The following is a 111,790-nucleotide window of genomic DNA, read 5'->3' on the forward strand; positions in this document are numbered from 1 at the left end:
TCGGGCTACCTTCGTCCCCCCGCGCGGCGCCGGTGGGGCTCGCTGCTCGCGCTGCTCGCGCTCGTCGCGGCGGCTGCCGCGCTCGCCCCGGCACTCACGCTCCTCGTCGTGGTCCTGCTCGTGGTCGCCGTGCGCACCGCCGGCGTCGCGCTCGAGAGCATGTACGCGCGCCGTGAGCGGCGCGGCCCCGGTGGTGCGGACGTCGCCCGCACCGTCGCCGCCTCCCCCTGGTACCTGGTGCGCGCGCTCGTCGGGCTGGTGCCCTCGCTCGTCGTGAGCGCGTGCGCCATGGTCCTCGTCGGCGGCGTGGTCGCGTGGCTCGTCGACAACGGCACGTGGACCATCGGCGACCTGACCTCGGGCGACGACGTGACCGGCACGGCCGCCGCGACCGTGGTGGCGGGCGTCGTCGTGCTCGGCGTCCTGGTCCTGTGGTTCGGGCCGCTGTCCCTGATGACACGGACCGGCGCACGCCGCGTGCTCGCCGCCGCGGCACCTCCCGGGCTCGGTGCGCTCGTGCTCGTGTGCGTGGGCGTCGCAGCGGCCGCGGTGCTGGTCTCGCTCGTCGCGCACGGCGCCGGGATCGTGTGGGCGCCCGCGCCCGTGCCGACGATCCCCTGACCCTGTCGGCATCCACGGCTGCGCCCCTTACCCTGTGGGCAGCCGTCCCGACGAAGGAGATCGCCGTGCCCACGAACGACCCCCGGCCGACCAAGGCGCAGCGTCGCGACGACGCGCGCGAGAAGGCCCTCCAGATGCGCAAGGCGCAGGAGCGCGCCGCGCGCCGCAACAAGATCGTCGCCGCCGCCGTGCTGCTCGTCGTGGTGCTGGGCGCCGTCGCGGTGGTGTGGTTCACCATCCAGCAGTCGAACAAGGCCAAGGAGCAGTACGGCAGCGTCGTCTACGGCGCGGGCGCCTCCGACGTGGTCGCACCCGCGCTCGCGGACGTGACCGCCCCCTCGACCGCCGACGACACGGGCGCGATCCCGGTCAGCGCCGCGGGTGTGGGCGAGGTGGGCGCCGACGACGTCGTCGTCACCATCTACTTCGACTTCATGTGCCCGTACTGCGGCCAGTTCGACGCCGCCAACTCCGCCGACCTCGACGCGCTCGCGCAGACGGACGGCGTGACGCTGAAGTACCGGCCGATCTCCTTCCTGGACACGCAGTCGAAGAACACGAACTACTCGACGCGCGCGGCCAACGCCGCCGCGATCGTCGCGGACAAGGACGGCGAGCACTTCACCGCGTTCGTCACCGCGCTGTACGAGAACCAGCCCGCCGAGGGCACGTCCGGCCTCACCGACGCCGAGATCGCCGACATCGCCGAGGGCGTGGGCGTGCCCGCCACCGTCACCGCGACGTTCACCGACACCGTCGAGGGCACGTTCACCACGGCCGGGTCTGAGACCGAGAAGACCGGCACGTGGCGCACGTTCTCCGCATGGGTCGCGGCCACCACCAACCAGATGACCGCCGACGTCGGCCGGATCGGCACCCCGACCGTCCTGATCGACGGCACCGTGTGGCCCACCACCGAGCAGCAGGGCCTGCTGTACGAGCCCGGTCAGCTCAAGGCCGCGGTCGAGGCCGCCGTCGCCGCCAAGGGCTGAGCCCGTCCACGAGCCCGCGGTCGCGCCCGGATCTGCCGGACGCGACCGCGGGCTCCGTGCGTCACGCCGCTAGGCTGGCGCCCTCGCCTCCTTAGCTCAGATGGCCAGAGCAGCTGTCTTGTAAACAGCAGGTCGTCGGTTCGAATCCGACAGGGGGCTCCGAACACGATCAGCCCGAGGCGCCGACCCACCGGCCGTCCGCCGCGTCGTCCCGGTGCGGCATCCGGGTGAAACCGGGCGGGTCGAGGGCCGGTGTCAGCGAACTGGGAGCGGGGCGGGAGGTCGCGCTGCCAAGATCCCTGACCGGGGGTTCGGCCCCGGTGGTCGTAGTGACGCCGGGGGCCCCTGTGCGGCGGGCAGGGGCTCGTCGTGCGGATCGATCCGCGAGGAGCTCGTATGGACCTGACCCGTACCCGTCGACGGCTGGCAGCAGCAGCCGTCCTGGCCGCATCGGCGCTGCCCGTGGCCGCCCTGGTCCCCGCCCAGGCCGCATCCGCCGCGGGGGTGGTCTCGGGCGAGGTGATCTGGCCGGCCGACGTCCCCGCCACGTTCGGCACCGCCTACCTCTACGAGCAGGGCGCGGTCGGGATGGCCCCCTTGCGCGAGCTGGAGATCGACCAGTCCGGTGCGGTCTCGTTCACCGGCCTGGACCCGGCCAAGCGGTACGTGGTGCAGCTGTACTGGCCGTGCACCGACGCGGCGACGGGGTTCTACGACGGCCAGGGCACGCTCGCGGCCTCGTCCACGGATGCGGTGGGCGTGGCGCCCGGCGGCGCTGCGCTCGAGTTCGTGCCGGTCGCGCAGACGACCACCTACGTCACCGCCCTGGGCCCGACGCCGGCGGGTGGCGAGTACATGCGACTGCGTGAGCCCGGGACCGGAGCGGTGCTCGCCCAGGTCTGCCAGGCGGGCTCGGGTCCGACGCACAAGACGTGGTGGCTCAGCGGCGTGGCGGAGGGCACGCCCGCCATGGTCGAGCTCACGGCGGGGGGCGTCTCGCGCTACGCGCTGGGTGTGGACCGGGCCTACACGACGGACCTCGCCCGCGCGGGGACGGTGCCCGGCGGCACGACGGTGCGGACCTACCGCGAGGGCGTCGAGGCCGTCGAGCTCCCGGTCCTGCACGGCACCGCGCGGGTGGGCTCGTGGCTGGGTGTCGACTCGGGGACGTGGGCACCGACGGGCGGGGAGATCTCCTACGCGTGGTTGCGTGACGGTGTGCCGATCCCGGGCGCGACCGGTCCGTCGTACCAGCTGGTCCAGGCGGACACGGGTGCGCAGGTGAGCGCGCGCGTCACATCGGCCCTCCCGGACCTCGGGCTGGGGGTGGAGACCACCGCACCGACGGCCCGGGTGTGGGGTCCGGCGGCCGTGTCCACGGCGCCGCCGCGCGTCGTCGGGACGGCCGCGGTGGGCAAGCAGCTCGCGGCGACGACGGGTACGTGGGACGTGCCGGGCCTGACGTTCCAGTACCAGTGGTCGCGTGCCGGGGTGCCGATCAGCGGTGCCACGTCCGCGCGCTACACGGTGACCACGGCGGACGTCGGCGCGAGCCTCGCGGTGCGGGTGACGGCCTCGGCCGCGTACCGCCCGAAGGGCCTCGCGACGTCCGCGGCGACCAGCACGGTCCCGAAGGTGACGCCGGTGGTGACGACCAAGCTGGTGGCCGCGAAGGTGAAGGCCGGGACGCGTGCCAAGGCGGTGGTGACGGTCAAGGCCGCGGGTGTGGCGGCGCCGACCGGGAAGGTCACGGTGACGGTGGGTTCGAAGAAGGTCACGGTGACGTTGGGTGCGTCGGCCAAGGGCAAGGTCACGGTGACGCTGCCGGCGATGCCGCGTGGTTCGTACAAGGTCAAGGCCGCGTTCGCGCCCTCGACGACGGCTGCTGCGGTGCTCAAGCCCGCGGCCGGCGCCGCGGTCACGTTGCGGGTCGTGTGACCCCGCGTCGCTGACCGCGACGAGGTCCCCGCCGGTGCACGTGCGGCGGGGACCTCGTCGTCGTGCGGTGGTCCGTCCGGGTGAAACCGGGCGGAGGCGTGACCGGCGTCAGGGAACTGGGAGCGGGGCGGGAGGTCGCGCTGCCAGGATCCCTGACCGGGGGCTCGGCTCCGGTGCCGTGGTGGACGCCGGGGGCCCCTGTGCGGCGGGCAGGGGCTCGTCGTGCGGATCGATCCGCGAGGAGCTCGTATGTACCTGACCCGTACCCGTCGACGGTTGGCGACGGCCGCCGTCCTGGCGGCGTCGCTGCTGGCCGCAGCCGCGCCCGCCCAGGCCGCACCCGCCCAGCCCGCCGCGGCCGAGGGAGTGATCGAGGGCCAGGTGACCTGGCCCGCCGCCGTCCCGGCCTCGCGCTTCGCCATGCTGTACGAGTGGGGCGCGGTGGGACGCACCCCGCTGCAGATCGCCCCCATCGACGACACCGGTCATGTGTCGTTCGCCGGCCTGGGCCCCACCACCCGGTACGTCGTGCAGGTGTTCGCACCGTGCACCGGGGCGGCGACCGGCTTCTACGACGGCCGAGGAGAGCTGGCGGCCTCGTCGAAGGACGCCGTGGCGGTGACGCCGGGTGGTCCCGCGCTCTCGCTCGAGCCCGCGCTCGACGCCATGACGGAGGTCACCGTCCAGGGCGAGCCGTGGGCGAGCATCGAGCCGATGTACCTGGTTGAGCCCGGCACCGGCGCGGTGCTCTCGCGGGAGTGCTACGACTCGACCACGACGACGGGCAGGACGTGGTTCGTGGAGGGGCTGACCGCGGGCACACCCGCGGTGGTCGAGCTGTGGTCGGGGTCGGACCCGCACTACGGGCTGGGCGCGGGCCGTGCGTTCGCCGCAGCCTTCTCGCGGGCCGGCGCGGTGCGGGCCGGGTCCCCGGTGACCCTGTACCGGGAGGGGGTCGAGTCGACGTCGTCGCCGGTCGTGAGTGGTGAGGCGAAGGTGGGGGCGGTGCTGACCGCGTCTGCGGGGACATGGTCGCCCGCGGGTGGGGCGGTGGGCTACTCGTGGTTGCGGGACGGTGTGGTGATCTCGGGTGCGACGGGTGCGTCGTACGCCCCGGTCGTGGCGGACGTCGGGAAGCGGCTGAGCGTGCGGGTCACGTCCCAGCTGCCGGACCTGGGCCTGGGTGTGGAGGTCAGCGCGCCGACGGCGCCGGTGCGTGGTCCGGCGCCGGTGGCGTCGGCGGCGCCGCGCGTGGTCGGGACGGCCGCGGTGGGCAAGCAGCTCGCGGCCACGGCGGGGACGTGGGACGTCGCGGGCGTGACGCTGAAGTACCAGTGGGTGCGGTCGGGTGTGGCGATCAGCGGCGCCACCGCGTCGCGGTACACGGTCACGACGAAGGACGTCGGCAAGCGTCTCGCGGTGCGGGTGACGGCCTCGGCGCCGTACCGGCCGGCGGGTGTGGCGACGTCGGCGGTGACCGGCACGGTCCCGAAGGTGACGCCGGTGGTGACGACGAGGCTGGTGAGCTCGTCGGTGAAGGCGGGCACGCGTGCCAAGGCGGTGGTGACGGTCAAGGCCGCGGGCATGACGGCGCCGACGGGCAAGGTCACGGTGACGGTGGGTTCGAAGAAGGTCACGGTGACGTTGGGTGCGTCGGCCAAGGGCAAGGTCACGGTGACGCTGCCGGCGATGCCGCGTGGTTCGTACAAGGTCAAGGCGGCGTTCGCGCCCTCGACGACGGCTGCTGCGGTGCTCAAGCCCGCGGCCGGCGCCGCGGTGACGTTGCGGGTCGTGTGACCCCGCGTCGCTGACCGCGACGAGGTCCCCGCCGGTGCAGGTGCGGCGGGGACCTCGTCGTCAGACGGCGGGGCCGGTCTCCTCGAGCAGGCGGAGCGCGGCGCTCACGCGCGGGTTGCGCGTGGGGTCCGCGTCGATTCCGAGCGTCGCGTACAGCGCGTTGACGTGGTTCTGCACCGACTTCTCCGCGATGCCCAGGCGCTCGCCGATGCCCGCGTTGGACAGGCCCGCGGCCAGCAGACGCAGCACTTCGTACTGGCGGTGGGTCAGCCGGGCGACGTCCGACCCCGCGCGCGGCGTGACGCGGTCGAGCAGCGCGGGGTCCAGCACGGTCTGCCCGATCGCGGCGGCCCGCACGGCGGCGACGAGCAGGTCCTCGCTGGTCGAGCTGTTCTTCGACAGGTAGCTCCAGCCGGCGGCGACGTCGGTGGGCAGGTCGAGCAGGAGGTCCATCGCGTCGTGCGCCGAGAGCAGCAGGATGCCCAGCTCGGGCATGCGGCGGCGCAGCGTGACGCCCAGGGAGATGCCGTTCCCGTCGGGCAGGTCGATGTCGAGCAGCGCGACGTCCACCGCACCCGGCCGCAGCGCGGCCATCGCCTCGCTCACGGTGCCCACGGATGCGACCACGCGCAGGCCGTCGGTCTCGCCGAGCGTCCGGTCGAGCATCGAGCGGAACAGCGGCTGGTCCTCGACGATCGCGACGCGCACCGGCTCGGGGGGTGTGGGAGTCATCCGGTTCAGTATGGTCGCCCCGCGGGCGCGTGTCCGGTGATCGGGCCGCGCGCCGCCCAGGGACGAGGAGCCGGGCATGCTCGACACGACGCAGCAGCGGGACATCGCGCAGGACCGGCTGTCCTTCCTGCGGGGGGCCGCGATCGTCTCGCTCGGGTTCGGTCTGGGCTCGTCGACGCAGGCGGCGTACATCTACTCGCGGTACGTGCCCGAGTGGTCCGACGTGAGCGTCTGGTCGCGCGTCGGCGCCAACCTCGTCGGGGTCGTCGCGCTCGTCGGGTCGCTGTGGCTCATGCGGGTGTACCGGTGGCGGTCCGGCTGGGCCGTGCTCGCCGGGGTGCTGCTGGGCTCGGTCGCGCTGGCGCTCGCCCGGTTCGGTGCGCAGGTCGCGTTCGGCGTCTACGAGCACCCGGACCCCTCGACGCGGCGCGCCGAGTTCATCGGCGGCATCACCACCGGGCTCATCTCCGCGGGCATCGGGGCGTGGGCGATGGTGTTCCAACGGCGTGGCCGGGTGGGGCTGCGGCAGGCCGAACGTGAGGCGGTGCAGGTCGAGCTCGCGGTGCGCGCGCTCGAGGACGAGGAGATCCGCGTCCGGCGGACCGTCGCCGAGGGGCTGCACGGCACGCTGCAGTCGAAGCTCGTGCTCGTCGGCGCACGCCTGGACGAGGTGATCGACGGGCGCATCGACGAGGCCGACGTGCAGGAGTCGCTGCGCTGGGTCCGCGCCGAGCTCGAGACGGTCCGCGAGCTGGACGTGCGGCAGATGAGCCGCCTGCTGTACCCCGAGCGGCTCGAGCTCGGGCTCGTGCCGGCCGTCCGGGCGCTGCTCGCGCGCGTTCCCACCACGATCGCGACGCGCGTCACGGCGACCGACGCCGTGCGCGAGGTGGACGACCCCGAACGCGGGTCGCTGACGTTGTCGCAGCGCCTGCTGGCGGTGCGGGTGGTCGAGGAGGGGCTGACGAACGCGCTGAAGAACGGGCCCGTCACCATGATCACGGTCGAGCTCGACCTGGTGCGGGACGCGCTCGTCGTCGCGGTGGAGAACGACGGCCCGACGTACGACCCGCTCGTCGCGCACGCGCCGGGCGGCACCGCGCGGCTGGCCGAGCGCGTGGACCTGGCGCACGGGACCGTGAGCCTGCGCCCACGCGTGCCTCGGGGTGCCCGCCTGGAGGCGCGCCTGCCGCTGTGAGGGCCGTCGGCTGCTCACCCGAACGGCCCAGCGGGCGCCTCGGAGGTGACCATGGACACATGTCCGACTTCCGGCCCCGCGTCCGGATTGCCCCTCTGACCTGCGGGTGACGTAATCGGACAGGTCGGACGGCGTAGGTGGGAGCACCTCACCCGCCCCCGGACGCCGCCGGGTTCCGGGGCCTACCTTGCAGGCGCGTCCGGTAGCAGCACCGGGCCGTCGAGTGCGACCAGCCCCCGGTCGCCCGAGCCCCTCAGGAGCCCCCCTATGAGCACGACGACCGTCGACACCGACCGCCAGGACGAGCGCAAGCGCAAGCGCGCCGCCATCATCAAGTTCTCCCTCGCGGGCGCGGCCCTCCTGGGCATCGGCGCCGCCGCGACGTCCGCCGCGTGGACCGACCAGGCCTGGTTCTCCGCGAGCGCGTCGGGTGCGACGTTCGAGCTCCAGGGCAAGAACTTCGCCTCGCCCGCGACGTTCGTCGACGCCGACGACGCGAGCGCCAAGATCGTCATCCCGTCGACCGAGCTCGCGCAGCTGGTCCCGGGCGCGACGCGCACGCTGACGCTCACGATCAAGAACTCCGGCTCGGTGGAGCAGGCCGTCACCGAGGCGCACACGTGGGTGGCCGGCGCCGGCTCGTTCGTCGCGGCGCCGACCGTGGCCGTCTCGGGCGTGCCCGCGGGCACGCTCGCCGCGGGTGCCGAGGCGACCGTGACGGTCACCGTCACCACGCCGACGGACTGGGCCGTGGGCAACCAGGGCAAGTCGCAGGACCTGCAGCTGGTCTTCACCGGCACCAGCGTCTGATCGCGCGTGACGGCCGGCCGGCGTCCCACGTCGGCCGGCCGTCACCCCCGCACACCGTGAGGAGGTCGTCGTGCGTGCGCTGAGGTTCGTCGGGAACGCCGTCCTGTGGCTCGTCGCCGCGGTCGGTCTCCTGAGCATCCTCGCGTGGGGCGCGACGCAGCTGGGCCTGATCCAGCCGCTCGTGGTCATCTCGGGCTCCATGGAGCCGGGGATCATGACCGGGGACCTGCTGATCGACGTGCCGCGACCCACGGACGAGCTCGCCCCGGGTGACGTCGCCTCGATCCACAGCGACGTGACCGGCAAGATCGTCTCGCACCGCGTGGTCGCCGTGACCCCCCTGCCCGACGGCACGTGGGAGGTCCGCATGAAGGGCGACGCGAACGAGACCGAGGACGGCGGCCCGTACGTGGTCGGCGACGAGGTCTGGCAGCCCGCCTGGCAGGTCTCGGGCGGCGGCAGCGTGCTCATGACGCTCACGCAGCCGTCGGTCGCCCTCCCGCTGGGCTTCGCGCTGCTCTGCCTGCTGGCGCTGTCGCTGCTCCCCGCCGCGCCCCGCGCCACCGCTGCGCGCACCACGACGCCCGCCGACGAGGCCGGCACGGCCCCGCACGACGAGCCCGTCGCCACCGCGCACTGACCGCACCCTGACCGCTCCCGAACGCCGGAGGCACCATGCCGAGGACCACGGGCACGAGCGCGCGCGCACGCGCGTCCGTCGCCGTGCGTGCCCTCCTCGCGCTCGGCGCGCTGCTCGGGCTGGGCGCGGTGAGCACGTCCGCGGCGTGGACCGACCCCGCGGTGTACGGCGCGACTGCGTCCGCCGCGTCGGTGGACCTGCGCGTGAGCGCGACGGGCGGCGCGACGTCCACGTACGTCGCCGCCGACACCGCGACCGCGGCCGTGACGCTCACGGGAGTCACGGGCCTGACCCCGGGCACGTCGGTGCAGCGCACGCTGCACCTGTGGAACGCGGGCACGGGTCCGCTCGCGCTCTCGTGGGCGACGACGAACCCGACGAGCCTGGTCGCGGCGTCCTGCGTCACGGTCGGCTACTCGGCCCTGCCCGCCGCGCCGCTCGCCGGCGACCCCGCGGGTGCCGCCGCGAGCCGGACCACCGCGGTGGTCACGCTGACGATGCCCGCCACCGCGCCGGCCGCGGTGTGCGCGAACAAGGCCGTGACGCTCACGGTCGGCGTCCTGGGGACCGCGTCGTGACCGCGCTGGTCCGGCGCCCCGCCGCGTGGGTGGTCGTCCTGGTGGCGGTGCTGCTGACGGCCGCCGCGCTGCTGGGTGGTGCGGCCAGGCCGACGAGCGCGGCCTGGACGAACGCGGGCTTCGGCACCGCGGCCGTCACCACGGGGACGTGGTCCGACTTCGGGACGTGCCGCGTGGTCAACGCGACGTCCAAGGCCGTCGTCGCCGGGAAGCCGTGCACCGTGACGGGCATCCGATGGGCGAGCAACGGCGACGGCAAGCCCGTGGGCCAGCGCACCGACCACCTGTACGTGACGGTCTTTGCGCCCACGGCCTCGACGGGCGGCAACGAGCTCATCGAGGTGACCGCGAACTTCGCCGCGGCCACGGACATCCCGGCCACGTGGGTGTGGTCGACGTCCGGCTACGGCGGGGGCACGCTCGCCGGCGTGGTCCCCGGGTGGGCGTGCAGCAACCTGCCCACCGCCAAGCTGTACGCCCCCGGCTGGGCCGCGGGTGGCGCGGACGTCTACCTGCGCCTCTACGAGAACCGCGCGGGCATGACCGGGCTGGCCTGCTCCTGAGCCGTCAGTCGGCGGTGACCGGCTCGGGGTGCGGGCGCTTGGCGGTCCGCGTGTCGCCCGACGAGCGTCCGCGCAGGCGGCGGGTGGCCCACGGGTAGACGTGCGTGCGGACCCACTGCGCGTCGCCCCGCAGCCGGTCCAGGCGCGGTGCGGGCGGCTGCGGCGCCAGCGGGTCGTCCCAGCGCTCGTCGTCGGGCGTCAGGCCCAGTCCGACGAGCGCGGCCTGCGCCACGCGGGCGTGGCCCTCGGTGGTGAGGTGGATGCGGTCCTCGTGCCACATGCGCCAGTCGAGCAGCGAGCGCATGCCCCACAGGTCGACGACGTGCGCGCCGTGCCGCCGGGCGATCGACCAGATGTGGGCGTTGTACACGCCGACTCGCGAGCGGGTGGCCTTGACCAGCGGGCTCCCGGCGGCGTCCACGCCCGTGCCGAGCAGCACGTCGATGCCGGCGCGACGCAGCCGCACGACCGCGGCCTCGAGGTCCCGCGCGAGCCGGTCGACGTCGGCGGCCGGCCGCAGGATGTCGTTGCCGCCGCCCACCAGGCTCACCAGGTCCGGCTGCAGGCCCATGGCCGCGGGCACCTGGTCGGTGAGGATCGGGCGCAGGAGCCGTCCGCGGACCGCTAGGTTGGCGTACTCGAGCGCGGGCTCACCGGCCGCCTGCCGGCGCGTGGACAGGTGCGCGGCCAGCAGGTCCGCCCAGCCGCGCAGCGGCGCGTCGGGCCGGTCCGGACCGCCGTCCCCGTCGGGCGCGTCCCACAGACCCTCCGTGAACGAGTCGCCGATCGCGACGTAGCGGGTCCAGGGCGGGGTGGTCGGCTGCACCGCCACATTGTGCCTCCGCGCGCCGACGCGGGGCACCGGTTCGGGCCCCGCGCGCGTGGCCCGTCAGGGCAGGCGCCAGTCCACCGGGTCGCCGCCCTGGGCCTCCAGCAGCGCGTTCACGCGCGAGAACGGCCGCGACCCGAAGAAGCCGCGCCGTGCCGACAACGGGCTCGGGTGGGCCGACTCGACCGACGGCACGGTGCCGAGCGCGGGGCGCAGCGCCTGCGCGTCGCGGCCCCACAGGATCGCCACCAGCGGCCCACCGCGCCCCACCAGCGCGGCGATGGCCTGTGCGGTCACGGCCTCCCAGCCCTTGCCGCGGTGCGACGCCGGTGCCCCCGGGCGCACGGTCAGCACGCGGTTGAGCAGCATCACGCCCTGGTCCGCCCACGGGGTCAGGTCCCCGCTGCTCGGGCGCGGGACACCCACGTCCGCGACCAGCTCGTCGAAGATGTTGGCGAGCGAGCGCGGCACGGGCCGGACGTCGGGCTGCACCGAGAACGACAGGCCCATCGGGTGGCCGGGCGTGGGGTAGGGGTCCTGGCCGACGACGAGCACGCGGACCTCGGCCATCGGCCGCGCGAACGCCCGCAGGATCGCGTCGGGTGCGGGCAGGTACGCGCGTCCCGCCGCGACCTCGTCGCGCAGGAAGCGGCCCGCGGCCCGCAGCTGGTCCTGCACGGGTGCGAGCGCGTCCGCCCAGTCCGGTGCGACCAGGTCGCGCAGTGCTCCGTCCACGCGCCGGACCCTACTGCGCGGGCCGTCGCCGGGTGTGCGCGGGAGCGGCGCGCGTGTGGCGCGCGACGCCCGGGCGGGCGAATGACACCGGTGTGGTTCGGGGCCTAGCATGGCCGCCATGGAGTCCGCCGCCCTGCTGACCGAGCAGCCGTCGTCGCCCTCGCCGGCCGATGGGCTGAGCGAGCGGGACGCCGCGATCCTCGCGTTCGAGCGCCAGTGGTGGAAGTACGCGGGTGCCAAGGAGCAGGCGATCCGCGAGCTGTTCGACCTGTCGGCCACGCGGTACTACCAGGTCCTGAACGCGCTGATCGACGACCCCGCGGCCCTCGCGCACGACCCGATGCTGGTCAAGCGGCTGCGCCGGATGCGCTCGTCGCGGCAGCGTGCGCGCACCGCACGCCGGCTGGGCGCCGAGGGCTGATCCACCCTCCCGCACGGGTGACGCCGCGCCGGGACACGCCCCAAACCGCCCTCGTGGCGGGACCAGCCAGCCCGGGCAGATAGCCTTCCTGCCGTGAGCAAGGCCGACTACCCCTACCCGGACGACGAGTTCGACGCGCCCCCGGACCCCACGTCCCCCCGCGGCGTGCACCGCGCGCCGCGTTCGGCGTGGAGCCGATGGTGGCCGTTCCTCGTCATCCCCGTGATCGCCGTGGCCGTGGCCTACGGCGCCGTCACGTACGTCTCGCGGGGGAACGACGCGCCCGCGGCACCCGGGGCGAACGAGGACACGACGACGTCGGCGGCCCCCACGAAGAGCACCACGGGCAAGCCCACGGACAGCGAGTCCGACGAGGCGTCGGCGGAGCCCACCGAGACCGAGGACGCGCCCGAGGCGAACCTGAGCGCTCCCGTCGTCGTCTACAACGCCGCCGGCATCCAGGGGCTGGCGGCCACCGCGGCCGGGAAGGTCGAGGCCGCGGGCTTCACCAACGTCACGGCCGACAACTTCGGCGGGACCGCGCCGGCGACCTCGACCGTGTTCTACGCGACCGATGCGGACAAGGCGACCGCGGACCTGGTCGCGTCGTCGCTCGGGCTCACGACCGTGGTGCTCGACGCCGCGCAGGCGGCCGACGGCATCAGCGTCGTGCTCACGCAGGCGCTCCCGTCCTGACCTGACGCGCGCGCCGCGGGGCGGGCGTCAACGGTCGAGCGCGTCGAGCGCCAGAAGCACGTTGGCGGCGCTCCACGCGAGCGGCGCCACGGCCGCCGGCCGCCCGTCGGCCAGGATCTTCTCGGGGATCGACCCCGAGCCGGTGCGGTGCGCGTCGATCGCGTCCAGCCAGGCCCGGGCCGCCTCGTCGTCGCCGTTCTCGGCCGCGACCCACGCGAACAGCGACGTCTGCGGCGTCCACGTGATGCCGTCGTCACGCCACTGGCCCGCGGGCGCCAGGCCCACCGGGCGCCGCATCTGCGCGGCGGCCGTGACGCGCGCCTCGGGCGCCCCGGGGGCGGGCTGGGCCCAGAACGGTGCGCCGACGAACGCCGCGGCCGCGTCCAGCCCGGCGCCGCCGGGCTGGTCCGCCGCGTACCGCGCGTAGTCCGGCCCGAACCGGGCGACGGTCACGCGGCGCAGGTCGGCCGCCGCGGCGGCGGCCGTGGTCGCGCGCGTCACGTCCCCTGCCGCCGTCAGCACCACCCCCGCCTGCTCGAGGCCCCCGACCAGCGGCGCGACCGTGCCCAGCGTGAGCGCGTGCTCGTCCTTCTCCCAGTAGTCGGGCGACGCCGGCGGCAGGCCGTCCGGGCCGAGCTGCGCGAGCGTGGCCTCCACCGCGCGCGCCACCAGCGGGGTCAGGCGCAGTGCGACCGACGTGCGCACCGGACCCGCCGGCACCTGCGCGAGCACCTGGCCCGCGGCCCACATCGCCCAGCCCTGGCCGTCGGTCTGCGCGCGGCGGTCGTCCGGCGGGCCCGAGCCGTCGGGCAGGTAGCGCGCCTCGAATCCGCCGTCGGCGTCCTGCACGCGGCCCAGGAAGTCCAGGATCTCGAGCGCGTCGGTCAGGTGGCCCGTGCGGGCGAGCGCCACGGCACCGAACGCGGCGTCCCGTGGCCACACGTAGCGCCACCGCGGCGACCACCCGGCGACCAGCGCGCCGTCGGGCAGCAGCAGCGTGCGCAGGTCGAGCAGCGCCGTGCGCGCCATGTCCTCGTGCGGGCCACCCGCACCGGGGACCGTGCCGACCGCGAGCCACGCGCGCTGCTCGTCGGCCAGGGTGCGTGCGGCGGTCAGCCCGGGCGCCGCCTGCCCGCCGTCGAGCACCGCGCTCAGGTGCGCGACGCGCGGGTCGAGCACCCGCGTGCCCTCGAGGTACGCGCCGGCCGTGCCCGCCGGGACCTGCGCGACCGAGCCGTCGGGGGCCAGGCCCACGCCGTCCTGGTACAGCTCGACCACCGCGAACGACGAGCGGGGCGCCTCCTGCGCGACGGCCGGCGCCTCGAGCGCGGCGGGCGGCAGCGCGACCGCCAGCACCGCCCAGGCGGTGCCGCCGCCGACCAGCAGCGCGCGCAGTCGCACCCGGCGCACGCGGCGGGTGGTGCGGGCGTCGTCACCAGGCACGAGCGGCACCCTACCGCGCACGCGCCTTGCACTCCGGGGGGTCGAGTGCTAACCATTGGACTTAGCACTCTCCGGTGGAGAGTGACAGAACCACCCGGCCGTCAGGTGAGACGGCGGGCTCGCGGGAACCTGACCGCGCGGCTCGTCGTCGTCCGTCGCGGGCACCCCCGGCCGACCCGAACCGAACGAAGGATCGCTCGCCACATGGCCAAGATCATTGCCTTCAACGAGGAGGCCCGTCGCGGCATCGAGCGGGGTCTGAACGTCCTCGCCGACACCGTCAAGGTCACGCTCGGCCCCAAGGGCCGCAACGTCGTGCTCGACAAGAAGTGGGGCGCGCCGACGATCACCAACGACGGCGTCTCCATCGCCAAGGAGATCGACCTCGAGGACCCGTTCGAGAAGATCGGCGCGGAGCTCGTCAAGGAGGTCGCCAAGAAGACCGACGACGTCGCCGGTGACGGCACCACGACGGCCACGGTCCTCGCCCAGGCGCTCGTGCGCGAGGGCCTGCGCAACGTCGCAGCCGGCGCCAACCCGATCGCGCTCAAGCGCGGCATCGAGAAGGCCGTCGACGCCGTGACGGAGCAGCTCCTGGCCCAGGCCAAGGAGGTCGAGACCAAGGAGGAGATCGCCGCCACGGCCGCCATCTCCGCCGGTGACACCGCGATCGGCGAGCTCATCGCCGAGGCCCTCGACAAGGTGGGCAAGGAAGGCGTCATCACCGTCGAGGAGTCCAACGCGCTCGGCCTCGAGCTCGAGCTCACCGAGGGCATGCGCTTCGACAAGGGCTTCCTGTCGGCGTACTTCGTGACCGACCCGGAGCGCCAGGAGGCGGTCCTCGAGGACGCGTACGTCCTGCTCGTCGAGTCGAAGATCTCGAACGTCAAGGACCTGCTGCCGCTGCTGGAGAAGGTCATCCAGGCCGGCAAGCCGCTGTTCATCATCGCCGAGGACGTCGAGGGCGAGGCCCTGGCCACGCTCGTCGTCAACAAGATCCGTGGCCTGTTCAAGTCGGTCGCCGTCAAGGCCCCCGGCTTCGGCGACCGCCGCAAGGCGATGCTGCAGGACATGGCCATCCTCACGGGTGGTCAGGTCGTCTCGGAGACCGTCGGCCTCAAGCTCGACACCGTGGGCCTCGAGGTCCTCGGCACGGCGCGCAAGATCGTCGTGACCAAGGACGAGACCACGATCGTCGAGGGCACGGGCGACGCCGCGCAGATCGCCGGCCGCGTGGCCCAGATCCGCGCCGAGATCGACAACTCCGACTCGGACTACGACCGCGAGAAGCTCCAGGAGCGCCTCGCCAAGCTCGCGGGCGGCGTGGCCGTCATCAAGGCGGGTGCGGCGACCGAGGTCGAGCTCAAGGAGCGCAAGCACCGCATCGAGGACGCCGTGCGCAACGCCAAGGCGGCCGTCGAGGAGGGCATCGTCGCCGGTGGTGGCGTCGCGCTCATCCAGGCCGGCAAGACGGCGTTCGAGAACCTCTCGCTCGAGGGCGACGAGGCGACCGGTGCGCAGATCGTGAAGCTCGCGATCGAGGCCCCGCTCAAGCAGATCGCGATCAACGCCGGTCTCGAGGGCGGCGTCGTGGCTGAGAAGGTGCGCAACCTCCCCACCGGCCACGGCCTCAACGCCGCGACCAACACGTACGAGGACCTGCTGGCCGCGGGCGTCAACGACCCGGTCAAGGTCACGCGCTCGGCGCTGCAGAACGCGTCGTCGATCGCGGCGCTGTTCCTCACCACCGAGGCCGTCGTGGCCGACAAGCCGGAGAAGGCCCCCGCGGCCCCCGCCGGCGGTGGCGAGGACTTCGGCGGCGGCTTCTGAGTCACCCCGCTCCACCCGCCGGGCGCTGACGCACCCGGCAGCACGACCCAGGACGGGCCGGTCACCTTCGGGCGACCGGCCCGTTCGTCGTGCGCGGCGCGTCAGTACAGCTAGCCTCGGCGTGTGCAGGAGACCGTCGTCACCGTCGAAGGCCGATTCACGCACCACCACCCCGCGGAGCGCGGCACCGTCACGCTCGCGGTCGGGTTCGAGGGACCCGGCCGGGACGACGTGGTGCGCCGCACGACGCAGGCCCACGCGCGCCTGGTCGAGCAGGTCCGTGCGCTGCACGACCCGTCCGCCGGGCCCGTCACGTGGTGGTCCTCGCAGCGGCTGAGCGTGTGGGGGCAGCGGCCGTGGAACAACCAGGGCAAGCAGCTGGCGATGGTGCACCACGCGAGCGTGCAGCTCGAGGTCAAGTTCTCCGACCTCGCACGGCTGGCCGACTGGGTGGAGCAGGTCGCCGCGCTCGACGGCGTCACCGTGCACGGCGTGCGGTGGGCGCTGACCGATCTGACGCGCCGCCGCCTCGTCGTGGACGCGCGCGAGCGTGCGGTGGCCGACGCCGTGGCGCGCGCCCGCGTCTACGCCGGTGCGCTCGGGCTGAGCGACGTGCGCGCGGTCGCGCTCGCCGAGCCGGGCATGCTGGGCGACCAGAGCCGGCCCGTGCCCGCCGAGGCGGGCATCGCGATGACGCGCGGCGCGGCCAAGGAGGCCGACGGCGGCGGGCTCGAGCTCAAGCCCGAGGACATCACGGTCGAGTCGACCGTCCACGCCCGGTTCGCCGCGTCCTGACGCCGACGGCCCGTCAGGTCACTGGCGGTACGACGCGAGGAAGTTGCCGAGCCGCTCGACCGCCTCGGCCAGGACGCGAGCCTCGGGCAGCGTGACGATGCGCAGGTGGTCCGGGTCGGGCCAGTTGAACCCCGTGCCCTGCACCAGCAGGATGTGCTCGCTCACCAGCAGGTCGTAGACCAGGCGCGCGTCGTCGTGGATCTGGTGCACCTCGGGGTCCAGGCGCGGGAACAGGTACAGCGCTCCGGACGGGCGCACGCACGTGACACCGGGGATCGAGGTCAGGCCGCGCCACGCGATGTCGCGCTGCTCGTGCAGGCGGCCGCCGGGTGCCACGAGCGCCTCGATGGACTGCACGCCGCCCAGCGCGGCCTGCAGCGCGTGCTGCGCGGGCACGTTCGCGCACAGGCGCGTGGACGCGAGCAGCTGGATGCCCTCGAGGAAGCCCTTGGCGTGCTCGCGGGGGCCCGTGACGACCATCCACCCGGACCGGTACCCCGCGACGCGGTACGTCTTGGACAGCCCGTTGAACGTCAGGCACAGCAGGTCGGGCGCGATCGACGCGAGCGGGACGTGCACCGCGTCGTCGAACAGGATGCGGTCGTAGATCTCGTCGGCCAGCAGCAGCAGCGAGTGCCGGCGGGCGATGTCCGCGAGCGCCGCCAGGGTCTCGCGCGAGTAGACCGCCCCGGTCGGGTTGTTGGGGTTGATCACGACGAGCGCCTTGGTGCGCGCGGTGATCAGCGACTCGAGGTGCTCGAGGTCGGGCTGCCACCCGGTGGACTCGTCGCACCGGTAGTGGACCGGCTTGCCGTCGGAGAGCGAGGTCATCGCGGTCCACAGCGGGTAGTCCGGTGCGGGGATGAGCACCTCGTCGCCCTCGTCGAGCAGCGCCTGCATGACCATGGTGATGAGCTCGGAGACGCCGTTGCCCAGGAACACGTCCTCGACGTCGAACTGCGGGAAGCCGGGCTCGGTCTCGTACCGCGTGACCACCGCGCGCCGCGCGGACAGGATGCCCTGCGACTCGCTGTACCCGTGCGCGGTCGGGATCGCGGCGATGACGTCCCGGACGATCTGGTGCGGCGCCTCGAACCCGAACGCGGCCGGGTTGCCCGTGTTGAGCTTGAGCACCGCGTGGCCCTCGGCCTCGAGGCGCGCGGCCTCCGTGAGGGTCGCGCCCCGGATCTCGTACAGGACGTCCCTGAGCTTCGCGGACTGGTCGAGCGCGCGCAGGTGCATGAGCGCAGCCTAGGCGCGTCGTTCCCGCGCGGGGACGCGCAGCCCGCTCGCACGCAGGCGGCGGATCAGCTCGCGTGAGTCCACCGGCACGGCGCCGGCCGCGACGAGCTCGTCGTGCATGCGGTCGGGCACGTCGTAGTGGTCCAGGTCGAACGCGCGCTCCGGGATGCCGGTGCGCGCAGCGAACGCGTGCAGCTCGGCCAGCGAGGAGTCGCTGACCAGGTGCGACCACATCCGCCCGTGGCGCGGCCACAGCGGAGGGTCGAGCAGGATCACGGCTGCGCCGGACCCGCCGCGGGCTGGTCCGAGGCCGCCTGCGCGGCCGCGCGTGCGGAGTCGAGGCACGCGAGCTCCTTCTCGAGGCGCTGCAGCTCGGCCGAGACGTTCTGCCGTGCGGGCTCCTCCCACGCCGCACCCAGCGGGGAGGAGAACAGCGACTTGCGTGCGAGGAGCTTGTGCAGGATCCGGACGCGCGCACGCACGTAGTCCTCGGTGGGCAGGTGCGCGTACTCCGCCCGCACGTCCTTGAGGTACGCCTTGTACCGCTGCGGCTCGGTGGCCAGGACGGCCAGGTCCGCGTCGCACAGCACCGCGCAGTCCGGGTCCGCCGAGTCCGGGCTGTGCCGCACCAGCGCGTTGACCAGCTCGTGCACCCGCTGGGCGTTCTCCTGCGGGACGCCGAGCGCGAGCAGCTCGTCGAACGCGACGCGTGCGCTCGCGGCCTCGTCCTCGCCGCCCTTGTTGGCGTACGCCTTCCGGTCCGCGGAGTCGAAGATCGCCCCGTGGTACCAGGCGGCCAGGCGCACCAGGTGCGGCTCGTGGCTCTCCTCGTCGAGCTCGTCGACCCGGACCAGCACGTCCACCAGGTGCTTGACGTTGTGGAACTCACGGCCCGGGGAGGACCAGCGCTCGAGCAGGCGGTCGCCCGCGGCGCGGATCTCCTCGGGTGAGGCCGTGGCCCCGGCTCCGACGACGTTGCGGACGAAGGCGGGCAGCAGCCACGCAGGCGCGTCATGGACGCCCATGGAGAAACCTCACGACGGCGACAGGGACGGGTCATCGTAGCCCTGCCCGCGCGGCCGTCACCCGTCGGTCCCGGGTCCGGCCGCCCGCACCCGGCGTGCCGCTACGACACGCCGGGCGACGGCGGCTTCGTCGGTGTGACCGGCACCTCCACGCGGACCGTGGTGCCACCGCCGGGCGTCTGCGCGAGCGCGACGTGCCCGTCGTGCGCGGTCACGATCGCGGCGACGATGGCCATGCCCAGGCCCGCGCCGCCCGAGTCGCGCCCGCGCGAGGCGTCCACGCGGTAGAACCGCTCGAACACGCGCGCGGCGTGCTCGGGGTCGATGCCGGGGCCGTGGTCGCGCACCTCCACCACCCCGACGGGCCGCGCGTCGCGCCCGCCGTGCAGGCCGACCGCGATCTCGACCGCTGTCCCCGGAGGGGTGTGCTGCACGACGTTCCCGACGAGGTTGGCGACGACCTGCCGCAGGCGGGCCTCGTCGCCGTCGACGACGACGGGTCCCGTCGGGCCGCCCGGCACGAGCGGCACGATGCGCGCGGTGCGCGTCGGGTCGAGCGCACGCAGGTCGCTGACCGCGTCCGCCGCGACCACGGTGAGGTCCACCGCGTCGTGCCGCAGCGGGCGGCGCTCGTCGAGCCGCGCGAGCGACAGCAGGTCCTCGACGAGGCTGCCCATGCGGGTCGCGGACGACTCGATGCGCCGCATCGTGTCGTCGACCTGGTCCTTGCTGGTGAGCGCGCCCATCCGGTACAGCTCGCCGTACCCGCGGATCGCGGCGAGCGGCGTGCGCAGCTCGTGCGACGCGTCCGCGACGAACCGCCGCATGCGCGCCTCCGACGCGGTGCGCACCGCGAACGCCTGCTCGATCTGCGCGAGCATGCCGTTGAGCGCCTCACCCAGCCGGCCGACCTCGGTGCTCGCGGGCGCAGCCGGCACGCGCTGCGAGAAGTCGCCCGCGGCGAACGCGGCGGCCGTGTGCTCGATGTGCGTGAGGGGCCGCAGCGAACGGCGCACCGCCCACCGGCCGACGAACAGCGCGGCCAGCAGGATCACCGCACCCGAGAGCGCGAGGACCAGCACCATCTGCTCGACGGTCTCCGAGACGTCCGAGAGCGGCAGCGCGATGAGCACCACCCAGTCGGTCGACTCGACCGGGTACGCCACCGCTCGCCAGTGCTCGCCCGTGTCCGACGAGACCGTGAACTGCTGACCGCGTCGCGCCTCGGCCTGCCGGTACGTGAGCGAGGGCAGGGAGGGCGTCCCCCGGTCCGCGAGCGCATCCGCGCGCGGGGCGAACATCGTGTACGGCTCACCGTCCTTGATGAGCAGCCCGTAGTAGTCCGTGGGCGGGCCCTGGGCGTCCCAGTTGTTGTTGAGGGACGCGTTCGCGAGCTGGACGCCCTCGGTGCGCAGCTTGTCGTCGACCTGCTGGACGAGATTGCGCTGCAGCAGCGTGGTCGCGGTGATGCCGGTCAACAGCAGCCCCAGCGCCAGCAGCACGGCCGAGATCGACACGAGCCGCCCGACGAGCGGGACGCCCGACCACCAGCGCCTCAGCACCGTGCGCGACGGCTCACCGGGGGCGACCGGCTCGGCCTCGACCGGCGGCGGGGGGACGGGCCCGGGGTCGGGCCGGGTCACGACATCTCGCGCAGCAGGTAGCCCACGCCGCGCTTGGTGTGGATCAGGGGCGGCAGCCGCTCGCCGTCCGGACCGGTCAGCGAGTCGACCTTGCGGCGCAGGTAGGAGATGTAGGACTCGACGATGTTCGCGTCGCCGCCCCAGTCGTACTGCCACACGTGGTCCAGGATCTGGCTCTTGGACAGCACGCGTCCCGCGTTGAGCATGAGGTAGCGCAGCAGCTTGAACTCGGTGGGGGACAGGTCGATCTCCTGGCCGGCGCGGTGCACCTCGTGCGAGTCGTCGTCCAGCTCGAGGTCGGCGTAGCGCAGCACGTTGTCGCCCTCGTCGTCGGGGCTGGTCCGGCGCAGGATCGCGCGGATGCGCGCCACGACCTCCTCGAGGCTGAACGGCTTCGTCACGTAGTCGTCGCCGCCCACGGTCAGGCCCTGCACCTTGTCCGCGGTGTCGTCGCGCGCGGTGAGGAACAGCACGGGCATGTGCTGGCCCTTCTCCCGCAGCCGCCGCGTCACGGTGAAGCCGTCCATGTCCGGGAGCATCACGTCGAGCACCAGCAGGTCCGGCTGGACGTCACGCGCCAGGCGCAGCGCCGAGCCGCCGTCCGCCGCAGCGTGCACCTCGAATCCCGCGAACCGCAGGCTCGTGGCGAGCAGCTCGCGGATGTTCGGTTCGTCGTCGACGACCAGGAGGCGGGCCTGCGGCTCGGTGGCGTGCGTGCTCATGGCTCGATCCTGCTCCCCTCGGCTGGGCGTTGCCTGAGAAGTCGCTGGGGACCGGCCGCGGGCCTGCGGGGGTCGGCGCGGGACCGACCCGGACGTTCCGGGTGAACCGGAACGGGGCTGGAGTGCCGCGCAGGGCGATGAGCAGCGGGTTTCGGACACGCGTCCTGGTGGCGGTAGCGTCGGGAGGCGTGACCGTTCGACTCACCGTGGTGCAGAGCTCGCCCGACGTCCCCCTGGACCGCTTCGCCGGCTGGTGGAGCGACGCGCACGTGACCGTGCTGCGCGCCGATCTCGGCGACGCCGTGCCCTCGCTCGAGCAGGTGGGCGACGGGCTCGTGGTCCTCGGCGGCCACATGAGCGCCTACGACGACGAGGCCGCGCCGTGGCTGCCCGCGCTGCGCACCCTGATGGCGGACGCCGCGCGTACGGGTGTGCCGACGCTCGGCGTGTGCCTGGGTGCGCAGCTGCTGGCCGTGGCGACCGGCGGGCGCGTGCAGGTGGCGGCGCCTCCCGGGCCCGAGGCCGGCGTGGTGGACATCTGGTGGCGTCCGGAGGCCGCGTCCGACGCGCTCGTCGGGCCGCTCGTGGCCGGCCTGCCCGGCCCTGCCGACCGCAAGGTCACGGCGCAGCCCACGCTGCACTCCGACGCGGTGGTGGACCTGCCCCGCGGCGCGGTGTGGCTCGCGTCCTCCAACCAGTACCCGTACCAGGCGTTCCGCGTCGGTTCGGCGTGGGGCGTGCAGTTCCACCCCGAGGCCTCGACGACGACGCTGCGGGACTGGGCGCAGTGGGACGGCACCGTGGACACCGCCGCGATCCTGGCGGACTACACGGCGCGCGAGGCCGAGGTGACCGCCACGGGTGCGGTGCTCGCCGAGTCGTTCCTGGCGCACGTGCGCCAGGTGGCCCGCGAGCGCGTCACCGCCTGACCGCTCGCCGCACGCCTCAGGCCGCGACGCGCAGCCGGACCAGGCGCACCAGCACGCCGACGGCGAGCACCGCGACGCCGCCCACCACGGCCGCGGTCGGCAGCGTGAGCGCGAGCAGCACGCACCCCGCCGCGCCACCGGCCTGCAGCGCGCGGGGCCAGCGACGGTGCTCGCGCGGCTGGCGCCACGCCGCGAGGTTCGCGATCAGGTAGTACGTGAGCACGCCGAACGACGAGAAGCCGATCGCGCCCCGCAGGTCGACCGTCAGCACGAGCGCCACGACCACGACGCCGAGCACACGCTGGGCGCGCGCGGGCACGCGGTGCCGCGCGTCGACCGCCGCGAGACCGCGCGGCAGGTCGCCCTCGCGGGCCATGGCCAGCGCGGTCCGCCCGATGCCCGCGACCAGCGCGAGCAGCGCGCCGAGCGACGCCGCCGCGGCCCCCACGCCCACCACCGGCACTGCCCAGGCCCAACCCACCGTGTCGACCGCGTCGGACAGCGGGGCGCTCGAGGTGGCGGCGCCGTCCGGGCCGAGCACCGCGAGCACCGTGACGCCGACGAGCGCGTAGAGCGCGACGGCGATCGCGAGCGCCAGGGGGATCGCGCGCGGGATGGTGCGGGCCGGCTCCCGGACCTCCTCGCCGAGCGTCGCGATGCGCGCGTAGCCCGCGAACGCGAAGAACAACAGACCCGCGGACTCGAGCACGCCGCGCACGCTCGTCGTGCCGGCCGACGACCCCGGCGGTGGCCACGTGCCACCGGTCGCGCCCGCGGCGACCACCACGCCGAGGACCACGAGCACGACCAGCAGCAGCCCGGCCGCGACGAGCGCGGTCCGCGTGACCCCGCGGTCCGCGACGACGACGAGCAGCACCACCGCGGCCGCCGCGACGGGCCGCTCCCACCCGGCCGGGGCCACGTACGCCGCGAACGTGAGCGCCATCGCGGCACAGCTCGAGGTCTTCCCGACGACGAACCCCCACCCGGCCACGTACCCCCACCAGGGGCCCAACCGCGCGCGGCCGAACGCGTACGCGCCGCCCGACGTGGGCAGCTCGGCGGCGAGCTGTGCGGTCGACGTCGCGTTGGCGTACGCGACCGCTGCCGCGAGCGCGAGGCCGATCAGCAGCCCTGTGCCCGCGGCCCGCGCGGCCGGGGCGAACGCCGCGAACACGCCCGCACCGAGCATCGCGCCCAGCCCGACGACGACCGCGTCCCGCACGCCCAGCGCGCGGCGCAGCGCGGGGCCGGCAGCCCCCGGGCCTGGTTGCGGCGTCGGGAGGGCAGGCATCCGGCCAGCCTGCCACGCGGCGGCGACGCGTCCTCGTCGGACGGGCGAACGAGCCGTGGCGGGGCGGTTACGGTACGGGCGTGCGTGCCCCGACCCCTGTCCCGCGGAGCGGGTGCTGAGTGCCGTCCTACCGCGTCCGCGCGTTCGTCGGGCTGCTCCGGCCCGGCACGGCCGCGCCCGACCTGCTGCCGGACGCCGTGGCGTTCGCCCGCACGCTCGTCGTGGTCGAGGCGTCCGACGTCGAGGTGGTGCGCGGCCGCGCGCGGGTCACGGTCCGCTACCAGGCCGACGACGACGCGCACGCCCGCCGCGCAGGCTGGGCGGTGCTGCACCACCTGGACGAGCGCGCCGAGATCGAGGGCCGCACGCTCACACGCCGGTTCGGGGCGCGGTGGTACCCGGTGCGCCCCGCCTGACGCTCAGGCCGCCGAGAGGTCGTCGGAGTCGAGGATCGAGTACGCGTAGCCCTGCTCGGCCAGGAACCGCTGGCGGTGCGCCGCGAACTCCTGGTCCACGGTGTCCCGCGCGACCACGGTGTAGAAGTGCGCGGTGCGGCCCGAGGCCTTGGGCCGCATGATGCGCCCGAGGCGCTGCGCCTCCTCCTGCCGTGACCCGAACGAACCCGAGACCTGGATGGCTACGGACGCCTCGGGCAGGTCGATCGAGAAGTTCGCGACCTTCGAGACGACGAGCTTGGAGATCTCGCCGCTGCGGAACGCGTCGAACAGCCGCTGACGCTCCCGCACCGTGGTCTCGCCCGTGATGAGGTCCGCGCCGATGTGCTCGGCGAGCTCGTGCAGCTGGTCCAGGTACTGGCCGATGACGAGCGTCGGCTCACCCTCGTGCTGCGCGACCAGCTGCTCGACCACGCGGTTCTTGCCGCTCGCGGTGGCCGCGAGCCGGTACTTCTCCTCGGGCTCGGCGGTCGCGTACGCCATGCGGTCGGCGTCCGGCAGCGTCAGGCGCACCTCGATGCACTCCGCGGGCGCGATGTAGCCCTGCGCCTCGATGTCCTTCCACGGTGCGTCGAACCGCTTGGGCCCGATCAGGGAGAACACCTCGTCCTCGCGGCCGTCCTCGCGCACCAGCGTGGCGGTCAGCCCCAGGCGGCGGCGCGCCTGCAGGTCCGCGGTCATCCGGAAGATGGGTGCGGGCAGCAGGTGCACCTCGTCGTAGACCACCAGGCCCCAGTCGCGCGCGTCCAGCAGCTCGAGGTGCGTGTAGACGCCCTGCCGCTTGGTGGTGAGCACCTGGTACGTGGCGATCGTGACCGGGCGGATCTCCTTGCGCGCACCCGAGTACTCGCCGATCTCGTCCTCGGTCAGCGACGTGCGCCGCACCAGCTCGTCGCGCCACTGCCGCGCCGAGACCGTGTTCGTCACCAGGATCAGCGTCGTCGTGGACGACTTGGCCATGGCCCCAGCCCCGACGATCGTCTTGCCCGCGCCGCACGGCAGGACCACCACGCCGGACCCGCCGTGGAAGAACCCGTCGACCGCCTGCTGCTGGTACGGCCGCATGGTCCAGCCGTCCTGGTCCAGCGTGATCGGGTGCGCCTCGCCGTCCACGTAGCCGGCGAGGTCCTCCGCGGGCCAGCCGAGCTTGAGCAGGACCTGCTTGAGGTGACCGCGCTCCGAGGGGTGCACGACGACGTCGTGCGCGTCGATCCGCGCGCCGAGCAGGCCCGCGGTGCGCTTGGAGCGCATGACCTCGGCCAGCACGGCCGCGTCGAGCGCGTGCAGCACCAGTCCGTGCACCGGGTCCTGGACCAGCTGCAGCCGGCCGTAGCGCGCCATGGTCTCCGCGACGTCGACGAGCAGCGCGTGCGGCACGGGGTAGCGCGAGTACTCGAGCAGCACGTCGACCACCTGCTCGGCGTCGTGACCCGCCGCGCGCGCGTTCCACAGGCCCAGCGGCGTGAGCCGGTAGGTGTGGACGTGCTCGGGGGCGCGCTCGAGCTCGGCGAACGGCGCGATCGCGCGCCGGCACGCGTCGGCCTGGTCGTGGTCGACCTCGAGCAGCAGCGTCTTGTCGCTCTGGACGATGAGCGGTCCGGTCACGGGCTCTCCTCAGGACGGGGGTCGTCGGCGCGTTCGACGGAGACGATGCGGTGCACGACGACGGTCAGCTCGGCCTCGCGGGCCAGGTCGGCGGCACGCAGCCGCCCGCCCTCGAGGCTCAGGGGACGCAGCAGCCGGCGTTCGGGCCGGCCGCTCGGGCCCACGAGCTCGACCCACACGTCCGCGCGGTCGGCAGCCGCCTCACGCAGCAGGGCCAACGCATCGGCGGGGTCGGCTGTTCCGCGCGTCCCGGGTGCCGTGTCGGCGCCCTGCGCCCCGGCGGACTCGTCCGGCTCGACCGGTGCGGACCGGTCGCCCGACGCGCGCAGCCGCCGCACCAGCGCGAACGTGTCGACGGGTCGCGCGACGACGGGCGCGGGCGCACGGCGCGACCCGCGGCGGCGCGCGCGTCGCACCGGACGCTCGAGGTGCAGCACCTGACCGTCGGGCGTCTCCGCGACCGGCGCCAGGCCGTGCGCGCGCAGCGTCTCGACCACCTCGTGCGTGGACGCCTGCGCGGCCAGGACCGTGGGCGCGAGCTGCAGCAGGCCCAGGTCCGCGAGCCGCGGGTCGTCCGCGAGACCCGCGAGCAGCGCGGGGTCGTCGGCGCGCAGGTACGACGAGGCCGCCCCCGCGCGCAGGCGGCCGTGCCGGCGGGCCGCGTCCCGGACCAGGTACTCCAGCGGCTGGGGCACGCCGCCGCGCGCGTGCGCCGCGAGCCGCTCCAGCAGCTCGTCGGCCGTCATGCCGTCGTCGAGCGCGCCGCGCACCGAGTCCGCGCCGAACCGGACGGTCAGCGCACCGCCGCGGGACTCGACGGTCGCGGTGCGCTCGATCAGCGCCTCGAGCGCGGGTCCGGGCCGGCCCGGCACGATGCCCGTGAGGTCGCCCTGCAGCAGCAGGTCGTCCACCTCCGGGGCCAGCCCGCGGGCGAACGCCGCCGCCGGGTCGGGCGCCTGGTCCGTGCCCGCCGCCGGGCCTCCCGTGCCCCGGCGGGCGTCGTGCGCGGCCAGCAGCAGGCGGCCGGGCTCGCTCAGGGCGCCCGCACCGAGCAGCCCCATCTGGGCCGCCTCCGCGAGCACCGCCTCGATCGCGGTCAGGGGCGGGGCGGACCGGGGGGTCGCCCACGCGAGCGCGTCGACGACGAGCGCCGCGTCCGGCGCCGCGCCGGGCGCGCGGTCCAGCACGCCCAGCACCGCGCGCCGCAGTCGTGGTGCCCACGGGCGCGCGAGCTCGGGGTCGAGCGCCGCGATCAATGAGCCGCGCTCGTCGCGCGTGCCCACCAGCCACGGTGTGCGCGTGGTGGCGAGCCACGCCGAGGCGAGCCCGACCCAGCGCGCGGGCAGCTCGAGCGCGGTCCACGCGTCCGCATCGGTGGTGGGCACGAACGCGGGTGCGTCGTCGTCGTCCTGCGCGAGCAGGCCGGCCGCGAACGCGACCTCGACGACGAACGCCGCCTCGGGCTCGGGGACGTCCAGCGCGGTGGCCACGCGCCGCAGCTCGCGCACCGCGAGCCCGCCCGCACGCAGCACGCCCGGCGGCTGGGCCTCCCACAGCCGCAGCAGCCGCGTCACCAGCCGCACCACGCGCTCGCCGGCGGTCGCGGCCTCGGCGGCGAGCGTCTCGGGGCGGCGCTGCGGCGCGTGCGTCAGATCCGGTGCGGTCGCGACGCCGCGATGCGTGCGTCCGCCGCGTAGCGCGAGCGCGACCGCGCCCGGCAGGATCACGTGCCGCGCGGTGCCGCGGGCCAGCAGCCCGCGCTCCACCAGCAGCGCGACCGCGTCCCCCGCGGTGGTCCCGGGTGCGGGCGCCAGGCCCACGGGCGGACCCCACGCGAGCGCGTCGAGCACCGCGCGCGCTGGTCCGGCCAGCGGGTCGCGTGCGGGCGGCAGCCCGGGCAGACCGTCCGCCGCGTCCGCGGGCAGGTCCGGCGGGCCCGGGACGTCGAACGCGAGGCCCGCGGGATGCGCGCCGAGCAGCTCGGCGAGCCCGGGTGCGACCCGCAGCACCGGTCCGGCCGGGCTGTCGCTCGGGCCGCCGGCGGTGGGGGCGTCCACGGGCTCGTCGTCGCCGGGGTGCAGGAGCGCGAGCGCGAGCGCGTCGTCCACGGCCCGCGCGACCTCGTCGTCCGGACCGCCGGCGATCGCGCGCTGCAGGTCCGTGGTGCGCGCCCCGCCCAGCACCAGCGCCGCCTCGAGCACCTGGAGCAGCACGGCGTCGGCGCCGGCGAGCGCGCGCTCGAGGCTCGCACGCCCCGTCGCGCGCACCGCGAGCGACGTGAGGTTGCCCGGCGACGGCGAGGCCAGGTCCGGGCGCCGCGCGAGCAGCACCGCGAGCTGCTCGTCGGGCGACGCGCGCAGGAACCCGGTGAACGTGGACATCCGCACCACGATACGTGCCGACCGGTGCGGACGGCTGGGGGTCCCGGTGCGGGACCGGATAGCGTCGGGCGCAGCCGAGCGGATGGAGGACGACGTGGTCGAGGTCAAGGCGCTGCACGACGAGGCGCGCGCGATGCTGCCGGAGATCGCCGCGCTGCGGCACGCGCTGCACCGCGTCCCCGAGCTCGCGCTCGATCTGCCGCGCACGCAGGCGCTGGTGCTCGACGCGCTCGCGGGGCTCGACCTGGAGATCAGCACGGGTGACGGCCTGAGCTCGGTGGTCGCGGTGCTGCGCGGCGGCCGGCCCGGGCCGGCAGTGCTGCTGCGTGGGGACATGGACGCGTTGCCCGTGACCGAGCAGACGGGTGAGCCGTTCACGTCCGAGCACGTGGGCCTCATGCACGCGTGCGGGCACGACATGCACGTGGCGGGGCTGGTGGGCGCGGCCCGGCTCCTGGCCGCGCGCCGCGCGGACGTCGCGGGCGACGTCGTGCTGATGTTCCAGCCCGGTGAGGAGGGCGACGGCGGCGCGGAGATCATGATCGAGCAGGGTGTGCTCGACGCCGCCGGCCAGCGCGTGGTGGCCGCGTACGGCGTGCACGTCGCGTCGGGCCTGCTGCCGCACGGTGTGGTCTCCGGGCGCGCGGGCACGGCCATGGCGGCGGCGGACTCCGTCGTCGTCACGGTGCACGGGTCCGGCGGCCACGGGTCGGCGCCGCACCGCGCGCTGGACCCGGTGCCCGTCGCCGCCGAGATCGTGCTCGCGCTGCAGGCGATGGTCACGCGCCGGTTCGACGCGTTCGACCCCGTGGTGGTGACGGTCGGCGCGCTGCATGCGGGCACGGCGAACAACATCATCCCGGCGTCCGCGACGCTCGAGATCACGGTGCGCACGTTCTCCCGCGACACGTGGCAGGCCGCACCCGAGCGGCTGCGCGAGGTGTGCGAGCACGTCGCCGCCGCGCACGGCCTGACCGCCGAGGTCGACTACCGGCGCGGCTACCCCGTGACGGTCAACGACCCGCACGAGCTCGAGCGGACCGCGCGCCTGACGCGCGCGATGCTGGGCGAGGACGCGTGGCAGACGATGCCGCAGCCGCTGGCCGGTGCCGAGGACTTCTCCTACGTGCTGCAGGAGGTGCCGGGCTCGTTCGTGTTCGTCAGCGCGCTGGCGGCGGACGGGGACCCGGTCACGGCGCCGTACAACCACTCGCCGTACGCGCGGTTCGACGACGCGGCGCTGGCCACCGGTGCCGCACTCCTGGCCGGGCTCGCGCTCGACCGCCTGGCCGAGGGCTGACCGGACCTCACATGCGCACGAGCAGCGTCGTCGCCATCGCCACGCCGAGCGCGCACCACGCCGCACGCAGCGCCTGACCGCGCAGCAGCCCGAGCCCGCAGCCGAGCGTCAGGACGAGCGCCGCGAGCCCGCGCATGATCTGCGTGACCAGGTTGTCCTGCCCGATCGTCAGCCCCGCGACCGTGGCCATGGCCAGGACGAACCAGCCGAGCTGCGACAGCACGGTCGCGTCGCCCCGGACTCGCACGGTTCCCTCGTCGAGCGGCTGGGGCTCGTGCGTGCGGGCCAGGTGGTCGTGCGTCGTCGTCATGAGGTGCTCCCGGGTGGTGGTGGTGACCCGGTCAGCCTTCCCGGCCCCGTGCGCGACCACGAGGGGGACAACCCACGGATCCGCGCGCGGCCCGGGGGTCGACGCCGGGCGCCGGGCACGAATGTCCGTGCGGGGGCCGGTAGCCTAGGCGCCGACTGTTCCTTCATCTCACGACAGGGGTCCGCCGTGCCCACCGGCAAGGTCAAGTGGTTCGACACCGAGCGCGGGTTCGGGTTCATCGCCGCCGACGACGGCGGCGAGGTGTTCCTGCACGCCTCGGCGCTGCCCGCGGGCGTGACCGCGCCCAAGCCGGGCGCCAAGGTCGACTTCGGCGTCGCCGACGGCAAGCGCGGACCTCAGGCGCTGTCCGTCACCCTGCTGGACCCGCTGCCGTCCGTGGCCAAGGCCCAGCGCCGCAAGCCCGACGAGATGGTCGTCGTCGTCGAGGACCTCATCAAGGTGCTCGACCGCGTCGGCGGGGACCTGCGCCGTGGCCGCTACCCGGACGCCGCACGCGGCAAGGCGTACGCCGCCGCGCTGCGCGCCGTCGCGGACGAGCTCGAGGGCTGATCATGGCCACCGCGACCCGGCCGGCCGCACGCGCCGCCGCCAAGAAGGACGCCGTGCTCGGCTCCGCCGTCGACCTCGCGCGCGAGGTGGCGGTCGAGATCGCCGTGGACCCCGCCGACGTGGGCGAGCACCTGGGCGTCGTCGTCGAGGGCGAGCGCCTGGTGTCGCACCGGTTCGCGTGCCTGGCCCGCGGCTACCGCGGCTGGGAGTGGACCGTGACGGTCGCACGCGTGCCGCGCGGCCGCACCGCCACGGTGTGCGAGGCCGAGCTGCTGCCCGGTGCGGACGCGATCCTGGGCCAGGCGTGGGTGCCGTGGTCCGAGCGCCTGCAGCCCGGCGACATCGGCCCCGGCGACGTGCTGCCGTTCCGCGCCGACGACCCGCGCCTCGAGCCCGGCTGGACCCCCACGGGCGATCCCGCGCTCGACGAGGTCGCGATCGACGAGCTCGCGCTCGCGCGCGTGCGCGTGCTGTCCCCGCAGGGGATCGACGAGGCCGCCGAGCGCTGGTACCGCGGGTCGCGCGGGCCGACGAGCGCGGGCGCCCTGGCCGCCGCCGCGGCGTGCGGGTCCTGCGGCTTCCTGCTGCCGCTGCAGGGGTCGCTCGGCACCGTGTTCGGCGTGTGCACCAACGAGTGGTCGCCCGACGACGGCCGCGTGGTGTCCTTCGACCACGGGTGCGGCGCGCACTCCGAGACCGACGTCGAGCCCGCCCCGAGCGAGTGGCCCGCGCCGGACCCGCTGATCGACGAGATGCGGCTCGAGCTGGTCCCGCGCGAGCCCGCGCCGTCCGACGAGGCCGACGCGCGGACGGTCGAGGCCGGGGCGGACGACGTTCCCGCCGAGCCCGCCGCGGACGACGTGCCCGCCGACGAGCCGGTGGCGAGCGACGCACCCGGCGAGCAGACCGCACCGCCGGCGGACGGCGGCACCGCCGACGAACCCGCCGCGGAGCGGTGACGGTCGACCCCTTCGACACCGCCGCGCTGCGTGCGGCGGTCCTGACCGCCTGGCGCTCGTCGCCCGCGCGGCTACGGGAGGATGCGAACACCGAGGAGGACCACGCGCGCGGGTACTACCGCGACCGCGTGGTGGTCGAGCTCGCGCAGAACGCGGCGGACGCCGCGGTGCGGGGCGGGGTCCCCGGACGCCTGCTGCTGCGCCTGGCGCGCACCGACGAGGGCACGACGCTGGTCGCCGCGAACACGGGTGCGCCGCTCACGGCCGAGGGCGTGGCCGCGCTCGCGTCGATGCGCGCGTCGGCCAAGCGCTCGGACCAGCCGGGCGTCGTCGGCCGGTTCGGTGTGGGCTTCGCGGCCGTGCGGGCGGTCAGCGACGAGCTGAGCGTGGTCTCGACCACGGGCGGTGTGCGGTTCTCGCTGCGGGACACCGCGCAGGTGCTGGCCGACCTCGTCGAGGACGCGGGGCCCGACCGCCCGGGCCTCGAGCAGGAGGTGCGGCGGCGCGACGGCTCGCTGCCCGCGCTGCGGCTGCCGTTCGCGGCCGACGGTCTGCCGCCCGAGGGCTTCGACACCGCGGTGGTGCTGCTGCTGCGCGACGAGGTCGCCGCCGACGAGGTACGTGCGCTCCTGGCCGCGGTCGACGACGCGCTGCTGCTCGCGCTGCCCGGCCTGGTCGAGGTGGTGGTCGAGGACGGGACCGGCGAGGGTGGCCCGCGCCGGCTCGCCGACGTGCACGCGCGGTGGCTGGTCGCGTCCGCCGAGGGCGACGTGCCGCGTGAGCTGCTGACGGACCGGCCCGTGGAGGAGCGCGACGCCGCACGCTGGCGCGTGACGTGGGCGGTGCCGCGCACCGACCCGGGCGAGCGCACCGACCCGTTCGCGTCCGACCCGTTCGCCCCCGACCCGCGCGCCTCGGCCGCGGTGCCGCGTGTGGTGCACGCGCCGACGCCCACGGACGAGCCGCTCGACGTGCCCGCGCTCCTCGTCGCGACGCTGCCGCTGGACCCGACGCGCCGCCACGTCGCCCCCGGCCGGCTGACCGACGCGGTGCTGCGGCATGCGGCCGACGTGTACGCCCGGCTCGCGGAGCAGGTCGCGGACGCGGGTGGCGACCCGTTGGGGCTCGTGCCGACGACGCTGCCCGCCGCGGCGATCGACGCGACGCTCCGCCCGCTGCTCCTGGACCGCCTCGCGAGCGCCGCCCTGCTGCCCCCGGCCGCACCCGAGGACGGGGACGCCGGGCTCGTCGCCCCGCGGCGGGCGGTCGCGCTCGCGGGCGGCGGGCCGGCCGACGCGCTCGCGGTGCTGGGGCGGCGCGTGGGTGCGCTCGTCGTGGTCTCGCCCGGGCGCCAGGCGCAGGTGCGGCTGCTGGGCGTGGAGGTCCGGACGCTCACGGACCTGGTCGAGGAGCTGCCGGCCGACGACGACTGGCCCGCGCTGTACGGCGCGCTGGAGGCCCTCGCACAGGCCGACCCGGTGGGCGGCGAGGCGCTCGCGGGCCTGCCCGTGCCGCTCGCCGACGGCCGCGTGGTGCGCGGCGCGCGGGGCTGCGTGGTGCTGGGCGAGGAGCTCGGGGCGGTGGTCCGGGACGTCGTCGGGACGCTCGCCGGGTGGGGCGTGCGCGTGGTGGACCCGACCGCGGCGCACCCGCTGCTCGGCCGGCTCGGCGCGACCACGCCGGACGCGCTGGGGCTGCTGCGGCTGCCCGCGGTGCGGGACGCCGTGCTCGCGTGGGACGAGGACGACGAGCCGGGCGACGGGCCCGACGTGACCACCACGGTGCTGACGCTGGTGCGCGCCGTGCTGCCCGCGCGCGACCCGTCCCGGTGGCGCGCCACCACGGGCGCGTGGGACGCGCTGCCCGCCGACGTGCGCGAGTGGCTCGCGCTGCTCCCCGTGCCGGCCGCGAGCGGCGAGCACGCGCCGGCCGACGGGCTGGTGCTGCCGGGGTCGCCCGCGCACCGGCTGCTGGACGAGCGGGTGCTCGCCCCGGTCGCGGTCGAGCAGGTCGAGCGGTGGGATGCCGCCACGCTGGTCGCCGTGGGGGTGCGCGAGGAGCTGGTGACCGTCACGGTGCCCGACGTCCTGACCGGCGAGGAGCCGGTGGAGGACGCACCAGGCGCGCTGGTGGCCGAGTCGCTCGACGGCTGGGCCGAGTACCTGGAGCACGTCGCGGCGCACTGCGGACCGGGCGCGTACCTGGGCGACGTGACCGCGGTGGCGGACCTGGACGCGGTCGCGCCCGACGCGTGGCCGGACGTCCTCGACGCGCTCACGGGCACCGCGGTGCTGCGGCGCGCGCTGCTCGAGCCGGTGCGCTCCGACCAGGGCACCACGCTGCCGTCCTACACCGCGTGGTGGCTGCGTGAGCGCGCTCCGCTGGGCGTGGCCGGCCCGTTCGTCGTGGGCGGAGGAGCGGGTCTGTCGGCGCTGCTGCCGCCCGCTCCCGCCGCGGTGCGCGCGCTGGACGCCGAGGTCCAGCGCGCGCTCGGCGGCGTCGTGGAGCCCGCGGACGTGACCGCGGCGGACTGGACCGACCTGCTGGACGCGTGGCCCGCGGGTGAGCGCGTGGACGTGCGTGCGGCGGCAACGGTGTGGCGGTACGCGACGCCCGACGCCGCGCCGGACCGGGTGCCCGCGCTCGTCGGCGACGGCAGCGTGCTCGTCGTCGCGGCGCACGACGCGGCGGTCGCCGCGAGCCCGATGTGGTGGCAGCGCACCGACGTCGCGGCGCTGGTCCCGGCTCGGGATGACGACGAGGCGCTGCGGCTGTGCCGTGCGCTGGACCTGCCGCGCGTCTCGGAGCTCGCGCGCGGCATGGTCACGCGCGACGACGGCCGTGAGGCGCCCGTGCCGGCCGAGGTCCGCGCGCTGCTGCCGGATGCTCCGGCCACGTGGTGCGAGCACGAGGACCTCCGGGTGGACCACGTGCCCGTCGCGTGGTGGGTCGACGTGGTGCACGACGAGGTGCGCGTGCACGCCGCGACGCTCGCCGGCCTGGCCGCCGCGCTCGCGCAGACGGCCGGGCGGTGGGCGCTGCGCAGCGCGCTCGAAGCCGTGCTCACCGACGCGACGCGGGTGTCCGAGCTCGCGCTCGACGCCGCGCTGGACGCGGCGGGGGGGTCAGCAGGAGAGTCTGCCGGGGAGCGAGCGGGCGAGGCCTGACCGTCAGGCGGCCGGCGACGCGGGACGGTGCCGCACCGCCCACAGCACGCCCAGCCCGCCCAGCGCGAGCCCCGTGGCGCACACCGCGACGGGCACCCACCCCGTGGTCCCGGTGAGCGCGAGCACCGCGGTCGCGGCCAGCCCGACGGCCCACAGCACCATGCCGATGCGCATCACGCGCGCGAGGTCGACCTCGACGGGGGGCGGGGGGTCATGCGTGGGCGGCACGCGCGCAGCCTACGCCGGACGCCGCGGCGCCACCTGAAGGACGGTGTCGGGGCCCCGCTGCTGCATTCGGGGGACCTCGCACGCGAGCCGATGCGCGATCCGGACGAAAGGCGCACGATGGGGCGATCCGGTTGCTGGGCACAACAGAGGCGGGGGCTCTCATGGCAAGCACGCACGAGCACGAGGAGATCCTGCTGACGCCCGGTGAGGTGGCGTCGCTGTTCCGCGTGGACCCCAAGACGGTGACGCGCTGGGCACGCGCGGGGCGGCTGACCGCGATCCGCACGCTCGGTGGTCACCGTCGCTACCGCGAGTCGGAGGTGCTCGCGCTGCGCGAGCCGCCGACCCAGTCGGCCGCGGTCGAGCGCTGACCGCCGCGGCGCCTCCGGCGGGTCAGGCGGCGAGCGGGGCGGCCATCTGCGCGGCCGAGGACAGCGCCTCGGGCATCGCGTCGAGGTAGACGCGCGCGACGTCGCCCGGCTGGAACCCGACCGCGCGGATCGCGTCGTCGTCGGCGGCCTCGTGCGCGAGCGCGGCCTCGAGCGCGGCGCCGTACGGACCGCCCTCCTGCCGCAGCGCCGCGGCCACGTCCGGCGAGACGCCGGACTGCGCGACGACGGACTCGACCGAGATGTCGAGCGCGGCCGTGACGCCGGACAGCAGGCCCACGGTGTAGCCGACCTCGTGACCGCTGAGCCGCCAGGTGGCCAGCGCACGCGTGATGACCGTCCACAGCACGTCGACCGCGGCAGGCTGCTGCGCGAGCATCGACGACGAGACCAGCGCGGACAGCCGCTGCGGTCCGAGCAGACCGACGGCCCGCGAGAGCGAGTCGACGTGGTGGCGGATGCCGGTGCTCGAGGAGTTGACCGAGCGCAGCACGCGCATCGACAGCTCGGGGTCGATGCCGACCGCGCGCGTGACCTCCGCGTGGTCGGGCATCGGCTGCGCGAGCAGCCGGACGAGCTCCAGATGCATGCCCTCGCCCGCGGTGAGCGCGCGCCCCGCACCGGCCTCCTGACGGCGCAGGAGCGGTGCCTGCACCAGGTCGCAGCCGAGGTCGCGTGCGAGCGCGGCGCGTTCGCGCGTGTCACCGTGCAGCCCCACGGTCCACGCGCCGGCGTCCTGCACCTGGGCGATCCGCTCGGCGAGCCGGTCGGGGTCGTGCCGCAGGTCGATCTTCACCATGTCCGCGAGCGGGAGGAGCGCGCGCTGCGCGAGCGTGTCGGTGTAGGACCCGAGCGCCACGCCGTAGCCGAGCTCGCGCATGGTCGCGAGCGACTCCTCGGCGTACGCGTGCTTGACCCAGCCCGCGGGCACCTCGAGCACCAGGCTGCGCGGTGCGTCGGGGACCGCGTCCTCGCCGCGCAGCATCGGGGTCGTCGCCCGCAGGACCACGGCGTGGTCACCGACGACGTCGGCGAGGTCCACCCGGGCGTACTCGGCGGCCACCAGCCGGTCCTCGGCCGCGGGGGTCATGAGCGGGCTGGCGTCGTCGACGCGCGCGTGCACGGCATAGCCGAACAACGAGCCGTCGGCGTGGACGAGCGCCTGACGCTGGATGACGGCGGCGGGCATGGGACCTCCTGGGCCGGAGAGAGTGGGCTGCTGTCCACCCCATCGGCAGATGGTCCGCGGAGCTGAGCGGTCCGGACGAGTGAACCCTCAGGTCAGCGGCGCGCGCAGCGGCCAGTCGGCATCCAGCACGGTCTGCTGCGCGGTCGCGGCGGCCGGGTCGACCACGAGCGGCGCGAGCAGGTTCGCGGTCGCGGGCTGGTCGGCGGTCGGCGGGTGCACGACGACGAGCAGGCGGCGCTCGCCCTCGGCCGGGACCTCGGGCTCGTACCCCGGGAAGTAGTGCGTGGGGTCGACGACGAACAGGCGCGTGGCCGGGCCGTCCTGCGAGCGCAGCGTGAACAGGCCGTCGGCCTCGGCGACGGGCTCGAGCACGTAGCGCGTCCGGCCGGGCAGGCCCGGCAGCGGCTCGGTGAGCGTGAGCGCGGCGGGCACCTCGGTGCCGCCCAGCGTGACGAGGGCGCGGTCGGCGGGTGTGCCGAGCATGGCGGCCGGGCTCATCGCAGGAAGTCCAGGAGCGTGGGCTGCAGGACCTTGGCGGCCGCACCGAGCGCGCCCTTGTAGGCGACCTCCTGCGACTGCAGCTCGAGGATGACCTCGGCCAGGTCCACGTCCTCGATGCCCGAGATGCGGGCCTTGGTCTCGACGTCGCGTGCCGCGAGCGTCTCCTGCGTCTCCATGATGCTCTTGTGCCGTGCGCCGACCCCGGCGAGCTGGGTCACCATCGACTCGAGCCGGTCGTCGATCGCGTCGAGGTGCGGCGTGGGGTCCGTGCCGGCCCGCAGGCTCGCGGAGATCGTGTCGAGGAGCGCGAACACCGAACCGGCGCCCGTCCCGTAGACCGCGGCGCCGTCGCCGTCGACCCGGACCGTCGTCGTGGAGCTCACGCGCCGCTCGACCGAGGACCCCGTCCCGCTCCATGCGTACGCGGAGTCGAACGCGGCGGGCGCGTCCGACGTGCCCGCGAACACCGAGCGGCCCACGTACGTGGTGTTGGCCTGCGAGAGCAGCTGCGTGCGCAGCGTGTCGACCTCGTCGGCCAGCGCGTCGAGCGACGTCTGGCCGAGGGCCCCGTTGCCGCCGCGGACCGTGAGGTCGCGCGCCTGGCGCAGCGCGGCGAGCGAGGAGGAGATCGCGGTGTCGACCGTCTGGAGCCACGAGCCCGCGTCGGCCGCGTTGCGCTGGTACTGCGTGTCCGCACGCTGCTCGCCGCGCAGCCGCAGCACGTCCGAGGTGGCCGAGGGGTCGTCCGACGGGACGTTGACCTTCTTGCCGCTCGACATCTTGTTCTGCAGGTCGGCCATCGCGGTCAGGTTGCCCTGCAGGTTCGCGAGCGTGCTGCGCTGCACCGTCTGGTGCGTGACGCGCGAGATCATGGCTGGCTCCTATCGGCCGACGACGCCGGTGCGGTTGATGAGGGTGTCGAGCATCTCGTCGATCGCCGTCAGGACGCGGGCCGCGCCCTCGTACGCCCGCTGGAACGCGAGCATGTTGACGGTCTCCTCGTCGGTGTCGACGCTCGCCTGCGCGAGCTGCTGCTGGACGGCCGTGGTGCGGGCCGCCTCCGCGACGGTCGCGCGGGACGTGGCGCTCGCGGATCGGACGCCCAGGTCCACGACGGTCTCGCTCCACACCGCGTCGGGACCCCCGGCGGCGGTGCCGAGCTTGCCGATGAGGTCCGCGACCGAGCCGTCGTGCGCGCCCGCGCCCGCGGTCGCGACCGCGACGTCGGACGGCGCGGAGATCGCGACCGTGAGGCCGAGCGCCGCGGGCTTGCCGGGCGTGAACGTGAAGAAGTCGCCGCCGGGCGTGCCGTCGGAGCGCACCGCCGTGCCGTGCAGCGCGTTGACCTTCGTCGCGATCGTCGTCGCGAGCGTGTCGTAGCGGGCCGCGGCCTCGGCGAGCACGCCGCCCGAGCCGCTGCCGTCCGCGGGGGCCAGCACCGACAGCAGGCCGGCCACGCGGCCGCCGGACAGCGCGGCGCTCTGCGTCGGGCGCTCGGCCCACACGACGTCGACGCCCACGGCGGGGCTGCCGGTCACCTGGTCGAACGCGGTGGCGCCCGAGACCGCGAGCGCGTTGACGCGCTTGCCGCTGACGAGCGTGTTGCCGCCCACCAGGACGTCGACCGTGCCGTCCGCGCGGATGTCGGCGGACGCGCCGACCAGCTGCGAGAGCTGCGTGACGAGCAGGTCGCGCTGATCGGCGAGCTCGTGCGCGGTGGCGCCGGACGCCGTGATCGACGCGATGCGCTCGTTGAGGTCCGCGATGTTCGCGGCGGCGGTGTTGACCTGGTCCACGAGCGCGACCGCGGTCGAGCGCGACTGGCTCCACTGCGTGGCGACGTCGGAGTAGAGCGTGCCCACGCGCGTCGCGACGTCACGCGACGACTCGAGCAGCACGGCGCGGTTGGCGTTCTTGTCGGGGTAGTTGCCGACCTCCTGCCACGCGGCCCACATGTCCGACAGCTGGGTGGACAGCCCCGTCTTGCCCGGCTCCCCGAGCGACTTCTCGAGCGTCGTGTAGGCCTCGGCCCGCGCCGCGAGGAAGGACGACGAGGACGTCGTCGCGCGCAGGCGCGCGTCGAGGAAGACGTCGGCCAGGCGGTCGACGCTGCTGACGCGCGTGCCCTGCCCGATGCCGTCGTTGGTGGAGAACATGGACGGCACCTGCACTCCCGAGACCGGCGACATCGTCGCGCGCTGGCGGGTGTAGCCCACGGTGTTGGCGTTGGCGATGTTCTGGCCGGCGACGTCGAGCGCCTGCCGCTGCGCGATCAGCGAGCTCAGCGCGGTGCCGAGCCCGGAGAAGGTGCTCACGGTCGGTGTCCTCCTGGTCCCGCCTCGCGGCGGATCGTGGGTCAGAGAGTGCGGTCGACGAGCAGCGCGTCGGCGGCGGTGCCGGCGCTGCGGCCGGAGCCGTCGTAGGTGTGGACGTCGTGCAGCGACGCGAGCGTCTCCTGCGTGGCGCGGTGCGACATCGCGAGGAGCTCGCGGTTGCCGTCGGCGAGCTGGGAGATCTCCGCGGTGAGCGAGGCGAACGAGTCGCGGTGCTGGCGGAGCAGCTCGTCCCAGGGGGCGGGCGCGGCGTCGGCCAGGTCGGCGAGCGCGGCGCCGTCGGGCAGGCCGAGCTCGGCGCACGCGGCGGAGGCCTCGACCGAACGACCGAGCTCCGCGTCGCGGATCTGGGAGAGCACGGCCTCGACCTCACGCGTCGCGTGAGCCAGCCAGCGGGTGCGGCCCGCGGTGAGCAGCAGCTGCTCCTCCTCGAGCTTGAACAGCAGCAGCTCGAGCAGCGTGCGCTCGTGCCAGAGCACCTCGGACAGGGCGTCGAGGGCCATGTGTCAGAACCTCCTTAGCGGGCCGCGCCGGCGATGTGGAGCAGCCCGGCCTCGAACGCACCTATCGGCAGGGGCGTCCGGTTGCTGAATGCTCGCGTGGATCTGGTGGCATTGTGCCGTCGCAACCGGGTGATGGACAGGTGGGAGCGCGACCTTCGGACGTTCCAGACAACGCTCTGACCTGGACGCCCGTCCACTTTCGTCGTTCGTCGACCAAAGTCCCTGTGACGTACGTCACACACGTAGGACGTAGGTCCTTGCACCTAGACAAGTGTCCAGACTTGTCTTTGCGCAGGTCGCCACGCTTCCACGCCCGAATCGTTCCGATGAGTCATGGGGACGTGAACATGTGAGCGCGAAAACGGGATCGAGTTTTGATTCAAGCCGACACTCCGAAGCGCCGACCCCCTTTCTCGTGAGCCACGACATCGACCGCGACGCCCTCGTCGTCCAGAACCTCGCCCTCGTCGGCTATGCCGTCAGCGAGATGCTCCGTCGCGTCCCGCCGACGGTCTCCCGCGACGAGCTGGCGTCCGCCGGCAGCCTCGCTCTGGTGCTCGCGGCGCGCTCCTACGACCCGAGCACGGGCGTGCCGTTCGCGCGCTACGCCTCGCTGCGGATCCGGGGCGCGCTCGTCGACGAGCTGCGGTCGATGGACTGGGCGAGCCGTGGTGCGCGTACCCGCGTGCGTGAGCTGGCCGCCGCGAGCGAGCGGCTCACCGCCGCCATGGGTCGCCCGCCGACGCGTGAGGAGCTCGCGTCCGCGCTGGGCACCCAGGTGTCGCAGGTCGACGAGGTGCGCAGCGACGCCGCGCGTCGCGTGCTCTCGATCGACGCCGGCGACGGCCCGAGCATCGTCGACCTGGTCGTCGACGCCGGTCAGACGCCCGAGCAGGCCGTCCTGGCCGGTGAGCGGCTGCGCTGGCTGCGCGCGAGCGTGGACACGCTGCCCGAGCGGCTGCGCGTCGTGGTGCGCGGGATCTTCCTCGAGGACCGCTCCGTGGCCGAGCTGGCCGAGGAGCTGGGCGTCACGCAGTCCCGGATCAGCCAGCTGCGCACCGAGGCCCTCGGGCTGCTGCGCGACGGCATGAACACGCACCTGGACCCTGACCTGGTGACCCCGGCCGAGCGGCCCGACGGTGTGGCCGAGCGCCGCCGTCAGGCCTACTTCGCGTCCATCGCGGCGCGCACCGCGCAGTACGCGGCCGCCGAACGCCTGTCGTTCGTGCCCCAGCCGTCGCAGCCGGCCGTCGTGCGCGAGCACGCGTCCACGGCCTGACGAGAAAGCTCGCAGATTCGTCTCGAGAAAACCTCATCACCCGGGATCGACCGCCGATTCGGAAGGTGTGCCCACGGAAGGGCTGACCTGACCCGACTCAAGGAGGAAGATCACGATGGGTCTCTCGATCAACAACAACATCGCGGCGCTGAACTCGTACCGCAACCTGTCCAGCACGCAGAACGACCTGAGCAAGTCCCTCGAGAAGCTCTCGAGCGGCCTGCGCATCAACCGGGCCGCGGACGACGCTGCCGGTCTCGCGATCTCCGAGGGCCTGCGCGCCCAGATCGGCGGCACCAAGCAGGCCGTCCGTAACGCGCAGGACGGCATCTCCGTCGTGCAGACCGCTGAGGGCGCGCTCACCGAGACGCACTCGATCCTCCAGCGCATGCGCACGCTGTCGGTCCAGGCCGGCAACGACGGTGGTCTGTCGAACTCCGCCAAGTCCAACATCCAGGACGAGATGGACCAGCTCAAGACCGAGCTGACCCGCATCGCCGACACCACGCAGTTCAACGGCACCAAGCTGCTGAACGGCAACTACAACGGCACGTTCCAGGTCGGCGCCAACACCGCGGCTGCCGACAAGATCTCGGTGGACCTGACCGGTTCCTCGATGGGCGCGGTCGGCCTGGGCGTCGACGGCGTGAACGTGACCAACACGGGCACCTCGTGGACCGCGGACGTCGACCTGGCCGCGGCCGTGGCTCCGTCGGGTGCCGTCGGTGCGCTGTCGATCACCACGGCGGCGGGCGTGACCAACCTGGCCCTGGACCTGACGGCCTGGGACACGACGGGCACCTCTGACGCAGCCAAGGCGAACCACGCGCTCCTGAACGACGAGCTCTCGAAGGCGGTCTCCTCGACCAACTTCAGCGCGTCGGTCGACTCCTACGGCAAGGTGACCATCGGCGGCGCCGGCATCACCGCCGCCTCGGCGCTCACGGTCGCCGCGGCCAGCACCCCGGGCTCCGGCTCGGCGGACGCGGCGATCAACTCGATCGACGCGGCCATCACCAAGGTGTCGGGCGTCCGCTCGCAGCTCGGTGCCGTGCAGAACCGCTTCGACCACACCATCAACAACCTCAACGTCGCGGTCGAGAACCTGTCCGCCTCGGAGAGCCGCGTCCGCGACACGGACATGGCGCAGGAGATGGTGTCCTTCACCCGCTCGCAGATCCTCTCGCAGGCGGGCACCGCGATGCTGGCCCAGGCCAAGTCGCTCCCCCAGAGCGTCCTGCAGCTCCTGCAGTGACCCTCGCTCCGGTCTCCTGACCGGACCCGGACTCGGGTGCACGGCCGGATCCCCCATCCCCGGCCGTGCACCCGAACCGCTTTCCCCGCACGGCACCTGATCGAACGAGCAGCACCGAACGAGCACTGGAGCAGACATGGCGGCGATCGACGGCCTGGTCAGCGGTCTGCAGACCGCCGACCTCATCGACAGCCTCATCACGTTGCAGTCGGGCACGCAGTCGCTCCTCAAGAACAAGCAGTCCACCGCGAGCTCGCTCGTCACCGCGCTGCAGTCGCTCAACACCAAGGTCGCCTCGCTCGCCGAGCACGCCGCCAAGGTCGCCAAGCCCGCGTCCTGGGACGCGGTCACGGCCACCGCGAGCGACAAGTCCGTCACCGCCACGGCGGGTGCGGGCGCCCAGCCCGCGACGCTGTCGTTCCGGGTCGGCGCGGTCGCCGCGTCGCAGTCCTCGCTCGTGACGCTCCCGGCGGCCGGACAGTACGGCTCGGCGACGCCCACGTTCACGATCACGCGCAACGGCGAGACCACCAGCGTGACCGCCGCGAGCACGTCGGTCCCGGACATCGTCGAGGCGTTCAACGCATCCGACACGGGTGTGCGGGCGACCGCCGTCAAGGTCCCCGAGCTCGACGCCGGCGGTGTGCCGACCGGCGCCAGCACCTACGTGCTGCAGCTCACGGGCACCGAGACCGGCGCCGCGAACTCGTTCTCCCTGACGTACACGGGCGCGTCCGGGCAGGAGCCCGCCGCGCTCGAGCAGGTCCGCGCGGCGTCCGACGCGTCCCTCACGCTGTTCCCGGGATCGTCCGCGCAGCGCACGCTCACGTCGGCGAGCAACACGTTCGACGACCTCATGACCGGGGTCGACGTCACCGTCTCGGCCGTGACCGCCGCGGACGCCGCACCGGTCACGGTGAGCGTGGCCGCGGACTCGAGCGCGCTGCGCTCGCTCGCCTCGGGCCTGGTCACCAACCTCTCGACGGTGCTCACGGAGATCAGCTCGCGCACCGCGTCCAAGACCACGACCGCCAGCGACGGCGGCACGGTGGTCACCGGTGGCCTGTTCTCCGGCAACGCCACCATCCGCATGCTGCAGCAGACGATCCTCGAGCAGGCCTCGGCCCCCGTCGGCGGCGTCTCACCGTCCGACGTCGGCGTCGTGATCGGCCGCGACGGCACGTTCACGTTCGACCAGACGAAGTTCGACGCCGCGCTCGCGGCCGACCCCGCCAAGGTCGAGGCCGTGCTGACCGGCATCGCCAAGAACCTGGCGGCCACCGCCAAGGGTGCATCCGACTCCGGCACGGGCACGCTGTCCGTGACGGTCCAGTCGCAGCAGTCGCTCGTCAAGGACCTCGGTGAGCAGATCACCGACTGGGACGACCGCCTCGCGGCCCGCCGCGTCGCGCTCGAGCGCCAGTACGCGAGCCTCGAGACCGCGCTGTCCAGCCTGCAGTCCCAGTCCAGCTACCTCGCGAGCCAGATCGCCGCGCTGACGGCGTCGTCGTCGAGCTGACACTTCAGGAGGAGCCATGTACGACGCACGCACGCGCTACGTCACCGCCGCCGTCGAGACGGCGGCCCCCGCCCGTGTGGTGACGATGCTGTTCGACCGGCTGCTGCTCGACGTCGACCGCGGTCACGCCGCGCTCGAGCAGGGCGACGTGCTCGGTGGGCGCTCGCACCTGCAGCACGCGCAGGACATCGTCGCCGAGCTCATGGCGAGCCTCGACGCCGCGTCCTGGGAGGGTGGCCCCGGCCTCATGGCGGTGTACGCCTACCTGTACTCGACGCTCGTCGAGGCCGGCGTGCAGGGCGACGCGGGCAAGGTGCTGGAGTGCCGCTCGATCGTCGAGCCGCTCGCCACGACGTGGCACGAGGCGGCCGCGCTGGCCGCCGCCGCCGCACCCGCGGCACCCGCACCCGCCGCCGCGGGCCTGCTCGGGGTGGGCTGACGCATGACCCCCGCCCTCGGCTCGGCCGTCGTCAGCGCTGACGAGGTCGTGTGGCACGAGCGGTGGGAGGCCGCGCTGGCGGCCCTCGAGCTCGACGTCGACGCCGCCGAGGAGCTCCTGCGCATCTCGCACCTGCCGACCACCGCGCAGGTCGCGCGCGCGGCCGCGTGGCGCCCGCCCGCAGGCCTCGGCCCGCTGCCCGCGCCGCTGCTGACGCGCGCGCAGGCGCTGCTGGACCGCCAGCTCGACGTCGCGCAGCGGCTCTCGCAGGCCGCCGCGCTGTCCCGTCGGCAGCTGGCCGCGGCCCAGGTGCTGCGCGCGCGACCCGACGCCGTTCCGGTGTACCTGGACGCCCAGGGCTGAACCGGCCCTGAGCCGGCCCTGAGCCGGCACTGCGCCGGCGCTGCGCCGAACGGGTGAGGTCTCGCGGCCGGCGCGCGGAACTCCTCACGAACCCCCGCCGCCCTCCGATGGGGCGGCAGAGCACGGACCGCTCGAACCGCAGGCCATGGATGGCCGCCCCCGCCACCCGTGGATGAGGCGAACCCTGTGGGCCTTCTCAACTCCGTGAGCTATGTCGCGGTCAACTCCGCACTCGACTCACTCGCCCTGCGTCAGCGTGCCATCGCCGACAACGTCGCGAACCTCCAGACCCCCGGCTACCGGGCGCGCGTCGTGGAGTTCGAGGCCGAGCTCTCGCGCGCCGTCGGCCAGGGGTCGGGTGCCGCCGACGCGACGATCCGACGCTCGTCGGCCGCGACGCAGCTGAACGGCAACAACGTCAACCTCGACGAGCAGACGCTGCTCAACGTCGAGACGAACCTGCGCTACCAGCTCGCGACGCAGGCGGCCTCCGGCCAGTTCAGCTCCGTGCGCGCCGCGATGAGGACCAGCTGATGTCCATCTTCGGCGCCATCGGCATCGCGCAGTCCGGCCTCACCGTGCACCGCACGTGGCTCGACGCCGTCTCGGACAACCTGGCCAACATCTCGACGGTGCGCCCGACGTCCGAGGCCGCGTTCCAGGCCCGGTACGTCGTCGCGCAGGAGACCCCGGGTCCCGAGGGCGGCGCGCAGGTCGTGGGCGCGGCGTTCGGCTCGGCGGAGGGGCGGATGGTCTACGAGCCCGCCAACCCGCTGGCCGACGAGAACGGCTACGTGCGCTACCCCGACATCGACATGTCGAGCCAGATGACGCAGCTCATCATGGCCCAGCGCGGCTACCAGGCGAACGCCGCGGTGGTCGACCGGGCCAAGGAGACCTACACCGCAGCCCTCCAGATCGGACGCTCCTGATGCCCACCCCCATCGCGCCCGTGGGCGCCGTCGCCTCCGCGGTCACCGCGGTCGCCCCCACCGCCGCGGTCACCGGCCCGGGTGCGACGCAGGCCGCCTCGGCCGTGTCCGGCGCCCAGTTCTCCTCGGTGCTCGGCTCGATCGACTCGCTGCAGGCGCTGCAGTCGCGCTCGTCGGACCTCGCGGTCCAGGCCGTGACCGGTGACCTCGAGAACGTGCACGACTACACGATCGCCGCCGCCGAGTCCTCGCTCGCGCTCGAGCTCACCGCAGCCGTGCGCAACAAGGCCGTCGACGCGTTCACCGAGATCATGAGGATGCAGGCCTGATGCCCGCGCAGATGCAGGCCGCCCTGGGCAAGCTCACGGGCGCCGTCAAGGAGTTCTCCACCGCGCAGCGCACGCTCGCGATCATCGGCGTCGCGGTGCTGGTGCTGGGTGGCGTCGCGCTCTCGTCGTGGCTGTCGCGCCCCGCGCTCAGCCCGCTGTTCACCAGCCTGTCCGGCGCGGACGCCGCAGCGGTGGTCGAGGAGCTCGACGCACAGGGTGTGCAGTACGAGCTCGCCGACGGCGGCTCGACCGTCATGGTCCCCGCGTCGCAGATCTACGCGCAGCGCATCAACCTGGCCGCGGCCGGCATCCCGGCGAACTCGGACGGCGCGGGCTACTCGCTGCTGGACGACATGCCGATGACGTCGAGCGAGTTCCAGCAGGAGAAGACGTACCAGCGCGCGCTCGAGGGCGAGCTCGCCCGGACCATCGGCGCGATGGACGGCGTCGAGTCCGCGACCGTGCGTCTGGCGATGCCGCAGGAGACCGTGTTCACCGAGACCGCGGGTGAGCCCACGGCGTCGGTGTTCGTCCGCACGCGCGCCGGCTCCACGCTCGGCGCCGACCAGGTGCAGGCGATCACGCACCTCGTCGCGGCCGGCATCCCGGAGATGGCACCCACCGACGTGGCCGTCGTCGACGCGTCCGGCCAGGTGCTGTCCGCGGTCGGCACGGGCACCACGGGCCTGTCGGGCGGCGAGGTCAGCGACTACGAGGAGCGCGTGCGCTCGTCGGTGCAGACGCTGCTGGACCGCGTGATCGGCCCCGGCCGGTCGGCCGTGACCGTGACCGCCGAGCTCGACTTCGACGAGAGCCAGCGCACCACGGAGACGTTCGACGCGACGAAGGACACCCCGCCGCTCGCGTCGTCGACGAAGACCGAGGAGTACACCGGCACCGACCAGACCGCCACGGGCGTGCTGGGTCCCGACGAGGACGTCGTCGGTCCCGACGGCACGGGTCAGGGCGGCGCCTACAAGTCGACCAGCGAGGACGTCACCAACGCGATCAACAAGACCACCGAGGTGGTCAAGGCGGCGCCGGGCGCGGTGCAGCGCCAGTCGATCGCCGTCGTCGTCGACTCCGAGGCCGCCGCGGGTCTGGACCTGACCGAGCTGCAGGCCACCGTGGCCGCCGCGGCCGGCGTGGACACCACGCGTGGCGACACGCTCGCGCTGCAGGCCGCCGCGTTCGACACCACGGCGGCGCAGGACGCGGCCGCCGCGCTCGCGGCCGCCGACGCCGCGGCCAAGGCCGACGCGCAGAACGCGCTCATCCGTCAGGCCGCGATCGGCGGCGTCGTGCTCATCGTGCTCATCGTCATCGGGATCCTCATGGCGCGCCGGTCGCGCAAGTCGCGCCGCGAGGCGGTCGACCTGGGCGTGCTGCCCGTGCTCGACGGCCAGGGCGGTGCCACCGCACAGCTCGAGGGCCTGGACGTCGACGCGCTGCCGGTCCTGCCGCCCGCACCGCTGCCGACCACGCCCGACCCGCTGGCCATCAAGCGCGCCGAGATCTCCGCGCTGGCCGACGAGCAGCCCGAGGAGGTCGCGGACCTCCTGCGCTCGTGGCTGTCCACGCCGAGCGGTGCGCGCTGATGACCGTCATGCTGCCCGGGCCGCAGAAGGCCGCGATGCTCCTGGTCCAGCTGGGCCGCGAGCGGGCCGCCAAGGTCATGGCGAGCCTGGACGTCACCGAGATCGAGGAGCTCACGGCGCAGATCCTGCGCCTCGACCGCGTCGACCAGCAGCAGGCCGACGCCGTGCTCGAGGAGTTCTACGACGCGTCCGTGATCGGCCCCGGCCTGGGCGGCGGCATGGGCCTGGCCCAGCAGCTGCTCGAGGCGTCCCTGGGTGCCGAGGCGGCCGCGACCGTCATGGAGCGCCTGCAGATCCACCTCGCGGGGCAGCCGTTCGAGTTCCTGCAGCAGGCCGATGCGCGTCAGGTGGTGTCGCTGCTGTCCGGCGAGCACCCGCAGGCGATCGCGCTCGTGCTCGCGCACCTGCGTCCCGACCACGCGTCGACGATCCTGGCCGGGCTCGAACCGGGCCTGCAGGGTGAGGTCGCGCACCGCATCGCGCTCATGGAGCGCGCGTCGCCCGACGTCGTGACCGTGGTCGCCGAGCAGCTGCAGCGCAAGGCCTCGGCCGTGCTCGCGCCGCGCGAGCTCGCCGCGGTCGGCGGCGTGCAGCCGCTCGTCGAGATCATCAACCGCGCCGACCCGACCACGGAGAAGGCGATCCTCGAGGGCCTGGCCTCGCGTGACGAGCAGCTCGCCGAGGAGGTCCGCAGCCGCATGTTCGTGTTCAACGACATCGTGCTGCTCGAGGACCGGGCGATGCAGATGGTGCTGCGCCAGGTCGAGACGGCCGAGCTGTCCGTCGCGCTCAAGGGCGTGTCCGACGAGGCGCGCGAGACCGTGCTGCGCAACCTGTCCGAGCGGGCCCGCGAGAACCTCCTCGAGGAGATCGACATGCTCGGCCCGGTCCGCCTCTCGCAGGTCGAGGAGGCGCGCGCCGGCATCGTCCAGCAGATCCGCCGCCTCGAGGAGAGCGGCCAGATCGTCATCCGCCGCGAGGGGGAGGACGAGTACGTTGCCTGACTCCGCCACGCTGGTGCTGCGCCCGCTCACGACGAGCGCGGCCGACGAGCTCGTCCAGGACTCCGCACGTGCGGAGGGCTTCGCCGCGGGCTACGCGGCCGGTGCCCGCCGCGCGGCGGCCGACGCCGCGGTCGCGGCCGAGCGGACCGCCCGGCAGGCAGCCGCGGACGCCGAGGCGCGCCGCCGGTCGCTCGACGAGGCGCTCGGCCTGCTCGCGCGGGCCGCCGACGCCGTGCGCGCGCTGACCGCACCCGTGCTGGCCGAGGCGTCCGCCGCGGTGCACGCCGCGGGGCTGGACCTCGCGCACGCCGTGCTGGGTGCCGAGCTCTCCGACGCGCCGCACGCGGCACGTGCCGCGCTCGCACGCGTGCTCGCCACCGAGCCCGGCCCGGGGCCCGTGACCGTGCGCCTGCACCCCGCCGACGCGGCGCTGCTCGCGGACGTGCAGGTGCCCGACGGCTTCGTCGTCGAGGCGGACCCGTCGCTGCACCGCGGCGACGCGCTCGCGGTGCACGCCGACGGTCAGATCGACGCCCGCATCGACGCCGCGCTCGACCGCGCGCGCGCCGCGCTCGCGCAGCACGTGGACCGGCCATGAGCACGCTCACCCTGCCCCGCCCCGTCCTGGACGCGGCCCGGCCGCAGCCGGTGGGCGTCCTGCGCGCGGTCGTCGGGCTCACGCTCGAGGTCGTCGGGACGCGGTCCGCGGTCGGCGACCTGGTGCGCGTGGGTGACGGCCCGGACGCCGTGCTCGCGGAGGTCGTGGCCGCCACCGGCGGGTCCGCGCACTGCATGCCCCTGGGCGCGACGCGCGGCCTGGGTGCGGGCCTGCCGGTCCGCCCCGCGGGCGCGCTGCGCGTCCCCGTGGGCTCGGGCCTGCTCGGCCGCGTGCTCGACGGCTTGGGCCGCCCGATCGACGGCAAGGGCCCGCTGCGCGCGCAGGCGTGGGTGCCGGTCGACGGGACCGCACCGCACCCTCTCGAGCGAGCGCGCGTCGACACGCCGCTCGACCTGGGTGTGCGCGTGCTGGACACGCTCGTGACGGCCGGGCGCGGTCAGCGCCTCGGCCTGTTCGCCGGCTCGGGCGTCGGCAAGTCGAGCCTGCTGTCGATGATCGCGCGCGGCACGGAGGCCGAGGTCTCCGTCATCGCGCTCGTCGGCGAGCGCGGGCGTGAGGTGCGCGAGTTCCTCGAGGACGACCTCGGCCCCGAGGGGCTCGCCCGGTCCGTCGTCGTGATCGCGACGTCCGACGAGCCCCCGCTCGTGCGGCTGCGGTCGGCGTTCGTCGCGACGCGCATCGCCGAGCACCTGCGTGACGAGGGCCGCCACGCGGTCCTGATGATGGACTCCCTCACGCGTGTCGCGATGGCCCAGCGCGAGATCGGCCTGTCCGTGGGTGAGCCGCCCGCGACGCGCGGCTACCCGCCGAGCACGTTCGCGCTGCTCGCGCAGCTCCTGGAGCGTGCGGGCACCGGCCCGCGCGGCTCGGTCACGGGTCTGTACACCGTGCTCGTGGACGGCGACGACCACAACGAGCCGATCGCCGACGCGGCACGTTCGATCCTCGACGGGCACGTGGTCCTCGACCGCCGGCTCGCCGTGGCCGGGCACTTCCCGAGCGTCGACGCGCTCGGCTCGATCAGCCGGGTCGCGTCGCGCGTCACGACGGGTGAGCAGCGGGCCGCGGCCCAGCGGCTGCGCTCGGTCATGGCGGCCCGGCGCGCCGCGCAGGACCTGCTCGACGTCGGCGCGTACGTGGCCGGCACCAACCCCCTGGTCGACGCGGCCGTCACGCACGGCGCGCAGATCGACGCCTTCCTGCAGCAGGGCATGGACGAGTCCGCGCCCGCCGCTCAGTCCTGGGAGCGCCTCGGCGCCCTCGTGCACACCCTGGGAGAGCTGCCATGACCCGACCCTTCCCACTCAGCGGTCTGCTGCGTGTGCGCGCCCGTGCCGAGGAGCGCGCGGCCGTGGAGCTCGCGGCCTCGCGCCGCGACGCGGACCGTGTCCGTCTGCGCCAGCAGGCGACGCGTGAGGCGCTCGCGGGCTCCGAGCTGCCCTCGGGCCGCGACGAGCTCGCGTGGATGGCCGCCGTGTCCAGCCGCTCGACGCTCGCGGTGCTGCTGCAGGAGGCCGAGCGTGCGGTCGAGGAGGCCGAACGTGACGTCGCCCAGCAGTCCGCGCGCTGGTCGCTGGCCCGCCGCGACGTCCGCGCGATCGACCGTCTGGCCGAGCGCCACGACGCGACCGAGCGTGCGTCCGAGGCCCGCGCCGAGCAGAACGTGCTCGACGAGGTCGCGGCCCGCATGACGGGCCGCACCGTCGGCGGCGCGCAGGAGGCCGGCGCATGACCGGGCTCGCCGCCGTGCAGGCGCGCATGGCCGAGCTGCAGCAGCTCGTCGCACCGCCCGCCGCGACCTCGTCCGTGGGCGCGTCCGAGGTCGACTTCTCCGCCGCGCTGCAGCAGGCGTCCCAGGTGCTGGGCGCCACGCCCACGACTCCCGTGCCCACCACGGCGCCGATCCCGGCACGGCCCACCGAGGGCCCCACCACGAACATCGCGCCCGGCTCGGGCGTCTCCGGCCAGGACCTGGTCGAGGCGGCCAAGAAGTACATCGGCACGCCCTACGTGTGGGGCGGCGAGTCGCTGTCCGAGGGCGGGCTGGACTGCTCGGGCCTGGTGCTGCGCTCGCTCACCGACCTGGGCGCCGCGGACGGCGTGCCGCGCGTCGCGCGGGACCAGCAGAGGCTCGGCACCAAGGTCGACTCGCTCGACGACGCGCTGCCCGGGGACCTGCTGGTGTTCGGCGGCGGCTCGCACATCGCGATCTACGTCGGCGACGGCCAGATGATCGACGCGCCCAAGCCGGGCGGCCGGGTCAGCGTGCGCGACGTGTACGCCGAGCCGACGAACATCCGCCGGATCCTGCCGCAGGAGCAGGCCGCGGGCGCCGAGCTGGCGTCGTCGCCGGTCCTGACGGCCGGGCTCACGGGACTGTCGGGCCTGTCGGGTGCCGCGGGCACCGACGCGCTGGCGTCGCTGAACGGGCTGAACGGGCTGACCGCCGGCAGCGGGGGCGCTCCCGACCTGGGCGCGCTCGCCGCGCTCGCACAGACGTACCTGCCCTCGCTCACGGGTGAGCAGGGCTCGGCCGCGGCCTCGACGGCCGCGTCCCGCACGCAGTGGCAGATCCTGTCCGGCCTCCTGGGGGGTGCAGCATGACGACGAGCCCGCTGAGCCTGGCCGCCGCACGCGCCACGGCGCCGGCGCGTCCGGACGCGGCCCGGGGCGACGCCTCGGGTGCGCGTGACTTCGCGCAGGCGCTCGACCGTGCCGACCGCGCGTCCGCCGACCGCACGCAGGCGGCCCGCCCGTCGGCGGCGCGGCCCGCGCGCGACGACGCGGCACGCACCGAGGACCGGTCCGAGCCCCGGCGTGCCGAGACGCGTCGGGGCGAGACCCGGCGCACCGAGCGTGCGCCCGTGGAGCGACCCGACCGCACCGCCGTGGGCGATCCCACGACGACGCCGGCCACCGACCAGGCCGCGCCGGCCGCGGACGTGACGGCCGACGCGGCGGACGCGACCGCGCCGGCGCCGACGACCGACACCACCGGACAGGCGGCCACGGCCGCGACGCAGGACGGCGCCGCGGCGGCCGGAACCGTTGCGCAGCCCGGCCTGGCCGGCCTCGTCGTGCCGACGCCGGCGGCAGCCGCGTCGCCCACGACGACCGCGGCGGTCGACGTCGCGGCCCCCGCGGCCGCGCCCGTCGTCGACGCCGTGGCGTCGCCGGCCACGGCGAGCGGCCCCGTGCCCGCCACCCCCGTGGAGGCCGCGGCGCCGACCGCCCCGGCCGCGACCGCCACCCCGGCCGAGCCCTCCGCGGCGGCCGACCCGACGGCGCCGCGCACCGCGGGCACGCCGACGGCTCCCGCAGCACCGGCCGACGCGAGCACCGCGCGGACCGGTGCGACGCACGGCACCGCGCCGGTCCGGACCGCCGCACCCGCCGCTGCGGCGGACACCGCGGCAGCGGTCGAGCCGGTGACCGCGCGGCCCGCCGAGGCGACGGCACCCGTCGCCGCCGCGGCTCCCACGGGCGCGACGGCCACCGCCGCGGCACCCGTGCCGGCCCAGGGGCCCGTGCCCAGCACGCCGGCGGCCCCCGCGGCCCCGGCCGCCGCACCCGCGGCTCCGGCGACCACTGCGCCCCCGATCGCCGAGCAGCTCGGCGCCCGGTTGACCACGCTCGGTGGCCTGCACCGCGGCACGCACGTGCTGACCGTGCCGATCGACCCCGAGCACCTCGGTCCGGTCCGGATCGTCGCGCACATCGGTGCCGAGTCGGTGCGCGTCGAGCTGGTCGGGGCCACCGAGGCCTCGCGCCAGGCGCTCCAGCAGCAGCTCGGCGACCTGCGCCGCGACCTCGCGGCGGCGGGCATCCAGGTGGATGTCGGCGACCGCCGCGGTCCCGGTGCCGAGGCCGGCTCGTCGTCGGACGGCGCGGCACAGGGCCGCACCGGCCGCTCGTCGGACCGGACCGACCCGCGGACCGCACCGCCCGAGGCGGACGCCACGGCGCCGTCACCCACCCGTACCGGCCGGCTCGACCTGGTCGTCTGACCCGGCCCACCCGCACCAGACCCACGCACTCCAGGAGCACGCATGACCATCGACACCTCGTACGCCACGGGGACGAGCGGCTACGGCACCTCGCCCACGCAGTCGAGCAGCACGCTCGACTCGCAGGCGTTCCTCGACCTCCTGGTCGCGCAGCTGCGCAACCAGGACCCGTCCTCGCCCATGGACTCCTCCCAGATGATGGCGCAGTCCACGCAGCTGGCGACCATGGAGCGGCTCGTCGAGCTGTCCGACACGTCCCGCGAGGCGTTCGCGCTGCAGATGCGGGCCGCGGCGGCGGCGCTCGTCGGCCAGAAGGTCACCTGGACCGACGCCGAGGGCGTCGAGCAGACCGGCGTCGTCTCGGGCGTGTCCTACCGCGGCGCGGTGCCCACCGTGACCGTCGGTGACCAGGAGATCCCGCTCGACCAGGTCGCCACGGTGACCGCGGGCAGCACGCGCACCGGCACCGGCACCGGCGAGGGCGACGGACCGGGAGCCGTCGACCCGATCACGCCGCCCGAGGCCATCGACCCCATCGAGGACCCCGTCCCCGCCTGACCCAGGCCACCCACCACCGACTGCCGCGCCACCCGGCCCGGCCCCCGCGAAGGGAACCACCATGCTCCGCTCACTCTTCTCCGGCATCAGCGGCCTGCGCAGCCACCAGACGATGCTCGACGTCACCGGCAACAACATCGCCAACGTCAACACCGCGGGCTTCAAGTCCTCGCAGGTGCAGTTCCAGGACACGCTGAGCCAGATGCTCATGGGTGCGGGCGGCGCGCAGGCCGGCGTCGGCGGCACCAACCCCGCCCAGGTGGGCCTCGGCGTGCGCGTCGCGGGCATCACCACCAACTTCACGCAGGGCGCCTCGCAGCTCACGGGCCGCAGCACCGACATGATGATCCAGGGCGACGGGTTCTTCGTGGTCCGCAAGGGTGCGGAGACGTTCTACACGCGTGCCGGCTCGTTCGACTTCGACTCCACGGGTCAGATGGTGCTCCCGGGCGAGGGTGCGCTGGTGCAGGGCTGGATGGCCGTGAACGGCGTCATCGACACCAACTCCCCGCTCACCGACCTGCGCGTGCCCTCGGGCTCGGTCATGGCGGCGGTGCAGTCCACCGCGGCGACGTACGCGGGCAACCTCGACTCGGCCGCGGCCGACGGCACGGTGCTCAACCGGACCGTCGACCTGTACGACTCCACGGGCAACGCGCGCACGCTCACGCTCACGTTCACCAAGTCGGCGACGGGCTGGTCGCTCGCCGCGTCCGACGGCGCGGCGACGGTCGCCGCGACCCCGATGACGTTCGCGACGGACGGCTCGCTCACCACACCGACGTCGCTCACGATCGGCGGCGTCGCGGTGGACCTCACCGGCATCACGGGCTTCGCGGGCCTCGACACCGCGAAGGCCATCACGCAGGACGGTCAGGCCGCGGGCACGCTGCAGTCGTTCGCGCTCGGTGCCGACGGCACCATCACGGGCTCGTTCAGCAACGGCCTCAAGCAGGTCATCGGCCGCATCGCGCTGGGCGGGTTCACCAACCCGGCCGGCCTGGAGAAGGCGGGCGGCTCGCTGTTCCGCACGTCGGTGAACTCGGGCGACGCCGCGATCGGCACCGCCGGCACGGGCGGCCGCGGCTCGCTCGCGGGCGGCGCGCTCGAGATGTCGAACGTCGACCTGTCCTCGGAGTTCACCTCGCTGATCGTCGCGCAGCGCGGTTTCCAGGCGAACTCGCGCGTCATCACGACGTCCGACGAGGTCCTCCAGGAGCTGGTCAACCTCAAGCGCTGACCACGTGCCGGGGCGCGGCTTTTGCTGCGTCCCGGCATATGCTGCGCACGGGACGGTCGACGACGAGGGGCACGCGCCATGGCGGAGCAGGTCGGTCGTGCACCCCGCGGTGCGGTCCCGGACCCGGCTGACGTCGCCGCACCTCTCGCGCGCGACGAGGCCGAGCGGCTGCGCTGGCAGCTGGCCGTCACGGCCGGCGGTGTGGGCAGCTTCGACTGGGACCTGCTCACGGGGCACCTGGAGTGGGACGACCAGCTGCTGACGATCTTCGGCGTCACGCGCGACGAGTTCGGCGCGACCATCGAGGCGTTCGACGCGCTGCTGCACCCCGACGACCTGCCGCGCGTCACGGAGGCCGTGGCCGAGGCGATCGAACGGTGCGACCGCTACGTCGCGGAGTACCGCGTGGTGCGGCCCGACGGCGCGGTGCGCTGGGTCAAGGCCCAGGGCGTGGCGCTCGCGGGGGAGTGCGGCGTCGCGGTGCGGCTGCTGGGCGCGGCGTACGACACCACGGCCGAGCGGGACTCCGACGCCCGCATCGCGCGCGTGCTCGAGACCATGCCGGGCGCGTTCTTCCTGCTCGACCACGAGTGGCGGTTCCGGTACGTGAACTCCGCCGCGGAGCGCATGCTCACGAGCTCGCGTGAGGAGATGCTGGGCACGGTCATCTGGGACCGCTACCCGGCGACCGCGGGCTCGTCGTTCGAGGAGCACTACCGGGGTGCGGTCGCGGACGGGCGTCCGCGCGCGTTCGAGGCGTACTACCCCGCGCCGCTGAACCGCTGGTACGAGGTGCGGGCGTGGCCCGGCCCGGACGGGCTGTCGGTGTACTTCGCCGACGTCTCCGAGCGGCGCCTCGCGCAGGAGGAGGTGCGGGTCGCGTGGCGTGCGGCGCAGGACTCGTCGCGCCGGCTCGCGCTGCTCGCGGACCTGAGCGAGGACCTGACATCGACGCTCGAGACCGAGGAGGCGGTCGGGCGCCTGGCCCGGCACCTGGTCCCGACGCTCGGCACGTGGTGCCTCATCACGATGTCCGAGGACCTGCACCACCTGCGGGACATCGCGAGCTGGCACGAGGACGCGACGCTGCGGGACACGGTCGCGACGTACGCCGAGCTGCGGATGGACGCGCTCAAGCCGACGTCGTACCTGTTCCGGGCGATGCGCACGGGTGAGGTGGTGGTGGTCGAGGACGCGACGCGTGCGATCGCCGACGTGCTGACGGGCCGCGCGCAGGACGTGCTGCGCGAGCTCGCACCGCGGACGGCGTACGCGGTTCCGATGCGCGCGCGGGGCCGGACCGTCGGGGCGATCACGCTGTTCCTCGACCACACGCGTCCCGACCTGCCGCCCGACGACCTGACGCTGCTGGTGCAGGTCGCCGACCGCGCGGGCATGGCGCTCGAGAACGCGCGGCTGTACGAGCGGCAGCGGGACATCGCGGTCGCGCTGCAGACGTCGCTGCTGTCCGCACCCGCGCACTCGGACGACCTCGACGTCGTCGTCCGGTACGTCGCCGCCGCCGAGGCCGCGCAGGTGGGCGGCGACTGGTACGACGCGTTCGTGCAGCCCGCGGGTGAGACGGTCCTGGTGATCGGCGACGTCATGGGCCACGACACCCCGGCCGCGGCCGCGATGAGCCAGGTCCGCACGCTGCTGCGCGGGATCGCGCACACCAGCGGCGGGACGCCCGCGCAGGTGCTGCGCGGGCTGGAGTCGGCGACCGCGGCGCTGCACGTGGACGCGATGGCCACGGCCGTGGTGGTGCGCCTCGAGGAGACCGACGAGCAGCGCGCCGCGGGTGAGGTGACGCTGCGCTGGACGAACGCGGGGCACCTGCCCCCGCTGCTGGTGCTGCCCGACGGCACCACCGAGCTGCTCACGGGCGGCCACCCGGAGCTGGTGCTCGGCCTGGACCCCCAGGCGCCCCGCACCGACACCGAGCGTGTGGTCCCGCGCGGCGCGACCCTGCTGCTCTACACCGACGGGCTGGTCGAACGCCGCGGCGAGCACCTGCACCACGGCCTCGAACGGCTGCGCGCGGGCGTCGCCGCGGCGCTGCCCGCGGCCCGGGCGGCGGCGCAGGGCGTGAGCGAGATCGACGCGCAGCGCCTGGTCGACGACGTGCTCACGTGGTGCGTCGCCACGGGCCGTCCGGCGGACGACGTCGCGGTGCTCGCCGTGCACCTGTCCCGCCGCCGCACCGCCTGAGCGGGACGGCGACGCGCCGGCCCGGCCACGAGGGCCGGACGAGGGGTCAGCGACCCGAGGGCGCGCCCGAGTCGCGCACGGCACGACGCGGTCCCGCGGACCGGCGCGTGGCCGATGAGGCGGGTGCGGCCGCCCGCTGGCGCTGACCGCCGCCCGCGGGAGCGCCGCCCCGCGTACCGGCCGGTGCGCCGCCCGTGCGTGCACCGGACTGCGCGGGACGGCCCTGGGTGCGCGCGGGTGCCTGACCCTGGTTCTGGCCCTGGCGCGCGGGGCCACCCGTGCGTGCCCCGCGCTGCGAGCCCTCGCCGGACGTCCCGGCGGCGGGAGCGGCCCCGGACGAGCGTCGCTGCCCGCCGCGGCGGGCGCCGCCGGGCCGCGAGGGTGCGTTGCCCTGACGGGCCGGCCGGGGCGGGGCCACGGGGGCCGCGGGCGTGACGTGCGGTGCGACGTCGCCGACGAGCGCGGTCAGCACGGCCGCGCCGGGGCGCACGGCCTGCGGTGCGGCGGTGATGCCGGCCTGCCGCGTCATGGTGCGCACCTCGGACAGCTGCTCGGGCAGCACGATCGTCACGACGTCGCCGCCCGAGCCCGCGCGCGCGGTGCGGCCCGAGCGGTGCAGGTACGCCTTGTGCTCGGCGGGCGGGTCCACGTGCACCACGAGCTCGACGTCGTCGACGTGGATGCCGCGCGCCGCGATGTCGGTCGCGACGAGCACGCGCACCGCGCCCGTGGAGAACGCCTCGAGGTTGCGCTCACGCGCGCCCTGGCCCAGGTTGCCGTGCAGGTCCACCGCGGGGACGCCCGCGCTGGTCAGCTGCTTGGCGAGCTTCTTGGCCGCGTGCTTGGTGCGCGTGAACAGCACGCGCCGCCCGGTGCCCGAGGCGAGGTGGTGCACGACGTCACGCTTGGCGGCGGCGTCCTGCACCGTCAGCACGTGGTGCGTCATGGTCGAGACGGGCGACTGCGCGGTGTCCACCGAGTGGCTCAGCGGGTCCTGCAGGAACGCCTGCACCAGCTTGTCCACGCCGTTGTCGAGCGTCGCGGAGAACAGCAGACGCTGGCCGCCGCGCGGCGTGGCGCTCAGGATGCGGCGCACGCCCGGGAGGAACCCGAGGTCGGCCATGTGGTCCGCCTCGTCCAGCACGGTGATCTGCACGTCCGCGAGCGAGACGATGCCCTGGCCCATGAGGTCCTCGAGGCGGCCCGGGCACGCGACGACGATGTCGACGCCCGCCTTGAGCGCGGAGGCCTGCGGACGCTGCGAGACGCCGCCGAACACCGTGGTGACGTGCAGCCCGGCCGCCTTCGCGAGCGGCTCGAGCGCGGTCGCGATCTGCGTCGCGAGCTCACGCGTGGGGGCCAGCACCAGGCCGTGCGGGCGGCCCGGCGTGCGGCGCACGTTGCGCGACCCGGGGACCAGGCCCGCCAGGCGCGCCACGAGCGGGAGGCTGAACGCGAGCGTCTTACCCGATCCCGTGCGGCCGCGGCCCAGCACGTCGCGGCCGCGCAGCGTGTCCGGCAGCGTCGCGGTCTGGATGGGGAAGGCGTCGGTCATGCCGCGCTCGACGAGCTCGCGGACGAGGACCTCGGGCACGCCGAGGGAGGAGAAGGAGGTCATGGGGGAGGCCTTTCAGGGCGTCGGGGGGCGCCCACCAGGCGGTTTCCTCACCCGGGACGCGGGCCCGCGCTGGTCCAAGAGCCGCGCAGAGCCACCACCAGTGTGACGCATGCGCGCCGCGGCACGGGTGTCGCCCTGCTCACAGGGCTCGGTCCCGGTCGGCCGGGATGCCTCATCACCGCCGGGCACCCGCCGATGGGAGACCTGAGGCCCACGGATGGGCCCACGCGGCACTCGCCGCATGCACGGACCACGGACGGGGGCTCGCCATGATCGTCGTGACTCGCCTGACAGGCGACAGATTCGGGATCAACCCGGATCTCATCCAGCGTGTCGACAGCGCGCCGGACACGATCATCACGCTGATCGACGGCACGAAGTACATCGTGTCCGAACCCCTGACCGAGGTGATCGGCCGCATCGACGAGCGCGCCGCCCAGGTGCTGGCCCGCTCGCAGGAGCTGCGGGCGATCTCGCGCCTGGCTCCCGTCCCGGACCTGCCGGACGACGACGACGAGCCCCTCGACCCGCCGCTCCCGCTGCGGCCCAGGAGCGTGTGATGGACCCCGCCGGCATCATCGGGATCGTCGCCGCGCTCGTCGCGATCTTCGGGGCCATGATCCTCGAGGGCGCGCAGCCCATGTCGATCATGCTGCCCGCACCGCTGCTCCTGGTGTGGGTGGGCACGATCGGCGTCGGCGTCGCCGGCCACACGCTGCGCGACGTGAAGAACGCGTTCGCCGCGGTGCCGCGTGCGCTGCGCTCCAAGGCCCCCGACCCGTCCCAGACCGTCGACACGGTGGTCGGCCTGGCCGACCGCGCGCGCCGCGAGGGCCTGCTCTCGCTCGAGGATGCCGCCCGCGACATCGACGACGAGTTCCTGCGCTCGGGCCTGCAGGCCGCGATCGACGGCACCGACCCCGAGGACCTGCGGGTGATCCTCGAGGACCGCATCGCGACCAAGCGCACGGCCGACAAGGTCAACGCCAAGTACTTCCAGGACATGGGCGGCTACGCGCCCACCATCGGCATCATCGGCACGGTCATCTCGCTGGTGCACGTGCTCGAGAACCTGTCCGAGCCCGCGGCCCTGGGCGAATCGATCGCGGCCGCGTTCGTCGCGACCCTGTGGGGCATCCTGTCCGCGAACGTGGTGTGGCTGCCGCTGGGCACGCGCATCAAGCGCATCTCCGACCTCGAGTGCGCGCACATGGAGGTCACGCTCGAGGGCCTGCTGGCCGTGCAGTCCGGCGCCAACCCGCGCGTGGTCGGCGAGCGGCTGCGCTCGCTCATCCCGGCCGACCTGGTGGCGGCGGGCGACGACAAGGCCGCGGCGTGAGCGCGGGGCACGGCGGCGGGCGACGCCGCCGCGGGGACCACGAGGAGGAGCACGTCAACCACGAGCGCTGGCTCGTGAGCTACTCGGACATGATCACGGTCCTCATGGCGCTGTTCATCGTGCTGTTCGCGATCAGCCAGGTGGACCAGGAGAAGTACATCGCGCTGCGCGACTCGCTCGCCGAGGGCTTCCAGGACCAGACGGGCACCGAGTCCATCCTGGACGGCACCGCGGGCACCCTGGACGGCAGGTCCGTGGTGCCCGAGAGCAGCACGCAGGAGGGCACCGCGGGCATGGTGAACGCGGACCAGGGCCTGGGTGACCAGGGCACCGAGCCCTCCCCGCAGGACGACCCGGACGCCGAGACCGTCGCGGCGGCCCGCAAGGAGGCCGCGCACCTCGACGACATCCGCGACGTGATCCAGCGCCGCCTGGACAAGGCCGGGCTGGGCGACGCCGTGCGCTTCCGGGTCAACGAGCGCGGCCTGGTGCTGGGCCTGGTGGCCGACGACGTGTTCTTCGCCGCCGCGAGCGCGGACATGACCGCGACCGCGCGGCGCGTGCTGGACATCGCGGGACCCACGCTGCGTGACGTCGGCGAGCAGATCTCCGTCGAGGGCCACGCCAACGTCCTGCCGGTGTCCGGCCGCTACGCGACCAACTGGGAGCTCTCCGCGGACCGCGCCACGCAGGTGCTGCGCCACCTGGTGGAGAAGGACCGCGTCCCCGGCACCCGGATCATGGCCGTCGGCTTCGGCGACGAGCGCCCCCTGGTCGACGGCAAGAGCGCGCAGGCGCTCGAGACCAACCGCCGCGTGGACCTGGTCATCCTGTCCGACGCGCCCGAGGCCGTGCGGGCCCTGCTGCCCGCCGTGAGCAAGGAGTAGCGACATGCCCGTGGAGCAGCGAGTCATCGGCGGGGGCGCCAAGATCGGCGGCCCCAAGATCGGCGGCGCCAAGATCGGCGCGCCCGCACCCGAGCCCGAGCCGGAGCCCAAGAAGTCCAAGAAGAAGCTCGTGCTGATCGCGGTCGTGCTCGTCGTGCTGATCGCCGGCGCGGCCGCGTGGTGGTTCCTGCTGCGGCCCAGCGGCGCACCCGCCGAGCCTGCGGCCGAGCCCGAGCCCGAGAAGGGCGAGGTGCTCGCGGTCGAGCCCGTGAGCCTCAACCTGGCCGACGGTCACTACCTGCGGCTGGGGTTCTCGCTGCAGCTGACCGCCGACGCGCGCGAGGCGCCGGACCCCGCGGTCGCGGTGGACCACGCGATCGAGCTGTTCTCGGGCCGGACCGTCGAGGAGATCTCCGACCCCAAGAAGCGTGCCGCGCTGCGCGACGAGCTCGCCGCCGAGCTCTCCGAGGCGTACGAGGGTGAGGTGATGGCCGTCTACCTGACGAACTACGTCACGCAGTAGCGCGACCGCTGCTGCACCGCCGGCCCCGGGCCGGCGCACCAGGGCGCCATGGAGGGCGCCGCACCGCTGCACACCCCGCACGGGGGACCCGCCCATGGAGGGACGGGGTGCAGATCACGCCGGCCGGCCGTCAGGACCCGCGCCGGGTGAAACCTCGACGCGAGTGCGAGGCGAACCGCTCACAACCGTGACGCGCCCGCCGATGAGTCGGCCGTGACCGTCCTCGACACCCCGGCTGCGCCTGCGCGCACCCGCGAGCCGCAGGTGGAGCTCTACGACTTCCGCCGCCCGCTCACCCTCGTGCGTGAGCACGCGCGCCACCTCGAGATGGCGTTCGGACGCTTCGCGCGGCAGTTCGGCACGCAGCTCACCGCACGGCTGCGCGTGCTGACCCAGCTCGAGTTCGAGCAGGTCGCGCTGCACACGTACGACGAGTACGTCAGCCTCCTGCCGACGCCCACCGCGATGGTGCTCTGCACGGTCGAGCCGACGCGCCAGACCGGCGTGGTCCAGCTCCCGGTCGCGGCGACCATGGTGTGGATCGACTACCTGTTCGGTGGCGACGGCCGCGGCGACGACCGCCCGGGCCGTGAGCTGACCGAGATCGAGCTGACGCTGGTCCGCGAGCTGCTGCAGCACGCGCTCGCCGACCTCGAGTACGCGTTCGCGGGCATCACCAAGCTCGCGCTGGACGTGCGTGGCGTGCAGTACAACCCGCAGTTCGTGCAGGCCGCAGCGGCCTCCGACACCGTGCTGGTCGCGACGTTCACGCTGCGGATGGGCGAGCGCACCGACGTCCTGACGCTCATGCTCCCCGGCGAGCACATGGTCGCCGCGCTGCAGGCCGCGGACGGCTCGATCGCCGCGAGCCCCGAGGACCGGCTGCGCGCCGAGCGTGCCCAGGTGGACCTGGCCCGCGCGGTCGGGGACGTGCCCGTCGAGGTCGGTGTCCGCTTCACCCCCGTCACCGTCCAGCCGCGCGACGTCATCGCGCTCGCGGTCGGCGACGTGCTCCCGCTCACCCATCCGTCGACCGAGCCGCTCGACGTCGTCGTGGACGGCGTCGTGCTGGCCCGAGCAGCTCTCGGCAGCCACGGGCCCCGGCTCGCCTGCCGCGTCGTGTCCGTCACCGAGGAGAACCGCGAATGACCACCACCACCACGCCGACCGCCGTCGACGCCGCCGCCGTGGCGCAGGCCGCCGCCGCGCTCGTCCCGTCGGCCGTGCCGCTCGTCGTCGTGCCGTGCGCGATCGCCGACGTCCCCGCCTCCGCCCAGGCGGTCGTCGCGACGTTCGTCGGTGCGCCCAGCGCGGACCTCGTCCTGGTCGCGGGCGACGTGCTCGCGGACGTCGAGGCCGCGGGTGCCGCCGCCGGGACGCGCGTGGAGCCCGGTGACGCGCTGCGTCCCGCGCTCGAGGCCGCGGCCGGAACGCTGGGTGCGGGCGTCCTGGAGCACGTGCGCACCGAGCCCGTCTCCGCGGTGCTGGTCCCGGGTGCCGAGGTCTTCGCGCTGCAGCACGAGGGCACCGCGATCGCGTGGTTCGCGGTCCGGGTGCGCGCGGGCCAGGCACATGCGCCGTCCACCTCCGCGGTGCCGACGCAGCGCGGCTCGATGCGCATGCTCTACGACGTCGACATGACGCTGACCGCGCAGATCGGCCGCACGACCCTCCCGGTGCGCCAGGTCCTTGACCTCGTGCCCGGCACGGTGCTCGAGCTCGACAGGGCCGCGGGCAGCCCCGCGGACGTCATGGTCAACGGCCGGCTCATCGCGCGCGGCGAGGTCGTCGTGGTCGACGAGGTCTACGGCGTGCGCATCACCGAGATCGTCACCGACGACGACGGGCGCTGACCGATGGACGGCCTCATGCTCGTGCTGCGCGTGGTGCTCTCGCTCGCGTGCGTGGTCGGGCTCATCTGGTACGCCGGGCGCAAGCTGTCCGGCGGGCGCCGCCTGCGCGAGGAGAACGAGCACGACGTGCGCGTGGTCGGCCGCCAGGGCATGGGCCGGCACTCCGGGGTCGCCGTGGTGGCCGTCGGGACGCGGCGCATCCTGGTCGGGTACGGCGAGCAGCAGGTCACCATGCTCACCGAGCTCGGACCCGTGATCCCGGCCGCCGGGCCGCCGGCTCCACCACCCCGCAAGGACGTCGCTCCACCCGTACGGCCCGTGCAGGCCGCACGGCCGGGTGACGGGCTTCCGACCGCGGTGGGGGCGGCCGTGAAGCCCGGCAAGACGGCCGGTGGTCTCGAGGGTTCGGTGCTCTCGCCGCAGACGTGGCGCACGTTCGTGCGTGCGCTCCAGGACCGGACGGTCCGGCGATGAGCGCGGTGCCGGCGGCCCCGGCGCGCGTCGGGTCGCCCGCGCTGCGCAGGCTCGTGCTCGTGCTCGCGCTCGTCGTGGGTGCGCTCGTGCTGGGCGTCGTGCTGGCCGGCCCGACGTGGGCCGCGCCCACGCCGCCGACGGACCCGACCGCGCCGACGACCCCCGGCGACTCGGTCTCCGTCTCGGTCAACGGCGTCAACGGCACGCCGAGCTCGTCGGTGGTCGTGCTGCTCGCGATCACGCTGCTCTCGGTGGCGCCCGCGCTGCTGCTGATGATGACGAGCTTCACCAAGATCTTCGTCGTGCTCGCGTTCACGCGGAACGCGCTGGGCCTGCAGGGCGTCCCGCCCAACCAGGTGCTCGCGGGCCTCGCGCTGTTCCTGTCGATGTTCGTCATGGCGCCCGTGCTGGGCGACGTCAACGCCGACGCGGTGCAGCCCTACCTGGACGGCGAGCTCACGTTCTCGCAGGCCGTCGACGTGGGCTCGGGCCCGCTGCGCTCGTTCATGCTCGACCACACGCGTGAGCAGGACCTGGCGCTCCTGACGCGGGCCGCGGACCAGCCGAACCCCGCGACCCCGGAGGACGTGCCGCTCGCGACGCTCATCCCCGCGTTCCTGCTCTCGGAGCTGCGCTCGGCGTTCATCATGGGCTTCGTCATCTTCGTGCCGTTCCTGGTCATCGACCTGGTGGTCTCGGCCGTGCTGATGGCGATGGGCATGATGATGCTCCCGCCCGTCATGATCTCGCTGCCGTTCAAGGTGCTGCTGTTCGTGCTCGTCGACGGCTGGGGCCTGGTGGTCACGTCGCTCGTCCGCTCGTACGCCGGGGGCGGCTGATGGACACCAACGCGGTCCTCGACGTGGCGTTCGACGCCCTGGTCCTCGCGGCCAAGCTGTCCGCACCCGTGCTGGTCAGCGCGCTCGTCGTCGGGTTCATCGTCTCGCTCGTGCAGTCGGTGACGCAGATCCAGGAGATCACGCTCAGCTTCGTGCCCAAGGCGCTCGCCGCCGGGATCGCGCTGCTCGTGTCCGGGCACTGGATGATCTCCGAGACCGTCGCGTTCACCCACGACATGTTCGAGCGCATCCCGTCGCTCGTCGGGGGCTGACGTGGGACCCATCGCGCTGACCCTGCCGCTCGCCCAGGTCGAGACGGTCATGCTCGCGGGCGTGCGCATGGCCGCGTTCCTGGTGCTCGCGCCGCCGTTCTCGCACCGGGCGATCTCGGCGCAGGTCAAGGTCGCGCTCGCGCTCGGCCTCGCGCTGGCCGTCTCGCCGCGCCTCGAGCCGCTGGTCGACGACGGCACGGTCGCGTTCGTCGCCGCGCTCGTCGCGCAGGTGATCGTGGGCGCCGCGCTGGGGTTCGGCGTGCAGCTCGTGTTCTCGGCCGTGCAGTCGGCCGGCGCGTTCATCGACGTGTTCGGCGGCTTCCAGCTCGCGTCAGGCTTCGACCCGCTGGGTCAGACGAGCGGCGCGATCTTCCAGCGGTTCTACCAGCTGCTCGCGCTCGTGCTGCTGTTCGTCACCGACGGGTACCTCGTGGTCGTCGGAGGGCTGGTGCGCACGTTCGACGCGCTCCCGCTCGACGCGGTGCTCGAACCCGCGCAGGTGGCCGCGAACCTCACCGACGGACTGGGGCAGATGTTCCTCGCCGCGCTGCAGGTGGCCGGGCCGCTCATCGTCGTGCTGTTCCTCGCGGACGTCGGCCTGGGCCTGCTCACGCGCGTGGCCCCCGCGCTCAACGCGTTCGCGCTCGGCTTCCCGCTCAAGGTGCTGCTCACGCTCAGCCTGGGCGGCTTCGCGATCATCGGGCTGCCCGCGATCATCGAGCAGCTCACGGGTCAGTCCGTCGCGCAGATGATGGGGGTGCTGCCGTGAGCGACGGACAGGACCGCACCGAGAAGGCCACGCCGCAGCGGATGAAGGAGGTGATCCGCAAGGGTCAGCTCGGCCGCTCGCAGGACCTCGCGGCATGGCTCGGCCTGGGCGCCGCGGCGCTCATGCTGCCCTCGGTCATCACGCGCGGCCAGGACGCCGCGACCGACCAGCTCGTCACGCTGGGCGACGTCGCGACCGACCCCACGTCACAGGGCGCGACCGACGCGCTGCGCGACGGCCTGACGAGCCTGCTGTCCACGCTCGCGCCGCTGTTCGCGGTGCTCGTGGTCGTCACGCTCGGGGTCGGCATCGCGCAGGGCGGGTGGCGGCCGCGCCGGTTCCGGATCGTGGTCGACCACCTCAAGCCGCAGTCCGCGGTCAAGCGGCTGGTCGGCGGGCAGGCGTGGTGGCAGGGCGCCAAGACGCTGCTCAAGACGGCCGTCGTCGCGCTCGTGCTGTACGTCGCGGTCAAGGGCATGGTGCCGCTGGTGCTCGCGTCGGGGCACCTGCCCGTCGACGAGCTGCTCGCCAAGGCCGGCGGCGGCACCGCGAACCTCCTGCGGCTCGGCATCGTGGCGGGCCTGCTGCTCGCGGTCGCGGACGTCGTCGTCGTGATGAAGCGCAACCGCAAGTCCACGCGCATGTCCACGCGTGAGATCAAGGAGGAGCACAAGCGGACCGAGGGTGACCCGCAGGTCAAGGGTCAGATCCGGTCGCGGCAGATGATGATGAGCCGCAACCGCATGCTCGCCGAGGTCGCCACGGCCGACGTGGTGCTGGTCAACCCCACGCACGTCGCGGTCGCGCTGCGCTACGAGCCCGGGACCGGCGCACCGCGCGTGGTCGCCAAGGGCGCGGGCGCCGTGGCCGCCAAGCTGCGCACGCTCGCCGCCGAGCACCGCGTGCCGATGGTCGAGGACGTGCCCCTGGCGCGTGCGCTGCACGCGTCGTGCGAGCTCGGCCAGGAGATCCCCGGCCACCTGTTCACCGCGGTGGCCACCGTCCTCGCGTTCGTGATGCAGCTGCGCCGTCGCGGCGCGGCGGCGGGCAAGCACCGCCTCGCGGGCGGCTCGACGCTCGGCGCCGACGACACCACCGACCACAAGGCCGCCGCCCGTGCGGCCCGCCGCCCGGCACGCGCCGCGGCAGCGCCCAGCACCGCGTCCGGGAGGACGTCATGAAGAACCGGTCCATCGCCCCCATGGCGGTCCCCGCCGGCGTCGTCGGCGTCGTGCTGCTGCTCGTCGTGCCGCTGCCCGCGGCCCTGCTCGACGTGCTGATCGTCGTCAACATCACCGGCTCGCTCGTGGTGCTGCTGACCAGCATGTACGTGCGCCGGCCGCTCGACTTCTCGGTGTTCCCGTCACTGATCCTGGTGCTCACGCTGTTCCGGCTGGGGCTCAACGTGGCCTCGACGCGCCTGGTGCTGCGCGACGGGTTCGCGGGTCAGGTGATCGACGCGTTCGGCCACTTCGTCGTCGGCGGCTCGCTCGTCATCGGCCTGGTGATCTTCCTGATCCTGGTGGTCATCCAGTTCGTCGTCATCACCAACGGTGCGGGGCGTGTGGCCGAGGTCGGTGCACGGTTCACGCTCGACGCGATGCCCGGCAAGCAGATGGCGATCGACGCCGACCTGAACTCGGGCCTGATCGACGAGGACACCGCGCGCCAGCGGCGTGCCGACGTCGCGGCCGAGGCCGACTTCTACGGCGCGATGGACGGTGGTTCGAAGTTCGTCAAGGGCGACGCGATCGCGGGCATCGTCATCACGGTCATCAACCTCATCGGCGGGTTCGTCATCGGCATGGTCCAGATGGGCATGTCGCCGGCCGAGGCGCTCGAGCGGTTCAGCCTCCTGACCATCGGCGACGGCCTGGTCACGCAGATCCCGGCGCTGCTGCTCTCGGTGGCCACGGGCATCGTCGTGACGCGGTCCACCGCCGAGGGCGACATGGGCACCGCGGCCGCCAAGCAGCTGACGCAGTCGCGCACCGCGCTGATGATCGCGGGCGCCGGTGCGATCGTGCTCGCGCTCATCCCGGGCATGCCGAAGGTGCCGTTCATCCTGGTGGGTGCGGTGCTCATCGTCGCCTCGCAGCGCATCAAGGCGGCCGAGCGCAAGGCCGAGCAGGACGCCGCGGACGGCACCACCGCGACCGCGGTCGCGGCGCCCGGCCCCGACTCGCCCGAGCAGCTGATCGAGCAGATGCGCGTGCACGTGCTCGAGGTGCTGCTCGCGCCCGACCTCGTCTCGCTCGTGGGCGACGGGCCCGACGGCGACCTGCTGGGCCGCGTGCGCGCGCTGCGCCGCAAGGTCGCGATGGACCTGGGCATCGTCGTGCCGCCCGTGCGCACGCGCGACAGCGTGGACCTGCCGCCGTCCACGTACGCGGTGCGCGTCGCGGGTGTCGAGGTCGGCCGTGGCGAGGCGCCCGCGGGCCGCGTGCTCGCGCTGGGCGACGACCTCGCGGCGCTGCCCGGCACGCCCGTGCTCGAGCCCGTGTTCGGCCTGGCCGGCAAGTGGGTGCCCGCCGAGCTGCGGCACGCCGCGGAGATGTCCGGCGCGACCGTGGTGGACCGCGTCTCGGTGCTCATCACGCACCTGGGTGCGCTCGTCACGCAGAACGCCGCGCGGCTCATGACGCGTGAGGACGTGCGCGTGCTGACCGACGGCGTCAAGCGCGTCAACCCGTCCGTGGTGGAGGAGCTCGTGCCCGGGCTGCTCAGCCTGGGGGAGGTGCAGCGCGTGCTGCAGGGCCTCCTGGCCGAGGAGGTGCCGATCCGGGACCTGGGCCGCATCTATGAGGCGCTCGCGCTGCGCGCGCGCACCAGCACGGATCCCGAGGGCCTCGTCGAGGCCGCGCGGACCGCGCTCGGGCCCGCGCTCGCGGCGCCGCACGTGCAGGAGGGTGTGCTGCGCGTCCTGACGCTGGACCCGCTGCTCGAGCAGTCGCTGCTCGAAGGTCTGCGGCCCGGCGAGGGCGGCACGCAGCTGGTGGTGGACCCGAACCGGGTGGAGTCCGTGCTGGGCCAGCTGCGCGACGCCGTCGCGCACGCCGAGGCGAGCGGCCGGTCCGTGGTGCTCGTGTGCGCACCCGCCGTGCGGCCCGCGCTGCGCCGCCTGGTCGCGCTCGGCCTCCCGCGCCTGCCCGTGCTGTCCTACGCCGAGGTGACCGGTGCCGGCGTCCAGGTCGAGACGACGGGGGTGGTGCGCGGTGGCCAGGCGATTGCTGCTTGAGGGCCACGACCTGGCCTCGCTGCTGGTCCAGGTCGCCGACGAGCTGGGCCCCGGCGCCAAGGTGATCCGCGCCGAGCGCGTGCGCACGGGCGGCTTCGCGGGGTTCTTCCAGCGTGAGCACTTCGAGCTCACGGTCGACGTGCCCGACGCGCCGCCCGCGCGCCGACCGGTGCGTGCCGTGCCGCAGCCGCGGTCGGCGCCCGCAGCCGTGGGTCTGGACGCGCTGCTCGAGGCCGCCGACGCGGCCGACGGCCCCGCGACCCCGGGGCAGGGTGCGGCAGCCGCCGCACCTGTCGTCTCCACGGGCGGTGAGGCGTTCGCCGACGTGCTGGCCCAGGTCCGTGCGCTCGCGGCCGAGCGCGCGTCGGCCACGTCGGTGCCGAGCCCGGCGCCGACCGCGCCCGCCGACGCCATGCCCACGGTGGTGCTGCCGCCGCAGCCCGCGCCGCTGGCCGACGCGCTCACGCAGCGCCTCGGGGCGCTCGGGGTGCCGGATGTGCTGCTCGCGCGCGCACCGGGTTCGCTCGCGGCCCTGGTGGCCGAGCTGCCCACCGCGCAGCAGCCCCCGCGTGAGCCCGGCTCGGTGATCGTGGTCGCGGGTGCGGCCGGGGCCGTGGACACCACGGCCGCGCTGCTCGCGGACCGGCTGGGCCTGCCCACCGACGCGGTGGTCACCGCGGGTGCGCCGGGCTCGCGTCCGCCCGGCCCGCGCGGTCGCGGGTCGCGCCAGCAGCCCTCGGACGTCACGGCCGCGCACGCGTGGCGCGCGGCGTCCCGCAAGGCTCCGCACGCCTGGGTGGTCGCGCTCGCGGTCGGCGAGGGTGCCGACGAGCGCGCCGCGGGGTCCGAGCTGCGGCACGCGTTCGCCGCGGACCAGACCTGGGCCGTCGTCGACGCGCGGACACGCACGTCCGACGTCGCGGCGTGGCTCGCGTCCGTCGGCCCGTTCGACGCGCTCGCGGTGCGCGGCCTGTTCGACACCGCCGAGCCGGGTGCCGTGCTGGGCCTGGGCGTGCCGGTCGCGTGGTGCGACGGCATCCCCGCGACGCCCGCGGCGTGGGCCGCGGCGTTCGACCGCGCGCTCGACGGCGCACCCGCCTGGGTCGGCTGACCGCCCGGGCGGGGGACGGGCGCAGCGGACCGAGCCCGGCGCCCGGACCGCGCCGCGCCGTCAGGACTGCGTGCCGGTGAACGTGACGACGAGCCGGCCGGACCGGCCCGCGTTCGCCTGGCTCCAGTCCTCGGGCGCGAGCACGCGCACGGTCGCCGCGGCCCGTGCGCCGGGCTCGAGCAGCCCGGGCAGCCCGACGACCTCGACCAGCGGCTCCTGCGCGAACGGCTCGCCCACCACGGGCGCGAGCCACTCGATCCGTGAGACCACGGTCTGGCGGCCGTGCGCGTCGTTGGTGACGGCCACCTGGAACGTCCGGACGTCGCCGGGCACCAGGCCGTCGAGCAGCGCGGCGGGGACGGCGACCTGGTCGCCCTGCACGGCGTGCGCGCCCTCGGGCGCGTCCAGCAGCTCGAGGCTCAGGCCGGTCGCGTCGTCGCGGCCGAACCACGTCCGGGGCAGGTCGCCGTACGCGGCCGCGGCCTGCACGCCGGCCATGCCCAGACCCAGCGCGGCACCCGTGGCCAGTGCGGCGACGGTCGCGGGGCGCAGGCGCGCACGGGTGCCACGCGCGACGCTCGTCGTGCGTCCGTGCAGGACCATGGGGCTCTCCGCGAGGATCGGACCGCTCGCGCCCGTGGGCGCTCAGCCCGCCCATCGGCGGCCGGGGGCCGGGTGTGAGGCGCCGGGTCCCGCGGATGTCGGCGCGGCCACGTGTGGTGGTGTCGCGCGGGCCGCGCCGATCGGCGGGTAGTGTCGCGCCATGCTGGTCCTCACGCGCCGCGCAGGCGAGAGCGTCGTGATCGGCGACGGCATCGTCGTCACCATCATCGACGTGCGCGGCGACGGCGTGCGGATCGGCATCGACGCACCCCGGTCGGTGCGCGTGCACCGCGCCGAGGTGCTCGCGGCGGTCGAGACGGCCAACGCGCAGGCCACGGTGCCCGACGAGGACGCGCAGGCGACGGTCGACGCGCTGCGGGCGATCCGCCCCCCGGCCGACCGGACCGCCCCGGAGGCACCCTCCGCCTGACCCACCGCCACCCGGACTCCTCAACTCGACGGCCCCCGCGCCGATGAGGCGGTCGCCGGGCGATGGCCCCCCCGGCGGGAGGGCACCATGGACGAGATCGACGAGATCGTCCGCGAGTTCCTGGTCGAGAGTCACGAGAACCTCGACCAGCTCGACAGCGACCTGGTCGCGCTCGAGGAGACTCCGGACTCGCGGGCGCTGCTGAGCAGCGTGTTCCGCACGATCCACACCATCAAGGGAACCAGCGGGTTCCTCGCGTTCTCGCGCCTCGAGCGCGTGGCGCACGTCGGCGAGAACCTGCTCGTCGACCTGCGTGACGGACGTCGGTCGATGGACCAGCCGACGACCGACGTGCTGCTGCTCATGGTCGACACCGTGCGCGAGCTGCTCGGTGCGATCGAGCGCACGGGTGGCGAGGGCGACGTCGACGTCGAGCCCGCCGTCGCGGCGCTCGTCCGCGTGCAGGCCGGAGAGCCGGCGGCCCCCGCCGCGCCCGAGGCCGCCGCACCCGCGGCGCCGCCCGCCGAGCCCGAGGTCCCCACCGCACCCGAGGAGGCCGCCGCACCCGCGGAGGCCGTCGCGCCCGAGGAGGTCGCCGTGCCCGCCGAGGTCCCCGCCGAGCCCGCCGCACCTGCGGCGCAGCCCGTCGCCGAGGTGCCCGCGCCGGCTGCGCCCGCCGCACCCGCGGCCGTGCTGCCGTCGCAGCGCCCCGACCCGACCCCGCTGGACGAGACGGGCACGCTCCGCGGCGCCGCGGACTCCTCGATCCGCGTGGACGTCGAGCTGCTCGACCAGCTCATGCGCCAGGTCGGCGAGCTGGTGCTCGCGCGCAACCGGATCAGCCGGCTGGCCAACTCGGCGCAGGACGTGGACCTGAGCCGCGGTGCGCAGCAGCTCAACCTGATCGCCTCCGAGCTGCAGGAGGGCGTCATGCGCACGCGCATGCAGCCCATCGAGCACGTGTGGTCCAAGATGCCCCGCGTCGTGCGGGACCTGGCGGCCCTGTGCGGCCGTGAGGTCCGCCTCGAGATGGTCGGTGGCGACACCGAGCTCGACCGCAGCCTCCTGGAGGCCGTCAAGGACCCGCTGACGCACCTGGTGCGCAACGCGGTCGACCACGGCATCGAGCCCCCCGAGGCCCGTGTGGCCGCGGGCAAGCCCGCGCAGGGCCTGCTCGAGCTGCGTGCGTCGCACGCGGGCGGTCAGGTCGCGGTCGAGGTGCGCGACGACGGCCGGGGCATCGACCCCGAGGTCGTCGGCGCCAAGGCGATCGCCAAGGGTCTGCGCACGGCCGAGCAGGTCGCGGCCATGAGCCCGAACGACCTGCTGCAGCTGCTGTTCCTGCCGGGCTTCTCGACCGCGGAGAAGGTCACCAACGTCTCGGGCCGCGGTGTCGGCATGGACGTGGTGCGCACGCGCATCGAGGCCATCGGCGGGACCGTCGACGTCGAGTCGACGATCGGCGCGGGCACCGTGTGGCGTCTGCGCATCCCCCTGACGCTCGCGATCATGCCGTCGCTGTCGGTCGAGTGCGCAGGTGACCTGTACGCGCTGCCGCAGGTGCACGTCGTCGAGCTCGTCGCGCTGGACACGCAGCGCTCGGACTCGGGCGTCGAGTACGTGCACGCCGCGCCCGTCTACCGGCTCCGCGGCGAGCTGCTGCCCCTGGTCTCCCTCGCGGGCGTCCTGGGGGTCGCGGCCGACGACGACCGTCCGGCCGTCATCGCGGTGGTCCAGGCCGACCAGCACCGGTTCGGCATGCTGGTGGACCGCGTGCTCACCACGGAGGAGATCGTGGTGACGCCGCTCGCGGCGCGCCTCAAGGCGATCGGCATCTACTCGGGCGCCACGGTGCTCGGGGACGGCCGCGTCGCGCTCATCCTCGACGTGCAGGCGATCGCCCGCCGCGCCATCACGCGCGACAGCGAGCTCGCGGCCCGTGCCGCGGCCGCGGCGGAGTCCGCGACCGTGCGGGCCGAGGTCGAGCAGGTCCTGGTGGCCGGCATCGGCGGCAGCCGCCGCGTGGCGATGCCGCTCGCGTCCGTGGCGCGCCTCGAGCACGTCCGGGCCGAGCAGGTCGAGCTGGTCGGCGGCCGCGAGGTCGTGCAGTACCGCGGCACGATCCTGCCGCTGGTGCGCCTGGACCGGCTGCTGGGCACGTACGCCCGCGAGTCCGACGAGCTGCTGCTCGTGGTCTACACGCGCGGCTCGCGCTCGGTCGGGCTGGTCGTCGAGGAGATCGTCGACATCGTCGAGGACGAGGTCGGCAAGCACTCCTCGATCGACGACGCGGGCCTGACGGGCTCGACGGTCCTGGGCGACAAGGTCACCGAGCTGCTCGACGTGCGCTCGGCGATCCTCGCGGCGGACCGCGACTTCTACACCGACCCCGTGCCGGCGGACGTGTTCGCCGGTCTCGACGAGCTCGTGGGAGCGACCCGATGAGCAGCTACGTGACGTTCACGGTGGAGGACGGCCTGTACGGCGTCGACGTCCAGCGCGTGCAGGAGGCGCTGCGTGCGCACGCCCGCACGCGCGTCCCGCTCGCGCCCGAGGGCGTCGCGGGCCTGGTCAACCTGCGCGGTCAGGTGGTCCTCACGGTGGACCTGCGCCCGCGCCTCGGGCTCGGCCCGGTCGGTGACGACGTCCAGCAGATGATGGTCGTGGTCCAGGTCGGCGGCGAGACCGTCAGCATCCTCGTCGACGAGATCGGCGACGTCGTCGACGTCGCACCGGACCGCGTCGAGGCGCCGCCGGACACGCTCGACCCCGCGATCCGTCCGCTCATCAAGGCCGCCTGCACGCTCGACGACCGGCTGCTGCTGGTCCTCGACGTCGACGAGGCCGCGGCTGCCTGATCCCCCTCAGGCCCGCACCTCACCCCCGATCCGCACGATCACGCGGATCGCACCCCTCACAGCCGTCCCCGGGTGACCGATCTGACAGGTCGACACCACCGCGCCCCTGCCCCCCGAGGAGCTCCCCATGAGCACCAGCCCCGCTCAGCCCGCACCGGCCCGCCGCGGCCGCTGGTTCGCCGACCGCGGCATCCAGACCAAGATCTTCTCCGTCTTCGCGCTGCTCGGCGTCGTCGCCGTCGCGTGCGGCGTCTACGCGCTCTCGGCGCTCGACCAGTCGCGCAACGACCTGCAGACGGTCGCGAGCATCCAGGAGTCCATCGCGGACGTCCGCTCGATGGTGCACCAGAACCAGCTCAAGGGCCGGATGATCATCGCGAACATCGCGGCGTCCGACCACGCTGATGAGAAGGAGACCTGGACGCAGAAGCTCGTCGAGAACGACGCCGAGCTGAACCCCCAGATCGAGGCGTACACCGCGACCGAGGCGGGCTCGTCGGAGACGTGGCAGAAGTTCCTGGCGGACTACGACGCGTTCCTGAAGGTGCGCGACGAGCAGCTGGTGCCGGCCGCGCAGTCGCTCGACCTGGAGCTCTACTCGCAGGTCCGTGACGAGGTCGCGCAGCCGCTCATCACCACGTACGCCGACGACCTGGACGCCGTCGCGGCGGAGATCACCGCATATGTCCAGGGCGTCGCGGACGCGGCGAACGACCGCACGTCGCGTGCGTTCACGGTCCTCGCGGTGAGCCTCACGGTCGCGCTGCTGGCCTCGCTCGCCCTCGGGTACACGATCACGCGCCGCATCCGGAAGTCGATCGCGCAGGTCCAGGGATCGCTCGAGGCGATGGCGCGCGGCGACTTCACGCAGCCCGCCGTGGTCGACAGCGCCGACGAGCTGGGCCGCATGGCGCAGGCGCTCACCACCGCGCAGGGTGCGGTGCGCGAGACGCTCTCGGGCGTCGTCGAGACCGCGCAGACCGTCGCCGCGGCCGCCGAGGAGCTCTCGGCCGCCTCGGAGCAGGTCGGTTCGGCGCAGGACGAGACCTCGGCGCAGGCCGGTGTGGTCGCGGCCGCCGCCGAGCAGGTGTCCCGCAACGTGCAGGCCGTCGCGGCCGGCGCCGAGCAGATGGGCGCCTCGATCCGCGAGATCGCGCAGAACGCCACCGAGGCCGCCAAGGTCGCGTCGTCGGCCACGGGTGTCGCGGCGCAGGCCAACGACACCGTGTCCCGCCTGGGCACGTCGTCGGCGGAGATCGGCAACGTGGTCAAGCTCATCACGACGATCGCGGAGCAGACCAACCTGCTGGCGCTCAACGCGACGATCGAGGCCGCACGCGCCGGTGAGGCGGGCAAGGGCTTCGCGGTCGTCGCCGGTGAGGTCAAGGAGCTCGCCAACGAGACCGCCAAGGCGACCGAGGACATCGCGCGCCGCGTCGAAGCGATCCAGCAGGACACCACCGGGGCGGTCGCGGCGATCGGCGAGATCGGCTCGATCATCGCGTCGATCAACGACTACCAGCTGACCATCGCCTCGGCGGTGGAGGAGCAGACGGCCACCACCAACGAGATGTCCCGCGGCGTCGCCGAGGCCGCGACCGGCTCGGGCGAGATCGCCGTCAACATCACCGGCGTCGCCACGGCCAGCGCGACCAGCTCCGACGTCGTCGGGCAGATGGGTGCGTCCGTCGCGGAGCTCGCCCGGATGTCGGCCGACCTGCGCACGCGCGTCGCCGCCTTCACGTACTGAGCACCACCACGTACTGAGCACCACCGAACCCGACCCCGTCCCGACGAGAGCGGAAGTCCCATGACCAGCACAGCCACCCGCCGGAGCCTCGCGCTCGGTCTCGCGGCCCTCACGGTGCTCACCGTGAGCGCCTGCGGGGACAGCGGCGGCGACGACGCAGCACCGGACACCCTCCTGGTGGGCGTCGCGATGCCGACGACGACCTCCGACCGGTGGATCGCCGACGGTGAGAACCTCGAGGCCCAGCTCACCTCGCTGGGCTACCAGGTGGACCTGGAGTACGCCGAGGACGACGTGCAGACGCAGGTCGACCAGATCGGCGCGATGCTCGACGCGGGTGCCTCGGCGCTCGTCGTCGGTGCCATCGACGGCACCGCGCTCAAGCAGGTGCTCGGCCGGGCCGGGGACGCGGGTGTGCCCGTCATCTCCTACGACCGCCTGATCCGGGACTCGGACGACGTCGCGTTCTACGCGTCGTTCGACAACGCGAAGGTCGGGGTGCTGCAGGGCACGTCGCTGCTGCAGGGCCTGGGCGTGCTCGACGCGTCGGGTGAGAAGACCGGTGCGAAGGGTCCGTTCCAGGTCGAGCTGTTCGCCGGCTCGACGGACGACAACAACGCCAAGGTCTTCTACGACGGCGCGATGTCGGTGCTGCAGCCCTACCTGGACGCGGGCGTGCTCGAGGTGCCCTCGGGTCAGACGGACTTCGAGACGATCGCGACGGCCGGCTGGAAGGGCGAGGTCGCGGCCGAGCGCATGGCCACGCTGCTCGAGCCGTACCAGGGCGGCGTCACGCTCGACGGCGTGCTCTCGCCGTACGACGGCATCTCGCGCGCGATCCTCGACACGGTCGCCTCGGGCCTGCCCGACGCGCCGGCCCCGCAGGTCACGGGCCAGGACGCCGAGCTCGACTCGGCCAAGCTCATCGCCAAGGGCGAGCAGCTCTCGACCATCTACAAGGACACGCGCCAGCTGGCCGAGGTCACGGTGGTCATGGTCAACGCCGCGCTCGCCGGTGCGGACCCCGAGGTCAACGACGTCACGTCGTACGACAACGGTGCGGGCGTGGTCCCGGCCTACCTCCTGGCCCCGCAGCTCGTCACCAAGGACAACTACCGCGCCGTGCTGGTCGACGGCGGCTACTACTCCGCGAAGGAGCTCGGCTGATGAGCGAGAAGCCTGCACGTCGGCGTGCAGCCTGGTTCTGGGACCGGCCCATCGGCGTGAAGTTCACCGTCGTGCTGCTGGTGCTCGGCGGCAGCTTCGCCCTGGTGGGCGGGGCGGGCGGCGTGGCGCTGTCGCGCGCGGCCGACGACCTCGAGCAGATGTCGCAGCTCAACACGCAGCTGCAGCGCGCGTTCACCAACCTGCAGTCGGAGCAGCAGCGCAGCCACCTCCTGGTGCGTCGCGCGCTCGCCGCGGACCCCGCGGCCCGCGCGCAGCTGCTGACCTCCTCGGAGTGGATCGACGACGACGCCGCGGCGCAGATCGCCGTGATCGCGACGTTCCCGTCGGCGGACACGCCGCAGTGGCGGGACTTCCTCACGCGGTGGGAGGCGTGGCAGACCTACCGCGACGCGACGCTGCTCCCGCTCGTCGAGGCCGGTGACGCCGCGGCGTTCGAGGCCGCGGTGGCGGCCAACGCGGCCGCGGACCCGGACTGGGCGGGCCGTGCGCTCGAGCTCGCGTCGGCGCAGACCGATGCGCAGGTCGTCGCGATCCAGGAGAGCGGCCAGGCCGACGCGCGGCGCATGATCGTCGTGCTCGCGCTGACGTTCGTCGTCGCGGTGCTGCTCGCGGTCACGCTCGCCGTGGCCACGATCCGCCGCATCTCGCGCTCGGTGCGGTCGGTCGCCGTCACGCTCGACGCGATGGCGACGGGCGACCTGACGCAGGGCGTCGAGGTCGCCGAGCAGGACGAGGTGGGCCGCATGGCCGCGTCGCTGGCGTCCGCGCAGGAGAGCCTGCGCACGACGTTCGGCGAGGTCGCGCGTACCGCGCAGGACGTCGCCGAGTCCGCCGAGCGGCTCGCCGGCTCCAACGCGCAGGTCTCGGACGCCGCGGGGGAGACCTCGGCGCAGGCCGGTGTGGTCGCGGCCGCCGCGGAGCAGGTGTCCCGCAACGTGCAGGCCGTCGCGGCCGGTGCCGAGCAGATGGGCGCCTCGATCCGGGAGATCGCGCAGAACGCGACCGAGGCCGCCAAGGTCGCCTCGACCGCGACGGGCGTGGCCGCGGCCGCGAACGACACGGTCTCGCGCCTGGGCACGTCCTCGGCGGAGATCGGCAACGTCGTCAAGCTCATCACGACGATCGCCGAGCAGACCAACCTGCTGGCCCTCAACGCGACGATCGAGGCCGCACGCGCCGGTGAGGCCGGCAAGGGCTTCGCGGTCGTCGCCGGTGAGGTCAAGGAGCTCGCCAACGAGACCGCCAAGGCGACCGAGGACATCGCGCGCCGCGTCGAGGCCATCCAGCACGACACGTCGGGTGCGGTCGACTCGATCGGCCAGATCTCCGGGATCATCGCGTCGATCAACGACTACCAGATGACCATCGCGTCGGCGGTCGAGGAGCAGACGGCCACCACGAACGAGATGTCGCGGGGCGTGGCCGAGGCCGCGACCGGCTCGGGCGAGATCGCCGTCAACATCACCGGTGTGGCCACGGCCGCCGACCGCTCGTCGCACGTGCTCTCGGGCGTGAGCGGCCAGGTCGACGAGCTGGCCGTCCTGTCGGGCGCGCTGCGCGACCGCGTCGCGAAGTTCACGTTCTGATGGCGGCCATCCGCGTCCTCGTCGTCGACGACTCGGTCGTCGTACGGCGGCTCGTGTCCGACGCGCTCGCGCAGGCGCCGGGTGTCGAGGTGGTGGGCGTCGCCGCGAACGGTCGGCTCGCCCAGGCGAAGGTCGCGCAGCTGCGGCCGGACGCGGTCACGATGGACATCGAGATGCCGGAGATGAACGGCATCGAGGCGGTCCGGGCGCTGCGTGCGGCCGGGCACCGGATGCCGATCATCATGTTCTCCACGCTCACCGAGCGCGGGGCCGAGGCGACGCTCGACGCGCTCGCGGCGGGCGCCACGGACTACGTGGCCAAGCCGTCGAACGTCGGCAGCGTGCAGGAGTCGATCGCCAAGGTCGCGCACGAGCTCGTGCCGCGGCTGCGCTCGCTGGTGCCCGTGCCCGGCCTGGGTGCGGGGGTCGCGGGTGCGGCCCCGGCGTCCGCCACGGGCGCCCCCGTGGCGGGTTCGGGGTTCGCGTCCGTGCCGCGTGCCGCGGTCGGTGCCGCGGCGGTGCGCCGTCCGGTCACGACGAGGCCCGCACCCGCGCCGCACGCGATGCGCCTGATGGTGCTCGGGTCCTCCACGGGTGGGCCCGAGGCGCTGTCCCGCGTGCTCTCGTCGCTCACCGCACCGCCCGCGGTGCCGGTGCTCGTGGTCCAGCACATGCCGCCCGTCTTCACGCGTCAGCTGGCCGCGCGGCTCGACCGGCTCGGCCCGGCCACCGTGGTCGAGGCCGCCGGTGGTGAGCTGCTCCGGCCCGGGACGGTCTACATCGCCCCCGGCGACCGGCACCTCGAGGTGCGGCGTGCGGGCACCGCGCTCGAGACGGTGCTCACCGACGGCCCGCCCGTGAACTTCTGCCGCCCCGCGGTGGACGTGCTGTTCCGCTCCGCGGTGCGTGCGGTCGCGGGCGACCTGCTCGCGGTCGTGCTCACGGGCATGGGCGCGGACGGCCGCACCGGCTGCCAGGAGGTCGTCGACGCGGGCGGCACCGTGCTGGTCCAGGACGAGCCGACGAGCGTCGTGTGGGGGATGCCGGGCGCGGTCGCCACCGCGGGGCTCGCCCACCAGGTCCTGCCCGTGACCGAGGTCGCGTCCGCCGTCGAGCGGGCGCTGTTCACAGGAGGTGTCGCGGCATGAGCCTGTCTGCCGAGTCCTTCGCGTTCGTCGCCGACCTGGTCCGTCGGCGCAGCGCGATCCAGCTCACCCCGGGCAAGGAGTACCTGGTCGAGTCCAGGCTGCTCCCGCTGGCCCGCGAGGCGGGTCTTGACGTCGACGGGTACGTGGCGATGCTGCGCACCCAGCCGGCGTCGCCCGCGGTCACCGACGTGATCGAGGCCATGACCACCAACGAGACGTCGTGGTTCCGCGACGGCGCGCCCTACCAGGCGCTGCGCGGCACGGAGCTGCCCCGCATCGTGGACGCGCGCCGCGGCGTGGGACGCCTGCGCATCTGGTCCGCCGCGTGCTCCACGGGTCAGGAGCCGTACTCGCTCGCGATGTGCCTGCACGAGGACCTGCCGGCCGCCATGAGTGCGGAGATCGTCGCGACCGACCTGTCCGAGCAGGTGCTGTCCCGCGCCCGCGCGGGCCGCTACTCGCAGCTCGAGGTCAACCGCGGCATGCCCGCGCAGATGCTCGTGCAGCACCTGCGGCGCGTGGGTACGGAGTGGGAGATCGCCGAGAACCTGCGGCGCATGATCTCGTTCCGCGCGCACAACCTGCTCGACACCCCGCCGCCCGGGCCGTACGACATCGTGTTCCTGCGGAACGTGCTCATCTACTTCGACCCGCCCACCAAGCGGGCGATCCTCGACCGCGTGCTGCGCGTGCTGCGGCCCGACGGCGTGCTGTTCCTCGGCGCGGCCGAGACCACGCTGGGCGTCCACGACGGCTACGAGCGGGTCACGATCGACCGCACGTCGGTCTACCGCCCCGCGGGTGCCTCGGCGGTCACGCCGCTCACCGGAGCCGTCCCCGCGCAGCGCACCGCGCTGCCGGCCACCGGCACCGACGGGCTCGCCGCCCGGACCGCGGCCCTGGGTGCGCGCCCGGTCGTCGCGCCCGCCCGACCCGCCACCTATCCCGTCCCCCTGAGTGGAGGAACCGCCCGATGAGAGCACTGGTGATCGACGACTCGCGCACGATGCGCCGCATCGTCGCGGGCACGTTGGAACGACTCGGGTTCGAGACCCTGCAGGCCGAGCACGGCCGCGAGGCGCTCGACCACCTCGAGGCCGGGGAGCACGTGGACCTGGCCTGCATCGACTGGAACATGCCCGTGATGGACGGGCTGACCTTCGTGACCCAGGTGCGGGCCAACCCGGCCTGGCGCGACGTCACGCTCATGATGGTGACGACGGAGAGCGAGCACGGGCAGATCGTCCGGGCGCTGGCCGCGGGCGCGCACGAGTACCTGATCAAGCCGTTCACCCCGGACGCCATCCGCGACAAGCTCGACCTGCTCGGGCTCGTCCCCGTCGAGGAGCTCGCATGACCACCACCACCGTCGACCACGACGCGGTCCACGCCATCGCCCAGGAGGTCTTCGCCGCGATGGTCGACGGCGACCTCGGCCTGCTGCTGCCCTGGGACGGCGACCTGCCCGAGCTGCCCGACGCGGTCGTCGCGTGGGTGGACCTGCACGGCGAGTGGTCGGGCCGTGCGGTCCTGGTCACCGCGCACGAGACCGCCGAGGACCTGGCGCGCGCGCTGCTCGCGCTCGAGTCCGGCTCCGTGGTCTCCCGCCCCGACCTCGAGGACGCGTTCGGTGAGATCGCGAACGTGGTCGGCGGCAACCTCAAGTCCCTGCTGCCCCACGCGGGCACCCTCGGCCTGCCGCAGGTCGGCTCCGAGGTCCCGCCGCTCGCCGGTGCGGTCCGGGTGCAGCATCTCCCCCTGTCCTGGCGGGGGCGCCTGCTCGTCGTCGACGTGTGGGTGACACTCGGTGAGACCGGCACCACCTCTGGAGGAAACCGATGAGCATCAGCGTCCTGGTCACCGACGACAGCCGCGTGATGCGGCAGATCGTCATCCGCACCCTGCGCCAGGCCGGCTACGACTGGGACGTCCGGGAGGCCGCCGACGGCGCGGAGGCGCTCGCCGCGGTCCAGGCCGACGAGCCCGACGTCGTGCTGTCCGACTGGAACATGCCGAACATGACGGGTATCGAGCTCCTGCACAACCTGCGCCGCGCGGGCTACCAGACCCCCTTCGGGTTCGTCACGTCCGAGGGCTCGCCCGAGATGCGCGAGATGGCCGAGTCCGCGGGTGCGCTGTTCCTCATCGCCAAGCCGTTCACCCCGGAGGGCTTCCGCGAGGTCATCGAGCCGGTGCTCGCATGAGTGCCGAGACCCCGCTGCCCAACGCCAAGGAGGTCCGCGAGCTCGTCGAGGGCCTCATCGGGCGTGAGGTCGGCGTCGAGACCGGCGGCGTCATGGTGGACCCCGCGCAGGGCGCGCTGGTCGGCATCTACGTCGACCGCAACCTGCGCCTGGCCGCGCTCGTGCTGATGGACGTGCCGCTGGCCGCCTACGTGGGCGCCGCGCTCGGCCTGGTGCCGCTGCGCACGGCCGCGGAGGCCGCCGAGCTCGGCGCGCTGCCGACGTCGCTCTCGGAGAACGCGGGCGAGGTCCTCAACGTCACCGCGTCGCTGTTCAACCACGAGGGTGCCCCGCACCTGCGCCTGGACCGCGTGTACCAGCCGGGCGAGGCGCTGCCGGGCGACGTCGCACCCTGGGTGCTGTCCTACGTGCGCCGCACGGACCTCACCATGGAGGTCTCGGGCTACGGGACGGGTGCGTTCTCGCTGCTCGTCCTGTGACCTCGGTCCCGCCGGCGTGCCGTCGGCGGGACCCGTCACCCGTCCGGCGCCGGGTGGCCCGTGATCATGCGTGAGAACGACATCTGCGCGTGACACGGGTCTGCCATCATGCGCGCATGGCATCGACCTCGGGCGCGACGACGACGCGCACAGCTCCCCCCACGAACCCCGTCGACCGCTACTTCAAGATCACCGAGCGTGGCTCGACGATCGGCACCGAGATCCGCGGCGGCCTGGTCACGTTCTTCACGATGGCGTACATCGTCGTGCTGAACCCGATGATCCTCGGCAGCACGGACAGCACGGGCGCGAAGCTCGCCGAGCCGACGACGATCGCCGCGACGACCGCGCTGGTCGCGGGCGTGCTGACGATCCTCATGGGCGTGTTCGCGAACTTCCCGCTCGCGCTCGCCACCGGCCTGGGCCTGAACGCCGTGGTGGCGTTCTCGATCGCGATCCTGCCGGACATGACGTGGCAGGACGCCATGGGCATCGTGGTGCTCGAGGGTCTGCTGATCTTCGTGCTGGTGCTCACGGGCTTCCGCAAGGCCGTGTTCGAGGCGGTCCCCGCATGGCTCAAGACGTCCATCAGCGTGGGCATCGGCCTGTTCATCGCGTTCATCGGCTTCTACGACGCGGGCTTCGTCCGCGTCCCGTGGATCCCGGGCTCGGAGTCGGCGCCCGCGACGCCCGTCGAGCTCGGCGTGGGCGGCTCGATCGCCTCGTGGCCCGTGGCCGTGTTCGTGCTCGGCCTGCTGCTGACCATCGTGCTCATGGTCAAGAAGGTCCGGGGCGCGATCCTCATCTCGATCGTCGCGACGACGGCCGTGGCCATCGCGCTCGAGGCAGTCACGGACCAGAACTGGAAGCTGGGCAAGCCCGCGCTGCCCGACGCCGTGGTCGACGCGCCCGACTTCTCGCTGCTGGGCCACTTCTCGCTGTTCGGCTCGTTCGACAAGATCGGCGTCGTCGCGGCGCTGCTGCTGGTGTTCTCGCTGCTGCTCGCGGACTTCTTCGACACGATGGGCACCATGGTCGCCGTGGGCGGCGAGGCGGGCCTGCTCGACGAGAAGGGCAACCCGCCGCAGTCCCAGCGCATCCTGGTGGTCGACTCGATCGCCGCGGCCGCGGGTGGTGCCGCGGGCATCTCGAGCAACACGTCCTACATCGAGTCCGCGGCGGGCGTCGGCGACGGTGCGCGCACGGGCCTGGCGTCGGTGGTCACGGGCATCGCGTTCCTGCTGGCCACGTTCCTGGCACCGCTCGTCGCCGTGATCCCGTCGGAGGCCGCGGCGCCCGCGCTCGTGGTGGTCGGCTTCCTCATGGTCACGCAGGTCACGGACATCGACTGGACCGACTGGTACATCGCGATCCCCGCGTTCTTCGCGATCATCCTCATGCCGTTCACGTACTCGATCACCGCGGGCATCGGCGCGGGCGTGATCCTGTACGTGCTGCTGCAGGTGGTCGCGCGCAAGACGCGCCAGGTCCACGTGCTCATGTGGATCATCACGGCGCTGTTCGTCCTGTACTTCGTGCGCGGCCCGGTCGAGCAGCTCGTCGGCTGACGGCGCCGAGCTGCACCGAGCCCGACGGCCCGGCACCCCTGGTGGGTGCCGGGCCGTCGTCGTCGCAGGGCTCCGCGCACCGCGCCGGGACCCACGGCGTGGGGGAGGCCCCTCGCGGGCCGGTACCCTCGATCCGGCTTTCCCCGAGCAGTCAGGAGCGTCGTCGTGCGGATCAGCGTCATCGGTTGTGGCTACCTGGGCGCGGTGCACGCCGCCGCCATGGCCTCGCTCGGCCACGAGGTGGTGGGCATCGACGTCGACCAGGCGAAGATCGACTCGCTGCGCGCGGGCCGCGCGCCGTTCTACGAGCCCGGCCTGCCGGAGCTGCTGCTCGAGGCGGGCGCGTCGGGCGGCCTGACGTTCGGCACGGACATCGCGGCCGTCGCGGGTGCTCGCGTGCACTTCGTGTGCGTCGGCACGCCGCAGATGAAGGGCGAGTTCCGCGCGGACCTGTCCTACGTCGACGCCTCGATCGCGGCCCTCGTCCCGCACCTGCAGCCCGGCGACGTCGTCGTGGGCAAGTCGACCGTCCCGGTGGGCACCGCCGAGCGGCTCGCGGTCGAGCTCGAGCCCACGGGCGCCACGCTCATCTGGAACCCCGAGTTCCTGCGCGAGGGCTTCGCGGTCGAGGACACGCTGCACCCCGACCGGTTCGTCTACGGCCTGCCGACCGACGACGCGGGCGTCGTCACGCCCGCGGGCGACGCGGCCCGCACGCTGCTCGACGAGGTCTACGCGACGCCGCTGGCCGACGACACCCCGCAGGTGCTCACCGACTACGCGACCGCGCAGCTGGTCAAGGTCGCGGCGAACTCGTTCCTGGCGACCAAGATCTCGTTCATCAACGCCATGGCCGAGCTGTGCGAGGCCACCGGTGCGGACGTCACGCAGCTCGCGGACGCGATCGGCTACGACGTGCGCATCGGCCGGCGGTTCCTCAACGCGGGCCTGGGCTTCGGTGGCGGCTGCCTGCCCAAGGACATCCGTGCGTTCATGGCCCGTGCCGGCGAGCTGGGCGTGGACCAGGCGCTGACGTTCCTGCGCGAGGTGGACTCCATCAACGGCCGCCGGCGCGAGCGCATGGTGGACCTGGCGCGTGAGGTGTGCGGGGGCTCGCTCGTCGGCAAGCGCGTCGCGGTGCTGGGCGCGACGTTCAAGCCGAACTCCGACGACATCCGCGACTCGCCCGCGCTCGCGGTCGCGCTCGGGCTCGAGAAGCAGGGTGCGCACGTCGTCGTGACGGACCCGCAGGGTCTGGAGAACGCGCGTCAGGCGTGGCCCGAGCTGCACTACGCCGACGACGTGCTGGACGCGGTGCGGGACGCCGACGCGGTGCTGCTCGGCACCGAGTGGTCGCAGTACCGCGAGCTCGAGCCGGACGTGCTGGGCGGGCTCGTCGCGGGCAAGCACATGCTCGACGGCCGCAACGTGCTCGACCCGGTGCAGTGGCGGGCCGCGGGCTGGACGTACCGCGCGCTCGGACGCCCCTGAGCCAGGGGGCTGCGGATGATCGTTACCCAAGGTAATGAGGTAGGGTAACGATCATGTCCTCCACCGCGCCCGTGCCCCCCACGAGCGACCCGGTGCTGGACCTCCTGCAGGACCCCGCGCACGACCCGGTGCACGACCTCGCGGCCGAGCTGCGCGGTGCGATCGCGGTCTCGTCGCGGCGCATCCGCGCCGAACGGGGTGACGCGGGCCTGACCGACCCGCAGTACAGCGTGCTGATGTGGCTCGACAAGCGAGGTCCGCTCACGCCCGGCCAGCTCGCCGAGCTCGAGCGCGTGCAGCCCCCGACGGTCACCCGCACGGTCAACTGCCTCGTCGAGGACGGGCTGGTCGCCAAGGGCGAGCACCCCAGCGACGGGCGCGCGGTGCTGGTGTCGCTGACCGCCGCGGGGATCGCCGAGGTCGCGGAGACGCGCCGCCGCCGGCACCTGTGGCTGGCCGGCCGTCTGGCGGACCTCACCGACGACGAGCGCGCGCTGCTGGCCGACGCCGCGGGCGTGCTGCGCAGGCTGGCCGAGTCATGAGCACGTTCGACTCGCTGCGCTACTTCAACTACCGGCTGTGGTTCGCCGGCGCGCTCGTGGCGAACGTCGGCACGTGGATGCAGCGCGTCGCGCAGGACTGGCTGGTCCTGACCGTGCTCACGTCGGAGTCCGGTGTCGCGGTGGGGGTCACCACCGCGCTGCAGTTCGCGCCCGTGCTGGTGCTGTCCGCGTGGGCGGGCCTGCTGGCCGATCGCGTCGACCGCCGCAAGCTGCTCGTCGCTACCCAGGTGGGTCAGGGCGTGCTCGCGGCCGGGCTGGGTGTGCTCGTGCTCGGCGGGCACGCGCAGCTGTGGCACGTGTACCTGTTCGCGGGGCTGCTCGGCTGCGTCTCGGCGATCGACGCCCCGGTCCGCCAGACGTTCGTCGCCGAGCTGGTCCCGCCCGAGAAGCTGTCGAACGCCGTCGGCCTCAACAGCGCGTCGTTCAACGCCGCACGCCTGATCGGTCCCGGCGTCGCGGGCCTGCTCATCGCGTGGGTCGGTCCGGGCTGGGTGTTCGTCATCAACGCCGTGACGTTCGGCGCCACGATCCTGGCGCTGACCGGCATGCGCAGCCGCGAGCTGCGCTCGATGCCGTCCGCGCCGCGGGCCAAGGGGCAGATCCGGGACGGCATCCGCTACGTGCGGAACCGCTCGGACATCCTGGTCATCATGGTCGTGGTCGGCGTGGTCTCGACGTTCGGCCTCAACTTCCAGCTCACCAGCGCGCTCATGGCGCGCACCGAGTTCGGCAAGGGTGCGGGGGAGTACGGCATCCTCGGCTCGGTCCTGGCGATCGGCTCGCTGACCGGCGCGCTGCTGGCCGCGCGGCGCGAGCGTCCGCGCGTGCGGCTGGTGATCGGGTCCGCGTTCGCGTTCGGCATCACCACGGGCGTCATGGCGCTCATGCCGACGTACGTCTCGTTCGCGATCGCGTGCATCCCCGTGGGCCTGGCGTCGCTGACCATGATGACCGCCGCGAACGCGACCATCCAGATGACCACCGAGCCCGCGATGCGCGGCCGCGTGATGGCGCTCTACATGATCGTGTTCCTGGGCGCGACGCCCGTGGGCTCGCCCATCGTCGGGTGGGTCGGTGAGGAGCTCGGCGCCCGCTGGTCCATCGGCATCGGCTCGATCTCGGCGCTCCTGGTGTCCGCGGGCGCGGCGCTGTGGGCCCGCCGCGCGTGGGACGTGCAGGTGCGCTACCACCTGTCCCGCCCGCACCTGGAGGTCCTGCACCCCGCGCAGGTGGAGGGCGTGCGCGAGTCGGCCGCCCGCCGGGTCGGTGCGCAGGACGCCGCGGACCGCGCCTCGGCGGCCTGACCGCACGTCGATCGGGTGAGCAGTCCGGCACGCGGGTGAATCCCGCGGACGCGACGGTGGTCCGCCGCGTCCGATATGTCACGATCGCGGCATGAGTGCCCAGGTCGACGACGCGTCCGCGGCGCCGACGCCGGACGCCCGGCCCGCCCGGCCCCGCCGCCGCGCGCGCCGCGTGCTGCTCGGCGTGCTGGCGCTGCTCCTGCTCGTCGTCGCGGCGCTCGCGTGGCTCGCGTACCGCGGTGCGGGAGCCGTGGACGCGCTGCGGGACGCGCAGGACGCGCTCGCGGACGTGACGGCGCAGGACGGGGCGCTGGACGGGAGCGAGAGCCTGGCCGCGCTCGAGGCGAGCCTGCCCGCGCTGCAGGACGCGACGGCGCGGGCCGAGGAGCGGACCGACGACCCGGTGTGGCGGGCCGCGGAGCACGTCCCGTGGCTGGGGGACCAGCTCACCGCGGTCCGTGCCGTGAGCCTGTCGCTCGACGAGGTCGCCGCGCGGGCGCTGCCCGCGACGGTCCAGGCCGGCGCGCTGCTGACCGGTGACGGCCTGCGGGCCGACGATGGCCGGATCGACCTCGCCGCCGTGCAGGACGTGGCCGCACCGGTCGCGGACGCGGCCGGTGTCGCGCGCACGGCGCACGAGCGCGTCGCCCGCCTCGACCGCACCGACCTGGTGGGCCTGCTCGACGACGCGGTCGGCGACGTGGACGACGCGCTGACCGAGCTCGCGGCCACGCTCGACGGCGCGTCCGACGTCACCCGGCTCCTGCCGCCGCTGCTGGGTGCCGACGGCCCGCGCACCTACCTGGTCCTGGCGCTCAACTCGGCCGAGCTACGGACCTCCGGCGGCATCGTGGGCGCGGTGCTCGAGCTGCGCGTCGACGACGGCCGGGTGTCGCTGGTGCGGCAGGTCGCGGCGCGCGACGTGGCGGTGGCCGACGAGCCCGTCCTCGCGCTGTCGGACGCCGAGCTCGCGATCCTCGGGACGCCGCTGGGCCGGTACATGCAGAACGCGTCGGGCTCACCCGACTTCCCGCGCACCGCGGCCATCGCGACCGCGCTGTGGGAGGCCGACGGCGGCGACCCGGTCGACGGTGTGATCGCGACCGATCCCGTGACGGTGCGCCTGGTGCTGCGCGCCACGGGCCCGCTGCCCGGACCCGGCGGCAAGGCGATCCGCGGCAGCACGTTCCTGCAGAAGGCCCTGCGCGACGTGTACCTCGAGGTCGACGACGACGCGCAGGCCGACGCGTACTTCGCGGCCGTGGCGGCCACGGTGCTGGGCGCGGTCGGATCGGGGACGGGCGACGCCGAGGAGCTGGTGCGTGCCGCGGCCCGGTCCGTGGACGAGCGCCGCGTGCGGATCTGGTCGGCGCATCCGGACGAGCAGGCGGTGCTCGCGCGCTCGACGATCGGCGGGGCGTTCCTGAGCGGCGGTGCGCCGCAGGCCGTGGGCGTCTTCCTCGACGACGCGACCACCGCCAAGCTCGACTACGACCTGACGTCCGAGGTCACCGTCGAGGAGCTCGAGTGCTCCGGGCCCTCGCCGACCGCGACCGTGCGCATCGACCTCGCGTACGACCCACCGGCCGACGTCGCGACGTGGCGCGACTCGGTGCTGGGCATCCGGCCGCACCTGCTGCCGCGCGGCTGGCTCGACACGCGCGTCACGGTCTACGGCCCGGTCGGGGGTCAGGTCGGGGCGCTCGCGCAGGACGAGGGGTTCGTCGGTGTCCCGCTGCAGGAGCAGGGGCGCGAGGTGCGCACCACGGCGGTGGTGCTGGCGCCGGGCCAGGAGACGACGCTCCGGGTCACGGTGCCGGTGGTGGACGGCGTGGTCGACGTGTGGACCACGCCGACGCTCGGGGCGCCCGGCGCGGTCCTCGCGCGGTGCGTGGCGCACTCGTGACGCGCACGCGTGTATCGGCGGGCCGCGGGCGGGCTCCTTCCTGCACAGCCGAGCCACTCGGCTGCTGACCGAAATCACCCGATCGGTTGCTGCTCTCCGGGTGCTCGACGCGCGAGGATGGTCCCGATATGTACGATTCGTCCGATCCAACGCGAGAGCAGTCGCACCGCGCCGCGCACCCCGCGGCCGGGGCCGCCGCTCCGCTCACCGGCAGGACTGACCTCCTGCACGACGCTCCCCCGAGGTGGCACGGTCTCATGAGCAGGTTCGTCAAGGCAGCGTTCGCGCTGGTCCTCCCCGCACTGGCCCTCGTGGCGGTGCCCTCCGCGGCATCGGCGGAGGTCGCACCGGCCCCCGCGGCCACGTCGGACGGCTGCCTCGACCCCGAGCCCGACGACTACGGCCCGCCCGAGCCGTGCGAGCTGCACGTCAAGGTCCTCACGCCGTTCTGCGACAACGAGGTGCCCAAGCTCCGCTACCAGGTCGAGGCCGTCGGCACGCCCAACAAGACCGTGAAGATCACGTGGGTCAACCCCACGGGTTCGTCCGTGGTGCTCGACGACCTGCCGCTCGAGGGCGTCGTGAACTGGCCCGGCGCGGTGGAGGAGAACGGCCGCGGCGTGGACTGGCCGGGCTGGACCCAGCTGCCGGACGGCACGTGGGTCGAGGGTGACGAGTTCGACTGGGTCCGCCCGTCGGTCGACGTGCTCTTCCAGGTCAACCCGGAGACCACGGTCTCGGTCGCCTACCCGCCGTCGCGGCCCGACTGCAACACCAACCCGCCGGACAGCGAGGTGCTCTCGGACGACCCGGAGCTGTCCGCCACGGGTGCGAACGCGCTGCCGATCGCGCTGGCCGGTGGCGGCCTGGTGGTCGCGGGCGGGCTCGCGCTCGCCGCCGCGATGTGGCACCGCCGCCGCGCACAGGTCTGACGCACGCAGGACGCGCCCCCGCACGGGGGTGACGACGACGGGGCCGCGGGTGCCATGAGCCCGCGGCCCCGTCGTGCGCCAGGCGGGGGTGCGGCTCAGCCGAGCTGCTCGACCACGTGGTCGACGCACGCCGTCAGCGCGAGCACGTCGTCCGGGTCCACCGCGGGGTAGACCGCGACGCGCAGCTGGTTGCGGCCCAGCCGGCGGTAGGGCTCGACGTCGACGACGCCGTGCGCGCGCAGCACCTTCGTCACGGTGGACGCCTCGATCTCGGGGTCCAGGTCGATCGTCGCGACCACGGGTGAGCGGTGCGCGGGGTCGGGCACGAACGGCGTCGCCCAGTCGCGCGCCTCCGCCCAGGCGTACAGGTGGCCCGACGAGGTGGCGCTCCGACCGGCGGCGAACTCCAGGCCGCCGTTCTCGAGCATCCAGTCGAGCTGCTCGGCCAGCAGCAGCAGCGTCGCGATCGCGGGCGTGTTGAGCGTCTGGTCCAGGCGCGAGCTCGCGACCGCGGTGCTCAGGGACAGGCTCTCGGGCACCCACCGGTCGGCCTCGACGCGCGCGGCCCGCTCCACCGCGGCGGGGGACAGCGCCGCGAGCCACAGGCCGCCGTCGGACGCGAACGACTTCTGCGGCGCGAAGTAGTAGACGTCGGTCTGCGCGACGTCCACGGGGATCCCGCCTGCGGCGGACGTCGCGTCGACGACGACGAGCGCACCCTGCTCACGCGAGCCCGCGACGCGGCGCACCGGCGCCGCGGCGCCCGTGGACGTCTCGTTCTGCGGCCACGCGTAGACGTCGACCCCGTCGGCCAGGGCGGGGACGGCCACGCCGCCCGGCGCGGCGGTGGTGACCACGGGCTCGTCGAGGAACGGCGCGCGTGCCGCCGCGGCGGCGAACTTGGCGCCGAACTCGCCGAACGAGCCGTGAGCGGAGCGCTGCTGGACCAGGCACAGCGTGGCCACGTCCCAGAACAGCGTGGAGCCGCCGTTGCCGAGCGCGATCTCGTACCCGTCGGGCAGGCCCAGGAGCTCGCCGAGCCCAGTGCGCACGCGGCCGACGAGCCCGCGCACGGGCGCCTGGCGGTGCGACGTGCCGAGCAGCGTGCGGCCCGCGGACGCGAGCGCCTCGACCTGCTCGGCGCGCACCTTCGAGGGGCCGGAGCCGAACCGGCCGTCCCGGGGGAGCAGGTCGGCGGGGATCGTGGGCAGCGTCTCGGGCACGTCGCGAGGATAGAGCCCGCGGCTCGCGCGCACGAGCAACTACCCTGTGAGGGCGGCCGCCAGCACCGGCCGCGGGCGAATGGGGAGGCGGCGCGGTGAGCGACCTGATCGACACGACGGAGATGTACCTCAAGACGGTCTACGAGCTCACCGAGGAAGGCATCACCCCGCTGCGGGCCCGGATCGCCGAGCGCCTCGGGCACTCGGGGCCGACCGTCTCGCAGACCGTCGCCCGGATGGAGCGTGACGGGCTCGTCGTGGTCACCGGTGACCGGCACCTCGAGCTCACCGAGCTGGGCCGCGCGAAGGCCGTGCGCGTGATGCGCAAGCACCGCCTGGCCGAGCGGCTCCTCACCGACATCGTCGGGCTCGAGTGGCCCTACGTGCACGAGGAGGCGTGCCGCTGGGAGCACGTCATGAGCGAGCGCGTCGAGAAGCGCCTCGCGGCCCTGCTCGACCACCCGCACTTCGACCCGTACGGCAACCCGATCCCCGGGCTCTCGGAGATCGGCGAGGAGCAGACCCGCATCGAGTTCCTGGACGGCGTGACACCGCTCGTCGGGGCGGACGTGGCCGCCGGACGCGTGCGGGTCGCGCGCATCGCCGAGCCGCTGCAGGTGGACGTCGAGCTGCTCACGCGGCTCGCGGACGCCGGGATCCTGCCCGGCGTGGAGATCACCGTCGAGCGTGCGCCCGGGACCACCACGGTGGGCGTCCCGGACGGCGCCGTGGTGCTGGACCTGCCCGACGAGGTCGCGCGGCACATCTTCGTCGGGACCGTCTGACGTCCGTGATCTGAGACACACTGCCGAGGCGTGGTCGCCTCGGTGGTCCCTGCGACACGCTCCCACGCCCGTGACCTGGCGTGTCGTCCGCGCGCCGTGCGTGGTGCAGGTCGGCTGTCCAGTTTCTTCCAGATTTCTCGTGATCGGAACGTGACAATCGCGGACGGGCTCATGTACGGTCGACCTGCTTCGCCGGAACCCCTCCTCCACGAAGCCCTCGAGCGGGACGCCTAGCCCTGCCGCCGCAAGAGGTCCGCTCGAACCGCCGGCAGGGGCGGGGGACCCAAATCTGGGCGCTCAGGCGCCCTTGGGGTGAAGCCCCGTCGTGGAGCGATCCACGGCGAGGCCGGGTGTTCTCCCACCCGAACCCGACAGCTGACCTCGTAGGCGACAAGGAGAGGCACGCGCATGACGCATGCACGGCACAGGGCCGCACGTCGGCCCGCGACGCCGCTGACGGACTTCGCCTCGGCTGCTTCGGAGCAGCTCGGCACCGCCGGCCGTCGTACCGCGGTGGTCGCCGCATCCTCGGGACTGGTCGTCTCGTCGATGCTCGGAGCGGCCCCCGCGTTCGCAGCCCCGTCGGACGGCGCGTCCGCAGGCGCACTCGCCGCGGTGGACACCGAGGCCCTGACCGCGGGCGCCCGCGCGCTGCTGGAGACCGCTCCGGTCGTCAGCGCGCCGGCTGACGCGAAGTGGACCATCGACGACCCCGCGCTCAAGATCAAGCTCCCCGCGCCGAAGCCCGATCCCGTGGTGGTCACGACCCGGACGACGACGCCGGACCAGACCACGCGCAACGCGCCGCGTGAGACGGTCAACTCGCCGATCCCGCAGTCGGTCAGCGGCAACAAGGTGCTCGAGATCGCCGCGCGCTACGTGGGCGTCCCCTACGTCTCGGGCGGCTCGTCGCCGAGCGGCTTCGACTGCTCGGGCTTCACGTCCTACGTCTACGCGCAGCTCGGCATCAGCCTGCCGCGCACGTCCAGCGCGCAGCACTACGCCGGCACCATCGTGTCCCGTGCGGACGCGCTGCCCGGGGACCTGATCTGGAGCCCCGGCCACATCGGGATCTACGCCGGCGGCAACATGCAGATCGACGCGCCGCGCCCCGGCAAGACCATCCAGTTCCGCTCCATCTGGCAGAGCTCGCCGGTCTTCATCCGCGTCGGCTGACGCACCCGCTCCTCGACGAGGCCCCGGGACGACACGAGTCGTCACCGGGGCCTCGTCGTCTTTCCGATTGCGGCGTGCGGTTACCCTGATCGCGCACCGACGCTTCCGTCGACGGGCCAGCCGGGTCCGGTCGATCGGGCGGCGGGCCCTCGGGAGGGCATCGTGTCCAGAACCGCACAGGTCAGCGCGCAGCACCGGACCGGTCAGGTCCGTCCGGGGGGTGCGCCCACGCGCGCCCGGGACGCCGGGGCCGCGACGTGAGCGGCACGCTCGTGCTCAACGCGTCGTACGAGCCGCTGTGCGTCGTGCCCGTGCGCCGGGCCGTGCTGCTCCTGCTGCTGGACAAGGCCGTCGTGGAGCAGGGCAGCGAGGCGCTGCTGCACTCCGAGCGGCTGACGCTCGTCGCGCCGTCCGTGGTCCGCCTGCAGCGCTACGTGCGCGTGCCGCACCGCACGCGCGCGGCGATCACCCGGCGCGCGGTCCTCGCGCGCGACGGCGAGCGCTGCGCGTACTGCAGCGGCCGTGCGGACACGATCGACCACGTGGTGCCGCGCAGCCGGCGCGGGCCGCACGCGTGGGAGAACGTGGTCGCGGCGTGCGCGCGGTGCAACCACCGCAAGGCCGACCACCTGCTGTCCGAGCTGGGCTGGGAGCTGGGGTTCACGCCGCGCGTCCCGCGTGCGCCGCTCGCGGGCATCCTGGTGCACCGGCCCGACTGGGAGCCGTACCTGCTGGGGTGGGCGGACGGCGTCTCGGTGGCCTGACGCGCGCGCCGGGGCTGGGACGTGGATCGTTCCGTGCCCGATACTGGCTCCAGGCCCGGGCACCGGTCCGGCCGGCCGAGGGAGGCGAGCGGGTTGACGCGCGACGACGTGGTCCTCGTGGGGGTCGACGGCTCAGCGGCGAGCCTGTTCGCCCTCGACTGGGCGGCGGCCGAGGCGGTGCGACGAGGCTGGGCGCTGCATCTCGTGTGCGCCTACGCGCTGCCGTCGTTCGCGGCGGCCTCGCTCGACGGCGGGTACGCCGCTCTCGACGACACCGCGATCCAGGAGGGCGCCGCGGCGGTTCTCGCGGAGGCGTCCGCGCGCGTGGCGGGGTGCGGAGTGCCGGTCACGGCCAAGGTGCACACGGGTGACGCCGCGGGCGTGCTCGTCGAGCTGTCGCGCGAGGCGCGCCTCGCGGTCGTCGGGACGCGGGGGCGCGGCGGGTTCGCCGACCGGCTGCTCGGCACGGTCTCCTCGGCGCTGCCCGCGCACGCGCACTGCCCGACGGTCGTGGTGCCGCTGCGGGACGCGCAGGGGCACCGCCTGCCCGACGACGCCGAACTGCCGCACGTGCGGCCGGTCGAGCGGATCGTCGTGGGCGTGGACGGCTCGCCGCAGGCCGAACGTGCGTTGCGCTTCGCGGTCGACGAGGCCATCGCGTGGGGCGCGTCGCTCACCGCGGTCTCGGGCGTGCCGGTCGGCTCGATGACGGGTGTGCTGGCGTGGCTGCCCGCGGCCGTCGACCACGAGCAGGTGCTGAGCGACGTCACCGAGGGGCTCAACGTCGTCGTGGACCGCGTGCTCGAGGGCAGGGAGCTCGAGGTCCGACGGTTCGCGCTGGACGGCACGGGCGCCGAGCTGCTCACCGAGTTCTCCGCCGCGACGGACCTGCTGGTGATGGGCTCGCGCGGGCGCGGCGGGTTCGCGGGGCTGCTGCTGGGCTCGACCAGCCAGGCGGTGCTGCACCACGCCGACTGCCCGGTCATGGTGGTCACGCAGCGGTGCGAGGACGCGGCCTGACCTGGCGCCCCCGCGGCCGGCCCGCGCCGGTCAGGGCATGACGTCGGGCCGGCGCACCAGCGCCGAGAGCACCACGGTGGAGCGGGTGCGGGAGACGAACGGCTCGGCCGCGAGGCGCTCGACCACCTGCTCGAGGTGCCGCATGTCCCGTGCGCGCACCTGCACCATGAGGTCGACGTCGCCCGTGACCGTGCTGGCGGCCACGACCTCCGGGTACTGCTCGACCGCGGCGCGCATGGTCGCGGGGCTCGTCGACCCCTGGCAGTAGAGCTCCACGAACGCCTCGGTCTGCCACCCCAGCGCGGCGGGGTCCAGGCGCACGGTGTACCCGCGGATCACACCGTCGGCGCGCATGCGGTCCACGCGGCGCTTGACCGCCGGCGCGGACAGCGAGACCTGCTGGCCGATCTGCGCGAACGTGGCGCGCGCGTCGACCGCGAGCACGCGCAGGATCGCGGCGTCGAGGGGGTCGGTCATGGCGCCCATGATCCTCGCCCGGCACGCCTGCACGGGCGTCGGGCGCCAGCGGGACCGGACGTGTCGTGTGGCGGGACTCCAGCGACGGTGGCAACGTGCCGATGACACGGGGGGACTTTCCGCGCGAATCGGATGGAGGCGACGCGATGCGCGCCACGCAGCAGACCTCGTTGCCCACGCCGCGCCCCGCACCCGAGGCGCCCGCCGGGCTGCTCCCGACCCAGCGCAGGGCGCCAGGGGAGCCCGTGGCACCGCCCCGCGCGTCACGACGGGTGCGCGTGACCGCGGTGGCCGCGGTGGCGACGGTCGCGCTCGCCACGGCCGGGGGCTGGATCGCGCAGGACCGGGCCGAGCGCGCCGAACGCGCACGCGTGGCCGCGCAGGAGGCCCGTGCCCGGGTGGACGTCGTCCTCACCGCGCAGGACGTGCCCGTGGACACCACCGCGCGCACGGCGGCCGGCACGTGGACCCGGGAGCGGGACGCGCTGGTCGTGGCGCTCCGGGACGCCGTGCGGCGTGCGGCGGCGGCGGCCGAGGCCGCCCCGCATGCCGGCGACGCGCGGCTCACCACGCTGCGGGAGGCGATCGCGGGCGCACGCGCGCTGACCGCCGCGGACGACGCGACGCTCACCGCGCTGCGCGCGGCCCCGGCCGCGCTGACGGCGCCCGTCGAGGAGGTCACGGCCGCGGAGAAGCGGTGGCGCGCGGCGGAGGAGCGCCGCCGGGCCGAGGCGCGCGCGGAGGCCGAACGCCGGGCCGCGGAGCTGCGCGCACCGAGCACGCGCACCGTGGACCCGCCCTCGACGGCGCCCCGGATCCCCGCGGGCGGGCTGGTGTGCCGCGGGACGGGCGGGTCGGGCGCGCAGGAGTCCAGCGCGTCGGCCGTGGGCGCCGCGATCAACGCCTACCGCGCCTCGCGCGGGCTGCCGCAGCTCGCGGTGGTGCGGTCCAGCACGCTCGTCGGGCATGCGCTCGCGATGGGCACCGCGGGCGGCATCTGGCACTCGGGCGGGGACAACATCGTCGGGTGCTCGGGCAGCCCCACCGCGTCCTACCTGGTGCAGGCGTGGTCGCACTCGGGCAGCCACGACGCGCAGATGCGCCGCACGGACGTCGGCACCATGTACGTGGGCGCCGCGACGCAGTCGGGCTGGCTGTTCTCCGCTGTCCTGTTCCGCTGAGCGCTCAGGCGAGCGTGCGCAGCGCCCGCGTGGTGCGGGCCAGGGCCTCGGCGAGGTCCTCCGGCGTGATCGTCAGCGGCGGCGCCAGGCGCAGCGTGCGGCCGTGCGTGTCCTTGGCCAGCGCACCCTCGCGCAGCATGGCCTCGCACGCGGCGCGGCCGGTCCCGTGCGGCACGTCGAGGCCCGCCCACAGCCCCGCGCGCCGGTAGCCCGTCAGGAGTCCCTCGGCCACCATCGCGTCCAGCGCGGCGCCCAGCTCCGTACCGCGCTCGCGCGCGGCGGCCTGCACGTCCCCGGTGCTCAGCAGCCCGACCACAGCGATGCCGACCGCGCACGCGAGCGCGTTGCCGCCGAACGTGGAGCCGTGCGTCCCGGCGGTCAGCACGCCGAGCACGTCGGCACGCCCGACGACGGCCGAGACGGGCAGGATGCCCCCGCCCAGGGCCTTGCCGAGCGTCACCAGGTCCGGGCGCACGCCCCACGCCTCGCACGCGAGGACATGGCCCGTGCGGCCCAGCCCGGACTGGATCTCGTCCGCGACCAGCAGCACACCCGCCTCGTCGCACGCGGCGCGCACCGCGGCCAGGTAGCCCTCGGGCGGCACGATCACGCCGTGCTCGCCCTGGATGGGCTCGAGCAGCACCGCGACCGTCGTCGGGTCGATCGCGGCGCGCAGCGCGTCCGCGTCGCCGAACGGCACCGACCGGAAGCCCGGGGTGAACGGTCCGAAGCCCTCGCGTGCGTCGGCGTCGTCGGAGAAGGACACGATCGTCGTCGTGCGGCCGTGGAAGTTGCCGTCCGCGACGACGATCGTGGCGCGGTCCGCGGGCACGCCCTTGATCTGGTAGCCCCACTTGCGCACGGCCTTGATCGCGGTCTCCACGGCCTCGGCGCCCGTGTTCATCGGCAGCACCAGCGCCTCGTCGCCCGCCACGAGCGGACCGACCAGACCCGCCAGCGCGGCCGCGAACGGCTCGAGCAGGTCGTGGTCGAACGCGCGGCTGGTGAGCGTGAGCCGGTCCAGCTGCGCGTGCGCCGCCGCGACGAGCGCGGGGTGCCGGTGCCCGAAGTTGAGCGCCGAGTAGCCCGCGAGCAGGTCGAGGTACCGGCGGCCCTCGTCATCCGTGACCCACGCGCCCTCACCCATCGCGAGCGTGATGGGCAGCGGGGCGTAGTTGGGCGCCAGGCGCGAGGCCGTGGCGGGGCGGGGGGCCAGCGCGGTCACGTCAGGCCCGGATCTCGAGCGTGCAGCACTTGGCGCCGCCGCCGCCCTTGAGCAGCTCGCTCGTGTCCACGGGGATCGGCGTGTAGCCGCGCTCGCGCAGCGCGGCGGTGAGGTCCACCGCACCCGGCGCGACGACGACGTTCTCGCCGTCCGAGACCGCGTTGAGCCCGAGCGCCACGGCGTCGCGCTCGGTGGCCAGCACGGCGTCCGGGAACATCTCCTCGAGGACCGCGCGGCTCGCCTCGCTGAACGCCGGCGGGAAGTACGCGACCTGCGGGTTCGCCGCATCGGAGGACAGCACGGCGAGCGCGGTGTCCAGGTGGTAGTAGTGCGGCGAGACGAGCTCGAGGCTCACCACGGGCCGGCCGAACAGCTCCTGGGCCTCGGCGTGCGCGGCGCGGTCGGTGCGGAAGCCCGTTCCAGCCAGGATCACGGACCCGACGACGAGCAGGTCGCCCTCACCCTCGTTGATCTGCGCGGCGGTGTGCGTGACGTAGCCGCGGTCCGCGAACCACTTCTGGTACGCGGGCCCCTCGGGCTGCCGCTCGGGGTGCCGGAAGCTCGCGGAGTAGACCGTGCCGTCGACGACGGTCGCGCCGTTCGCCGCGTAGACCATGTCCGGCAGCCCGGGGATGGGGTCGATCGTCTCGACCCGGTGACCCAGGTCCAGGTAGGTGTCACGCAGCGTGCGCCACTGCCGCACCGCGAGCTCGGCGTCGGTGAACCGGGTCTTGTCCATCCACGGGTTGATCTCGTAGGACACCGTGTAGTGGACCGGCTCGCACATCAGGTAGTGGCGGGCGGTCCGGCCAGGGGCGCGGTTCGCGTCGGGGCTCGTGGCGGTCATGGGACTCCCTCGGATCGGCGTTCCTCCGAGCCTAGGAGCACGCACCCGCGCAACCGATCAACGGCTCTTGCGCACCACCGCGCGATCCGTTGCGCGATGGTGGCGTACAGCGGCGATCCGTTGTGCGCGTGACGCGCGTCACCCCCGGTGTCGGCCGTGCACGCCCGTCACCTCGGCGCGCGCGGCGCGCAGGGCGAGCCGCATCATCACCGCGAGCGGCACGTGCAGCACCGCGCGCGTCAGCGCGCGCGGCAGGGGCCCGGCGAGGTGCACGTCCTCGACCCAACGCACGTGCGAGCCCCCGTCGGCGGCCGCACGGACCGCGATCTGCGCGTGCCCCAGCAGCACGGGCCCGCGCTTGGCGAACACCGCGACGCCCGGCGCGGCCCCCTGCGGCGGGTCCGCGCGCAGGATCTCCATGCGGTCCGTGAACACCCCCGCCGTGACGGCCTCCACCTGCACGCCCACGGCGGGGTCGCCGCTCGTCGTGACCGTGGTGAGCGGGATCCAGCGCGCGTGGTGACGCGCGTCCACCAGGAGGTCCCACGCCTCGTCGGGCGGCAGCGGCAGCGTGGCGTGGGCTGGACGCACGGGGCACCTCGCAGGGTCGGGAGCGGACGGGCCGTTCCCGACGTTAGCCTCAGGACATGGAGACGCGCGTGCTGGGACGGACGGGACGGTCCGTCGGTGTGGTCGGACTGGGGTGCTGGCAGCTGGGTGCGGACTGGGGTGACGTCACCGAGGACACCGCGGTGGAGATCCTCGCCGCCGCGGTCGACTCCGGGGTCACGTTCCTCGACACCGCCGACGTGTACGGCGACGGGCGCTCCGAGCGGCTCGTCGGGACGTTCGTCGCCGCACGCGGCGGTGCGGCCTCGGGCCTGACCGTCGCGACGAAGATGGGCCGCCGCGCCGACCCGCACGTCGCCGACGCGTACACGCTGGACGCGTTCCGCGCGTGGAACGACCGCTCGCGCGAGAACCTGGGCGTCGAGACCATCGACCTGGTCCAGCTGCACTGCCCGCCCACCGAGGTGTTCGGCCGCGACGCGACGTACGACGCGCTCGACACGCTCGTCGACGAGGGCCGCATCGCCGCCTACGGCGTGTCCGTGGAGACGGTCGACGAGGCGCTCGCGGCCATCGCCCGGCCGAACGTCGCCTCGGTGCAGATCATCCTCAACGCGTTCCGCCGCAAGCCGCTCGAGCAGGTGCTCCCGGCTGCCGCCGCGGCGGGCGTCGGGATCATCGCGCGTGTGCCGCTCGCGTCGGGCCTGCTGTCCGGCAAGTACGACGAGCACACGACGTTCGCCGCCGACGACCACCGGACCTACAACCGGCAGGGCGAGGCGTTCGACGTCGGCGAGACGTTCTCCGGCGTGCCGTTCGACGTGGGCGTCGCCGCCGCACGCGAGGTGGCCGCCCTGACGCCCGAGGGGGCCACGACCGCACAGCTCGCGCTGCGCTGGATCATCGACCAGCCCGGCGTCTCCGTGGTCATCCCCGGTGCCCGCACACCGGACCAGGCGCGCGGCAACGCGGACGCCGCGGCCCTCGCGCCGCTGCCCGCCGCGACGCAGGACGCGCTCGCGTCGATCTACGACGAGCGCATCCGCGCCCACGTGCACGACCGCTGGTGAGCCCAGTCGGGGGCATCTGGGCCGCGTGCCCGGATGCCCCCGGGTGGGACGGCGGTCAGCGGTCGTCCACCGCGACGCCGTGCGATGCGGCGAGCTCGGCCAGCCCGTGGTCGTAGCCCTGGCCGACGACGCGGACGCGCCACGTGCCCGCCCGCAGGTACAGCTCGGTCAGCACCAGGGTGCGCTCGGACGTCGCGGCGTCGAGCGTGGCCGTCACGAAGCTCCCGTCCGGATGGTCGACGTTCAGCTCGATGGCGCCGACGTCGCCGAAGGTCGGACCGCCGCCGACCGCGGCCGCGACGACGATCCGGTCGCAGTGGTCCGGCAGCTGGTCGAGGTCGATCGCGACGCTCTGCTCGTGCGGACCGTCGACGACGAGCCTCACGGCATCGCGGTCGCTGGACGGTTGGTTGTAGAAGACGAAGTCCTCGTCGGTGGACACGCGGCCGTCCTGGTCGAGGAGAAGAGCGACGACGTCGACATCGGCGCCTGGGGCCTCGTCCACCCGCCAGCTCGCGCGTACGGTCCATTCGCTCGCGGCGGGGAGGTCGACGACGCCGCCACGAGGCAGCTCGAGCGCCTCGTCGCCGGAAGCGACGGGTGCTGCAGCAGCGTCCTCCTGGGCGAGCAGGCGAGCGAGGAGCTCCGCGGCAGGCACGCCCCCGCCCAGATGCACCCGGACCCCGGCTGCCCGGGCCTTCTCGACGCGGCGGTCTTGCTCGGCGCCGAGCAGCGCGACGAGGTCGGTGACGTTCAGGCTGAGGTTGACAGCGGCCGCACCTCCACCCGCCACGACGAGGGCGCGGATGTCGGCTGCGTGGTCGTGGGGGCCACCGAGCACGAGCACGCGGCGTTGCGCGTACCGACCCGGTGCTGGACGCCGCTCCCGCGCGGCGGGCGCCGTCGCCGACGACGGGGCTGCCGGGGGGAGCTGAGGCTGGGACGCGGCCGGGGCGGCGGTGGGTCGCGGCGGTGCGGTGCGTGGCGTGGCCGTCGACGCCGTGCGCGGCGCCCCGGGCAGGACCTGGGGGAGCAGCCGCAGCAGCGTCGCCTCGTCGATCACGTGCGTGCCGAGGTCTGCGGCGCGGACGAGCTTCGAGCTCTCGAATCCAGCGGCTCGGTTGCAGACGACCACGCTGGTGAACTTCGAGACCGATGACATGATCTCCAGCCCGGCATCCTCCGCCATCTGGCAGAGGGTCTCGCGAGGCCGGCGGGTGTCACCGGTGATGACGACCTTCATCCCCTGGACGAGCGGGGCCCCGGGCGCCAGGCGTCCCGGCCATGACCAGTCGCACCGGCGCTTCGACCAGGCAGGCGGGTCCGGCCGGATGACGCCGAGGTCGGCGGTCGCGACGACCGGCAGAGGCATGGCCAGCCGGTCGGCCAGCTCGCGGCTCCGTCGGAACACGTCGACGAGTACCCGGACGTCGTCAGCCGCCACGTGCGCCTGGCCACGAGGAATGCGCCAGTAGGACGCCAGGGTGTCCAGCCGGTGGTTGGGGACGGGCACCCCGATCCGCCGGCTCAACGCCACCGTGCACAGCCGGTGTGTCACCGGATCGTCGAGACCTGCGCGGATGGACTCCGCCTGCAGGAACCCGTGGTCGAAGGCGGCATTGTGGGCCACGAGAACACGGCCGGAGAGGATGCGGTTGAGGCGTGAGGAGACCTCCGCGAACTGCGGTGACCCGGCGAGCCGCTCGCGGGTGAGCCCGTGGATGTGGACCGGCCCGGGGTCACATCCGGGGTCCAGGAGGCTCTCGAACGAGTCCTCGACGTTGCCGCGTTCATCGAGCGCGGCGGCGGCCACGCTCAGCACGCGGTGGGAGCGCGCAGAGAGCCCGGAGGTCTCCACGTCGACCACCGCCCATTTGTGCGCCGGGGAGCTGACGGATGCGCTGCGTCGCGCGGCAGGCCAGATCACGAGGGCAGCATGGCGCAGGCAACGCCGCATGAGCTGGGATGTCACTCGTGCGGCGCAACGCTCGCGGCCAGGTCGGGACGGTCGTGCAGACGCGTGGCCGGCTGGCGGCGCCGCCATTCGTCGACGCGGGCGTCAGCGCGGGGTGGGCCCGGGCTGCGGGCTGGGGGCCGGTTCGATCACGCGCCGGTCCGCGGCTTTGAGCTCGAGCACCGGCGCGAACGCCAGGGGAGCGGGGCCGAACGCCTTGCGTGCACCCGTGACCACCTGACGGCCCAGCGCGCGGCCACCCGTCGCGCCGACGACCATGCCGACGCCGTACGGCAGCAGCCGGCCGAAGAACAGGCCGGTCTGCTTCGCCAGCTGCGTGCGCACCATCCGGCGCGTGAGCGTGGTGTTGACCTTCTTGACCGTGGCCATGGGCAGGCGGGTCAGCAGCAGGCGTGCCGCGTTGGCGCCCCCGAAGCCCGTGAGGTCGTCGAGCGCCTTCGCGCCCGACTCCCCGAGGAGCGCGGTCAGGAGCAGCGCGCGGCGGCGCTCGGTGTCCTCGACCTCGATGCCGTGCACCGACGCGACCGCGAGCACGTACGCGGCCGACGCGCTGAAGAATGTCGCGACGTCGCTCGCGGTCAGCACCAGCGCCACGCCGGTCCCGACCGCGGGGGCCGCGGCGGCGGCGCCGACGGCTCCGCCAGCGCCCGCGACCACGCGCAGGTACTCCTTCTCCAGCAGGCGGACCAGCTGCTCGGGGGTCGCGTCCGGGTTGCGCCGCCGCAGGCTCGCGACGTGCGCGTGCACCACGGCGGACGGCAGCTGCACCGCGCGGGCCAGGGCGTCCTCGACGATGCGGGGCACGGCGCTCAGCGCTCCCCGACGACCGACAGCTCGACCTGCGCGCCCGCCTGGAGCGTGCGGCCCACCGTGCAGTGCTGGTCGATCGCGCGGTGCATGACGGTCAGCAGGCGCTCGCGGGCGTCCGGCTCGAGCGCGGACAGGTCCACCACCAGGCGCTCGGCGAGCGCGGGGTAGCGGTCCTCGTCGTCGTCGGCCAGACCGCCGACCTCGATGGTGACCGGCACGTCGTCGCCCAGGCGGCGCGCGAGCGCGGCGTCCGCGGACAGCCCGCTGCAGCCCGCCAGGGCGATCTTCAGGAGCTCGCCGGGCGTGAACGCCTCGTCGTAGGCGATGTCCCCGATCTCCACGCGCGCACCGCGCGAGCTCCTGCCGACGTAGCGACGCTTCCCGGTGCGCTCGACCCACAGGCGCGTGCCGCCCGCGTTCGCGAGGGCCGCGTCGGTGGTGGCGGTCGTCTCGTTCGTCATGCGGCCGATCCTCGCACGCACCCGCGCGCGCGGCAGGGGCACGCCGTGGGCGCCGCACGACGAGGGCCGTGGGCCGCGTCCGCGTGGCACGCTGGGTCCGTGAGCCTGTTCCGCCGCCGCCCGCGCGTGCACGTCCCGTTCGACGAGGGCTGCCACGCGGCCGAGGCGCCCGCGCTGCAGCGCGGCATCGTGCAGGCGCTGGGGCACGACGCGCGTGCCGGCCGGTTGGTCCCCGCCGAGCTCGAGGTGGTGCGCGGCCGCGAGGGGCGGCTGGCGCTGGTGTGGCGGCAGGCGTTCGTCGGCTTCGTGCCCGCGGACCGGGTGGACGAGCTGCGCGGCCGCCTCGACGCGCTGGACCGCCGCGCGGTCGCGCTCGTGCCCGGTGCGGTGCTCCCGATGCCCGATCCCGCCGCCACGGACGCGCCGTGGCGCGTGTGGATCGGTCCCGTGCCGGACGCGATCCCGCCCGTGCCCGAGGGGCTCGACACGCTGGCCGTGCCCGAGCGCACCATCCTGGGCGTGCCGGTCAGCAAGCTGCGCGCCCCGGGCTGACGCGCGGGCGGGCCGACACGCGCCGACCCGCCCCCGCCGCGGCCTAGAAGACCGGCTTGCCGCCCGTCACGCCCAGCACCGTCCCGGACACGTACGAGCCCGTGACGGCCGAGGCCAGGAACACGAACGCGTGCGCCACCTCCGCAGGCTCGCCCGCGCGCCCCAGCGGCGTGTCCTGCCCGAACGACGCGACCTTCTCCGGCAGCTGCGTCGCGGGCTGCAGCGGCGTCCAGATGGGCCCCGGCGCCACGGCGTTCACCCGGATCCCGCGCTCCCCGAGCTCGGCCGCCAGGTTCACCGTCATGTTGTTGATCGCCGCCTTGGTGGACGCGTAGTCCACCAGCGACTGCGACGGCTGGTACGCCTGGATCGACGAGCAGTTGACGATCGCCGAACCCTCACCCAGGTGCTGGAGCGCCTCCTGCGTCACCCACACCAGTGCGTACAGGTTGGTGCGCATCACGCGGTCCATCTCGTCCGTCTCGACGTCCTCGAACGTCTCCCGGCGCGCCATCTGGTACCCCGCGTTGTTCACCAGCACGTCCAGCCCGCCCAGGCCATCGACCGCCGTGCGCACCGCGGCCCGCGCCTGCTCCTCGTGCGTCAGGTCCGCCGGCACCAGCACGCACGTGCGCCCCGCCTCCCGGACCCACCGCGCCGTCTCGTCGGCGTCCACCTGCTCCTCCGGGAGGTAGCCGATCGCCACGTCCGCACCCTCCCGCGCGAACGCGATCGCCACCGCCCGCCCGATCCCCGAGTCCCCGCCCGTGATGAACGCGCGCTTCCTCTCGAGCCGGCCCGAGCCTCGGTAGGAGTCCTCGCCGTGATCGGGCTGCGGGACCATCGGCCCCGTCAGGCCCGGGGGCTCCTGCTGCTGCTCCGGACGCACCTGCTCCGCCATGGTGGACTCGCCTCCTGCCGTCGTGTGGCTGGTCCCCGCCACGCTAGGCAGGCGCTGCCCGGTCCCGCATCTGGGGGCTCTGCCCGCGCACGGACGGCGCTCGCGGCGGCCGGCGTCTTCCCGGGCCCGACGACGACGCCTGTCCTGGTCGCAGGCGTGAAGCACCGCGTACTCGTGAACCGCCCTCCCGGACGTCCACCACGCGCTACGGTCCGTCAGGAGAGACCGACGACGGCACCCGGCCCCCGGAGGCACCGATGACGCGCACGCCGCCCCGCACCGCGGATCTCCCGCCCGGCGCCGCCCGGCCGCGCACACCCGCCCGTCGGGCGATCGGACGGACCCTTGCGGCGGTCCTCGTCGCGGGGGTGGCTGTCGCGGGCTGCGCCGGGGACCGCGTCACCGAGCAGAAGGTCGTGCGCTGGCACGCCGGCACCGACGACGCGACCAGCCTCACGCTGGTCGTCGGGATCGGCCCGGGCGACCGCATCGAGCGTGCCCGGGTCGTGTCCGAGTCCGCGAGCACGGTCGTCGTGGCCGTCGACGTCCGGCGTGCCGACGGGGACCAGCAGGCCATCGCCGTGTACGCGGAGGCGACGGTGGCGCTGGACGACCCCATCGGCGAACGGGTGGTCGAGAACGTGGACGGCACGCCCGTCCAGCAAGGCACGGCGCTCTGAGACTCCGCACCCGGTCACGACCGCACGGGGGCCAAGGCGCGCTCCTGTAGCATCCTGGAGGACCTCCGGCCCCCGGCCGCCAGGTCCTTGCGCCTGTAGCTCAGGGGATAGAGCACCGCTCTCCTAAAGCGGGTGTCGGCAGTTCGAATCTGCCCAGGCGCACAGTGTGTTACCGCAGGTCATGGGCGTAGAGACTGCATCGGACGACTTCGCTGCATCAGCCGCGGAGGCCCCGTGGTCAGCACGTGGTCAGCAGCATGCTCCCGAGTCGAGTCCGGACGCTGCGCCGACGCGACAACTCGCACTTCGCTGTCGCGCTGGATCCGCAACTCCGCGTCGCGCGGCCGGTACGGTGTGCGACACGTTCCCGGGCTCCGACGGAGGCAGGCATGTCATTGTGGGTCCCGGTCGTTGCCGCATTCGGCGCGTCGCTGTTGACGACGCTTGGCGCCTTGGCGCTGGAGGCCCAGCGACAACGCGCGGCGTCTCGCAGCGCTGCGGCACACCGCCGGCGCACCGCGTACATCGCCCTCATTCAGTCGGCGCACGGGACGCTGACGCTCGGCGAAGTCGTCAGGAGCGTCGCGAGAGCCCAGTCAGGCCTCGACAACTCGCTGGCCATCGCGCTGCGCATGCGGCGTCCGGTCGACCCGTTCGAGATCGGGTGGAAGTTGGCCGCACAACTGACGCCACTTCTCGACGCCCAGGCGGAGGTCCTCTCGTGCGGCACGCCGCGCGCCTCGGCCGCGGCCAAGGAGGTCGCGTCGAGAGCGGGGCAGAGCATGCGCAGTCCGCGACTGTCATGACCAAGCCGCAGCGCATGCTCAGGGGCTTCGTCGGGTGGAGGCCGACGGACGAGCAAGTCAGGGTGTTCGACGAGAGTCGCTCCCGCGCGGCCGTGGCGATTCAGACGTTCGTATCGATCATGCGGGAAGAGTTCGGCGAAGAGGCACTACCGCTCGATCCGATCGACGCGCGCCGCCCCTGAGTCGCCATCGATGACGGAAGCTGTTGCGTTTCTTTCGTTTCGAGCGGACGATGTCGGGATGAGTGTCACGACGCCGCACCCGATCACGCTGCCTGCTGATGACCTCGAGCTCGTCGGCGAGCTGACACGCATGCTCCAGCAGCCGTCGGCCACCCTGCGCGGCCCCGACGGGTCCGAGGTCGTGCTTCCCGTCGAGGTGCACGACGTTCTCGTTCAGGTGCTCGAGGCCATGCAGCGGGGTCAGGCGATCATGGTCGCTCCGGTTGCGACTCGACTGACGACGAGCCAGGCGGCGGAGCTGCTCGGGATCTCCCGGCCGACGCTCGTCAAGCTCCTGGAGAACCACGAGATCCCGTTCGAGAAGACGACCCGCCATCGCCGCGTGCGTCTGGATGACGTTCTGGCCTACCGCGACCGGCGGCGGGTAGAGCGGCGCAGCGTTCTCGACGAGATGACGCGACAGGCGGTCGAGGACGGCCTGTACGACGACTCTGCCGCCGACTATGCCGATGCGCTGAAGGCCGCTCGGAAGGACGGAGCGGGCGCGTGACGTTCGGCGCCGTCCTCGACGCCAACGTGCTCGTACCGGTCGCGCTCGCCGACACGCTCCTGGGTGCGGCCGAGGCAGGTCTGTTTCGGCCGTTGTGGTCCGGGCGGATCCTCGCTGAGGTGCGGTCGGCCGTGCTGAGGGTTCGCCCCGAGCTCGCGCCGGCGCGTGTCGACGCACGGCTGCACGCGATGAACGCGGCGTTCGAGGATGCATTGGTCACCGGGTGGGAGCCCCTCGTCGACGGCATCGTTCTCGGCGATGATCCGGATGACCGGCACGTCGTCGCGACGGCGTTGCGCGGTGGTGCGGAGGCCGTCGTGACCTCGAATCTGTCGGACTTCCCCGAGCCCGCGATGACCGGGCTCGGGCTGCACGCCGTCTCGGCCGACGACTTCCTGCTCGACTTGGCTGACCTCGACAGTGACGCGATGCTCGCGGTCGTTCGCCGGCAGGCGGCGGTCAAGACCCGACCACCACTCACCGTGGGCGATGTACTCGCGGCGCTCGCGCGAGCCGGCGTTCCGAGGTTCGCCGCGCACGTCAGGGCGATCGTGGTCTGACCGACCTGTGCAGGGCGGCTGACGTGGGACTCAGATCGATCGCGCGCTCGGGGTGGGTCCGGGCGCGGATGGCGGGTCGGGGAAGAGCGGCATGCGTTCCATCGCGACCCACGGCGCCTCGGAGAACAGGTGGCCGTAGAGGTCCATCGTCATCGTCGCGGTGGCGTGGCCCAGGATCATCTGGACGGCCTTCACGTCAGCACCGGCGGCGATGAGCAGCGAGGCGGCAGTGTGGCGCAGGTCGTGGATCGTGGTGCCTGCCAGGCCGACGGACTGAGTCGTCTCGGTCCAGCGGGAGCGGACCCGGAAGTTCGTGTTGGTCCAGATCGCGCCCGTCGGGCTGGGGAACAGGTACGAGCCGGCCGGCGCCGTGTCGATGCGCTCTCGGACGTAGGTCTCGAGCGTTGGCGGGACCGGCACGGTGCGGGTCTGGTGCGTCTTCGTCGGCCCGAAGACGGCGCCGCTGGTGCGCTTCGACTGCGGGGCGGCGCGGTGGATGCGGACGCCGAGGCCGTGCGGTGTCTGGACGACGTCGTCGACCCGGAGCGCGCACATCTCCGAGAACCGGCAGCCGGCCAGACCGAGGAAGAGCACGACCGGCCGGCAGTTCGGCGGCATGGCGTCCGCCAGCTTCCCGAGCTGCTCCGCGCGCAGCCAGTGGGGCTCGCGCTTCGTCGTGCCCTTGGGGAGCGGGATCGAGCGGGCGACGTTTGCCGAGATCCGTCGGTCGCGGACGGCGTAGTCGAGTACCAGCCGGATGACGGAGAGCACGCGTCGCCGGGTCGCCGTTGCCAGGCCGCGGACGGTCATCGACGTGAGCACCCGCTCGACGTCGGTCGCGGAGATGGCGGAGATCGGCAAGCGTCCCAGCCCGGGGTTGATGTAGCTGTCGAGCGGGAACTGCGTCGTCTCCTGGCTGCGGACTGCGAGGTGCTGACGCGAGCCCTGCCACTCCTCGGCGAGCACCTCGAAGGACATCCGGCCGCGGGTCGGGTCGATCCAGGTGCCGCTCTGAAGCTTGACGAGCTGGTCGGCCTCCCAGCGCTTGGCGTCCGTCTTGCGCGGGAACGACTTCTCGGCGATGACCCGGTGCTCGAAGAAGATTCTCGCGCGCCAGGTCACCTTTCCCGAGGGCAGCGCCCGGCGAGTGACGGACATCAGCGTCGGCGCGGCTGCGCGGGCTCCCGATCGACCCACGTGGCGGGGATCAGGATGACGGTCCCGATCCGGCGGCACGGGATCTGCTCGGTCTCGGCCAGGTGGTACAGCGTCCGGACGGGCACACCGAGGACGACGGCGGCGTCCTTGACCCGGTAGTACTTGCTGCGGGCGATGACGGAGCGCTCGGTCGTCTCAGGCTGCGTGGTCGTCGTCATGGTCGTTCTCCTTGGGTGAGTGACGGACGTGCGGTCACCACCGATCCAGCACATGCCCATCCGGGCGTGAGCTGGTCGGGGGCGTCAAGGGGCTGCGGTCGATCGGTGGACGCAGCGGCGGGACGGCCGAGGGCTGTGGAGGCGTCGTCGGCAGCGGTGGTTCCGGGCGCTCTGGGTGATGGGTCGCCCAGGTCTCGGTGGCCGACGTCTCGGCGTGGGTAGTCGCGAGGATGCGGTCGAGCAGTTCGCGGGCGCTCTCGGGTGCGCTGCCGGGCAGGCAGTCCGGGTCGGGTCGATCCGTGGCGACGTAGAGACGGTTGAGGTGCCGGCCGCGGGTGACGGCGACGTAGAGGTCCTCCCGCCCCATGCCGGCGGTGACGACGGTGTGGGTCTCGTCGACGGTCCTGCCCTGGCCGCGGGCTGTGGTGGTGGCGTAGCCGAGCTCGACGTTCGCGGCGACGTATGCCGCGGGAAGGCGCAGCGTCGCGCCGGCCGGGTCACCGGCGGGCCGGACCCGGAGGCCGCCGTCGGGCAGCACGGCGGTGATCTGCCAGAGGTCACCGTTGCGAACGAACCCTTCGCCGGTGCGCAGTCGTCGGTTGTTGCGACGGGTCACCACGCGGTCACCGACACCGCCGGTGAGCCCGTCGCCCAAGGTGACGCCGTCGGCGTGGACGGTGCCGGTGCGGACGCGCTCGGCGCGACTACGCGCGTTGAGCTCGCTCACGGTGCGTCGGTCCGCCGCCGCGAGCAGCACGACCCGGCCGTCCGCCTCGGCCGCTGCCGCCGAGGCGAGCGCGTCGCCGAGCATGTCGTCGTGCTGGCCATGGCTGATCCGGAGGTGCCGGGCGTAGGCGTCCAGGGCGGCGGGATCGCCGTGCCGCAGCTCGAGGGTGGCGCGCGCCTCCCAGGGCTGACTGAACCGCCACAACGTGCGCAGCTCGGCAGTCGGGCCACGCCGGGAGAGCATCCCGAACGCGCCGCCGGCATCGACCGATCCGCGCTGCAGGTGATCCCCGACCAGCAGCACCTTCGCCTCGACTGCACCGGCCTGCTCGATCAGCACCGCGAGCGTGCGCGTGTCCGCCATCGAGGCCTCGTCGACGATGACCAGGTCGCCGCGCCGGAACCGCCATTGCTTCTGGTCGACGACGAGCGCGTGTCGGCGCCCGTTCGCGGCGTCGCGATCCCAGTACGTGACGCTCGGGTCCTCCACGACGGCCGTCTCGGCGCGGTACCGCAACGCCCGTTGGGCTGCGCCGTCACCGATCGACTCGTAGATCCACTTGGCCGCGGTCTCGCACCGCACGCCCAGCGCGCTTGAGAGGGTCGCGGCCGCGCTGGCGGACGGGGCCAGCCCGACGACGGAGCCCCGGGTGCTCCGCCACTCGGCGGCCAGTGCCGCGAGCGTGGTGGTCTTCCCGGTTCCCGCCGGGCCGACGAGCACGTCGAGCTGCTTCGTCGAGAGCAGCACCGCCTTCGCTGCCGCCCGCTGGTCGTCCGACAGGTGTGCCAGGTGACGGTCCGCAAGGCGCGCCGCCAGTGCGGGGATGCCGAGCGGACTGGCCGTTTCGGCGGCTTCCAGCAGGGTGCGCTCTGCCCGCAGCAGCTCGACCGAGGTGAACGTCTCCTCACCGACGCGGCGGCGGGACGGCTCGACGTCGCCGTCCAGCCGCACGCACGCCGCGCCGGCCTCTCGGACGATCGCGTTGGTCAGCTTCAGCCGGTCGTCGGAGGAGGCCATCCGCAGCGCGAGCGACGAGCGCAGCGCTGCGGCGCCGAGGTTCCAGGTCGACCAGACCGATCGGCGGGTCGAGACGTCGTCGAGGACTTGGGCGACGATCGCCGCACGGACCTCCGGCCCGACGTCGCCCGCCCGCAGCGGGCGACTGTGGCGGCCGGTCAACGCGCGCGCAGCCAGGTCGACCGGCTCGACGCCCGTCAAGGCACGCGCCCGGTTGGCCCAGTCCGCCAGCAGCTCCCGCAGAGCGCGAATGAACTTGGGTGGCCGGGTCTCGCGCGTCAGGTGCTGGCGCGCTCGTGTCGTCTCGACGCGCGACGGTGCCCGCCCGCGCCGCTCGGCGAACTCTTCGGCCCACCGCTGCTCCGCGCAGTGGATCTGCTCCGACCGCGCGGAGAACTCAGCCAGAAGATCCTCGCCGAGACCGTCGACCTCGAACGCGGGGTTGCGACGCTCCCCACGGGCTCGCGTCGACCACGTCGCGCCCAGTCGCCGCGACACCTCGTCGGCGAGGAGTGCGTCGTAGAGCTCGGAGACCGTCACGACCGCGGCGTGCAGCGTCCGGCCGTCGATGGAGCTCCACGCACCGTCGGGCCCCTGGACCTTGTTGGCGACGACGACGTGCGTGTGCAGGTTCGGGTCACCGGCGCGCGAGTCCCAGTGGTCGAACGCGGCGGCGACCATGCCGCGCGTTCGCACCTGCCGGCATCCGGCCGCGCCGACCCGCGTGCGGATCACCCACTGCTCAACGAACCGCAGAGCCGAAGCCAGCGCGTCGCGGTGGGCGTCGTAGAGCGCGGTGCGCGTCTGGTCGTCGGCCAACGCCCACAGGACCGAGACCGACTTCGGCGCCGTGAACGTCAGGTCGTACCCGGCGACCGTGTGCCGGCCCTCTCCGGGCACGAGCTGCCTGTAGGGCGTGCCCAGCGGCTCGATGCTGATCGGGTCGCGCCCGTCACGGAAGACGGCTGTCATCGCAGCCTCAGACACGGCCGCGCCGACCTGAAGTCGACCGCCGCCGAGCGCACCGAGACCGCCACCGAGCCACCGCCCCGACGGGTTGCCCGTCTGCTCGTAGTACGCGGTGAGCGAGTCGCCGGCGAACAGCCCCGCGTCGCCGGCGGCGATGTGCCTTGTCAGGTACGCATACCCGTCGCCGACGGTCAGCTTGTGCATCGACAGCACCGCAAGCACCTCCCGTGGTAGCAA

Annotated in this window: 114 protein-coding genes, 2 tRNA genes and 1 riboswitch (1 of these 117 only partly in view); of the genes, 83 read left to right on the top strand and 33 right to left on the bottom strand. The window is 74.3% G+C overall.

The genetic code is table 11. The features are described 5' to 3' along the window. The 5 genes from CELGI_RS02075 to CELGI_RS16240 all read left to right on the top strand — a co-directional run. Positions 1-621: the 3' end of a serine/threonine-protein kinase gene (locus CELGI_RS02075; RefSeq protein ID WP_013882457.1), read on the top strand. Its footprint begins 1,125 nt before the window's first position; the window shows 621 of its 1,746 coding nt (coding positions 1,126-1,746); its start codon lies off the left edge, out of view; its stop codon occupies positions 619-621. A gap of 65 nt (positions 622-686) precedes the next feature. Further along, a complete protein-coding gene (locus tag CELGI_RS02080; protein ID WP_013882458.1) occupies positions 687-1,613 on the top strand; it encodes a DsbA family protein in 927 nt (308 codons plus the stop codon). Positions 1,614-1,698: 85 nt separating this feature from the next. Further along, positions 1,699-1,772: transfer RNA gene (locus CELGI_RS02085), tRNA-Thr, on the top strand. A 237-nt stretch (positions 1,773-2,009) separates the two neighbouring features. Continuing rightward, the gene (locus CELGI_RS02090) at positions 2,010-3,551 is read left to right on the top strand and encodes an Ig-like domain repeat protein (RefSeq protein ID WP_013882459.1); all 1,542 of its coding nucleotides are present in this window, start codon (positions 2,010-2,012) and stop codon (positions 3,549-3,551) included. Positions 3,552-3,800: 249 nt separating this feature from the next. Next, positions 3,801-5,348 carry an Ig-like domain repeat protein gene (locus CELGI_RS16240; RefSeq protein WP_013882460.1) on the top strand — a complete coding sequence of 516 codons (1,548 nt, stop codon included), beginning with the start codon at positions 3,801-3,803 and terminating at the stop codon, positions 5,346-5,348. Positions 5,349-5,408: 60 nt separating this feature from the next. Here the strand turns inward: CELGI_RS16240 and CELGI_RS02100 are convergent, their stop codons facing one another. After that, a complete protein-coding gene (locus CELGI_RS02100) occupies positions 5,409-6,080 on the bottom strand; it encodes a response regulator transcription factor (protein ID WP_013882461.1) in 672 nt (223 codons plus the stop codon). Positions 6,081-6,156: 76 nt separating this feature from the next. On the opposite strand from CELGI_RS02100, the gene CELGI_RS02105 reads away from it, so the two are divergent. The 5 genes from CELGI_RS02105 to CELGI_RS02125 all read left to right on the top strand — a co-directional run bounded on the left by CELGI_RS02105 (position 6,157) and on the right by CELGI_RS02125 (position 9,869). After that, entirely contained in the window at positions 6,157-7,278 is a 1,122-nt protein-coding gene (locus CELGI_RS02105) for a sensor histidine kinase (RefSeq protein ID WP_013882462.1), read from the top strand. Between the two features lie 267 nt (positions 7,279-7,545). Next, positions 7,546-8,088 (top strand): hypothetical protein, encoded by a 543-nt coding sequence (locus CELGI_RS02110; protein WP_013882463.1) that lies wholly within the window; start codon positions 7,546-7,548, stop codon positions 8,086-8,088. Between the two features lie 70 nt (positions 8,089-8,158). Further along, entirely contained in the window at positions 8,159-8,728 is a 570-nt protein-coding gene (locus CELGI_RS02115; RefSeq protein ID WP_013882464.1) for a signal peptidase I, read from the top strand. Between the two features lie 35 nt (positions 8,729-8,763). Next, complete coding sequence (locus tag CELGI_RS02120) at positions 8,764-9,306, top strand: hypothetical protein (protein WP_013882465.1); 543 nt, start codon at positions 8,764-8,766, stop codon at positions 9,304-9,306. Continuing rightward, positions 9,303-9,869 carry a hypothetical protein gene (locus tag CELGI_RS02125; protein ID WP_013882466.1) on the top strand — a complete coding sequence of 189 codons (567 nt, stop codon included), beginning with the start codon at positions 9,303-9,305 and terminating at the stop codon, positions 9,867-9,869. Before CELGI_RS02120 ends, CELGI_RS02125 begins: the two co-directional genes overlap by 4 nt. Positions 9,870-9,873: 4 nt before the next feature. Here CELGI_RS02125 and CELGI_RS02130 read toward each other — a convergent pair whose 3' ends face one another. Next, the gene (locus CELGI_RS02130; protein WP_013882467.1) at positions 9,874-10,701 is read right to left on the bottom strand and encodes an SGNH/GDSL hydrolase family protein; all 828 of its coding nucleotides are present in this window, start codon (positions 10,699-10,701) and stop codon (positions 9,874-9,876) included. 57 nt (positions 10,702-10,758) lie between these two features. After that, complete coding sequence (locus CELGI_RS02135) at positions 10,759-11,433, bottom strand: uracil-DNA glycosylase (RefSeq protein ID WP_013882468.1); 675 nt, start codon at positions 11,431-11,433, stop codon at positions 10,759-10,761. A gap of 118 nt (positions 11,434-11,551) precedes the next feature. On the opposite strand from CELGI_RS02135, the gene CELGI_RS02140 reads away from it, so the two are divergent. After that, the gene (locus CELGI_RS02140; RefSeq protein ID WP_081465315.1) at positions 11,552-11,854 is read left to right on the top strand and encodes a DUF3263 domain-containing protein; all 303 of its coding nucleotides are present in this window, start codon (positions 11,552-11,554) and stop codon (positions 11,852-11,854) included. 93 nt (positions 11,855-11,947) lie between these two features. Next, positions 11,948-12,550, top strand: a complete 603-nt coding sequence (locus tag CELGI_RS02145; RefSeq protein ID WP_013882470.1) for a LytR C-terminal domain-containing protein — start codon at positions 11,948-11,950, stop codon at positions 12,548-12,550. Positions 12,551-12,577: 27 nt separating this feature from the next. Here CELGI_RS02145 and CELGI_RS02150 read toward each other — a convergent pair whose 3' ends face one another. After that, complete coding sequence (locus tag CELGI_RS02150; RefSeq protein WP_150104639.1) at positions 12,578-13,993, bottom strand: glycoside hydrolase family 15; 1,416 nt, start codon at positions 13,991-13,993, stop codon at positions 12,578-12,580. Between the two features lie 204 nt (positions 13,994-14,197). On the opposite strand from CELGI_RS02150, the gene groL reads away from it, so the two are divergent. Continuing rightward, positions 14,198-15,823, top strand: a complete 1,626-nt coding sequence (groL, locus tag CELGI_RS02155) for a chaperonin GroEL (protein WP_013882472.1) — start codon at positions 14,198-14,200, stop codon at positions 15,821-15,823. A gap of 123 nt (positions 15,824-15,946) precedes the next feature. Next, positions 15,947-16,618 (top strand): SIMPL domain-containing protein, encoded by a 672-nt coding sequence (locus tag CELGI_RS02160; protein WP_013882473.1) that lies wholly within the window; start codon positions 15,947-15,949, stop codon positions 16,616-16,618. Positions 16,619-16,636: 18 nt separating this feature from the next. Here the strand turns inward: CELGI_RS02160 and CELGI_RS02165 are convergent, their stop codons facing one another. The 5 genes from CELGI_RS02165 to CELGI_RS02185 form a co-directional block, all read right to left on the bottom strand. Then, entirely contained in the window at positions 16,637-17,860 is a 1,224-nt protein-coding gene (locus CELGI_RS02165) for a pyridoxal phosphate-dependent aminotransferase (protein WP_013882474.1), read from the bottom strand. A gap of 9 nt (positions 17,861-17,869) precedes the next feature. Beyond that, a complete protein-coding gene (locus tag CELGI_RS02170; protein WP_013882475.1) occupies positions 17,870-18,136 on the bottom strand; it encodes a DUF4031 domain-containing protein in 267 nt (88 codons plus the stop codon). After that, positions 18,133-18,885, bottom strand: coding sequence for an HD domain-containing protein (locus tag CELGI_RS02175; protein ID WP_013882476.1), 753 nt, complete (start codon positions 18,883-18,885; stop codon positions 18,133-18,135). Before CELGI_RS02175 ends, CELGI_RS02170 begins: the two co-directional genes overlap by 4 nt. A 101-nt stretch (positions 18,886-18,986) precedes the next feature. Then, positions 18,987-20,528, bottom strand: coding sequence for a sensor histidine kinase (locus CELGI_RS02180; protein ID WP_013882477.1), 1,542 nt, complete (start codon positions 20,526-20,528; stop codon positions 18,987-18,989). Continuing rightward, complete coding sequence (locus tag CELGI_RS02185) at positions 20,525-21,250, bottom strand: response regulator transcription factor (RefSeq protein WP_013882478.1); 726 nt, start codon at positions 21,248-21,250, stop codon at positions 20,525-20,527. The genes CELGI_RS02180 and CELGI_RS02185 overlap by 4 nt, the downstream gene beginning before the upstream one ends. Before the next feature lie 188 nt (positions 21,251-21,438). Here CELGI_RS02185 and CELGI_RS02190 point away from each other — a divergent pair, with 188 nt between their 5' ends. Continuing rightward, positions 21,439-22,179, top strand: a complete 741-nt coding sequence (locus CELGI_RS02190; protein WP_245528150.1) for a type 1 glutamine amidotransferase — start codon at positions 21,439-21,441, stop codon at positions 22,177-22,179. Positions 22,180-22,195: 16 nt separating this feature from the next. On the opposite strand, the gene CELGI_RS02195 is transcribed toward CELGI_RS02190, so the two are convergent. Continuing rightward, complete coding sequence (locus tag CELGI_RS02195) at positions 22,196-23,473, bottom strand: APC family permease (protein ID WP_013882480.1); 1,278 nt, start codon at positions 23,471-23,473, stop codon at positions 22,196-22,198. A 119-nt stretch (positions 23,474-23,592) separates the two neighbouring features. Between CELGI_RS02195 and CELGI_RS02200 the strand changes: the two genes are divergently transcribed. Continuing rightward, positions 23,593-23,889, top strand: a complete 297-nt coding sequence (locus CELGI_RS02200; RefSeq protein ID WP_013882481.1) for a hypothetical protein — start codon at positions 23,593-23,595, stop codon at positions 23,887-23,889. Between the two features lie 3 nt (positions 23,890-23,892). Here CELGI_RS02200 and CELGI_RS02205 read toward each other — a convergent pair whose 3' ends face one another. Further along, positions 23,893-25,533, bottom strand: coding sequence for a DNA repair helicase XPB (locus CELGI_RS02205; protein ID WP_013882482.1), 1,641 nt, complete (start codon positions 25,531-25,533; stop codon positions 23,893-23,895). Continuing rightward, positions 25,530-27,914, bottom strand: a complete 2,385-nt coding sequence (locus CELGI_RS02210) for a helicase-associated domain-containing protein (protein WP_013882483.1) — start codon at positions 27,912-27,914, stop codon at positions 25,530-25,532. Before CELGI_RS02210 ends, CELGI_RS02205 begins: the two co-directional genes overlap by 4 nt. An 82-nt stretch (positions 27,915-27,996) precedes the next feature. Between CELGI_RS02210 and CELGI_RS02215 the strand changes: the two genes are divergently transcribed. After that, entirely contained in the window at positions 27,997-29,214 is a 1,218-nt protein-coding gene (locus tag CELGI_RS02215) for a M20 metallopeptidase family protein (protein WP_081465410.1), read from the top strand. Between the two features lie 7 nt (positions 29,215-29,221). On the opposite strand, the gene CELGI_RS02220 is transcribed toward CELGI_RS02215, so the two are convergent. Continuing rightward, positions 29,222-29,524: a hypothetical protein gene (locus CELGI_RS02220; RefSeq protein ID WP_013882485.1), complete on the bottom strand. Its 303-nt coding sequence runs from the start codon at positions 29,522-29,524 to the stop codon at positions 29,222-29,224. A gap of 186 nt (positions 29,525-29,710) precedes the next feature. Between CELGI_RS02220 and CELGI_RS02225 the strand changes: the two genes are divergently transcribed. The 3 genes from CELGI_RS02225 to CELGI_RS02235 are packed head-to-tail and all read left to right on the top strand — an operon-like array spanning position 29,711 to position 34,220. Next, positions 29,711-30,094 (top strand): cold-shock protein, encoded by a 384-nt coding sequence (locus CELGI_RS02225; RefSeq protein ID WP_013882486.1) that lies wholly within the window; start codon positions 29,711-29,713, stop codon positions 30,092-30,094. 2 nt (positions 30,095-30,096) lie between these two features. Then, positions 30,097-31,053: a DUF3027 domain-containing protein gene (locus CELGI_RS02230; protein WP_013882487.1), complete on the top strand. Its 957-nt coding sequence runs from the start codon at positions 30,097-30,099 to the stop codon at positions 31,051-31,053. After that, positions 31,050-34,220 carry a sacsin N-terminal ATP-binding-like domain-containing protein gene (locus CELGI_RS02235; protein ID WP_013882488.1) on the top strand — a complete coding sequence of 1,057 codons (3,171 nt, stop codon included), beginning with the start codon at positions 31,050-31,052 and terminating at the stop codon, positions 34,218-34,220. The genes CELGI_RS02230 and CELGI_RS02235 overlap by 4 nt, the downstream gene beginning before the upstream one ends. A gap of 3 nt (positions 34,221-34,223) precedes the next feature. Here the strand turns inward: CELGI_RS02235 and CELGI_RS02240 are convergent, their stop codons facing one another. Then, positions 34,224-34,448, bottom strand: coding sequence for a DUF2530 domain-containing protein (locus CELGI_RS02240; RefSeq protein WP_013882489.1), 225 nt, complete (start codon positions 34,446-34,448; stop codon positions 34,224-34,226). Positions 34,449-34,609: 161 nt separating this feature from the next. Here CELGI_RS02240 and CELGI_RS02245 point away from each other — a divergent pair, with 161 nt between their 5' ends. Continuing rightward, the gene (locus CELGI_RS02245; RefSeq protein WP_013882490.1) at positions 34,610-34,819 is read left to right on the top strand and encodes a BldC family transcriptional regulator; all 210 of its coding nucleotides are present in this window, start codon (positions 34,610-34,612) and stop codon (positions 34,817-34,819) included. A gap of 22 nt (positions 34,820-34,841) precedes the next feature. Here CELGI_RS02245 and CELGI_RS02250 read toward each other — a convergent pair whose 3' ends face one another. The 5 genes from CELGI_RS02250 to flgN all read right to left on the bottom strand — a co-directional run bounded on the left by CELGI_RS02250 (position 34,842) and on the right by flgN (position 39,363). Continuing rightward, the gene (locus tag CELGI_RS02250; RefSeq protein WP_013882491.1) at positions 34,842-36,026 is read right to left on the bottom strand and encodes an EAL and HDOD domain-containing protein; all 1,185 of its coding nucleotides are present in this window, start codon (positions 36,024-36,026) and stop codon (positions 34,842-34,844) included. An 87-nt stretch (positions 36,027-36,113) separates the two neighbouring features. Beyond that, entirely contained in the window at positions 36,114-36,524 is a 411-nt protein-coding gene (locus CELGI_RS02255) for a flagellar assembly protein FliW (protein WP_013882492.1), read from the bottom strand. Continuing rightward, on the bottom strand, positions 36,521-37,399 hold the full coding sequence (gene flgL, locus CELGI_RS02260) for a flagellar hook-associated protein FlgL (RefSeq protein ID WP_013882493.1): 879 nt from the start codon (positions 37,397-37,399) through the stop codon (positions 36,521-36,523). The genes CELGI_RS02255 and flgL overlap by 4 nt, the downstream gene beginning before the upstream one ends. Positions 37,400-37,408: 9 nt before the next feature. Then, positions 37,409-38,842, bottom strand: a complete 1,434-nt coding sequence (gene flgK / locus CELGI_RS02265) for a flagellar hook-associated protein FlgK (RefSeq protein WP_013882494.1) — start codon at positions 38,840-38,842, stop codon at positions 37,409-37,411. Positions 38,843-38,883: 41 nt separating this feature from the next. Further along, a complete protein-coding gene (flgN, locus tag CELGI_RS02270) occupies positions 38,884-39,363 on the bottom strand; it encodes a flagellar export chaperone FlgN (protein ID WP_013882495.1) in 480 nt (159 codons plus the stop codon). Positions 39,364-39,778: 415 nt separating this feature from the next. On the opposite strand from flgN, the gene CELGI_RS02275 reads away from it, so the two are divergent. From CELGI_RS02275 to CELGI_RS02365, 18 genes are all read left to right on the top strand, one after another. After that, positions 39,779-40,642, top strand: a complete 864-nt coding sequence (locus CELGI_RS02275; protein WP_013882496.1) for a sigma-70 family RNA polymerase sigma factor — start codon at positions 39,779-39,781, stop codon at positions 40,640-40,642. Positions 40,643-40,757: 115 nt separating this feature from the next. Then, positions 40,758-41,897 carry a flagellin N-terminal helical domain-containing protein gene (locus CELGI_RS02280; protein WP_013882497.1) on the top strand — a complete coding sequence of 380 codons (1,140 nt, stop codon included), beginning with the start codon at positions 40,758-40,760 and terminating at the stop codon, positions 41,895-41,897. A gap of 136 nt (positions 41,898-42,033) precedes the next feature. Continuing rightward, positions 42,034-43,416 carry a flagellar filament capping protein FliD gene (fliD, locus tag CELGI_RS02285; RefSeq protein ID WP_013882498.1) on the top strand — a complete coding sequence of 461 codons (1,383 nt, stop codon included), beginning with the start codon at positions 42,034-42,036 and terminating at the stop codon, positions 43,414-43,416. Between the two features lie 16 nt (positions 43,417-43,432). Beyond that, positions 43,433-43,855, top strand: a complete 423-nt coding sequence (gene fliS / locus CELGI_RS02290; protein ID WP_013882499.1) for a flagellar export chaperone FliS — start codon at positions 43,433-43,435, stop codon at positions 43,853-43,855. A 3-nt stretch (positions 43,856-43,858) separates the two neighbouring features. Further along, a complete protein-coding gene (locus tag CELGI_RS02295; protein ID WP_013882500.1) occupies positions 43,859-44,218 on the top strand; it encodes a hypothetical protein in 360 nt (119 codons plus the stop codon). Positions 44,219-44,404: 186 nt separating this feature from the next. After that, positions 44,405-44,752, top strand: a complete 348-nt coding sequence (locus CELGI_RS02300; protein WP_013882501.1) for a flagellar basal body rod protein FlgB — start codon at positions 44,405-44,407, stop codon at positions 44,750-44,752. After that, positions 44,752-45,150 carry a flagellar basal body rod protein FlgC gene (locus tag CELGI_RS02305; RefSeq protein WP_013882502.1) on the top strand — a complete coding sequence of 133 codons (399 nt, stop codon included), beginning with the start codon at positions 44,752-44,754 and terminating at the stop codon, positions 45,148-45,150. The genes CELGI_RS02300 and CELGI_RS02305 overlap by 1 nt, the downstream gene beginning before the upstream one ends. Then, positions 45,150-45,479 (top strand): flagellar hook-basal body complex protein FliE, encoded by a 330-nt coding sequence (fliE, locus tag CELGI_RS02310; RefSeq protein ID WP_013882503.1) that lies wholly within the window; start codon positions 45,150-45,152, stop codon positions 45,477-45,479. The genes CELGI_RS02305 and fliE overlap by 1 nt, the downstream gene beginning before the upstream one ends. Then, positions 45,479-47,077 (top strand): flagellar basal-body MS-ring/collar protein FliF, encoded by a 1,599-nt coding sequence (gene fliF, locus CELGI_RS02315; protein WP_013882504.1) that lies wholly within the window; start codon positions 45,479-45,481, stop codon positions 47,075-47,077. Before fliE ends, fliF begins: the two co-directional genes overlap by 1 nt. Next, positions 47,077-48,081, top strand: coding sequence for a flagellar motor switch protein FliG (fliG, locus tag CELGI_RS02320; protein WP_013882505.1), 1,005 nt, complete (start codon positions 47,077-47,079; stop codon positions 48,079-48,081). Before fliF ends, fliG begins: the two co-directional genes overlap by 1 nt. After that, complete coding sequence (locus CELGI_RS02325) at positions 48,074-48,679, top strand: FliH/SctL family protein (protein ID WP_013882506.1); 606 nt, start codon at positions 48,074-48,076, stop codon at positions 48,677-48,679. Before fliG ends, CELGI_RS02325 begins: the two co-directional genes overlap by 8 nt. Beyond that, a complete protein-coding gene (locus tag CELGI_RS02330; RefSeq protein ID WP_013882507.1) occupies positions 48,676-49,989 on the top strand; it encodes a FliI/YscN family ATPase in 1,314 nt (437 codons plus the stop codon). Before CELGI_RS02325 ends, CELGI_RS02330 begins: the two co-directional genes overlap by 4 nt. Beyond that, positions 49,986-50,432, top strand: coding sequence for a flagellar FliJ family protein (locus tag CELGI_RS02335; protein WP_013882508.1), 447 nt, complete (start codon positions 49,986-49,988; stop codon positions 50,430-50,432). Before CELGI_RS02330 ends, CELGI_RS02335 begins: the two co-directional genes overlap by 4 nt. Further along, entirely contained in the window at positions 50,429-51,304 is an 876-nt protein-coding gene (locus tag CELGI_RS02340) for a C40 family peptidase (RefSeq protein ID WP_013882509.1), read from the top strand. The genes CELGI_RS02335 and CELGI_RS02340 overlap by 4 nt, the downstream gene beginning before the upstream one ends. Next, positions 51,301-52,707 carry a flagellar hook-length control protein FliK gene (locus tag CELGI_RS16245; RefSeq protein WP_013882510.1) on the top strand — a complete coding sequence of 469 codons (1,407 nt, stop codon included), beginning with the start codon at positions 51,301-51,303 and terminating at the stop codon, positions 52,705-52,707. Before CELGI_RS02340 ends, CELGI_RS16245 begins: the two co-directional genes overlap by 4 nt. 42 nt (positions 52,708-52,749) lie before the next feature. Beyond that, positions 52,750-53,265 carry a flagellar hook assembly protein FlgD gene (locus CELGI_RS02355; RefSeq protein WP_013882511.1) on the top strand — a complete coding sequence of 172 codons (516 nt, stop codon included), beginning with the start codon at positions 52,750-52,752 and terminating at the stop codon, positions 53,263-53,265. A 61-nt stretch (positions 53,266-53,326) separates the two neighbouring features. After that, positions 53,327-54,505, top strand: a complete 1,179-nt coding sequence (locus CELGI_RS02360) for a flagellar hook protein FlgE (RefSeq protein WP_013882512.1) — start codon at positions 53,327-53,329, stop codon at positions 54,503-54,505. 78 nt (positions 54,506-54,583) lie between these two features. Next, positions 54,584-56,716 (top strand): SpoIIE family protein phosphatase, encoded by a 2,133-nt coding sequence (locus CELGI_RS02365; protein ID WP_013882513.1) that lies wholly within the window; start codon positions 54,584-54,586, stop codon positions 56,714-56,716. Between the two features lie 46 nt (positions 56,717-56,762). Here the strand turns inward: CELGI_RS02365 and CELGI_RS02370 are convergent, their stop codons facing one another. Continuing rightward, complete coding sequence (locus tag CELGI_RS02370; RefSeq protein ID WP_013882514.1) at positions 56,763-58,334, bottom strand: DEAD/DEAH box helicase; 1,572 nt, start codon at positions 58,332-58,334, stop codon at positions 56,763-56,765. A 269-nt stretch (positions 58,335-58,603) separates the two neighbouring features. Here CELGI_RS02370 and CELGI_RS02375 point away from each other — a divergent pair, with 269 nt between their 5' ends. From CELGI_RS02375 to CELGI_RS02435, 13 genes are all read left to right on the top strand, one after another. Next, positions 58,604-58,894, top strand: a complete 291-nt coding sequence (locus tag CELGI_RS02375) for a flagellar FlbD family protein (protein ID WP_013882515.1) — start codon at positions 58,604-58,606, stop codon at positions 58,892-58,894. Continuing rightward, positions 58,894-59,673 (top strand): motility protein A, encoded by a 780-nt coding sequence (locus CELGI_RS02380; protein WP_013882516.1) that lies wholly within the window; start codon positions 58,894-58,896, stop codon positions 59,671-59,673. Before CELGI_RS02375 ends, CELGI_RS02380 begins: the two co-directional genes overlap by 1 nt. After that, a complete protein-coding gene (locus CELGI_RS02385; protein ID WP_013882517.1) occupies positions 59,670-60,560 on the top strand; it encodes an OmpA/MotB family protein in 891 nt (296 codons plus the stop codon). Before CELGI_RS02380 ends, CELGI_RS02385 begins: the two co-directional genes overlap by 4 nt. A 4-nt stretch (positions 60,561-60,564) precedes the next feature. Beyond that, the gene (locus CELGI_RS02390; RefSeq protein ID WP_013882518.1) at positions 60,565-61,083 is read left to right on the top strand and encodes a flagellar basal body-associated FliL family protein; all 519 of its coding nucleotides are present in this window, start codon (positions 60,565-60,567) and stop codon (positions 61,081-61,083) included. Between the two features lie 213 nt (positions 61,084-61,296). Further along, on the top strand, positions 61,297-62,232 hold the full coding sequence (locus CELGI_RS02395) for a flagellar motor switch protein FliM (RefSeq protein WP_013882519.1): 936 nt from the start codon (positions 61,297-61,299) through the stop codon (positions 62,230-62,232). Next, on the top strand, positions 62,229-62,936 hold the full coding sequence (gene fliN / locus CELGI_RS02400) for a flagellar motor switch protein FliN (RefSeq protein WP_013882520.1): 708 nt from the start codon (positions 62,229-62,231) through the stop codon (positions 62,934-62,936). The genes CELGI_RS02395 and fliN overlap by 4 nt, the downstream gene beginning before the upstream one ends. Before the next feature lie 15 nt (positions 62,937-62,951). Further along, a complete protein-coding gene (locus CELGI_RS02405) occupies positions 62,952-63,410 on the top strand; it encodes a flagellar biosynthetic protein FliO (RefSeq protein ID WP_013882521.1) in 459 nt (152 codons plus the stop codon). After that, complete coding sequence (gene fliP / locus CELGI_RS02410) at positions 63,407-64,249, top strand: flagellar type III secretion system pore protein FliP (RefSeq protein ID WP_013882522.1); 843 nt, start codon at positions 63,407-63,409, stop codon at positions 64,247-64,249. Before CELGI_RS02405 ends, fliP begins: the two co-directional genes overlap by 4 nt. Next, a complete protein-coding gene (gene fliQ, locus CELGI_RS02415) occupies positions 64,249-64,521 on the top strand; it encodes a flagellar biosynthesis protein FliQ (RefSeq protein ID WP_013882523.1) in 273 nt (90 codons plus the stop codon). Before fliP ends, fliQ begins: the two co-directional genes overlap by 1 nt. A gap of 1 nt (position 64,522) precedes the next feature. Further along, positions 64,523-65,290: a flagellar biosynthetic protein FliR gene (locus tag CELGI_RS02420; protein ID WP_013882524.1), complete on the top strand. Its 768-nt coding sequence runs from the start codon at positions 64,523-64,525 to the stop codon at positions 65,288-65,290. Then, positions 65,287-66,471 (top strand): EscU/YscU/HrcU family type III secretion system export apparatus switch protein, encoded by a 1,185-nt coding sequence (locus CELGI_RS02425; protein ID WP_013882525.1) that lies wholly within the window; start codon positions 65,287-65,289, stop codon positions 66,469-66,471. Before CELGI_RS02420 ends, CELGI_RS02425 begins: the two co-directional genes overlap by 4 nt. Further along, positions 66,468-68,528, top strand: coding sequence for a flagellar biosynthesis protein FlhA (locus CELGI_RS02430; RefSeq protein ID WP_013882526.1), 2,061 nt, complete (start codon positions 66,468-66,470; stop codon positions 68,526-68,528). The genes CELGI_RS02425 and CELGI_RS02430 overlap by 4 nt, the downstream gene beginning before the upstream one ends. Further along, on the top strand, positions 68,506-69,639 hold the full coding sequence (locus tag CELGI_RS02435; protein ID WP_013882527.1) for a hypothetical protein: 1,134 nt from the start codon (positions 68,506-68,508) through the stop codon (positions 69,637-69,639). Before CELGI_RS02430 ends, CELGI_RS02435 begins: the two co-directional genes overlap by 23 nt. A gap of 60 nt (positions 69,640-69,699) precedes the next feature. Here CELGI_RS02435 and CELGI_RS02440 read toward each other — a convergent pair whose 3' ends face one another. Further along, positions 69,700-70,242, bottom strand: coding sequence for a hypothetical protein (locus tag CELGI_RS02440; RefSeq protein WP_013882528.1), 543 nt, complete (start codon positions 70,240-70,242; stop codon positions 69,700-69,702). Between the two features lie 160 nt (positions 70,243-70,402). Between CELGI_RS02440 and csrA the strand changes: the two genes are divergently transcribed. The 18 genes from csrA (at position 70,403) to CELGI_RS02530 (ending at position 89,649) form a co-directional block, all read left to right on the top strand. Continuing rightward, on the top strand, positions 70,403-70,672 hold the full coding sequence (gene csrA, locus CELGI_RS17690; protein ID WP_013882529.1) for a carbon storage regulator CsrA: 270 nt from the start codon (positions 70,403-70,405) through the stop codon (positions 70,670-70,672). A gap of 87 nt (positions 70,673-70,759) precedes the next feature. Next, entirely contained in the window at positions 70,760-73,117 is a 2,358-nt protein-coding gene (locus CELGI_RS02450) for a chemotaxis protein CheA (protein WP_013882530.1), read from the top strand. Continuing rightward, entirely contained in the window at positions 73,114-73,530 is a 417-nt protein-coding gene (locus CELGI_RS02455) for a chemotaxis protein CheW (protein WP_013882531.1), read from the top strand. Before CELGI_RS02450 ends, CELGI_RS02455 begins: the two co-directional genes overlap by 4 nt. Before the next feature lie 127 nt (positions 73,531-73,657). After that, entirely contained in the window at positions 73,658-75,280 is a 1,623-nt protein-coding gene (locus tag CELGI_RS02460; protein ID WP_013882532.1) for a methyl-accepting chemotaxis protein, read from the top strand. A 60-nt stretch (positions 75,281-75,340) separates the two neighbouring features. Next, complete coding sequence (gene chvE / locus CELGI_RS02465; RefSeq protein WP_013882533.1) at positions 75,341-76,447, top strand: multiple monosaccharide ABC transporter substrate-binding protein; 1,107 nt, start codon at positions 75,341-75,343, stop codon at positions 76,445-76,447. Continuing rightward, positions 76,447-78,054, top strand: coding sequence for a methyl-accepting chemotaxis protein (locus CELGI_RS02470; protein WP_013882534.1), 1,608 nt, complete (start codon positions 76,447-76,449; stop codon positions 78,052-78,054). The genes chvE and CELGI_RS02470 overlap by 1 nt, the downstream gene beginning before the upstream one ends. Next, a complete protein-coding gene (locus tag CELGI_RS02475) occupies positions 78,054-79,202 on the top strand; it encodes a protein-glutamate methylesterase/protein-glutamine glutaminase (protein WP_013882535.1) in 1,149 nt (382 codons plus the stop codon). Before CELGI_RS02470 ends, CELGI_RS02475 begins: the two co-directional genes overlap by 1 nt. After that, the gene (locus CELGI_RS02480; protein WP_013882536.1) at positions 79,199-80,179 is read left to right on the top strand and encodes a CheR family methyltransferase; all 981 of its coding nucleotides are present in this window, start codon (positions 79,199-79,201) and stop codon (positions 80,177-80,179) included. Before CELGI_RS02475 ends, CELGI_RS02480 begins: the two co-directional genes overlap by 4 nt. Continuing rightward, a complete protein-coding gene (locus CELGI_RS02485; protein WP_013882537.1) occupies positions 80,176-80,559 on the top strand; it encodes a response regulator in 384 nt (127 codons plus the stop codon). Before CELGI_RS02480 ends, CELGI_RS02485 begins: the two co-directional genes overlap by 4 nt. Then, positions 80,556-81,044, top strand: coding sequence for a chemotaxis protein CheX (locus CELGI_RS02490; RefSeq protein WP_013882538.1), 489 nt, complete (start codon positions 80,556-80,558; stop codon positions 81,042-81,044). Before CELGI_RS02485 ends, CELGI_RS02490 begins: the two co-directional genes overlap by 4 nt. Further along, positions 81,041-81,406, top strand: coding sequence for a response regulator (locus tag CELGI_RS02495; RefSeq protein WP_013882539.1), 366 nt, complete (start codon positions 81,041-81,043; stop codon positions 81,404-81,406). Before CELGI_RS02490 ends, CELGI_RS02495 begins: the two co-directional genes overlap by 4 nt. Beyond that, on the top strand, positions 81,403-81,885 hold the full coding sequence (locus CELGI_RS02500; RefSeq protein ID WP_013882540.1) for a hypothetical protein: 483 nt from the start codon (positions 81,403-81,405) through the stop codon (positions 81,883-81,885). The genes CELGI_RS02495 and CELGI_RS02500 overlap by 4 nt, the downstream gene beginning before the upstream one ends. A gap of 116 nt (positions 81,886-82,001) precedes the next feature. Beyond that, positions 82,002-83,453 (top strand): NCS2 family permease, encoded by a 1,452-nt coding sequence (locus tag CELGI_RS02505; RefSeq protein WP_013882541.1) that lies wholly within the window; start codon positions 82,002-82,004, stop codon positions 83,451-83,453. A 165-nt stretch (positions 83,454-83,618) separates the two neighbouring features. Then, the gene (locus CELGI_RS02510) at positions 83,619-84,944 is read left to right on the top strand and encodes a UDP-glucose dehydrogenase family protein (protein WP_013882542.1); all 1,326 of its coding nucleotides are present in this window, start codon (positions 83,619-83,621) and stop codon (positions 84,942-84,944) included. Between the two features lie 53 nt (positions 84,945-84,997). Further along, positions 84,998-85,486 (top strand): MarR family winged helix-turn-helix transcriptional regulator, encoded by a 489-nt coding sequence (locus tag CELGI_RS02515; RefSeq protein WP_013882543.1) that lies wholly within the window; start codon positions 84,998-85,000, stop codon positions 85,484-85,486. Then, positions 85,483-86,811, top strand: coding sequence for an MFS transporter (locus CELGI_RS02520; RefSeq protein ID WP_013882544.1), 1,329 nt, complete (start codon positions 85,483-85,485; stop codon positions 86,809-86,811). Before CELGI_RS02515 ends, CELGI_RS02520 begins: the two co-directional genes overlap by 4 nt. Positions 86,812-86,902: 91 nt before the next feature. Continuing rightward, positions 86,903-88,717, top strand: a complete 1,815-nt coding sequence (locus CELGI_RS02525; protein WP_013882545.1) for a DUF4012 domain-containing protein — start codon at positions 86,903-86,905, stop codon at positions 88,715-88,717. 257 nt (positions 88,718-88,974) lie between these two features. After that, positions 88,975-89,649, top strand: a complete 675-nt coding sequence (locus CELGI_RS02530; protein WP_013882546.1) for a hypothetical protein — start codon at positions 88,975-88,977, stop codon at positions 89,647-89,649. Positions 89,650-89,744: 95 nt separating this feature from the next. Here CELGI_RS02530 and serC read toward each other — a convergent pair whose 3' ends face one another. Further along, positions 89,745-90,872, bottom strand: a complete 1,128-nt coding sequence (gene serC / locus CELGI_RS02535; RefSeq protein WP_041574068.1) for a phosphoserine transaminase — start codon at positions 90,870-90,872, stop codon at positions 89,745-89,747. Positions 90,873-90,967: 95 nt separating this feature from the next. On the opposite strand from serC, the gene CELGI_RS02540 reads away from it, so the two are divergent. The 4 genes from CELGI_RS02540 to CELGI_RS02555 all read left to right on the top strand — a co-directional run bounded on the left by CELGI_RS02540 (position 90,968) and on the right by CELGI_RS02555 (position 94,617). Next, complete coding sequence (locus CELGI_RS02540) at positions 90,968-91,657, top strand: metal-dependent transcriptional regulator (RefSeq protein ID WP_013882548.1); 690 nt, start codon at positions 90,968-90,970, stop codon at positions 91,655-91,657. 244 nt (positions 91,658-91,901) lie between these two features. Continuing rightward, positions 91,902-92,062: riboswitch (cyclic di-AMP (ydaO/yuaA leader) on the top strand. A gap of 3 nt (positions 92,063-92,065) precedes the next feature. Then, positions 92,066-92,833, top strand: a complete 768-nt coding sequence (locus CELGI_RS02545; RefSeq protein WP_013882549.1) for a C40 family peptidase — start codon at positions 92,066-92,068, stop codon at positions 92,831-92,833. A gap of 257 nt (positions 92,834-93,090) precedes the next feature. Continuing rightward, entirely contained in the window at positions 93,091-93,597 is a 507-nt protein-coding gene (locus CELGI_RS02550) for an HNH endonuclease (RefSeq protein WP_013882550.1), read from the top strand. A 93-nt stretch (positions 93,598-93,690) separates the two neighbouring features. Next, positions 93,691-94,617, top strand: coding sequence for a universal stress protein (locus CELGI_RS02555; RefSeq protein WP_013882551.1), 927 nt, complete (start codon positions 93,691-93,693; stop codon positions 94,615-94,617). A gap of 30 nt (positions 94,618-94,647) precedes the next feature. On the opposite strand, the gene CELGI_RS02560 is transcribed toward CELGI_RS02555, so the two are convergent. Then, on the bottom strand, positions 94,648-95,094 hold the full coding sequence (locus tag CELGI_RS02560; RefSeq protein ID WP_013882552.1) for an Lrp/AsnC family transcriptional regulator: 447 nt from the start codon (positions 95,092-95,094) through the stop codon (positions 94,648-94,650). Positions 95,095-95,240: 146 nt separating this feature from the next. Between CELGI_RS02560 and CELGI_RS17250 the strand changes: the two genes are divergently transcribed. Then, positions 95,241-96,275 carry a CAP domain-containing protein gene (locus CELGI_RS17250; RefSeq protein ID WP_013882553.1) on the top strand — a complete coding sequence of 345 codons (1,035 nt, stop codon included), beginning with the start codon at positions 95,241-95,243 and terminating at the stop codon, positions 96,273-96,275. A 4-nt stretch (positions 96,276-96,279) separates the two neighbouring features. On the opposite strand, the gene rocD is transcribed toward CELGI_RS17250, so the two are convergent. The 3 genes from rocD to CELGI_RS02580 form a co-directional block, all read right to left on the bottom strand. Next, complete coding sequence (gene rocD / locus CELGI_RS02570; RefSeq protein WP_013882554.1) at positions 96,280-97,500, bottom strand: ornithine--oxo-acid transaminase; 1,221 nt, start codon at positions 97,498-97,500, stop codon at positions 96,280-96,282. Between the two features lies 1 nt (position 97,501). Further along, positions 97,502-98,347: a dimethylargininase gene (gene ddaH, locus CELGI_RS17455; protein WP_013882555.1), complete on the bottom strand. Its 846-nt coding sequence runs from the start codon at positions 98,345-98,347 to the stop codon at positions 97,502-97,504. 138 nt (positions 98,348-98,485) lie between these two features. Then, entirely contained in the window at positions 98,486-98,938 is a 453-nt protein-coding gene (locus tag CELGI_RS02580; RefSeq protein WP_013882556.1) for an SRPBCC family protein, read from the bottom strand. A gap of 56 nt (positions 98,939-98,994) precedes the next feature. On the opposite strand from CELGI_RS02580, the gene CELGI_RS02585 reads away from it, so the two are divergent. Further along, complete coding sequence (locus tag CELGI_RS02585) at positions 98,995-99,987, top strand: aldo/keto reductase (RefSeq protein WP_041574070.1); 993 nt, start codon at positions 98,995-98,997, stop codon at positions 99,985-99,987. Positions 99,988-100,042: 55 nt separating this feature from the next. On the opposite strand, the gene CELGI_RS02590 is transcribed toward CELGI_RS02585, so the two are convergent. From CELGI_RS02590 to CELGI_RS02600, 3 genes are all read right to left on the bottom strand, one after another. Beyond that, positions 100,043-101,914, bottom strand: coding sequence for a TerD family protein (locus CELGI_RS02590; protein WP_041574071.1), 1,872 nt, complete (start codon positions 101,912-101,914; stop codon positions 100,043-100,045). A 132-nt stretch (positions 101,915-102,046) separates the two neighbouring features. Continuing rightward, a complete protein-coding gene (locus CELGI_RS02595) occupies positions 102,047-102,766 on the bottom strand; it encodes a hypothetical protein (protein WP_013882559.1) in 720 nt (239 codons plus the stop codon). Between the two features lie 5 nt (positions 102,767-102,771). Then, the gene (locus tag CELGI_RS02600; protein ID WP_013882560.1) at positions 102,772-103,233 is read right to left on the bottom strand and encodes an OsmC family protein; all 462 of its coding nucleotides are present in this window, start codon (positions 103,231-103,233) and stop codon (positions 102,772-102,774) included. A gap of 99 nt (positions 103,234-103,332) precedes the next feature. Here CELGI_RS02600 and CELGI_RS02605 point away from each other — a divergent pair, with 99 nt between their 5' ends. Then, a complete protein-coding gene (locus CELGI_RS02605) occupies positions 103,333-103,785 on the top strand; it encodes a hypothetical protein (protein WP_013882561.1) in 453 nt (150 codons plus the stop codon). A 43-nt stretch (positions 103,786-103,828) separates the two neighbouring features. On the opposite strand, the gene CELGI_RS02610 is transcribed toward CELGI_RS02605, so the two are convergent. Further along, the gene (locus CELGI_RS02610; RefSeq protein WP_013882562.1) at positions 103,829-104,686 is read right to left on the bottom strand and encodes an SDR family oxidoreductase; all 858 of its coding nucleotides are present in this window, start codon (positions 104,684-104,686) and stop codon (positions 103,829-103,831) included. Positions 104,687-104,943: 257 nt separating this feature from the next. Between CELGI_RS02610 and CELGI_RS02615 the strand changes: the two genes are divergently transcribed. The 6 genes from CELGI_RS02615 (at position 104,944) to CELGI_RS02640 (ending at position 107,464) form a co-directional block, all read left to right on the top strand. Next, positions 104,944-105,366 carry a hypothetical protein gene (locus CELGI_RS02615; protein WP_013882563.1) on the top strand — a complete coding sequence of 141 codons (423 nt, stop codon included), beginning with the start codon at positions 104,944-104,946 and terminating at the stop codon, positions 105,364-105,366. 89 nt (positions 105,367-105,455) lie between these two features. After that, a tRNA-Arg gene (locus tag CELGI_RS02620) sits at positions 105,456-105,528 on the top strand. A 227-nt stretch (positions 105,529-105,755) separates the two neighbouring features. Beyond that, positions 105,756-106,172 (top strand): hypothetical protein, encoded by a 417-nt coding sequence (locus CELGI_RS02625; protein ID WP_013882564.1) that lies wholly within the window; start codon positions 105,756-105,758, stop codon positions 106,170-106,172. Next, positions 106,169-106,354: a hypothetical protein gene (locus CELGI_RS02630; protein WP_013882565.1), complete on the top strand. Its 186-nt coding sequence runs from the start codon at positions 106,169-106,171 to the stop codon at positions 106,352-106,354. The genes CELGI_RS02625 and CELGI_RS02630 overlap by 4 nt, the downstream gene beginning before the upstream one ends. Before the next feature lie 58 nt (positions 106,355-106,412). After that, positions 106,413-106,904 (top strand): helix-turn-helix domain-containing protein, encoded by a 492-nt coding sequence (locus CELGI_RS02635; RefSeq protein WP_013882566.1) that lies wholly within the window; start codon positions 106,413-106,415, stop codon positions 106,902-106,904. After that, positions 106,901-107,464, top strand: a complete 564-nt coding sequence (locus tag CELGI_RS02640) for a PIN domain-containing protein (protein ID WP_013882567.1) — start codon at positions 106,901-106,903, stop codon at positions 107,462-107,464. The genes CELGI_RS02635 and CELGI_RS02640 overlap by 4 nt, the downstream gene beginning before the upstream one ends. Before the next feature lie 30 nt (positions 107,465-107,494). Here the strand turns inward: CELGI_RS02640 and CELGI_RS02645 are convergent, their stop codons facing one another. Genes CELGI_RS02645 through mobF form a run of 3 tightly spaced genes read right to left on the bottom strand, consistent with a single transcriptional unit; the run spans position 107,495 to position 111,757 of the window. Beyond that, positions 107,495-108,586, bottom strand: coding sequence for a tyrosine-type recombinase/integrase (locus CELGI_RS02645; RefSeq protein ID WP_245528153.1), 1,092 nt, complete (start codon positions 108,584-108,586; stop codon positions 107,495-107,497). Between the two features lie 35 nt (positions 108,587-108,621). After that, positions 108,622-108,840, bottom strand: a complete 219-nt coding sequence (locus CELGI_RS02650) for a helix-turn-helix domain-containing protein (RefSeq protein WP_013882569.1) — start codon at positions 108,838-108,840, stop codon at positions 108,622-108,624. Positions 108,841-108,874: 34 nt separating this feature from the next. Beyond that, positions 108,875-111,757: a MobF family relaxase gene (mobF, locus tag CELGI_RS02655; RefSeq protein WP_041574346.1), complete on the bottom strand. Its 2,883-nt coding sequence runs from the start codon at positions 111,755-111,757 to the stop codon at positions 108,875-108,877. Positions 111,758-111,790 lie beyond the last annotated feature (33 nt).

Origin of the sequence: Cellulomonas gilvus ATCC 13127, from assembly GCF_000218545.1 — a bacterium.
Classification (GTDB): domain Bacteria; phylum Actinomycetota; class Actinomycetes; order Actinomycetales; family Cellulomonadaceae; genus Cellulomonas; species Cellulomonas gilvus.

Bases quoted from the DNA above. Each gene is read 5' to 3' on its own strand.
- CELGI_RS02295 (WP_013882500.1), top strand. From the start codon at position 43,859: ATGACCCCCGCCCTCGGCTCGGCCGTCGTCAGCGCTGACGAGGTCGTG.
- CELGI_RS02585 (WP_041574070.1), top strand. From the start codon at position 98,995: ATGGAGACGCGCGTGCTGGGACGGACGGGACGGTCCGTCGGTGTGGTC.
- CELGI_RS02520 (WP_013882544.1), top strand. From the start codon at position 85,483: ATGAGCACGTTCGACTCGCTGCGCTACTTCAACTACCGGCTGTGGTTC.
- CELGI_RS02140 (WP_081465315.1), top strand. From the start codon at position 11,552: ATGGAGTCCGCCGCCCTGCTGACCGAGCAGCCGTCGTCGCCCTCGCCG.
- CELGI_RS02440 (WP_013882528.1), bottom strand. From the start codon at position 70,242: ATGGTCCTGCACGGACGCACGACGAGCGTCGCGCGTGGCACCCGTGCG.
- CELGI_RS02650 (WP_013882569.1), bottom strand. From the start codon at position 108,840: ATGACGACGACCACGCAGCCTGAGACGACCGAGCGCTCCGTCATCGCC.
- csrA (WP_013882529.1), top strand. From the start codon at position 70,403: ATGCTGGTCCTCACGCGCCGCGCAGGCGAGAGCGTCGTGATCGGCGAC.
- CELGI_RS02630 (WP_013882565.1), top strand. From the start codon at position 106,169: ATGACCAAGCCGCAGCGCATGCTCAGGGGCTTCGTCGGGTGGAGGCCG.
- CELGI_RS02600 (WP_013882560.1), bottom strand. From the start codon at position 103,233: ATGACGAACGAGACGACCGCCACCACCGACGCGGCCCTCGCGAACGCG.
- CELGI_RS02515 (WP_013882543.1), top strand. From the start codon at position 84,998: ATGTCCTCCACCGCGCCCGTGCCCCCCACGAGCGACCCGGTGCTGGAC.
- ddaH (WP_013882555.1), bottom strand. From the start codon at position 98,347: ATGACCGCCACGAGCCCCGACGCGAACCGCGCCCCTGGCCGGACCGCC.
- CELGI_RS02360 (WP_013882512.1), top strand. From the start codon at position 53,327: ATGCTCCGCTCACTCTTCTCCGGCATCAGCGGCCTGCGCAGCCACCAG.
- CELGI_RS02245 (WP_013882490.1), top strand. From the start codon at position 34,610: ATGGCAAGCACGCACGAGCACGAGGAGATCCTGCTGACGCCCGGTGAG.
- CELGI_RS02090 (WP_013882459.1), top strand. From the start codon at position 2,010: ATGGACCTGACCCGTACCCGTCGACGGCTGGCAGCAGCAGCCGTCCTG.
- fliQ (WP_013882523.1), top strand. From the start codon at position 64,249: ATGGACACCAACGCGGTCCTCGACGTGGCGTTCGACGCCCTGGTCCTC.
- CELGI_RS02340 (WP_013882509.1), top strand. From the start codon at position 50,429: ATGACCGGGCTCGCCGCCGTGCAGGCGCGCATGGCCGAGCTGCAGCAG.
- CELGI_RS02100 (WP_013882461.1), bottom strand. From the start codon at position 6,080: ATGACTCCCACACCCCCCGAGCCGGTGCGCGTCGCGATCGTCGAGGAC.
- CELGI_RS02530 (WP_013882546.1), top strand. From the start codon at position 88,975: ATGAGCAGGTTCGTCAAGGCAGCGTTCGCGCTGGTCCTCCCCGCACTG.
- CELGI_RS02625 (WP_013882564.1), top strand. From the start codon at position 105,756: ATGTCATTGTGGGTCCCGGTCGTTGCCGCATTCGGCGCGTCGCTGTTG.
- CELGI_RS02375 (WP_013882515.1), top strand. From the start codon at position 58,604: ATGATCGTCGTGACTCGCCTGACAGGCGACAGATTCGGGATCAACCCG.
- CELGI_RS02370 (WP_013882514.1), bottom strand. From the start codon at position 58,334: ATGACCTCCTTCTCCTCCCTCGGCGTGCCCGAGGTCCTCGTCCGCGAG.
- fliE (WP_013882503.1), top strand. From the start codon at position 45,150: ATGCCCACCCCCATCGCGCCCGTGGGCGCCGTCGCCTCCGCGGTCACC.
- CELGI_RS02405 (WP_013882521.1), top strand. From the start codon at position 62,952: ATGCTCGTGCTGCGCGTGGTGCTCTCGCTCGCGTGCGTGGTCGGGCTC.
- CELGI_RS02485 (WP_013882537.1), top strand. From the start codon at position 80,176: ATGAGAGCACTGGTGATCGACGACTCGCGCACGATGCGCCGCATCGTC.
- flgL (WP_013882493.1), bottom strand. From the start codon at position 37,399: ATGATCTCGCGCGTCACGCACCAGACGGTGCAGCGCAGCACGCTCGCG.
- CELGI_RS02215 (WP_081465410.1), top strand. From the start codon at position 27,997: ATGGAGGACGACGTGGTCGAGGTCAAGGCGCTGCACGACGAGGCGCGC.
- CELGI_RS02455 (WP_013882531.1), top strand. From the start codon at position 73,114: ATGAGCAGCTACGTGACGTTCACGGTGGAGGACGGCCTGTACGGCGTC.
- CELGI_RS02165 (WP_013882474.1), bottom strand. From the start codon at position 17,860: ATGCACCTGCGCGCGCTCGACCAGTCCGCGAAGCTCAGGGACGTCCTG.
- fliF (WP_013882504.1), top strand. From the start codon at position 45,479: ATGCCCGCGCAGATGCAGGCCGCCCTGGGCAAGCTCACGGGCGCCGTC.
- CELGI_RS02470 (WP_013882534.1), top strand. From the start codon at position 76,447: ATGAGCGAGAAGCCTGCACGTCGGCGTGCAGCCTGGTTCTGGGACCGG.
- CELGI_RS02185 (WP_013882478.1), bottom strand. From the start codon at position 21,250: ATGAGCACGCACGCCACCGAGCCGCAGGCCCGCCTCCTGGTCGTCGAC.
- CELGI_RS02250 (WP_013882491.1), bottom strand. From the start codon at position 36,026: ATGCCCGCCGCCGTCATCCAGCGTCAGGCGCTCGTCCACGCCGACGGC.
- CELGI_RS02210 (WP_013882483.1), bottom strand. From the start codon at position 27,914: ATGTCCACGTTCACCGGGTTCCTGCGCGCGTCGCCCGACGAGCAGCTC.
- CELGI_RS02305 (WP_013882502.1), top strand. From the start codon at position 44,752: ATGTCCATCTTCGGCGCCATCGGCATCGCGCAGTCCGGCCTCACCGTG.
- CELGI_RS02175 (WP_013882476.1), bottom strand. From the start codon at position 18,885: ATGGGCGTCCATGACGCGCCTGCGTGGCTGCTGCCCGCCTTCGTCCGC.
- fliD (WP_013882498.1), top strand. From the start codon at position 42,034: ATGGCGGCGATCGACGGCCTGGTCAGCGGTCTGCAGACCGCCGACCTC.
- fliG (WP_013882505.1), top strand. From the start codon at position 47,077: ATGACCGTCATGCTGCCCGGGCCGCAGAAGGCCGCGATGCTCCTGGTC.
- CELGI_RS02475 (WP_013882535.1), top strand. From the start codon at position 78,054: ATGGCGGCCATCCGCGTCCTCGTCGTCGACGACTCGGTCGTCGTACGG.
- CELGI_RS02495 (WP_013882539.1), top strand. From the start codon at position 81,041: ATGAGCATCAGCGTCCTGGTCACCGACGACAGCCGCGTGATGCGGCAG.
- CELGI_RS02230 (WP_013882487.1), top strand. From the start codon at position 30,097: ATGGCCACCGCGACCCGGCCGGCCGCACGCGCCGCCGCCAAGAAGGAC.
- flgN (WP_013882495.1), bottom strand. From the start codon at position 39,363: ATGGCCCTCGACGCCCTGTCCGAGGTGCTCTGGCACGAGCGCACGCTG.
- CELGI_RS02500 (WP_013882540.1), top strand. From the start codon at position 81,403: ATGAGTGCCGAGACCCCGCTGCCCAACGCCAAGGAGGTCCGCGAGCTC.
- CELGI_RS02220 (WP_013882485.1), bottom strand. From the start codon at position 29,524: ATGACGACGACGCACGACCACCTGGCCCGCACGCACGAGCCCCAGCCG.
- chvE (WP_013882533.1), top strand. From the start codon at position 75,341: ATGACCAGCACAGCCACCCGCCGGAGCCTCGCGCTCGGTCTCGCGGCC.
- CELGI_RS02330 (WP_013882507.1), top strand. From the start codon at position 48,676: ATGAGCACGCTCACCCTGCCCCGCCCCGTCCTGGACGCGGCCCGGCCG.
- CELGI_RS02105 (WP_013882462.1), top strand. From the start codon at position 6,157: ATGCTCGACACGACGCAGCAGCGGGACATCGCGCAGGACCGGCTGTCC.
- CELGI_RS16245 (WP_013882510.1), top strand. From the start codon at position 51,301: ATGACGACGAGCCCGCTGAGCCTGGCCGCCGCACGCGCCACGGCGCCG.
- CELGI_RS02460 (WP_013882532.1), top strand. From the start codon at position 73,658: ATGAGCACCAGCCCCGCTCAGCCCGCACCGGCCCGCCGCGGCCGCTGG.
- CELGI_RS02450 (WP_013882530.1), top strand. From the start codon at position 70,760: ATGGACGAGATCGACGAGATCGTCCGCGAGTTCCTGGTCGAGAGTCAC.
- CELGI_RS02490 (WP_013882538.1), top strand. From the start codon at position 80,556: ATGACCACCACCACCGTCGACCACGACGCGGTCCACGCCATCGCCCAG.
- CELGI_RS02610 (WP_013882562.1), bottom strand. From the start codon at position 104,686: ATGGCGGAGCAGGTGCGTCCGGAGCAGCAGCAGGAGCCCCCGGGCCTG.
- fliP (WP_013882522.1), top strand. From the start codon at position 63,407: ATGAGCGCGGTGCCGGCGGCCCCGGCGCGCGTCGGGTCGCCCGCGCTG.
- CELGI_RS02355 (WP_013882511.1), top strand. From the start codon at position 52,750: ATGACCATCGACACCTCGTACGCCACGGGGACGAGCGGCTACGGCACC.
- CELGI_RS02430 (WP_013882526.1), top strand. From the start codon at position 66,468: ATGAAGAACCGGTCCATCGCCCCCATGGCGGTCCCCGCCGGCGTCGTC.
- fliN (WP_013882520.1), top strand. From the start codon at position 62,229: ATGACCACCACCACCACGCCGACCGCCGTCGACGCCGCCGCCGTGGCG.
- CELGI_RS17250 (WP_013882553.1), top strand. From the start codon at position 95,241: ATGCGCGCCACGCAGCAGACCTCGTTGCCCACGCCGCGCCCCGCACCC.
- CELGI_RS02120 (WP_013882465.1), top strand. From the start codon at position 8,764: ATGCCGAGGACCACGGGCACGAGCGCGCGCGCACGCGCGTCCGTCGCC.
- CELGI_RS02335 (WP_013882508.1), top strand. From the start codon at position 49,986: ATGACCCGACCCTTCCCACTCAGCGGTCTGCTGCGTGTGCGCGCCCGT.
- CELGI_RS02280 (WP_013882497.1), top strand. From the start codon at position 40,758: ATGGGTCTCTCGATCAACAACAACATCGCGGCGCTGAACTCGTACCGC.
- CELGI_RS02635 (WP_013882566.1), top strand. From the start codon at position 106,413: ATGAGTGTCACGACGCCGCACCCGATCACGCTGCCTGCTGATGACCTC.
- CELGI_RS02110 (WP_013882463.1), top strand. From the start codon at position 7,546: ATGAGCACGACGACCGTCGACACCGACCGCCAGGACGAGCGCAAGCGC.
- CELGI_RS02525 (WP_013882545.1), top strand. From the start codon at position 86,903: ATGAGTGCCCAGGTCGACGACGCGTCCGCGGCGCCGACGCCGGACGCC.
- CELGI_RS02390 (WP_013882518.1), top strand. From the start codon at position 60,565: ATGCCCGTGGAGCAGCGAGTCATCGGCGGGGGCGCCAAGATCGGCGGC.
- CELGI_RS02255 (WP_013882492.1), bottom strand. From the start codon at position 36,524: ATGAGCCCGGCCGCCATGCTCGGCACACCCGCCGACCGCGCCCTCGTC.
- CELGI_RS02365 (WP_013882513.1), top strand. From the start codon at position 54,584: ATGGCGGAGCAGGTCGGTCGTGCACCCCGCGGTGCGGTCCCGGACCCG.
- mobF (WP_041574346.1), bottom strand. From the start codon at position 111,757: ATGCACAAGCTGACCGTCGGCGACGGGTATGCGTACCTGACAAGGCAC.
- CELGI_RS02545 (WP_013882549.1), top strand. From the start codon at position 92,066: ATGACGCATGCACGGCACAGGGCCGCACGTCGGCCCGCGACGCCGCTG.
- CELGI_RS02505 (WP_013882541.1), top strand. From the start codon at position 82,002: ATGGCATCGACCTCGGGCGCGACGACGACGCGCACAGCTCCCCCCACG.
- groL (WP_013882472.1), top strand. From the start codon at position 14,198: ATGGCCAAGATCATTGCCTTCAACGAGGAGGCCCGTCGCGGCATCGAG.
- CELGI_RS02615 (WP_013882563.1), top strand. From the start codon at position 104,944: ATGACGCGCACGCCGCCCCGCACCGCGGATCTCCCGCCCGGCGCCGCC.
- CELGI_RS16240 (WP_013882460.1), top strand. From the start codon at position 3,801: ATGTACCTGACCCGTACCCGTCGACGGTTGGCGACGGCCGCCGTCCTG.
- fliS (WP_013882499.1), top strand. From the start codon at position 43,433: ATGTACGACGCACGCACGCGCTACGTCACCGCCGCCGTCGAGACGGCG.
- CELGI_RS02480 (WP_013882536.1), top strand. From the start codon at position 79,199: ATGAGCCTGTCTGCCGAGTCCTTCGCGTTCGTCGCCGACCTGGTCCGT.
- CELGI_RS02380 (WP_013882516.1), top strand. From the start codon at position 58,894: ATGGACCCCGCCGGCATCATCGGGATCGTCGCCGCGCTCGTCGCGATC.
- CELGI_RS02195 (WP_013882480.1), bottom strand. From the start codon at position 23,473: ATGCCTGCCCTCCCGACGCCGCAACCAGGCCCGGGGGCTGCCGGCCCC.
- CELGI_RS02560 (WP_013882552.1), bottom strand. From the start codon at position 95,094: ATGACCGACCCCCTCGACGCCGCGATCCTGCGCGTGCTCGCGGTCGAC.